Raw genomic sequence first — 115,343 nt, forward strand, 5'->3', positions numbered from 1 at the left:
GGGAGCTGAAAGAGTAAGGCGACCCGAAGGTCGCCCGAAAAATTTCAGTTTCCTACTCTACTGATATTTCGCGAAAGCAATGATTCCTTCCTCATCATCCAGCTGCAGCTCTACAGCGGCAGCGTAAGGATCGCGGTTCAGCTGAGTTTGCAGCCAGTAGCGAATGGCTTCCAGGAAATTGGCCTCGACCAATATCTGGGTTCGCTCATGCACCGTCACTTCCGCTGAAAAGCCGTGGTCTTCATCCCACATCAGCTCGACCAGGACCTGCTGAGGCTCGACTTGCTTTTTGCTTGCGATATGAAAGCAGATCGCATTAATGATATCTTGTTCGGCAAACTTTATCGTTTCCATACGTGCACATCCTGATGTCTGCGCGACGCCTTATAGGAACGGTAAATGCGGCGGACGAGCGAGAACAATACATAGATCGCCAGGATATTGATGAGCAAGCCGATAATGCCGCCGAAAGATCCGAGGCTGCTCAGCAGGCTGCCAAACATCAGCCCAGCCAATCCCCCGAACAAAATTCCTTTCATAAAACCACCTTTGCTAGGAGTGGAAACGGAAGGGCTCTTGACGGGTGTAGTCGTTTGAGCAGGTTTGGATGTATTTACGTGAGTATCACTCTTGGTAGGAGTGGTTGTTGAATTGAACGATTTTTTGCCGGATGAGTAGCTCTTTTTGGCGTCCACTTGATCAAATCCGCCAGCATGCGGTGCGAAAACCAATGCAAAAGCAATCAAAAGCATCCAAAGTTTTTTCATTTGTTTGTATGTTCCTCCTGTTTTGTAGAAGAATAGGTCTACACTATTCATTTTATCGGAACTGCCCCAGTAAAGCAAAGATAATCGCTGGAAGGTCAACCTGCTTCAGGCGTTATCGGCTAGCAGTTTCTTTACTTCCGTTTCGATCTTTTCCGGCGTGTCGGTAGGGGCAAATCGCTTGATGACCTGACCATTCCGATCGATCAAAAATTTCGTGAAGTTCCACTTGATTGCGGCGGAGCCTAATATGCCGCGTTTCGCTTTGGTCAAGTATTGATACAAGGGATGGGCATGGGGGCCATTGACTTCGATTTTGGCGAAGAGGGGAAAGGTCACCCCGAAATTCAATTCGCAAAACTGGAGAATTTCGTTTTCATCGCCAGGCTCCTGATGACCGAATTGGTCGCAGGGGAAGCCGAGCACTTCGAGTCCTTGGTCGCGATAAGCTTCGTACAGAGCCTGAAGCCCTTTGTACTGCGGAGTGAACCCGCATTTGCTGGCGGTGTTAACAATTAACAGCACGTTGCCCCGATAATCGGACAGGGATTTTTCGGTCCCGTGGATGGTTGTGACTGTGAAATCGTAGACGGACAAGATGGAAGCCCTCCCTTCCCAAATTCGCTTTTATGAATAGTATAACAAAATGTCCCACTTTTCTACCAATTAGAACCAGAATTTATTACCAGGTATTAAAAAATTGATTGCTTTTATTTTCTCAGCTTGTTACGATTGACTGAGTAGAAAGCGATGACAGTGCGCTGATGGGATAAGCAGCGTTTGCATAGATCGCCTCTGACTTCTTTCTGGATGACCGTTAGTCTCTTGCCTTAGGTTTTATCTCTAACTTTTTTATGGACTTACGATCCTGAAAGGAGCCAATTTATGAAGGAACTTCAAACACTCGGTTGGTATGCAGGACGCATACAGCCACACCTGCCTGAGAAAGCGTTTAAACCAGTGCCTCTGCGCCTGCTGGGAGGTCTCGCTTATCTCGCGCTCTCCGTAGCAGGACTCCTCGTCATCGGTCTGATCGACCTCCACGCCTGGGCAAATCTGTTGATTGCTCTCGTATTGGGATCTTGCTTTGCCTCTCTCGGATTCCTTGGACACGAAATCTTGCATGGAACCGTCGTGCGAAAAGCGTGGCTTCGCAATTTCTTGGGTGCGATCGCCTTTTGGCCGTTAAGCACGGGACCAAGACTCTGGCGCAAATGGCATAACATGACCCACCATGTTCATACACAGGACGAACACGATGACCCGGATGCGTGGGCCACGCTCGAGCAATTGCTGAAGCGCCCGATCATGGTCAAAATTTATCGCCTGCCGTTGTTTATTCGTTCCCTGTTTAGTTTTGCGGCTTTGTCGATTACCTTTACACTGCATTCAACCCGAATGTTTGTCCGCTTCATCAAAGAGTTTGACGAGAAGAATCGTCCCGCTGTCTGGCTGCAGCTGTTGCTGCCTTGGGCGTTTTGGATTGGACTCTTGTTTTGGATGGGCTTCGACAAATGGTTGTTCGCCTATCTCATCCCGTTGCTGATTGCCAATGCGATCGTGATGGGTTACATTGCGACCAATCACCGCCTGAACCCGATTGTGCCGGTAAATGATCCGCTCGCAAACAGCTTGAGTGTAACCGTTCCTCGCTGGGTTGATTTCCTACACTTCAACTTTTCTTATCATACCGAGCATCACCTGTTTCCAGGGATGAGCTCAAAATATTATCCGCTCGTGAAAAAGCACATCAAGAACATGTGGCCGGAGCGTTACCATGAGATGCCTTTGGGCCGTGCGCTGATCTCACTGTGGAAAACACCGCGCATTTATTTCGAGGACAAGGAATTGATCGATCCGGGCAATGGGAAGGTCTATGCGTCACTGGGGCACGGATTTGATCCGAAGAAAGTGGAGTATCGGCAGGAAGAGATGCCTCAAGCAGTAAGCAGCATTAACAGCGTGAATTAAGGGAATTGCAAAGTCGCCTCGGTAGCTGGGGCGGCTTTTTGTTTTTTATTGATGCTTCTTACCGCCACAGTAACGAAAAAAGGAAACACTTGTAAATGGAAATGCATCATGCTAAGATGAAAACAACAATAATTGAACAGTGGTTAATTAATGGGGGAGGTGAACCAAATGGCAAGAAGAGCAGTGGATCAGGAGCTGACAAAAGAAAAAATACTCGACGTGGCTAGGGACCTGTTTGTAACGCAGGGATACCGCTCCGTGTCCATGCGTCAGATTGCTGCCGCATTGGGGTATAGCCATGGCTCGATTTATTATCATTTCAAGAGCAAAGCGGATTTGTTCTATTCACTCGTCAATCAGGATTTTTCTCTGCTGGATCAAAAGCTCGAGGAAGTTCTGCGCACCGAAGAAGAGCCAAGGAAAAAGCTGTTCCATGTGCTTTTGGGATTCATCCGTTTTGGACTGGAGCATCAGAGTCACTACGAGATCATGTTTATGATCAAGGATGAAGAACTCCAACCGTATTTGTCTGGGAATCCGGACCAGACGTATGGGAAGTTTGCGCAGGCGATTTTTTTGCTGAGTGAAAAAAAGGCGAACCCGACCATGATCTGGTCCATTTTTCTATCGCTGCATGGGTTTGTCTCGCATTACTGCAAGTCGGGCCAATCTTATGAGGATGTCGAATCTTTGGCGCAGGCCCACGTGGGAAATTTGTGCAAGATCATTCCTTAGTTTTTTTTATCCATTAATTGAACGGTGGTTAATTAAGAGGAGGCGATTCATTCATGATGAAGAAAGCTGTAGTTTTAGGGGCTTCAGGTGGCATGGGCTTTTCGCTCGTCAACGAGCTGGTCAGCAGGGGGATTGACACGACCGCTTTTGCCCGAAGCGCGGAGAAGCTGGAGGCGCTATTTGCCCATCAATCCCTTGTCACGATCAAAAGCGGGGATGTTTTCAAGCTGAACGATTTGATCGGCGCATGTGAAGGTGTCGATGTGATCTTTCATTCGATCAATATCCCGTATCCGGAGTGGAAAGAAAAACAGCCAAAGCTGATGGCCAATGTATTGGAAGCGGCGAGACAGGTATCGGCGAAGCTTTTCATCGTGGATAATATTTATTCCTACGGGAGAAGTCCAGGGCAATCCGTCACCGAAATGACTCCCAAACAACCACATACGAAGAAAGGGAAGATTCGCCTTCAATTGGAGCAAATGGCGTTTGCTGCACATGAACAGGGGGTGCCGGTGATCCTTGCTCATTTTCCCGATTTTTACGGTCCAAATGCGGGTCAGACCTTGCTCCATGTGACGCTGGAAGCGATGCATGCGAAGAAAACGGCTCGGTTTATCGGTGATCCATCCCTCGAGCGGGAGTATATCTTTACACCGGACGGAGCAAAAGCAGCAGTGGAGCTGGCACTGCATCCTGAGGCTTATGGGCAGGTCTGGAACATCCCGGGGCACAGCACGATCTCGGGGGACGATCTGATGGAGATCATGCGGTCGTTGACTGGCTACAAAGGAAAGGTAGGAACGGTCGGAAAGGGAACAATTGGATTGCTTGGCCTGTTTAACCGTTATATGCGTGAATTTTATGAGATGATGTATTTGAACGAAGAGCCCGTGGTGCTGTCGGGAGTGAAATATGAAAGGCTGATTGGGCCGCTGCCGCGTACCTCCTATGAAGAGGGGCTTGCCAAGACGGTGGCTTTCCTCGAGACGCGCAAGGGATAAGAAAAAACAGGGCGAAAGCCTTGAGGTGATTGGCTATTGTCCTGTTTCGTTTTTAATTGTCAATTTATAATTCTACTTTTATTTTCGTAGCGATCAGCAGTTTTTCCGCACTTTGAATCCCTTTTACTTCCACTTTGGTGCCTACCGGGATTTGCTCTAATGTCAACTTTTTATCCTTTTTACCGATGATGAGGGTGGATTCGGTTACGGTCACTTCTGTTCCTTTGACTGTAAGCTTCATCGCAGCAGGATCGATAGACTCGATTCGGCCGGATACTTCGCCGTTGCGTACCTTTTCGCCATCGCCGCCGTCTTTATCCTCGTCATCTTTGTCGCCATCGTCCTTGTCTTCGTCATAATCCTTGTCATCATCATCGTCTTTATCTTCGTCGTCTTCTTTTTCTTCTGGCAGTTTTACTTCAAGTTTCAGCACTGCCCAATCGCTCTCTCCGACGCGAAGCGCTTTTGCTTCTGCTTCCATTCCCTCAACAAGTACAGCGATATCGGCGTTTTCATCGTCAGACTCAATTTCGGTTTCATCATCGATCAGCAGCGTTTTTCCGTCGATGATGATAGAGCCACCTTCCAGATCAACTGTCTCGATAATGCCTTTAATCTCGACTGGCTTGCGCGTAATCTGAATGGCATTGGCGAAAAGCTCGTTTCCAATGCTGCTGGCAGAGACGGAAGCTTTGTCGCCGGTGAAGATATCAGCTAATGTCGCCTCTTCCTTGTTTACGTACACTTTTGTTTGATCCGTAATGTTCACTTGTTTTTTGCTGATCGTGATGCTTTCTCCTGCTTCGCTGATCAGGGTAACCTCTCCTTTGATAACGGATGTTTTCCGCTTGACCGCGACGGTGGATGCCTGCAGGACACCATCCTTCATGAATCCGCTAATTTCGATTTTATCTCCCACCACAATATTCTCAAGGGAGAGGGACGCACGGTCGAGACGGATCGCAGTTTGATCCGTCAATGCAGCGGTTTTTCCGGAAACGGTGAGCGTGCGTGCTTCCAAATCGATTGCTTCGACAACCCCTTTTAGCGCCCCTTTTTGCTTGGAAAGAGAGAGGATCTTGACTGTATTTACGCCATTCACTTCTACGTAGGAAACACTTGCTTTGTCACCGACCCAAATATCGGAAAGGGACGGATTCTTGATGCCTGACACTTTCAGAATAGCAGTCGAGTCGATTGACAGTTCGATTGTCTTCTCTTTCGCTGTGATGGAAAGGCTACCCGTTGCGCTGTCTACACTGGTTATCTTTCCGTCTGCCTTTTTGGTTTGCACCTTAACCGTTTGTGACTGCGCATAGGTAGTTACAGAGGCATGAGGTACATACATACAGACTAAAAGAAGAGAAAAAAACAAGAATAGGAAACGTTTCATGATGTGAAATCCCTCCAGTTCAGTAATTTGAATTACAGCGCATTCGGTCGAGTATGGGCTGCTAAGAAAAAAGGCCACCCGAAAAACGGGTAGACCTCTGGCGGGATCACCTGATTTTTTCGGTAGCTGGCAGGCATAGTCAAAGACATTAGCCCCTATAGCTTTGCGTCACCGCCTTTCGACGGCTTTGCCTTTTTCGAATGCTAGTAATTTTTACTATAAGCAAGATTTGCTATTTTAACAATCTATCATTACCCTCTCTAATGAATCATGAAACTTTTGTCCGAATAGAAGAAGTAGGATAGGATGTTGGTAGCGAAGTGCAAAGTGAGTTGGAGTGATGATGATGTCCACACTGCCTATACATACAGTGCTTCCTGATATAAAAAAGATGCTAGAGTCGAGTCGAAATGGAATCCTCGTAGCGGAGCCGGGAGCTGGGAAGACCACACAGGTGCCGCTGGAATTGATGAATGAACCGTGGCTGGAGGGCAGAAAAATCCTGGTGCTCGAGCCGCGGCGTCTTGCAGCACGGTCTGCAGCGCGCTATATGGCGTCCTCGCTGGGTGAGCAGGTGGGAGATAGCATTGGCTATCGGATCAAGCAGGATACGCGAGTGGGGCCGCATACACGTGTGGAAGTGATTACCGAGGGTGTGCTGACGCGCATGCTGCAGACGGATCCAGCTTTGGAGGAAGTCGGACTGGTTATTTTTGACGAGTTTCATGAGCGGAGTCTGCAGGCCGATTTGGGTCTGGCGCTCTGTCTGCAATCACAAGCGTTGTTGCGCGATGATCTGCGGCTGCTGGTCATGTCCGCCACGCTGGATGCTGAACCGATCGCTGCGCTTTTGGGTGGGGCCCCGGTAATCACAAGTGAAGGCAGAAGCTTTCCGGTCGAGACGCATTATCTGGAACGCTCCGAAGCAGGGAAGCCGATCGAGTCGACGACTGCCAAAGCCGTATCGCAGGCGCTTCGGGAACATCCGGGTGATTTGCTGGTTTTCTTGCCAGGGGTGGCGGAAATTCGCAGGGTGGAAGCCGTGCTGAAGGAGCAGCATAGCGGGGAGCCGGTACGAATCGCCCCGCTGTACGGAAATATGACACAGGAGCAGCAGGATCTGGCGATTGCACCGAGTCCGCAGGGAACGCGAAAAATCGTGCTGGCCACCTCCATTGCCGAGTCTAGTCTGACGGTGGCGGGTATCGGGATTGTCATCGATAGCGGCCTCATGCGCGTCCCGCGTTATTCACCGCGCACGGGAATGAGCCGCCTGGAGACCATTCGCGTATCACGAGCCTCTGCCGATCAGCGGCGCGGGCGGGCGGGGCGCTTGGGACCGGGTGTCTGCTATCGGCTTTGGACGGAGCAAGAGGATCGTCACTTGGCAGCGTGCAGTCAGCCGGAGATCATGGATGCGGATCTGACTCCGCTGGTCTTGGAGCTGGCGCTGTGGGGAGTGCGTGATCCGGCAGAATTGCTATGGCTGGATGCTCCTCCGCAAGCAGCGGTGGAACAGGCGAAGGGGCTGCTGCGGCAGCTGGGAGCGATCGATGAGACAGGTGTAGTCACACCGCATGGTCGCAAGCTGGCTGCGTTGGGGATTCATCCACGGCTGGCCCATATGGTGATTCGGGCTTGTGTCCACGGGCGCGGAGCACTGGCCTGTGACCTGGCAGCCTTGCTTGGAGAGCGGGATCTGCTGCAGGGAGAGAATCGGCTAGCGGATATCGACATAGAGCTGCGGGTAGAAGCTTTACAGGGGACCGGATCCGCTGGCGAAAAGCTGCGTGTCGATCAGGCGGCTCTGCGGAGGATCCGGCAGGAAAGCAGTCAGCTCAAGCGGCAGCTGGGGATTGAGGCTGATGAAAGCGGAGATCTTGCTGATTGCGGTCTCTTGCTGGCTTTCGCTTTTCCGGATCGGATCGCTCAGCGGCGAGAGGATGGCCGATATTTGTTAAGCAATGGCCGCGGGTCTGTATTGCCGCAGGGGCAGCGGCTTGGCCAAGAATCATATCTGGTCGCCATCGAATTGGATGATCAGGGAGCGGACAGCCGGATCTTGCTTGCGGCTTCTTTTCCTCTTGCCAAATGGTTGCGAGAGGAGCAGGAAGCGCTGGTCGAAGAGGATGTCGTCACTTGGGATGAAGAAAAAGAAATGGTGCGTGCGCGGAGGAGAAAAAGGTTGGGGGCTTTGGTCGTCGCGGAAGAACCGGCAGCTCGTCCCAATGAGGAGCGAGTAGTAAACGCCTTGCTTATGGCGATTGGCAAAAAAGGCATCCAGATCTTGCCGTGGGATCGGAAGGCAAGACAGCTGCAGCAGCGTATGATTTTCATGCATCAGCTCGACTCCCGATTTCCCGACGTGTCTGACGAGCAGCTGCTTCGTACGCTTTCCGATTGGCTGGCGCCGCATCTCTATGGGATGAAAAGCCGTGATGATTTGAATCGCTTGCAGCTGACAGGGATTTTGGAAGCGATGCTGTCCTGGGAGGAGAGAAAGGTGCTGGACGAGCAAGCGCCGACTCATTATCTCGCTCCGAGCGGCTCTCGCATTCCGATTGACTACAGCGATCCAACCGCTCCGGTGCTTGCGGTACGTTTGCAGGAGATGTTTGGCCTTGCCGATACGCCACAGATCGGAAAGGGGAAAATCCCCCTGCTGCTGCATCTCCTTTCTCCTGCATCACGTCCGGTGCAAGTGACGCGGGATCTCGCCAGCTTCTGGTCACAAACGTATTTCGAAGTGAAAAAGGACCTGAAAGGACGATATCCCAAGCATTATTGGCCAGATAATCCTTTGGAAGCGATGCCTACAAATCGAACCCGTCCACAAAAATAACGTCAATATCCGAACGAAGATGTCGTATTTATGCATCTTCGTTTTTGTTTTGTTGAAGAATGGGTTTGTAGGAGTTTTTCGGAGTGTGTTAATGAATGTTCGTATTTGTTGATTTTATATTAAAATTATTTAAGTTGTTTGTTATGTTGGTGAACAAAACACGAATATTGTTAAAAACAACCCGTTGACTTGTTAATCTTTTTTCGTTAAGATAATTTCCGTAACCGATCATGCTAAATACTAAGACTATTCGTATATCCTCAATAATATGGTTTGAGGGTCTCTACAAGGAACCGATAAATTCCTGTCTACGAATAGGGTGGTCTTTCATACATCCTATTCGCGGCAGGAATTTTTGCGTGGAAAGGAACTTTTTATAAGGCTCCGCCTAAAGCTTGGCGCCACCGCGTAGTATGAAGTCCATACTTTCTAGCGAGACTACAAGATGAGTTGGGGGTATTCACGATGAAAAAATATGATGTGATTATTGTAGGGGCAGGACCAGCAGGCATTTTCACCAGCTACGAGCTAAGCCTCAAAGCTCCCGAAAAGAAAGTGCTGCTCATCGACAAGGGACACAATATTTATGATCGCCGCTGTCCGATCCTGGAGGAAAAAATCAAGCTCTGTCCGCCGCCAGCCGGGAAGAAGGATTTTGCCGGATGCTTGCCCGCCTGTTCGATTACCGGCGGATTTGGCGGAGCCGGTGCTTACAGCGACGGGAAATTCAATATCACGACGGAGTTCGGCGGTTGGATGACCGATTATCTGAACCCTTCCAAAGTGCTGGAGCTCATTACCTATGTGGATGAGATCAATCTGAAGCATGGCGCGACCGAGTCGATTACCGATCCGACCACGGATACGGTGCGGAATATCGAGCAGCGCGGCTTTGCTGCCGGATTGAAGCTGCTGCGCGCGCAGGTCCGCCATCTGGGAACGGAGCAAAATCTGGAGATTCTCAAATCGATCTATGAATATTTGAAAGATCGTATCGACATGGTCTTCAAGACCGAGGTGGCTGACATCCTGACCGTAAAAGAGGATGGCCAGCATCGGGTGCAGGGTATCGTATTGGGCAATGGGGAAGAATTCCACAGCGACTATGTGGTGATTGCACCAGGGCGCGACGGTTCCGCGTGGTTGACTGAGATTTTGAAAAAGCGCAGATTGAAAATGTACAACAACCAGGTGGACGTAGGCGTGCGCGTGGAAACCTCCGATGTGGTGATGCAGGAGATCAACGAGCATCTGTATGAAGGCAAGTTTGTCTTCAATACATCTGTGGGGACACGGGTACGCACGTTTTGCAGCAATCCTTCGGGCCACGTCGTTGTTGAAAACCACAGCGGTGTAATGGCTGCAAACGGTCACTCCTACAAAGATCCGGCGCTGGGTTCGCCGAATACGAACTTTGCTCTGCTGGTGTCGCATAAATTCACCGAGCCATTTGACAAGCCGAACGAGTATGCACGCGAGATCTGCAAGCGTGCGAACGATCTGTCCAACGGCGGGGTCATCGTACAGAAGTACGGAGACATCATCCGGGGCAGACGATCCACTGAGAACCGCATCAAGGAAGGTTTCCTGGAGCCGACCTTGAAAGAAGCCGTGCCGGGAGATTTGGGACTCGTACTCCCGTATAACACCATGAAAAGCTTGATTGAAATGATGGAAGCCTTGGAAAAAGTAACGCCAGGTATCGCTTCGGAGCATACGTTGTTCTACGGCGTCGAAGCCAAGTTCTACTCCGCTCGTCCGAAGCTCACGGAGCAGTTTGAAACCGAGATCAAAGGACTGTATTGCGGCGGCGACGGTGCGGGGATTACCCGCGGGCTCGCCCAAGCGGGTGCCGCAGGCGTATGGATTGCCCGAAACATCGTAGCTCAGGCGAACTGATCGCCAATTGTTGAATCCCTCCCCGTTCTCATGACGGGAAGGGATTCTTTGCATTTTGCGCATACGTGTTTTTCGTTCGCAAAAGTTGAACTCTCCTTCTCTTCACAGTATGATGGAATAAGAATTTTACGTGTCGACAGACTTTACGTGTATGAAAGGTTGAAATCCATGGAGAACAAGCCCGCAGTATCCAATTTTATTCGCAATATCCTGGTGGAGGATCTCGAGCAGGGGAAAGTAGACAAGATCGTCACCCGTTTTCCTCCAGAACCGAACGGCTATTTACATATTGGACATGCCAAATCGATATGCCTCAATTTTGAATTGGCCGATGAGTTCAAAGGACGCACCCACCTGCGCTTCGACGATACCAATCCGCTCAAAGAAGATACCGAATTCGTAGAAGCGATCAAGGAAGATGTGAAATGGCTCGGTTATGAGTGGGAGCAGCTCTTTTTTGCCTCCGACTTTTTTGAAGAGATGTATAATCGTGCAGTCCTCCTGATCAAAAAAGGAAAAGCCTATGTCGACGATCTGTCCGTCGATGAAATCCGCGAATATCGCGGCACCCTGACAGAACCGGGAAAAGAAAGCCCATACCGCAATCGCTCCGTCGAGGAAAACCTGGATCTGTTTGCCCGGATGCGCAACGGGGAGTTCAAGGACGGGGAAAAAGTACTCCGTGCCAAGATCGATATGGCTTCTCCGAATATCAACCTGCGCGATCCCGTCATCTATCGGATCGCCCATGCCCATCACCATCGAACCGGAGACGCATGGTGCATCTATCCGATGTATGCCTTTGCCCATCCGCTGGAAGATGCGATTGAAGGCATAACGCACTCGATCTGTACCTTGGAATTCGAGGATCAACGCCCCTTCTATGATTGGGTCGTGCGTGAGTGTGAGATGGAGCATGTGCCGCATCAATATGAATTTGCCCGTTTAAATGTGACCAATACCGTGACCAGCAAACGGAAGCTGAAGCTGTTGGTTGATGAGAAAGTGGTCGATGGCTGGGATGATCCGCGCATGCCGACCATTTCCGGGCTGCGCCGTCGCGGGTATACGGCGGAATCGATCCGCACCTTCATGCGCGAAACGGGTGTATCGCGCAGCTACAGCGTCGTGGACGAGAAAATGCTGGAGCACTTTATCCGTGAAGATCTCAAGCTGAAAGCGCCGCGCACGATGGGTGTCCTGCGTCCGCTGAAAGTCGTCATTACCAACTATCCAGAAGGCCAAGTGGAAATGCTGGATGCCGAGATCAATCCGGAAAATCCGGAAATGGGCACGCGCCAAATCCCGTTCTCCCGCGAAATCTATATCGAGCAAGACGACTTTATGGAGACACCGCCGCCGAAATATTTCCGACTCTTCCCGGGAAATGAAGTGCGCTTGAAAAATGCGTATTTCATCAAATGCGAGGATGTCGTCAAAGATGCGGATGGCAATGTGATCGAGCTGCACTGCACCTATGATCCGGAAACAAAGAGCGGCAGCGGTTTTACCGGCCGGAAAGTAAAAGGGACGATCCACTGGGTGGATGCCAAACATGCCGTGCCTGCGGAATTCCGTCTGTATGAGCCATTGATTCTCGATGATGCGGAGGAAGATGAAAACTCGTCCTTCCTCGATCATATCAACCAAAACTCATTGGAGGTTGTCCATGGCTTTGTGGAGGACAACATGAAGGATGCCCAAGCGCATGACAAGTTCCAATTCTTCCGTCATGGCTACTTCAATGTGGATCCGAAGCATTCGACCAAGGATAAACTCGTGTTTAACCGAATCGTATCCTTGAAGAGTTCGTTCGAGCTTCCGAAAGCGTAATTGATTTGCTTGGCCGCTGGTTGGGATTGACCAGCGGCTTTTATTTGCTGTTTGAAAACGGCGCAAGTCATGTGGAGGTAAGTTGCTGCGGTGGGGAGAGCATATTTCAAAACTCCGCTTCATTCTACGCCCCACGGCCATTCGAACCATTTCGATAGCCGCGTGAGGAAGGGAAGAACGGGACGGGCGGAGTCTTTGTCACACCTACAAAGGTGGAGCTTTCAAAAACCGTACACGCTTGTCGCGCAACCCCTACGTATGAATAGGCTTCCGCGAAATTTTTGCGCGACGTACCGTTTTTGAAAGCGGAACCGGACAGTATATACCCTCTTGAGGGTGTGGCAAGAACGCAGCACCGCCCGTTCTTCCCTTCCCCCACCACTATGTTGGAAAACAGGAGGATACCCAATGATCGTAACTGACAAGCTGTACGGAACCTTTGAAGTGGAGGAGGTATTGGCTGAATTGATTAACTCGGCACCCGTACAGCGCTTAAAAAAAATCCATCAGGGAGGAGCGAGCTATCTGGTGAATCCGGCGTGGAATGTCACCCGGTACGAACACTCGCTCGGGGTCATGCTGCTGATCCGCAAGCTCGGCGGCAGTCTGGAAGAGCAGATCGCAGGGCTTCTTCATGATGTGTCGCACACTGCTTTTTCCCACGTCATCGACCACGTACTCCAGCATGCGGAGGAAGATTACCATGAGCATATTTTCGCGGATGTTTTGGAAAGCTCGGAGATTCCGCAGATATTGGCAAGACACGGCTTGAGCCTCGAAAGCCTGCTAGCTGGGGAGTGGAGGCTTTTGGACCGGCCGCTTCCGGAGCTGTGCGCGGATCGGATTGATTATACATTGCGGGATATGGCCACGTATGGAGTCATCACCAACGAGGAGGCGGTTCGGTTTCTCGCTTCTCTCACAGTGGCGGAGGGGAAAATCGCCATCACCAGCATCGCAGCAGCGGAATGGTTTGTCGACACCTTCTACCGGGAAGTCATTGATTTCTTTTTGCACCCCTTGAATGTTTACGGGTATGACCGATTGATTCGTTTGCTCTCATTGGCACTGGAAAAGCGCCTGCTGACCATAGAAGATTTTTTAGGCGATGATGAAAAGGTGCTGCAAAAGCTGAGAGACGCCCAAGATCAGGAATTGGCACTGCTGCTCGAGCAGCTTCGCCCGGGAGTGCGGGTGGCCGAGGATGAAGAAAATTACGATTGCTCGCTCAGATTGAAGGAACGCCTCATTGACCCGCCGCTTTTGCTTTCCGATGGAACCATGTGCAACGCCAGCGAATACTCACCTGCCATACAGGAACAAAATCGCCGGGCAAGAGAGAAGTCCAAGAAAGGAACCTATGTAAGAATCCTCTCATATCAGTAAAGAAGCATGATGAATTTCACGTTGAACCTTTCAGAAAATTCTCTATAATGGTAAGGAGAGGTACAGCCATACTCCACACATAGGCTAGGCATCGTTCGCCTGCTCCTTACCAACACTTCTACTCACATCTATTCATGTGAAAATCCTAACAACCAATCTCCTCGTTTCGAACATTCACGAAAAACTCACTCCATTGACCCTTTCCTGAAATCGCTTACACGAATCCATTGCGATCCCGTTTCCCACTGTTCTCGGCCCATACCGGGCAGGATTGGCCATCCGTGCCAATTGACATAAAGTCATCCAGCTTAGGGAAAATCCCTTGACCATTGCAAAGATGGAGGTGGAATCCGAGCATCATTTCCGACAAAAGTGGTATAGGCTATCCGGACCACAAATAGATTGAAAGCAGAGCAAGCTTTCAAATCCTGCGGAAAAATCAGACAACCTGGAACAGAGAAGAACAGGGGGGAAGATAGGATGCTGCATATCGTGGCCTGTATCAAGCAGGTCCCCGACACCAAGATCATCAAGATGAATCCCAAGACCAATACGATGGACCGGGCCAGTGCACCCGCCATTCTCAATCCGTATGATGCCCATGCGGTCGAAGAAGCGGTTCGCCTGAAACAGCGCTATGGCGGTACGGTTTCTGTCGTCACGATGGGGCCGCCGCCTGCGGTCAAAGCGATCAAGAAATGCATCGAGATCGGAGCGGATGAAGGCTATTTGATCACGGATCGGGCTTTTGCAGGGGCAGACACGTTGGCGACCAGCTATTCCTTGACGAAAGCGCTGGAGAAAATCGGCAAGATCCTGCCGATCGATTTGATCATCTGCGGCAAAATGACCATCGACGGAGATACCGGGCAAGTAGGACCGGGGATCGCCCGTCGTCTGGATATCCCGCCTTTGACCAGCGTGAAAAAGGTGGTGGAGGTCAACAAGGAAAAAGGCTACGCAATCGTCCATCGGAAGCTGGAGGATGGCTATGAGGTGATTCAATCCACGCTTCCTTGCCTCTTTTCGGTGGAAAAAGAAATCAACGAGGTACCGTATTCCCCATTGCCAAATGTGATCCGGGCGGCACGCTACCAGCCGCATATCTGGTCGGTCGATGATCTGGAGGGAGTCGATCGCACGCTGCTCGGGCTAAAGGGCTCCCCTACCATCGTCGCCAAAGTATGGCCGCCGGAAAAACCGAAGGGCGGAGAGATGCTTACAGGCACTCCTCAGGAGCAGGCATCCCGCATTCTTTCCCTTTTGCTGGAGCGTAAAGAATTGTTCCGTGATAAGGAGGTGACGGGATGAGCAACCTGGAGGACTACAAAGGCGTATGGGTGTTCATCGAGCAAAAGGAAGGCAAAATCGCACACGTATCGCTTGAGCTGCTCGGAGCTGGACGCAAGCTGGCCGACAAGCGTGGAGTTCCGCTCGCCGGGATCCTGATCGGACATCAGGTGAAACCGTTAGCTGATGAAGTGTTTGCCTACGGTGCCGACATCGTATACCTCTATGACGCCCCCATCTTCCGCCACTACCGTACAGAGACATTCATGCGCGCGGTCATTCACTGTGTCGAGACATATAAGCCGGAGATATTCCTGTACGGGGCGACCTCCACAGGAAAGGATTTAGCGAGTGCCGTAGCGACTGACTTGGCGACGGGTCTGACTGCAGATACCACCATGCTGGATGTGGACGCAGATACTGGTCTCTTGGAAGCGAGCCGTCCCGCTTTTGGCGGCAATATCATGGCGACGATCCTCTGCAAAAAAGACCGTCCGCAGATGGCGACCGTCCGCCCGAAAGTCATGAAAGCGCTTGAACCGCAAAAAGGCCGCACTGGCACGCTGATCGAAGAGACGCTGTCGCTTGGCGAGGAGGATATCCGGACCAAGGTCTTGGAGATCGTCCGCGATACCGAAAAGAAAGTCCGCATCGATGAGGCGGATATCATCGTCGCAGGCGGAAAAGGACTGGGCAGCAAAGAAGGCTTCCAATTGATCCACCAATTCGCCGAGGTGCTGGGAGCATCAGTAGGTGCCAGCCGTGATGCGGTCGAAGCAGGCTGGATCGACCATCATCATCAGGTAGGGCAGACGGGGGTCACCGTGACGCCAAAGATATATTTTGCTATCGGGATCTCGGGAGCCATCCAGCATATTGTGGGCATGCACAATTCCGGATTGATCATCGCGATAAACAAAGACCCCAATGCGGCCATTTTTCAATCCTGCCATTATGGCATTGTCGGAGACGCATTCGAGATCGTGCCCATGCTGATCGAAGGGTTTCGGGAGGCATTAGGGAAAGCCGAGGAGGTACAGTATGGCGGAAAAGTTTGATGTGATCGTGGTTGGAGCGGGACCAGCCGGAACAGCATGTGCCTACACCTTGGCGAAAGCGGGCGTCGATGTCCTGTTGATCGAGCGCGGCGAGTATCCGGGCTCCAAAAACGTAATGGGCGGCGTGCTTTACCGCAAAATGATGGACGATATCATCCCCGGCTTTTACAAGGAAGCCCCTGTCGAGCGTCCGATCGTGGAGCAGCGCTTCATGATGCTGGATGCCGAATCAGCAGTGACCTTCAGCTATAAAGGCATGGAATGGGCTCAGGAGCCCTACAACAACTTCACGGTGCTGCGCGCCAAGTTTGACCAGTGGTTTGCCGATCAGGCGGTGAAGCAAGGAGCTTTGCTGATCAATGAGACCGTCGTGACCGAGTGCATCGTCGAAAACGGAAAAGTGATCGGGGTGCGCACGGATCGCCCGGATGGCGACGTGTATGCGGACGTCGTGGTGCTTGCAGACGGTGTCAATTCGTTGCTTGCCAAGTCGCTCGGCTTTCATAAGGAATTCCGCCCGGATGAAGTGGCCCTCGCCGTCATGGAAGTGCTGAAGCTGGATAAAAAAATCATCGAGGACCGTTTCAATCTGGAAGGGGATCAAGGCTGCACGATCGAGATTTTTGGCGATTCGACCAAAGGTATCCTCGGAACAGCCTGGCTCTATACGAACAAGGACAGCCTGAATATCGGCGTCGGTGCGATGCTGTCCGGCCTGATCAAGGCGAAAATCAAGCCATACGAACTGTTAGAGTATGTGAAGCAGCATCCGATGATCCGCCCCTATATTCAGGGCACGGAGCAGCAGGAATATCTGGCCCACCTCATCCCTGAGGGCGGCTACAACTCCATGCCGCGCATCGTCGGTGACGGGGTCGTGGTGGTCGGCGATGCCGCGCAGATGGTCAATGCGATCCACCGAGAAGGCTCCAACATGGCGATGACCTCAGGCGTCATGGCTGCAGAAGCGATCGTGCGCGCCAAGGAGGCGGGAGACTTTTCCCGCACCATGCTGGACAGCTATCGGGTCAACCTGATGAACAGCTTCGTCGGGGAGGATCTGAAAAAGTATAAGGATGCGACCCATCACTTCGAAAAATACCCGCACTACTTTGAAAAATACATTCCGTTGATGAACAAGGCGGCCAGCCAGATGTTTACCGTTGATGGCACACCGAAGAGGGAAAAACAGAAGAAGATCTGGAAAGACATCGGGGGAGCCGGCGACAAGTTCAAAATCGCCCGCGACTTACTTGCTGCTTGGAAGGTGATGAAGTAGTGAGCAATCAGCCCAAAGGAGCGACGATTGAAGAAAAGCAGTACTTGATCCGCTTTAAGGCGAATACAGAGTCCCATCTGCATGTCCTGGATACGGACATCTGCATGACGAAGTGCCCGGACAAATTATGCACCATCTTCTGTCCGGCGGAAGTGTACAAATGGGAAGAGATCCGCATGCATGTCGGCTATGAAGGCTGCCATGAATGCGGAAGCTGCCGGATCGGATGCCCTTATCAAAATATAAAATGGGAATATCCCAAGGGCGGCCACGGCATTATTTTTCGTCTCGGGTAACGATCCATGTTGGCAATCGGCGACTACGTCGTGTTTGTCAGGGATGGTACCCGCGGCCTCGTGATAGCGGTGGAGGAGAATCGGTATCAAATCATGTGGGAAGATACGTTTATCAGTTGGGAGCAAAGAGAAGCTCTGCAAAAAACATAAACGCATGTGGACATGTAAAAACCACTTTCTCAAAAGTACGAGAGGGTGGTTTTTTATGGAAATAAGAGTTGTATAATGGGAGGTAAAGACGATCTGGCTTGCTAAGGGAGTAGGAGTGATGGAAAATCGAGATTCAGGAGCTGTACGTAACCTATAAACCGCTGCTTTTTTCTTTGGCCTACCGAATGCTCGGGAGCGTAATGGATGCCGAGGATATGGTACAAGATATTTTTCTTGCCCTCGATAAAGTAGATACGACGAGAGTCACGAATGTGAAGGCCTTTTTATGCAAAATGGTCACCAACCGCTGTATTGACCAACTGCGTTCCGCACGCAGCAAACGTGAAGTCTATGTCGGGCCTTGGCTGCCGGAGCCATTGTTGACGGATGTCGCAAACGGAGATCCTGAATCTTCTGCAATTATGCGGGACCACCTGTCTCTCGCTTATCTCACCATGATGGAAAAGCTGACGGAAACGGAAAGAGCCGTGCTGGTGCTGCGTGAAGCGCTGGCTTTTGACTATCCGGAAATTGCAGAGATGACGGGGAAATCGGAGGCGAATTGCCGCAAGATTCTTTCGCGGGTGAAACAGAAGCTGGGGAACGAATCAGAGGAAGCATCGATCCCGCTGGAACAGCATAGACAACTGGTCCAGGACTTTTTGCAAGCGATTGTGTCAGGGAATGTGGAGCGAGTGCTTTCACTGCTGACGAAAGAGGCCGTACTGTACTCGGATGGCGGCGGCGTCGTCAAAGCAGCACTCAATCCGATCACTACTGCGGAGCGTGTGGCGCTTTTCTTAACGGGTATTGCAAAAAAACGGCCAGATTCATTATGGTATCAACCCGCAGAGGTCAATGGGCAGCCGGGCTTCATCGGTTTGATCGACGAACAAGTGCATAGCGTCCTCAGCTTCAAGCTTAAGGGAAACCGCATTGAGGAGATTTATATCATGATGAATCCGGAGAAGCTTAAGCATGTGAAGTGAGAGGATGAAAAAGGGAGAAGCCGATGCGTCATCTCCCTTTTTTGCGTTGGTAAGAAGCTGCATTTTGTTTGATGGACGTAGTGAGAGTGGTGCATTGGTGTTTCCAAAAAGTTGGAAATGACCTAAAATATTGAAAAGGAGGAGAGGTACATGACGGGTTTATCCAAAGTGTTCTGGGGGATATTGTTGGTTTTTCTCGATTTCAGGTTTAACGGTTTTGATATCTTGCCGGATCTGATCGGTTTTATCCTGATGTTGATTGGCCCTTCACTCGGGAAAAATGGAGCTTGCAGACATGGCCAATAATAGATGGAGATATTATCTGTGGTTTACGGTTGCGTTTTTCGTACTCACTTTGCTAGCTACTGGAATCTCACCATTTCTTGGCGTCTTAGTGATCCCAATGGTTATTTGCGGGTTTATTGTCACGATTCTGATACTCATACTGATTCGTCGTGCAGATCAGACATTGCTTACACAAAAAGCCTAAGAAAAGTCTAAACAAACGAATAGGTTCATTCATTCAACAACCACTGGTCGATTTAGATCCAGATTCGTGGATTGCAGCTGAAAAAAATCAAGTTTAGGTTGCTAATTTCAATAGCAATATTGATTAGAGAGAGAGGGAGGACAATGATGAAAATAACGGAGCTATTGGTAAAAAGCGGGGTAATTGCGTTGATAAGCACTGCAGCTAGTTGCTCAATAGCATATGCGGAGGTGCCTGTCATAATGGAAGAAACCCATGCTAACTTGCCTGCTTACTATGAGGATTATCCCTATGATACGCGTGGCATGAGCGATGCTTATATGGGGAGAAATTATAGGCTGTTTCAACCGTTTCAGAACATGTCAATGAAGCGAATTTTCGGCTCTAGAAATAATCAGTTAGACGTCCATCACGATTATCTTTTCGGTATAGATCAGGAAGATCGGCTTTACTTATCTATGGATGGAAAAGCTCCTATTCAAATAACGGAATTGACTGGGGCGAAAGAGGTGTATATCTCAGAGTATGGTGGGTATTATACCGAACTTCAGGACGGATCGTTATGGTACGCAGACTTTTCGAATAATGATACAAAAAACTATCCAAAACCGAGACTTGTTGAGAATCAAACGAAGCAAGTGGTATTAACTTCCGGAGAAATGAAAGAGGACGGTTATTTTACCATTGATGGTAACAATAATTTGGTGAGGGTTGAACAAGATCTGAGCAGGAAAATAATTGATCAAGATGTAACCCAGCTTGGAGCTGCTTTTGACCTGTTGCCCATTAATCCCAAGCAATATGAGTTTACAAGAGGAATCTATTATCTGAAGAACAATCAGTTATGGGCCTATACACCACTTCAGGAGTCAGAGAAGCAAATGTTGTGTGACCAGGTTACACAACTATCTGATCGTTATTTTTATTGGAATGATAGACATCGCATGGTCAAAGAGGTGACAACCTCTTTTCGTATGAAAGAATTCCAGATCAAGAAACCGAAAGATCTGCCTTCATCTTACAAGGAGGTGTTATTCAATGGCCGTTTGGGCTATGCAAGAAAGGAGATGGAGGATAAAAATGGACTCTACGAGTATATAATTCAAGAGGATGTAGTGGGGTATCAAGTAGCAAACGACACGATGAGATTCCCGGATATGTTTGTTAACCCTTGGAAAGCATTGCCTGAACTTAAAAATATTCGCGATCTTACTTCTGCGGACTATCGCTTGTATCTGCTGAATGAAAAAGGGCAAGTTTATTCTTTGGGAAACGGGGAGGTATATGACATTAGTCCGTAAGAAAAGCGAATTAAAGAGAAACTATAAAGAAGGTAAGAGAACAACATTTTAACAAAGCCAAAACCAGTCTAACACTATATCTTTCGTGTTTTGACTGGTTTTTTGTATGGGAGGTTTGGATCGTCTAATACCTATTCTTCTAAGGCTATTGCAGGAACCACGCTCATTTCTTTCCTTCCACCACTGCTACGGCATGCTAATCCTTGCTTTGGATCACCAGCAGATACCCGCTTTCCAGCTCAATCGTACCTGTCTCCTCCACAAGCACATTGCTGACCCCGAGCGACTCGCCCCAGCGAAGCGTTGCCTGCTCCAGCGGATACTGAAATCCGGTGAGCGTAATGCCGGTCACCTCTGGGCTGAAGGGAAGCAGGGAGATATGGGAAAAGCTGCTTTTGCTGACATGACCGGTACGGTCCAGCAAGATCAGCTCATTTTTTTCATCTACAATTCGGCAGGGAACGCCTGCGCGCAAGGCACGCACCAACAGCTGCACATTGGCAAACGAATGATCGAAGCGGGTTCCCAGTGCGCCGAGCAGGATGATTTCGGAAGGGGACTGCTCAAGCGCCCAGTGGAAGGCCATCTCCGTATCGGTCCAATCCTTCCAGACCGGGTCACAGGTCTGCAGATCGGTTACCTGTGTCCGTATCGATTGCAGCTCCTCCTCGCTGACGGAATCGAAGTCACCGATGGCCAGATCCGGTTTCATTCCGTGCTGCAACAGAAAAAAGGCGCCGCGATCGACGCCGACAAGCGTATCACCGGTACGGATCTCCTGAAGCGCCCAGGTACCCAGATTGCCCCCGGTAAAAAGCAGAATGCGACTTTCCAGCCTGCCGCTCATGCCGGCATGACTTCCAATTGTTCGCTAACTTCAACATCCTGCTTCATCTGGAAGCTTCCCTTATATTTGGCGCCTTCCTCTACCGTGAAGGAGTCAACGACCATATCGCCGCGAACGGCAGCGGTAGAGGTGAGCTGCAGCAATCCCGCTGCATCCGCATTGCCTTCCAAACGGCCGGCAACGGTAATATTTCTTCCTTTCACGATTCCGATGACATGGCCGGTTTCGCCGATGATCACATCTCCGTCTGCGAAAATCTCTCCGTTCACCATGCCGTCTACCCGGATGGTGCCTGACACGGTCAAGGTTCCTTTGACGGCAGTTCCCGCCCCGATGATCGTCTCGATTTTGTCCGTGATGGTTGGTTTGGCTTGTTTACTGCTGTTAAACATTATTTTCCCCTCTCTTCGGGCAAGTATTTTTCCGGATTGACCGGCTGCCCATTTTCATACACCATGTAGTGAACGTGGACGCCTGTACTGCGTCCGGTGCTGCCCATATATCCGATCACTTGCCCTTTCTTGACTTCCTGCCCCACCGATACGGCGATTTCCGTCAGATGTGAGTAAGAAGTGTGCAGCGTATCGCTGTGGGCGATCCTGATCATTTTCCCGTGTCCTTGCATGCGCTGGGCGAAGACGACCTTGCCGCTCGCCGTGGCATGGATGGGAGAACGGTAGTGGTTGGCGATATCAAAGCCATCGTGGAATCGTTTTTGGCCATGAAAAGGGTCGCGGCGATAGCCAAAACGAGAAGTGACCGTGCCGACTGCCGGATAGATGGTGGGCGTATGGATCATCTTCTCGTTCCAGACCTCCACTTCTTTTTGTAAATGAGAGATCTTGCCGACCGTATGGGGCAATCGTGTTTGCAGCGAACGCAGCTGGGCGGTAGTCTGTTGCAGCATTTGCTCGCTGTTCAGCTCATGGTCGACGACTTCCTGCTCCAGCGAGATGCGCTCAGGACCGCCACGGCTAGCCAGTACCGTCTGAGTAACCTGGGCCACGTGCTGATCTGTCGGACCGGACAGAGAAAGAGAGCCGGATTTGCTGCGGATCTCTTGCTCCATTTGCTCCAGCTGCTTCACATAGGCTTCCATTTCTTTTACCTGATCCATGATGGAAGCGAATTGCTCTCGTCCCTTCTGCAGTTCCAGCTTCGAGGCGTCCGCTTGCTCCTGCAGTGACTGTGCTTTGGACTGCATGCGCTCATAGGTGGCATTCATATGTATGTAATCGGTGAATAAGTATAGGCCCAGACAGCCGAGGAAGGCCAGGCCGATTCCGGCAAGCTTGAGATGCTTGAGGGAGACTTGCAGGGAGTGAGTGCTGCTTTTTCCATGAGGGACGATCATGAAAGTCAGCTTCCCTGAATCTTTTTTCGTACTCATGCTTCACCTCTTAGAAATTGTCAGCTATGATTTTCTTCTCAATCCGTCAATATTATCCCTGCTTTTCCAATAAATTTTTCATCCCGACAAAAATCGACACAAGAAAAAATATTCTACCAATTATTGCTATTCAAAATTTTATCGATTAAAATATTTTTATTAATGCAAGCAAAGGAGCTGATTCATGGTGATCGTCATCAAACGTTTGAGTACGTGCACGTTTTCAGAGGCTGCGGAAATATGGAACAAAGGCTTCGAGGGTTACTTTGTTGATGCGACGACGACAGATGAGCGGTTTGCAGCGAGACTCGGCATGGAAGGACTGTCGCCAAGCCTGTCGGTGGTGGCATATGTGGATGATGAGCCGGTCGGCATGGTGTTGACCGGGATACGGAACATTCAGGGGAAAAAGGTTGCTTGGAACGGGGGGACCTGTATAGCCACAGCCTACCGCGGCCAAGGCTTAGGCAAGATATTGATGAAAGCGGTTCTCCAAGTGTATGAGGAGGAAGGAGTGGAATGGGGTACGCTGGAAGCATTCCGCGAAAATGAAAAGGCGATCGCACTGTACAAGGCGATGGGGTATGATATCGTGGATCGTCTGTTGTTCCTGCAGCGGACGGAAGCCTTTGATCGCACCAATCCATTTTCGCAAGCAGAGGGTGCTCAGTACCGGTACGCAAGCGGAGTCCCGGCGGATGTGCAAGGGCTGTCCTTCTACCAGGCGATGGCACCCTGGCAGACGCAGTGGGCAGGGCTGCGCGATGGGCAATCCGTCCTGGTGAAGGACCAAGCTGGGGAAGCGATCGGCTATGCGTTGTATCGACGAGCTTTTGATCCAGCAGGAGCGGTTTCTGCCATCACCTTATTCCAATGCGCGGCTGCACCCGAGCGCGAGGACGCGGATGAAATTATCCGGTTTGCGCTCAACCATGTGTTTGAACCGGAGCGAGAGGTAGCCAAGCGCGGTACCTTCAATTTCCCGGCTGGCCAGGAGCGGGTTGTCCGGATCTTGGAGGAGGCTGGATTTTCGCCGAGCATCGAACAGGTATACATGATGAAAAAGATGTAACGAAGCTTATTTTTGACAGCGCGGACAATAGAAGACCTTGCGCGAGGCCAGCTCCTCCTGAATGATCGGGGTACCGCAGCGCAGACAAGGATCCTGTCCGCGATCATAAATTTTACAGCGTTCATTATAACCCCCTGTGAAAGCGTCGCCTTTATACAGGGGGTATTCCATGTAGCCACCATATCGGATCGCCTCATTCAGCACGGCATGCATCGACTGGTAGAGGGAAGCGAGCTCAGTGGAAGAAAGCGCAGGAATCTTTCGCATGGGAAGGATGCCTGCATCAAAGCAAATTTCATCGGAGTAGCAATTGCCGATGCCGGACAGCACGTGTTGGTCCACGAGGGTGGTTTTCAATATGCCCCGTCGTTCGGACAGCAGCTGCCCAAAGGAGACAGCAGAAAAAAGCGGATCCAGAGGCTCGGGACCGAGATCTGCCAGCTTTTGCGCACATTCCTCCAGTGAATACAAATGAAGATAGCCGAGCCGCAGCCCGTGGAAGTATAGGGTGTGCCCGCCCAGATGAAAGGTCACCTGTGCGGTACGGTCCAATTTATCCGTTTCGGAGCCATAGTATAGAAACCCGCCAAGCATCAGATGCAGGAGCAGGACGCTTTCGTTGTCGAGATGAAAGAGCAAGTGCTTGGCCTTGCGCTGGACGGAACGGATGGTTCGTCCTTGTACCCGTTGTATGAACGCTTCTGCGGGGAGGTTCACCGTTTTCTCACGCTGTACGTCTGCCCGCGTAATCGTTTTCCCCGTGATTCTTTCCCCAAGCAATCTGCGATAGGTTTCCATCTCCGGCAATTCTGGCATCGTGGTCCATCCTTTCCGCTGGCATAAATGAACTGCTCGTTTACAGCATTCGTAGTTTCACCAGAGTCTCAGGCAATGATCCTTTGCGAGAGGGAAGCATGTCCACCGGGCATTTTTTCCAGATCTAACGATGTAACGGGAACGAAGCAAGATTCGTCTTATCTTCTGGCAGTGTCCGATTACCAATTGTCTCCTGGATCGGGTATGATAGTAGGGAGAGTAGTATCCCAGACCCAATACGGTAAATACAGGAGACATGGACCATGCAGAAAGTGGATTTGATTGCGACGGCTACCTTTGGCTTGGAGTCGGTCGTCGCGGAGGAAGTAAAAAATCTCGGTTATGAAAATGTAACCGTGGATAACGGAAAAGTGATGTTCAGCGCCGATCTGTCTGCGATTCCCAAGACCAATCTCTGGTTGCGGACGGCAGACCGGATTCGTTTGAAAATAGGCGAGTTTAAAGCGACTACCTTTGATGAGCTGTTCGAGCAGACGAAAGCGTTGCCTTGGGCCGACTGGATCCCGGAAAATGCTACCTTTCCGGTGGAAGGGAAATCGGTCAAATCAACCTTATTCAGCGTTCCCGACTGTCAGGCGATCGTGAAAAAGGCTGTGGTCGAGAGCTTGAAAAAGACATACAAGACAGAGTGGTTTGCCGAGACGGGACCACTGTTTAAAATCGAGGTGGCGCTACTGAAGGATGTGGCGACGCTGACGATCGATACGACGGGGGCTGGCCTGCACAAGCGCGGGTATCGCGAGCTGATCGGGGCAGCCCCGTTAAAAGAAACGATGGCGGCTGCGCTGATCCTGTTGTCCCGTTGGAAGCCGGATCGCGTGCTGGTGGATCCTTTCTGCGGATCGGGCACCATACCGATCGAGGCGGCATTGATCGGGCAAAATATCGCGCCTGGGATGAACCGGGAATTCGTGGCGGAGAGCTGGCCGATCATCCCGAAAAACCTTTGGCGGGATGCGCGGGCGGAAACCCATGACCTCGCCCAGTATGATCGAAAGCTGGAGATCATCGGCACCGACATCGATGAAGACATCCTGCGCGTCGCACGCCACAATGCACAGGAAGCGGGAGTCGACGATCAGATCCATTTTCAGCGGATGGCAATGAACGAGCTGCGCTCCAAGCGCAAATACGGTTATATCATCTGCAACCCGCCATACGGGGAACGGCTGGGAGACTATAACCAGGCCGAGCGTCTGTACAAGGAAATGGGCAACGTATTCCGTGAGCTCGATACGTGGTCGTACTATGTCATTACCTCCCACGAAGAATTCGAAAAGTATTTTGGGCGTCAGGCAAGCAAGAAACGGAAGCTGTACAACGGAAATCTGAAGGTCGATTACTACCAGTTTTTCGGCCCAAGACCGCCGCGTCCGAAGCAAGACGCGCCTAATCATTCATTGATATAGCGAGAGGATTTGAGGGGAAAACCATGCAAAAAAGGAAGCACACTGCACTGCGCCGACTGCTTGCAGCCAGCATGGCAGCCAGCCTGCTGCTCACAGCGGCATGGCCGGCGTTGGCAGATACTGAGGAAAAAACGTCGACACTCCCTGTTGCCCAAACCGATGAGGAGGCAGCGGACATTTCTTTTGTAGATATGGAAGGGCACTTTGCTCAGGAAGCGGTGGAGCGGCTGGCTACCCTGCAGCTGATCCGCGGTATGGGGGAGCATGAGTTTCAACCGCAGCAGCCGATGACCAGACAAGATTTTTCCGTCCTGTTTGCCAAAACGACGGGCATCCAACCGATCGTACCGAAAGAGGACAGCTACGAGGATATTGAGACTGATGGACCCTTTGCTCCCTATGTGTACGGACTCGCGCAGACCGGGATCATGAAGGGGAGAACCTCCGAGCAGTTTGGGGCGGATGAGCCGCTTACCCGCCAAGAGCTGGCTGTCATTCTTGCGCGCTTCATGGAGCTGACGGGCAGTACGCCTGGGGCAGATGCAGATGCGGGACAAGCGGTGCCGGTGGTGTACCAGGATCAGGACCAGATCGCGGATTATGCGGAAGAAGCCGTAGAGACGGTGACGCAAAAGAAATGGATGACGGGAAGCGCCAATCAGTTTCATCCTGAGCAGAAAGTGACGAGGGCAGAGGCTGCGGTGATTGCCGATCGCGTGCTGGCCGAACGGGTCTCGCAAGCGGAAAATGTCGTGTTTGCTGTGAATGCGGACAAGCTTTCATTGGTAGCAGGGGCAAGCCAACGCCTGAAAGTCAGCAGCCCGAGCGGGGCGACATTGCCGTTTACTCCGATCTTCTCGTTTGACCGGCCCGAGATCGGTACGATTGAGCCGGACGGTACCTTTGTCGCCGGGACGACCCCAGGGAAAGGTCAAATCACCGTGTCCGTCGGGTATAAAACGATGGTGATCCCTGTAGAGGTGACAGCGGATGGCTCGCCATCAGACGAAGGAGCGCAAACAGAGGCAGAAGCAGACGTAACCCCCGGAGCGGAAGAAGGGCTGACCAACTTTGCGCCGGAAAGCTTTTTCGGTGTGAAAACGACAGGGCCGGCCGACACGTATTTTCGCTCATTGGAGAAGAGTTATCCCGGACCAGTCGGCGGGCTGGTGATGCCATCCGAGACGTGGACAGGCTATGCGCGCCAATTCGGCCGTGAAATCACGCTCGCTCTGCCGGAAACAAAAGCCATCGAGCGCGTTTCCCTCAATTTCCGTCATGAGAAGAAGATGGGGATCTTGATGCCAAGCAAAATGGAGGTAGAGGTATCCCATGATGGCAAAGCATGGCATTATGCAGGCCGCGTGACCCATGGAGTGTCACCAGCGGATGAAACCGCACAGGTGCGCACCCTCTCACTCAGCTTGCCAGAGGTGGAAGCCCGCTATGTACGGGTACGCTTCCCGGTGCAAATCTTCGTCTTTGCCCGTCAACTGCAGGTATGGGGCAAAGATGTGGATGGTGACGAAGCGGATCCGCTGCTGCTGGCGCCGATTCCCATCACTGCAGCCATGGTGGATAAAAAAGCGGAGGATCGTATGCAAAATATGCTCCTCGCCTACTCGGGGGCACATGCGGAGCGGGGAACCTGGACAAAAAACGACTTCCTGCCGCTGGTCGGCTATATCGGCACGGATGGAAAGGTGAAGGATCGGATGTTTGACGCTGTCCTGTTCCTCCCGTATCCGGTCATGCCGACGACCCAAGCCGGCTGGGAAGCTTATCTCGACGATATTTTCCGTCCGGGCCGACAGCTGGATGCCTTGAATGAGGCGATGAAGGAATACAATAAGCAGCGCGGGAAGCTCTATATTGATCCTGAAATCGAGAAGGTTGTTCTCACCTTGCCGTATCCGAATCCGGCGGTGTCCGATTTCGGGCGGGTCAATCCGGATGAGGTCTCGCTCAATTTCTCCGCAAAAAGCGGAGGAGAAGAGCAAGCGTACCGTCACCGGAAGAAGGCGCTGGAATGGTACTTCCAAGAGCTTTTGCAGCGTTTTGAAAAAGCCGATTACAAGTATCTGAAGCTCGAGGGCATCTACTGGTGGCACGAGCTGGTGGAGGATTCCGTACCTGACGAGCGCCAGTTGATCCGCGAAACGGCGGACATGGTGCATAATCAGGCGCTGCGCTTCTATTGGATCCCTTATTTCGGGGCGACCGGCCTTCAGGAATGGAAGGATCTAGGCTTCGACTATGCGTTTGTCCAGCCGAATTTCTACAGCGACAAAGAGATTCCGGTGGACCGGATCGAAGCGGCGCTGAAAGTGGCTGACCAATACGGCATGGGGATCGAGATCGAGGGCGACGAGCGGATGGTCCGCGACCTGCGTTATTATCAGCTTTACTACAACCAGCTGATCGCCGGTCATAAGGCAGGCATCGACAAAAACAAAGTCCATGCCTACTACTACGGCTCGAAAAGCTTGCTGGAAGCAGTCAACAACAAAGAGCCGCAGGCAAGAGCGGTCTATGATGATACGTATCAGTGGATGCGCGGACGGTTTAACCTGACGGAGTACTTGCTGCCGCCGCAGGTGACACCGACGCCTGACACGGGACAAGCGCCCGCGGCAACTCAAAAGTAAATGGAAGAGTCTGTTCCCTGTAGCTGGGGGAGCAGGCTCTTTTTGTTGGAAGGGGGATATAATTCCTAATTTATGAAGTACTGCAACAGCCACGTGAGGAAGGGAAGAGAGGGACGGGCGGAGTCTTTGCCACACCTACTTAGGTGGAGCTTCCAAAAACGGTACACGCTTTTCGCGCAAACTCCTACGTATGAATACGCTTCCTCGAACCTTTTTGCGCGACGTACCGTTTTTGGAAGCGGAACCGGACAGTAATAACCTCCAAGCGGGTGTGGCAAGAACGCAGCCCCGCCCTCTCTTCCCTTCCCCCACCACAATGTTTGCACACTAGGAAATATTAAGCCAGCCTATTGGTCGACTCACTATGTTATAATTCAGTGAGTTTAAAACGATCCGAGTAACTTGAACATATGGGGTTGGATGATTCTTGAAAACATTTAAAAAAGTATATATCGAGATTACGAGCATCTGTAACCTGGCCTGCAGCTTTTGCCCGCAGACCAGCCGTCAGGCGACGTTTATCAAGCTGGATACGTTCTCCAATATTTTGGACCAGATCAAACCGCATACCAATCATATTTATCTGCACGTCAAAGGGGAGCCGCTCCTTCACCCGAAAATCGACGAGCTGCTGGATATTAGCCACGAGAAAGGGTTCAAGGTCAATTTGACGACAAACGGAACCTTGATTCATAAGGCGAAGCATAAACTGCTCGGGAAGCCGGCGCTGCGTCAAATCAATTTCTCCCTTCACAGCTTTGATGGACATGAGGGCTCGACCAATCGGGAGGGCTACCTGTCTGAGATTCTTTCCTTTGTCCGTCAAGTGGTCGAGCATAAGGTATTGATCTCGTTTCGCCTGTGGAATTTGACGCAGGATAATATGACGAATATGCAGCGGCAGAGAAACCGCGAGACATTGGAAATACTGGAGAAGGAGTTCAACCTGGACTACCGGATTGAAGAAAAAGTGGTGCCGGGCAGCGGTGTCAAAATTGCCGACTACGTCTACCTGAACCAGGATCATGAATTCCAATGGCCAAGCCTGCACGCGCCAGAGGACGATGGCAAGGGCTTCTGCCATGCCCTGCGGAGCCACGCTGCCATTCTGGTTGACGGGACAGTGGTGCCTTGCTGTCTGGACGGAGAAGGTGTCATTAATTTGGGCAATGTGCAGCAGACTCCTTTCTCTGAAATCGTGGAAAGCGAAAGAGCCAATAATCTTTACTTTGGGTTCTCCCGTAGAGAAGCGGTTGAGGAATTGTGCAGAAAATGCGGATATCGGAAAAAGTTCGGAGCATAACATCCATAGCGATGGCCACCAGCAAATGAATTGCATGGTGGCCTTTCTTTTGCTAGCTTCTCGTTTGGTAACGGAAAATTTTGTGCGTAAACGCCTTCCCACCGATGGCGAGCAATAGATACCACGGTACCGAGTACACGTATTCCCAGTGAAGGGGGACATAACTGCCTAGCAGGACAACGAGCGGCTCGCCGACAAAGGAGAGAAACAGCGAGAGCACAAAACTTGCCGCCAAGTACGGCTTCCAGGTGTAAAAGATCTGGTATAGAAACATATACACGGTTGGCAGCACGACGAGATTGGCCGGAAACATCGGCGGGAAAATCGGCTCAACGGAGTCGGGGTAGCTCCAGAGCACAAAGGAAGAGCCGATGACATCCAATAGGGTTGAAGATAATCCGATGAATAAGCCCATCATGACAATTTCCGCTAGACGGGAGCGGTCCACGATTTTGAGCCAAAAATAAAAAAGAACGAGGGAAGAGAGTCCGACCCACCAGGAAAAAGAGAACAAATCCTCCTGCAACCAATGGGCCAATTCGGCGTCACGCAATTGATATTGCATGTGGATAACTTTTTCGAAGCCCTCGAGCATTGGCCGGCGCACCCTTTTTCAGCATATTTACCTGTAGTTTCTTTCATATCAGGGTGCTGTATTCCAGCATCAAGCCTCACAGCTCCAACCGAAGCCGGACCATATCCACACAAGGGATCCCGTTCTCCACAATCGGTTGGGGATAATGCTTCAAAAAGAACCCGCTATCCACTCCTACGATCCGAAACCCACATTTTTGGTAGAGCGCAAGCTGGCCGATGCCGGAATTGCCTGTACCGATCTCCACCGTGCTGCCTCCCAGCTCCTTCGCCCGCTCGATCGCATGCCGCAGCAGCTTTCTTCCATAGCCCATTCCCTGGAACTGCTCATCGACAGCGATGTTCAGAATTTCAAAGGTAGCGGGCCTCGTTTTCAGCAGGACATACAGCCCCACCATGGTAGAATCGGGGAGGCGGCCGATAAAGCATTCCCCCCGCGGAAAATAATCGTCGACCATCTGCCGGGATTCATCTGCCAGCAAGAGCAATTCGTAGGGAATCTCTTCGCTGCTGTCCCATTTGGCGATCACCATATCTTGCATACGCGAACATCCTTTACTCGTTATTTTCACTGCCTGTACCGACCTTTTTCGGTAGGATCTGAAACAGCTTTACATACAGGAATGCGCTGATCAGGGCACATAGAAAAATGATCCCAAATACACCTACAGGCGGCATCCATGCTGACAGGCCGATGGTGAGAGGCGCGATGAAGCGGCCGATCGAAAACTGCAGGCTGGATGCCCCCATATATTGACCGCGTGCGTCTTCCGGCGAGTACTTGCTGACGAAGCTCTGCACGACAGGCGTGCGAATCAATTCTCCTAGCGTCAGCACCACGATACAGCCAAACAGCAGCCAGATATGGGTGGTAAAGGCCATCAGAAACATGCCCAGTCCAAACAATACGGAGGAAAGAATCAGGGAATTGCGGTCGTTCCAATGCTGAAACCAGTTGGTGACCGGCATGGTGAAGAGGACAACCAACAGACCGTTTAACCCGACCATCCAGCCAAACGCTTCCGTGCTGCCAAGCGACAATGACCAGTTGCCCCAAGACAGGAGCGGCTGCTCAGGGACGAATTCTTTGACATAGACGGCCATGTACAAGTCGAGCTGCATAAAACAGATGGTGACCAGGATCCCGGACAAGATATACAGCGCAAAGGGTTTATCACGCAGGATCACACTGTAGCTCTGCCATTGCTCCTTGATTATCGAGCTTTTCACCTTGGACGTGTCCTCTGTTTTCACGGATGCGGGACGAGTTTCTTTGATCAGGAAGTAAATCGCGATCGCGTAGGCCAAGGTGACCAGCGTACAGGTTGCCAGCAGCTCCATGCGGTAATGAAGAAAGAAGATCGAGCCAAGGACTGGACCAAAGACCACGCCGATGTTCATCGCGGTATAAAAGGTAGCAAAAACGAGCCGGCGGTCTTCTTCGGGCGTGAGATCAGCGACCATCGCGGAACTGGCAGGCCAATAAAGAGCTCCGCCCAGGCCAATTCCGATAAAGGCCAGATAATCAATCAAAGGACCGGGTGAGAATGTAAAAATGGCAAACATGATACATTGCAAAAAGGCTCCTGTCAGCATGGTCGGACGACGACCGAGCGTATCGGATAAATAACCGCCGGCAAGATTGCCCAATATCCCGATCAAAGGCGGCACGGTTAATAAAATGCCAGCCAAATCCTTACCGAAAGCATCGCTGAAATGAAGCGCGATAAACGGAAAGTACATCCAGAAAAGCGTATGAAAAATCGTTTCCCCAATCAGCCTTACCTTCAAATTCAAATCCCAGGCCAGCCATTGCATCGTTGGAATGCCTCCCGTTCGTTTTATTTTGTAAGCAGACTGCAGGATGCAAAAAAAGCGCAAACGTTTCGATGGTGGAGAGATCTCCATCACGTCCGTCTGCGCTTTTCACGCAAAGCTCTCGTTCCCTGCTGGGAAAGGGTGCGAAGAAGGGGCAATGGCTTCCCGTGTACATCGATGTAACGGGAAAACAAGATTGCCCCTAGTCGTCCGATTATAGAGACGGAAGGTGAAGTATCGGCATCCTGCAGTTTCAATCACGCAGATGGGGTTGTAGAGGGACTGGTGCCCTCTGCAAGGCCCCAGCTACTGATTCAAAACCACCGGATTTACCATGAATACAACACTCCCGCAACTGTTTTTGTTGGATTTTTCTTACAACATAGAATACTCGACATGGGAAGTAACATGCAAGAAATTTTTTTGCTTGATCAAATTTGTCCGTATACCAAGCGATAAAACGGTAAAATAAATTTGATCAAAGGAATACCAAGCAAGTCGGAATTGTGCTAAAATATGGAAAGGTAAAACAATTTGTGTTAGGGGAGAAGCGCTGATGTTGGATCCACGCGTTGTGAAGCTGGCGGAAAATTTGTTAAACCATTCGGTGGGCCTGCAGGAAAAGGAACATGTCATGATCGAGGTCCGCGGTGAAGGCAAAGAATTGGCCAGAGAACTCGTCAAGCAAGCCTATGCGAGAGGGGCTTATCCGCATGTTCGCATATTAGACCCGTTGATCGAGCGGCAACTGCTCATGGGTACATCCGAGGAACGGTTATCTGCTGTTGTGAAATGGGAAGATCCAATGTGGAAGGATATGCAAGCGTTCATCGTGATCAATGGATTCACGAATGACAGCGAAACATCTGATGTGCCTGTGGAAAAACGACGCATCACCCAGCGAGTGAAAAAAGAGATCAATGACTACATCACATCGAATCTGAATTGGGTATTGCTGAATTTCCCAACTCCGGCTATGGCGCAAAATGCGACTATGTCCACAGAAGCATTCACCAATTTCTACTTTGATGTGTGCTCGCTTGATTATCAGAAGATGGCGAATGCTTTTCAACCCTTAAAGGAACTGATGGACCGTACCGATAAAGTCCGTCTGGTGGGACCTGGAACCGACCTGACCTTCTCTATAAAAGGGATCCCCAGCATCATTTGCGCGGGCGAACGCAACATCCCGGACGGGGAAATCTATACGGCTCCTGTACGTGATTCGGTCAACGGGACCATTAGCTTCAATGCCTCCAGTCTCTACATGGGCACAAAATTTGAAAATGTCCGGTTCACCTTCGAGGCAGGCAAAATCGTGGAGGCAACCGCAAATAATACGGAGAAGCTGAATGATATCCTCAATACCGATGAAGGCGCACGGTATATCGGTGAGTTCGCCATCGCGGTCAATCCGTACATCCTGCATCCGATGAACGATATCCTGTTCGATGAAAAAATCGCGGGCAGCTTCCATTTTACGCCCGGCCAAGCCTACGAGATAGCAGACAACGGCAACAAGAGCGCCATCCACTGGGATCTGGTCAACATCCAACGTGCGGATTACGGCGGCGGGGAAATCTGGTTCGACGATGTGCTGATCCGCAAAGACGGCCTGTTTGTGCTTGAGGAATTGAAAGGATTAAACCCGGAAAATCTGATCGGTTAAATAAAGGAAATCTCCTTCATTAAGAAGGAGATTTTTTTTTGCAAACAAGGCTCACATCCTGCAAGGGGAACGCGTTGCCGTTTTGACAGTCGTTTTTTGCCTGTATGAACACGATGTTGGTGGGCCAAAACTTTCTGAATCGCCTCAACGATGCGAGTTTTATCCCTTCCAGATAGGTTGGAAAAATGGGTTGGGTTACAGCGACAACATACGACCGCGTTCCGTTTCAAGAATTCACTAGGTAAAAGGTGGATAAAATAAGCCAAGCCTGACATATGGGTGGCGCTTGGCATGAACCAGGGAATATTTTTACCGCTAAATGACCACTCGGTTTGGTATTTGGAATTGGGTATGTTCAGTCTGAGCCTTCTCTCTTACGTTTATTTCAAAAGGAAAAATGTGGAGGCAAGCGTCATCATGCTCCTTATCGCGGACGCCATAAGCAAACGCTTGTGGAATGGACCAGCCAAAGTTTGAAGGAATAAATCCTGCGCTAACAATCCTTAAGCTTTGGCCAAGAAGAAGGGGATAATTTATAACTTCTTAAACAAAAATGTTTACAAAGTAATTCTGATGAAATACACTTATTATACAAACAAGTATAAAAAGTGTGGAGGTGGCACTCATGACCAGACAGCTTCAGTGGTGCAGAGGGCTATGCAATGTCATTGCAGGAAAACTGATGGAGCAGGACTATCGGACGGATGAAGGGTATGTGACCCAGTTGTTGGAGCTGGGCCAGCAGGAAGCGATTGAGGATTATCAACAAGCGTTGGATCATACGGTGTTTTACGGATAAAAGCGGTGAACTGGCAGTCTTCCCCATCTTTCGATACAATGAGAGGAACGAGTGGGACGTGAAGGGGGAGCATCATGAAACGCAGCAATTGGCTGGACTATGTCGTGACGGCAGAAGAGGCGGGCATGACCGTAGAGCAGATCGTAAAGGAGAAGCTGGCCGTATCGGGAAGGATGCTGCAGCGGCTGACCCGCAGCAAGGGCGTCTTGTTGAATCGGAAAGCCCCCTTTTTACAAAAGACGGTTAAAGCAGGCGATACCGTATCCGTTCGCGTAGCTGACAAAGCTCGCGAGCAGGCGAACGAAGCGGTGGATTACGATCCCGCTTTTCATCCGGAAGTTTTGTTTGAGGATGAGCATTTCCTGATTGTGAACAAGCAGGCAGGACTCATGGTTCACCCGACATCTCCAGGTCAAAAGGGCACGCTTGTCCAGCTGCTCACAGCCTGGCTTGCGCATCACGGGAAGCCGTCTACGGTCCATGCAGTCCATCGGCTGGATAAAGAGACGAGCGGCACCATCCTTTTCGCCAAAAGCGGCTATGCCCACCAGTTGGCGGATCGCATGCTGCGCGAGGGCACGATCAAGCGGGAGTATATCGCCGTTCTTTGCGGCCAGTTAGAGGAAGAGAAAGGGACGGTTCGCGCCGCGATTGGGCGAGATCCTTTTCACCATACGAGGCGGCGTGTAACGGAAAAGGGAGATGACGCCGTTACGCATTACGCGGTGATGGCACGCTCTGAACGTTATACACTGGCGCGGGTGTGGCTGGATACAGGCAGGACGCATCAGATCCGCGTCCATTTTCAGCACATCGGTTGTCCGTTAGCTGGCGATCGGTTGTATGGGGGGAGCACTGTCGACTTTGGCCGTCAAGCTTTGCATGCCTATCGGTTGGCCTTTCCCCATCCGATTGGAGGAGAGGCGATCGAGGTGACGGCGAAGCTGCCGGAGGACCTGAATCAACTGACTGTGGCGCAGTTTGCGGTGACATTGGCATAGCTTTGCTGAATAACAGAAACAGAAACCCTTTCTTTTTTTCAGGAAAGGGTTTTTTCGCGTTCACAAAAAGGAGGGTTCATTCGTCTTGGTAGGGAAACAAAATTTTTACATTTGTAAGCGCATGCAAGCATTTACATGCACTATGAACATTGAGTATAATGTGTTCGTTGATAAAGAATGCAAGTGTTTGCATGCATGGGGGAAAGAACATGGATAAACAAAATCGGATTCATGCGGAAGGGAACGGTGAAGAGCAGGAAACAAGAGACCGAATCTTGTCAGCTGCGCGACAATTGATGGCCAAAAAGGGGATGAAAGGGGCGACCACCAAAAAGATTGCTGAGCTTGCTGGGGTCAACGAAGTCACGCTGTTCCGCCATTTTACCAACAAAAAAGGCATCCTGATGGCCGTGATGGAGGAGATGACGGATACGCGGTCCCTGATGAAAGAGGTGCTCGAGCAAGCGTATCCCGATATTCGCACGATGCTGCTTAGCTACGGACGCGCCTATTACAACCTGATGGTCGAGCGCAAGGAGCTCCTCATGATTTGTATTCTCGAGTCGGGGGATGATCCAGAGATGTGTGATCTCTTCGCTCGTGTACCGATTACGGCAGGCATGGTACTGGCTGAAAAGCTGGCTGTGTTAACAGCGGAAGGGAAATTGCGGGAGGCCGATTGTCAGACAGCGGGCCATATGTTCATCTCATCGCTGTATACGGCGTTCATGATCTTGTACCATACGCAAAATCAGGATATCAGCATAGAGATTGAAAAGTTGCTGGACAAATCGGTTGATATTTTATTAGCAGGCATTCAAAAATAGCCAAGTCATTAATCCGGTTCGGATGGGAGCGGTAGAGAAATGAAGAAAACGTGGCTTTACATAGGTCTGGTGGCGGGATTGTTCACGACAACTGCCTGCAGCAACCAGGAAACAGCAAATGTCATCCAAGCGGCGCAGGAGACGAAAAAGGTGGAGGTCGCCCAAGTCAAGCGTGCGCAGGCAGAGCGGATCTCCGAGCTGACGGGAACGCTTGAGCCGACGGAAGAAGCGATGGTTTCCTTCGAAGTCGCAGGGCGATTGGTCGCGCTGCATCGCAATGAAGGCGATCAAGTGAAAAAAGGGGAAGTGCTCGCCCAGATTGATTCCAGTACCTATGCCCTGCAGGTTCAGGAAGCCAATACGCTCGTGGAGCAGACCGGGGCCGGACTGCAAAAAGTCAACAACGGAGCCAGGCAGCAGGAGCTGATCCAGGCACAGGCAACGCTGGACAAGGCGAAGATCGCGTTCAACAAAGCCAAGGATGATTTCCAAAAGTATGAAAAGCTCTTTAAAGAAAATGCCATTTCCAAGGATACGTTTGAGAATGTTCAGGACCAGCTGGCCTTGGCAGAGCGTGATCTGATCTCCGCCGAGCAGGCCTACTCCCTGGTAACGCAAGGTGCGCGCACAGAGGACCGTACGATGCAGCGTTCGTCTTACGAGCAAGCCGTGATTACGAAGCAGAAGGCGGCATTATCGCTGGAAAAGACCCAGCTGAAAGCGCCGATCGATGGAACGATCATCAGCAAGCTGACCTCGACCGGCGAATTGGTGGGGGTGGGCACTCCGATCTATCGGATTGGCAGCATCCAAACGCTCAAGGTGGTATTGCCGGTGCCAGACCGTGAGATCAGCATGTGGAAGGAAGGCGAGACGGTTACGCTTTCCTTGTACGGCAGCCAGCGCGAAGGGAAAGTGAGCAAGATCCATCCGGCCACCAACCAAAGCACGGGCACGATTGGGGTAGAAGTGACCGTACCGAACCCGCAGCGCGACTGGTTTGCCGGCCAGGTTGTCAAAGCAAGCAAAAAGATCGCCGGAAAAGAAGGGATATTTGTCCCGATCGAAGCGGTCATCAGCCGTGGTGGCGAGAAGCCGTATGTGTTTTTGCATGTGAATGGCAAAGCGGCCAAGACAGATGTAATAGTGGGAGAAATTCAGGACAATCTGCTGGAAGTGACCTCTGGACTCAAAGAAGGGGACCAGCTCGTAGTGAAAGGCGTGGATCGTCTGTTTGACGGCGACCCGATCGAGCTGGCGGGAGGTAACCAGCCGTGATTGAATTCATCATTCGCAAACGGAAAATCACGCTGCTTTTTTTCACCATGGTGGTGCTCCTCGGGTTTTTGAGCTTTTTCCAGCTGCCCAAGCAGGAATCGCCCGATATCATCATCAACATGGCGACGGTGACGACCATCTATCCCGGTGCATCTCCGGAAAAGGTGGAGCAGACAGTTACCAAAAAGCTGGAAGAAAAAATCAATGAGCTGCAAGGGCTCAAATATGTGTCCTCGACCTCGAGTCTGGGTGTCTCCAGCATTATCGTGGAGACAAACAGCGGCGTCGATCCGAAGCAGAAGTGGGATGAATTGCGCAAAAAGGTGAAGGATGCGGAGGCCGATCTGCCGGAGGACGCCAAGCAGCCGATCATTAACGACGACTTGAATCGCACCTTTGTCCAGTCGTTGGCCATCACAGCCGACAGCCGCGAGCAGATTTACAGCCTTCGCGAAATGATGAAGTCATGGAAAGAGCAGCTGCGGACGATTCCCAATGTGGCGGATGTCACTATTGAGGGCTTGCCAGAGGAGCAAATCCGGGTCGATATCGATACGCAGAAGCTGAATCAGTACGGATTGAGCTGGGCTCAAGTCATGGCGGCTGTGAAAAGCGAAAATGAACGGGTTCCGCTGGGGGACATGGTCGTAGAAGAACGGACCTACCAGCTGAAGCTTGCTGAATCGTACGATGTGGAAGCTTTGAACAACGTGATCATTTCCCGCACACCGGAAGGCTTTCCGATTTATTTGAAGGATATCGGGAAGGTCTCAAGGTCGACGGAGACGGTAAAGGCGTATTCCTATTACAATGGAAAGCCGTCCATCACGGTCAGCATCAACGCCGAGACAGGCAGCGACGTGCCCAGCCTGCAGGCGCGGGTCGATGAAATGATGGCCATGCTGGCAAAGCAGCTGCCAGTATGGGCTAAGATGGATTCGATTTATTCCCAGAAGGAGCGGGTCGATGAGCTGTTCGGCGATCTGTCCCGTGAAATGATCATCGCGGTCATCGCCGTGCTGCTGGTTTGTACGCTTGGTTTGAATCTCATCACATCCTTTGTGGTGGCATTGGCAATCCCGATTTCGCTGGCGATCGGACTATTGTTTTTGCCGACGCTTGGGATCACGCTCAATATGATCTCGATTGTCTCTCTGATTATCGTGCTGGGCATCTTGGTGGATGACGCGGTGGTGGTCAACGACAACATCGAACGGCGATTGTCCGTACTCGGGGAAAAACCGATGCAAGCGGCCTCCATGGGAGCCAAAGAGGTTTCGATCTCCATCTTGACGGCGACGCTCGCCACGATTGCCTCATTTGGGCCGTTGATGTTTTTGGAAGGGAATGCGGGGCAATTTATCCGTCCGGTTCCGGTGATTATTTCCTTGACCATGCTGGCGTCGATGATCATGTCGCTGACGATTATTCCGATCTTCCGCCAATGGTATGAAGCCCGCAGCCGGAGGGGTGTCGATGGATACCGCAAGCCGCCGGGACTGTTGGGAAAACAGATTCACGATCTGACGCAGTGGTATGCCAATACCTTGATGCCGCGCATCCTGAAACGTCCGCTTTTGACGGGGATGGTAGGCGTATTGATCGGTACGAGCGCATATGGCTTGATTCCACTGACGCCGGTTGAGCTTTTCCCGCCGGATGACCGCCCGAATTTTCTGGTCAATGTCCGATTGCCGGTGGGCAGCAGTGCCGAGGAGACCGATCGCGTGGTACGCGGTGTTTCTGACTGGATTATGAAACAGCCGGGGATCGAGTCCGTAGGCGCTTATGCGGGAGGCAGTGCGCCGAAAATGTTTGGCGGCGACACAGCTGCCGGATCCGGTGTGACCGTGGGACAGCTCGTGGTGCGGTATGACGAGCACCAGGTAAAGGCAACCGACATGATCGGTCCTTGGCGCGAAAAGTTTAAAGAGCTTTATCCCGAAGCCAGCGTCATTCCGAAAGAATTGGAGACAGGGCCGCCAGTGGGAAGCCCGGTCGTCATCCGCATCTTTGGGGAAGACCTGAAGACGCTGCGTACGTTGACGGAGCAGGTGAAGGAAAAGATCGCAAAAGTGCCGGGTGTGTTTGACATCCAAGACAATTTGGGAGTGGAGCGCAATACGCTGGAGTTTGTGGTCAACAAAGCTTTGATGGAAGAAAAGCTGGTCAACTATACCGACCTGTCCCGCACGCTGCGTCTCGTCAGCGAAGGAATTACGGTCAGCGAGTTTGATACGGGCACCGATCTGATTGACATCAATATGTATTTGGATAAAGCGGGGGAAGAAGACCCTAGCATCATTTTCCAAAGACTGACAGTAGCGAACGCGCGGGGAGAGCAGATCCCGTTGTCCCAGCTTGCAGAAATCAAGCCTTCCTTCAGTCTGCAAACCATTCCCCACCGCGATCTGTCTCGTGCGGTCACGATCTCTGCCGATGTAAAGGATCGGACACCGACGGAAGTGATGGGTGAGATCATGCCGATTCTGGATGCGACGGCTTTTCCGGAGGGGTACCGCTATGATACGGGCGGGGAGACTTCGGAGCAGACCGATATTTTTATCGACATGGGGAAATTGTCGGTCATCGTCGTTTTCCTGATCCTGATCCTGATCGCAATGCAGTTCTACTCGCTCAGCTATCCAGTGCTGGTCATGAGCACGATCTATCTTGCCTTTGCGGGAAGCCTGATCGGGTTGTTCGTCACTCAGACCCCGCTTGGCTTCATGACGATGATGGGGGTCATCTCACTGTCGGGTATCGTAGTGCGAAACGGCATCGTACTGATCGAGTTTATCGAAGAAGCGCGGCATGAGGGCGTGGAGCTGAAGCAGGCTGTGATCCAGGCGGGTGAAGCCCGTCTGCGCCCGATCCTGCTGACCTCGATGACAGCCGTAGCCGGTTTGCTGCCGCTGGCGATTTCAGGCGATGTGCTGTTCCAGCCATTGGCCGTAACGATCATTTTCGGCTTGCTCTTTTCTACGGTGCTGACCCTAGTCGTCGTGCCTTCCTTCTATACGATTCTTGCCCAGCGCAAGAAAAAGAAGCAGGAGAAAAAGGTAGCGAAGAGGCCGGATCTGTATGGACCGGGTGGAGAGCTGGAGTTGAAAGGATAAGTAGAAAGAGAAGTCCCGGAGTGTTGCAAAACGCTTCGGGATTTTTCTGTTTGCAGATCTACTTCACCGCTCTGCTTGTAATAGCTTCGCAGGCATAGCCTATTCGTCGCTTTTTCTTTCAGCAGTTCAAAGAGAGTAAGCTGCGTAAGGAAGGGAAGAGAGGGACGGGCGGAGTCTTTGCCACACCTGCTGAGGTGGAGCTTCCAAAAACGGGACACGCTTGTCACGCAAACGCTACGTATGAATACGCTTCTTCGAACCTTTTTGCGTGACGTACCGTTTTTGGAAGCGGAACCGGACAGTTTCCACTCCCTTGCGGGTGTGGCAAGAACGCAGCCCGCCCTCTCTTCCCTTCCCCCACCACAATGTTTGCACAATCTCTCATAAGCTCTATTTTCCTATGCTATAATGAATCTATTAGATTTGGAAACGGACGGAAAGTCTGGCGAAGGGAGCGGCCCGATGCATACACCAGAGCTACTCAGCGAAGAAAAAGTATTTAAAGATCCGGTTCACCGATATGTTCATGTACGGGAAACTCTGATTTGGGATTTGATCAATGCTCCCGAGTTTCAGCGGTTGCGCCGCATCAAGCAGCTGGGCACCAGCTATTTGACCTTCCACGGGGGAGAGCACAGTCGATTCAACCATTCTCTTGGTGTTTATGAGATCATGCGCCGCATCCTGGAGACGTTTGAAGGACGGATTGCGCTCAGCAGGGAAGAACAGCTCTTGTGTATGTGCGCTGCGCTGCTGCACGATGTCGGCCATGGTCCGTTCTCGCATTCCTTTGAAAAAGTATTCCGCTTTGACCATGAGGATTGGACGCGGGCGATTATTACGGGTGAAACCGAGATCAATCGCATTTTGCGCCGAGTAGGGGAGGGCTTCCCGCAAAAAGTGGCGGAAGTGATTGCCAAAACCTATGAAAATAAGTTAATCGTCAGCCTGATTTCCAGCCAGATCGATGCGGATCGGATGGACTATTTGCTTCGCGATGCCTACTATACCGGAGTGAACTACGGCAACTTTGACATCGAACGGATCTTGCGCGTGATGCGACCGCATGAGGACGGGATCGTATTCAAATTCAGCGGGATGCATGCCGTGGAAGATTACATCATGTCGCGCTATCAAATGTACTGGCAAGTCTATTTTCATCCGGTTACACGTAGTGCGGAAGTGGTGCTGCGCAAAGTGTTCCAACGCGCAAAAGAGCTGTACCAAGCAGGATATTCCTTTGCGATTTACCCGCATCCGCTTGCGCCTTTTTTCCGCGAGCAGTTCACGCTCGCTGATTATCTGGCACTCGATGAAGGTGTCGTGCTCTATTTCATGCAGCAGTGGAAAGCAGAGGAAGATCCGATTTTAAAAGATTTGGCATCTCGTTTTCTCGACAGGAATTTGTATAAATACGTCGAATTTAATCCTAGAAATTTTCGTATGATAGCGGAACTGAAGGAGCTTTTTGCCAAAGCGGGCATCGACCCAGCCTACTATGTGGAAGTCGATTCCACATCAGATTTGCCCTATGATTTCTATCGGCCGGGAGAAGAGGAAGAACGCATCCCGATCATGCTGCGAATGCCGTCTGGGGAGATGGCCGAGCTATCGCAGAAGTCGGAAATTGTCGAGTCCATCAGCGGGAAAAGGAGATTTGACTACAAGCTCTACTTCCCTTTGGATAAAGTGCGGACACTGCCGGAGCCTGTCTGCCGAGCGATTTGTGAATGTTTAGGAGTGGATGAAGGATGCTGAACGATCACGCCAAGATCATCCGGCTGATTGAGATTGCCGGTGAAGTGACGGGGCGGAAGAAACTGCACAAGATGGTGTACATCGCGAAAAAAATGCAGATGGATTTTGTGGAGCGATTCCAATTTCACATGTTTGGGCCGTACTCGGAGGAGCTGACTTTGCGCGTGGACGAGCTCTGCAACCTGGGTCTCATCGATGAGCAGATGGAAAGCAAGGGGGCCATTCAGCTGTATCGCTACACGCTCAATGACGAAGGGCGTGACTTTCTGCGGTTTCACAATGTGGATTTTGGCAATGGAGAGCGCCTCATCAGCCGCATGAACGAGGAGAACTCCCGATTCCTGGAGCTCGTCTCGACGATCTTGTATTTTGACGATCTGGCTTATGACGAGATGAAGACAAAGGTATTTACGCTAAAAAGCAAGCAACGGTACAATGAAGAGGAAATCCAGAAGGGGCTGCTTTTTGTCGAAGAGCTTCGCGGATTAATGAACTAGGTACTTAAATCAATAGCATGCATATCTACACAGACTGGCCCGGGGCGATGCTCCGGGTTTTTTCTTTGGGGCAGTTCAGCAGTTTGAAAGCCCTTTAATCATTGATATTGAGAATCGTTATCGATATAATGACAGTAACCAAAATAAGGGAATAGAAACAAATCGCAGGAGGGGTCGGGAGTTGTCATTTGAAGACCAGCTGATGTTATGGAATCATGCGTCACTCAAGGTGTTGGACGTACGCCGCGTCACATTGCATCCGGGCGATTGCCTGCCCGCTTATCAGCTTCCGTCCAGCGTATTTTTGCTCACGACACGAGGAGTGGCACAGGTGCTGGTGGACGGGGTTTCCTATCAAGCAGAGAAAAGCCTGGTCTGCCATGCGGGGAAAGGGGCGCAGCTCGAGATCGCGGAGGTGGAGGAAGCGCTGGATTCGTACATGGTATTCTATCAGGCGGTGTTAACCATGCCTTGCCGCAGGGAAATCCTGCGACTCTACCACACCAGCAATCCATTTCGTGCGCAATACGCTTTTGCACCGTCGCATCCGCTTCCCCTTTTTTCCAGGGTCGAGCAAATGCAGCGGCAATGGCAGCGGCCCGACACGCTGGAAAAATTTCATGTCAAAGCGTTGTTCCATCATTTTGTCTACGACCTCTTGCAGCAGTCGCAGGCGCAGGGCAGCGCGATGACCCAACCGCAATTGCTAACCCACGCGATTCGTTATTTGGAGGAGCGCTATGCTGAGCCGATTACGCTGAACTCCTTGGCGGCGATGCTGGACTGCAATGCACGCCAGCTGCAGCGGCATTTTAAAGCGAGGCTGAATATCGGCCCGATGGAGTATCTCCTCCAGGTCAGGCTCAAACAGGCCAAGGCGTTACTCAGGCAGACCAACCTGACGTTAGCCCAAATCGCAGAGGCGGTGGGCTATCAGGATAGCTACTATTTCAGCCGGATGTTTAAAAAATATACAGGGGTTCCGCCACGCCATTATAAAGAGCAGGCAGAAGCCCTGGAGATGCGTCGCCAAACTCCATTGCCCCCGTCGCAATCATCCATTGTTCCTGACAGGGTGCAACTGTATAGTGATACTGCTAATGATGAAAACCATTCTCATTATAGGGTGAACGCGGTCATACATAGAGATGCAAGCACGCTGCCCATCATAAAGCATCAGAAAGGGGAAACGGCACTCCAAAAGAAGCCGGAGAAAATAGTGGTACTGGATTACCAATATCTCGATCAGCTGCTAAAGCTCGGGAAACCGCCAGTAGCCAGCGTTTTTCCAATGACGCTGTCAGGATCTTACCCTGGCAAGTTGAAAGGCAGAGCGCAGGATATCCGGGTGCTTGGCACAAAGGAAGCGCCTGATTTGGAGGCGATCGCCCAGACAGCACCGGATTTGATTATCTGCACGGCATTTCAGGAGCATCTCTTTGAAAAGCTGGCCCATATCGCCCCGACCGTGATGTTCGACCGAAATGAAGACTGGCGCACGACCCTTCAAACGCTCGGAAGCATCGTGGGGAAAGAAAAGACGGCTCGACATGCATTGAACGCCTATCAGAAAAGGGTAGCGGAGCTGAAGGCCGCTCTGACCGAGAAACTGGGCGGGCAATCCGTCGCTTTGATCCGGCCGCGTGATCAATTGATCCGGCTGCAAACGACGAAACATCGCACGGCAAAGATCTTATACGACGATCTGGGGATGGCGCCGCCACAGATGGCCGTGGACCGCAGCAAAACGAGCTCCTCCATTTCCTTGGAAGCCATGCCGGCATTAAATGCGGATCACCTGATCGTACTGCAGGACGGTTCCAATGCGGAGCTGGTGGAAGAGTATCAGCAGACCCCCATTTGGAAAAGTCTCCCCGCCGTACAAGCTGATCAAGTGTACATGGCCAATACGACGCTGTGGGTCGGTTATTATGGCCCCATTGCCATTCATCAGATCGTGGATGAAATTGCTGAAGCACTGTTGTAGACAGGGATGGTGAGGGAGAACATGACCAAAACCAAAATGCGACTGATGATCGATTCCAGTGTGAAAGATGAGCTGGAGCGCGCGAAGCTGACCGAACTGCATCAGATTGTTGTCCATCAAGTCATGCGCTTGGAAATCCATGATTATGTCAAAGTGACGATGGAGGTTGAAGGTGTCGAAAGCCATTTGCCGCCAGCAAAGCTGCCCGGTGCTGGTTATTTGGACACGTCGTTTGATTGCGGAGCGTTGAGTGAAAGGCAGCGGCAAATTGCGGAAATGCTGTGCAACCATTATTCGATCAAAAGAATCGCCAGCGAGTTATTCGTCAGCGTCAATACCGTCAAAAAACACATTCAAAATATGAAAAAGGCATTGAATACCGATTTAAGCGGTGCCGATTTTATTTATGCCCTGCAGCAAATGCTGCAAAAGGGAAGCGTCGATCTGGATAAGCGTACTCCAATCGGATGAAGGACATTATCCGATTGGAGAATTTACCCCACTTGGACCTGTTGTTATGCTAGAAACAGTTGAGTTGATATTGATAATCAGTATCATTTATCAAAATCGACTCACAAGCTAGTATCGAAGGAGTGGTACGAGTGGGGAATATTTTTGTTGCTGGACAGTCAAAAAATGATCACTATCTCGAAAGCCAGGCGGCTAGGGAATCCAATGCAAGATCGTACCCGAGGCGCATTCCGATCGCCATACAGGAAGCGGAAGGGGTTCATGTCAAGGATATGGACGGCAAGGTGTACTACGATTGCCTTGCCGGAGCTGGAACACTGGCGCTGGGACATAACCATCCCGTTGTCATCGAAGCGATGAAGCAATTGCTGGACAACAAGCGACCGCTGCACACCCTGGATTTGACCACTCCGTTAAAAGAGCAGTTTGTGGATGAGATTTTCGCAAGCTTGCCGGAGGAATTTGCCAAGAACGCCCGGATTCAATTTTGCGGACCTACTGGCGGTGATGCCGTCGAAGCGGCGATCAAGCTGGTCAAAACGGCGACAGGCAATCGCAGCATTCTCTCCTTTCAAGGCGGCTATCACGGAGCGACCCATGGAACGATGAGCCTGAGCGGGACGCTGGGAATGAAAGAAAAGATCAACGGGCTAATCCCGGATGTGCACTATATGCCTTATCCGTATGCATACCGCTGCCCGTTTGGAGTCGGCGGTGAGCAGACGCATCAGCTCAGCAGCCGCTACATCGAAAATCTGCTGAACGATCCGGAAAGCGGCATCGTGTCGCCGTGCGGCATGATTTTGGAAGCGGTACAGGGGGAAGGCGGTTCCATCCCGGCTCCTATTGAATGGCTGCGGGAGATTCGCCGGATCACCCAAGAAAAACAGATCCCGTTGATCATCGACGAGATTCAGACCGGCATCGGGAGAACCGGCAAGATGTTTGCCTTTGAGCATGCCGGCATTATCCCGGATGTCTTGATCCTATCGAAGGCCATTGGCGGTGGCTTGCCATTGTCGGTCATGATTTACCATCAAAAATATGATGTGTGGAAGCCGGGAGCCCATATCGGCACGTTCCGGGGCAATCAGCTGGCGATGGCAGCAGGGCTTGCCACATTAACTTATATCAAGGAACACGATATTCCGGCACACGCGGAGAGGCTGGGGAATCGGCTTCAAGAGCAGTTGTTGACGCTGAAAAGCAAAGTGAATGCCATCGGCGATGTCCGTGGACGCGGTTTGATGGTAGGCGTGGAGATTGTAAACCCGGAAGCAGCGCAAGATCGCTTGGGCCATTATCCCGCCTTCCCGCAGCTGGCAAGCCAGATTCAGAAGGAATGCCTCAAGAGAGGTGTCATCCTGGAGGTAGGCGGCAGACACTCGTCCGTCATGCGTTTCCTGCCACCCCTGATCGTAACGGAGCAGCAAATCGATGAGATCGCGCAGAGATTCAGCGATGCTGTTCTAGCGGCAATCGAAGCGGTTCGAGAGATTCAGCCTGCTTAAGCTGGAGGCGAAAGATGAAACGCCGAAAACGGTTGTCTGAGAAGGGAGTGACCGGAAGCCATGCTGCAACAGCATACTGACGCGCCAACATCCGTGGAAATAGCCGAACAAGCCACCATACGCACGTTGCTGAACAGTTTTTTCAGGGAAATCGGGGAAACCGATCCTCGAGTGGGGACGGAAGCCGCACTGACTCCCCATCCTGCAGAGGGTGAAACGATTGCCTTCCATCTGCCTTCGAGCGGGCAGACCATAACAGGGACGATTGCTTACTTTTCTGCTGTCGGACAGCATGTCTATGGACCATCGTTTTTTACGTTGACCCCCGAAGGAATGTGGCAGGAGCTGGATTTACAGCGGCTGCTTGAACTGTTGCTTGAAGAATTGAGCCATCGCGAAGCACACACCAGCTCCGCGGCTTATGCCAATCAAATCAAAACGCGCATCGAAAACAGCGTGGAGAAAATGAAGCTGTACGTGGAGCACTACCGAAGCAAGCTGCAGCCGGAAATGAACGAAAAGCTCGACTTCATCCGCTCCGAGCAATCGCTCTATTTTGGCCATCCGTTTCATCCTTACCCGAAAAGCTCCGAGGGTTTTGTGGATGACGATCTTGCCCAGTACAGCCCGGAAATGCGTGCTGCCTTTTCGCTGCATTACTTTGCTGTTCAGAAGGAATTTGTCTATGAAGAATGGCTGAAAGGCGAAGAGCAAGTCCTGCCCCCATCTGTTAGCACGTATGCAGCAGAGCGATTGGGTGAAAAGGCAGACGAGTATGTTTTGCTGCCGATGCATCCGTGGCAGGCTCGTTATCTGATCGGGCAGCCGGAGATTCAACAGCATATGAATCAAGGGGCCATCATCAGCCTTGGATTGCTGGGTCCTACCGTTTACCCTACCTCATCCGTACGAACGGTATGGGAGCCGCTGAGTGGGTATGGATACAAGCTGCCGCTGCACGTCCGGATTACCAATCTGATTCGCGACAATACGGTAGAACAAGCCAAACGTACCATGGATGCCGCAAGAGTGCTCCAGCAATGCAGACACGAGCTGCAGACCGGGCATTTCCAGATCCTGATGGAAACAGGCTACAGAAGCGTCCGTTTTCCGCACATGCCGGAGGAGCTGGCAGCAAGCTTGACGGTGATCTACCGTCCCATGGCGATCACGAGCGAAAACACGTTTGTCATGGCCTCGCTGCTGGAAACTTTGCCGGATGCAGCGGAGCCGAAGCTGATCCAAGCGATACGGCAGAGCTCTTCGGGGCGAATGCCGGAGCTCGGGTACTGGTTGGAGCGCTATCTGCGCATTTCGATGCTGCCGTTTCTACGCATGTTAGCCGAGAAAGGGATCAGCTTTGAGGCGCATTTGCAAAACTCGCTGTTATCGATAAAGGATGGTCTGCCTCACTGCTATTATGTTCGTGATCTGGAGGGCGTCAGCGTCGATCGGAGGAAAGCGGCTGAGGCTGGCTGGATCGGTACGCTGATGCCGGACGACAGCCCCGTTCTCTACCAGGAAGCCGAGACGTGGAAGCGGACGAAATATTATTTCTTTGTGAACCATCTCGGGTCGTTGATTCATACCATTGCCGCTTACCAGCAGGAGGGTGAGGAGCGCTACTGGCGCATCGTCAAGGCGTTGCTCCTGCAGGAAAGGGAGGGCGCTTGCGAGCGGCTGCTGGCTTATATTGACGACTTGCTGCATAGCGAGCACCTGCCCGCCAAAGCGAATTTCACCAGTTGTTTTCTAGCGAGGGGAGAAACACCCCTGTTCATCCAGATTCCCAATCCCATCAAAGGAGTGCCATAAATGTACGCAATGTCTCGATTTCAACCGGAAGAATGGAACGATCTCGCAAAAAGCTTTCAGGTCGGCGTGTTCCCTTTGCCCAATCCAACGGCTTCCTTTCTCGTGGAGGATTTGCGAGACGGGGAGAGGTGCGCTGCCTATTTGGATCGGTTGACCGAGGCATTGCAATCCCCGTCCAGGCTGCATACGGCCTCGCTGTTCGCGAAGCGTTATGCGTTTATCGCGGTGGGCCCCAGCATATTTGCCATGACCCGGTATAACAAAGGGTTGAAGGTATCGCTGGCAAATGCCTATCTGGGCCCGTCCGAGGAGCGGAGAGGCATGTGGCCGCCCCAAATCTATCTTGATCAGGTAGAGGTAACGGAACCAGAGGCCGGAAAACGGGAGCAATGGCGCGAGGACTTCGTTGGCAGCTTATTTGCAGGGAATATCACCAAGCTGTGGCGCCAGCTTTCCGCTGTCGCTCGGGTGCCCATGCCCATCCTCTGGGAAAATACGGCGGTTCGCCTCTTTTCGCTGTATGAAAAGCGATTAGCCTCGGGTGCAAGCGAGGAGGAGCGGGTACGAATCGAGGACGATTTTGCTTATCTGGTCAATCGGGCACAGGGTGCGGTATTCGGAGAGAGCCAAAACCCATTTGTCTCGTTATACGGAAGTGAGGCACTGGCAGATCTGTCTCCAACGGATGGCGTACGGATGCGCAAAACCTGCTGCTTGTATTATCAGGTGTCCGCCCAAGGTGAATATTGCTCCGCTTGCCCGCGAGCGAAGTAGAGAAAGGAATGTGTCATCAGCGTGGAAAAGTGGAAGCGCAACCTGTTCATTTTGTATGTCGGGCAGTTTCTGGCCATGGCCTCCATGAGTTGTGTGACTCCCTTTTTACCGCTGTATCTGCAGCAAATGGGGCTAACCAATCACGATGAAGTGCTGCTGTGGTCCGGCCTTATTTTTAGCGCCAATCTGGTGACAGCTTTCATCTTTTCGCCGATCTGGGGCAGGCTTGCCGACCGGCACGGGCGCAAAGTGATGCTGATTCGCTCCGGTTTGGGTATGGCCATCACGGTGACGCTTCTCGGGTTTGCGACCAGTCCGGTTCATCTGCTGCTGCTGCGATTGGTGAACGGGATGATTTCCGGATTCAGTCCGGCTGCCGTCGCCTTAGTCGCCACCAATACCCCAAAAGAGCGGAGCGGGTACGCACTCGGGACCTTGCATTCCGGCACTGTTGCCGGCACGATCTGCGGGCCGCTGATCGGCGGATTTATGGCCGATCGTCTAGGCTTCAGCGCTGTTTTTTTCTATCTGGGCTGCGCAATTTTTATCGCGACGCTGATCGTCATCTTCGGGGTCAGGGAAAACTTTGTGAAAAAAGAAACAACCGAAGCAAAAACGGACTTCCGGCAGGACTTCAAAAAAATCGTTTCCCACAAGCCGATTGGCCCGCTGTTTGTCTCCGCAGCCATCATTCGGGCCGCGATGACGGGCACGCTGCCGCTTATCCCGCTCTATGTCCAGCAATTGGCGACCAGTCAGGAGAATCTGGTGGTTTTGGCTGGTGTTACTTCGGCGGCGATGGGGTTTGCCAACATGCTCTCTGCACCGCAATTGGGGAAACTGGGAGACAAGTATGGTTCCCATCGCATTTTTCTTTTCTCGGTGTTTGGCGCGGTCCTTTTTTCGATCCCGCAGGCGTTCGTTTCGGAGTTGTGGCAGTTAATCGCACTGCGGTTTTGCACCGGGGCTTGCCTGGCTGGCATGATGCCTTCCGTCAATACGCTGATCAGACATTATGCGCCAGAAGGCATGGAAAGCCGAACCTACAGCTATGTCAGCTGCTCCTTGTTTTTGGGAGGCATGCTGGGTTCCCTGGGCATGGGGGTGATCGCATCCTGGTTTGGCATATCGATGATTTTTATAGGTTCCGCCGTTCTTTTGCTGTTGAACAATCTATGGATGAAATGGACAGTGTTTCCGGTGGTCAAGCACGATCGGGAGGCCGCTACCCTCGTGAGCGGTCAGGAAGTATACAAGTGAGGTGTAACGATGAAGACAATCGATTGGGCTCGTGCCTTTACAACAGAGCAGTATGCCGATGTTGAGCAAAGAGTGCTTTGCCAGCTGATAGAAGCGGTGCTATACGAAGAAATTGCGGTTCCCCCAAGCGGATTGCCGCAAGCAGGAGAATTCGCCGGCCGTCTGGTTCTTGAGGGAAAAACAAAAACAGGGGAGCCAGTTACGTACAGCTTCCATTGTCAGCGAAAATTCAGCTTTGGACGGTATCGCGTGGCCAAAGGGACGGTTACCCGAGAGGCAGCGAATGGCGAAACACGGGATGCTGCGTTGTCTCTGTTTGTCGAAGAGATCCTTGGGCAAGTGCAAACCAAAGATCGAGTCGCTATGTTGTTGTCTGAGCTCGAGCATACGCTGGTCCATGACCTGCAGGCGCAGTTCCATAAAGCTGCTGCGGCTGTGACGGAGAATCAGCGCGGCTATGATGATTGGGAAGCATTATTGGACGGACACCCCTATCATCCGTGCTACAAGTCGCGGATTGGCTTTAGCTTGCAGGAAAATGCGCTGTACGGACCGGAGTTCAAGGCCAATCTGCAGCCGGTATGGCTGGCGGTTGCCAAGGTGGTCAGCCTCAAGTCCTCCCTGCAGGAGGTAGACTACCGCTCCTTTATCGAGGAAGAGCTCGGCAGCGATGTCTATGAGGGATTTGCGGCATCCTTGCGGGAAAAAGGGCTCAATATCGCGGATTATTGGATCATGCCGGTTCATCCTTGGCAGTGGGAGCACACGATCATGCCTGCCTTCCATGGCCAGTTAGCGGATAAGCGGATCGTACCGCTTGGCAGCGGAGTGGATTTTTACCGTGCGCAGCAGTCGATTCGCAGCTGGGCGAATGTGTCGCATAAAGAGAAGTCGTATTTGAAAATGGCGCTGAACATCGTCAATACGTCGACCAGACGGATGCTGGCAAAGCATACGGTCCTGAACGCACCGCTCGTGTCACAGTGGTTATTGACGCTCACCAAGGACGATGAAACGGCTAAAAAGCTCGATTTCGTCTTTTTGCCGGAATTCGCGGGCATTACCTATGATTACGAGCAGCTTCCGTCCCCTGTTCAGGTCAACGCATACGGCAGTCTTGGTGTGGTCTGGAGACAAAGCGTCCATCGTTTTCTAAAGGAGGATGAACAAGCGTTTCCTTTAAGCGCTGTGAGCCTTGTGGACAACGGTCTGCCGGCGATTGAGCCATGGGTGCGCAAATATGGGCTGGAAGCCTGGGTACGCCAATTGCTTGACGTTACCGTGACTCCGCTCATCCATATGCTTTATGCACATGGGGTAGCGCTGGAATCTCATGCGCAAAATCTGATTCTCATCCATAAAGACGGGTGGCCTTGCCGTCTGGCTTTGAAGGATTTCCACGACGGAGTGCGTTTTTCGTATCAGCATCTGACGCAGCCGGAGCTGTATCCCGAGCTGCATCGCGAGCCGGCCGAGCATCGGGCGATCAATCGCCATTCCTATATCCAGACCGACGATCTCGCGGCGGTGAAGGATTTTCTGCACAGCGCCTTCTTCTTTGTCTGCCTGAGCGAGATGGGCATATTTCTGAATGAACGCTATGGACTGGACGAGACGCATTTCTGGGAAATGGTGGCTCAGGTCATTCGCCAATACCAGCAGGAGCATCCTGAGTTTCACGAAAATTTCGAACGGTATGATTTGTTCTCGGAAACGATTCAGATTGAGCAGCTGGCGAGAAGACGGTTATGGAAAGACATCGAGGTCGATCCAAGGCCGGTGCCGAATCCGCTCTTCCACTACAGAAGGTCGCTGCAAGAAGGGATGGTATGAGTATGACAGATTATGCGGTTCTGGAAGCCGAACGTCGTGTCATGGAGGACTTGGTCAACGCATTGCTGGCTGAACAGTTTTTTGAGGAGAATGCCCTCATCGAACGGCTCTCCCCGGCGCAATGGGAAGCACTTCAGCGTCGAGACAGCGGGATGAACATCGTGGAACAGGATTGGGGTCCGGATTTCAAGGAGGCCGATGTCTACCACTGGCGTTTGCAGGATGATCAAGATGCCGCGATTGTCTTCCCTGTCTATCCAGCGATCGTACAGCCTTATCGCTATGAGGCGTCAGCGGCGGTGTATGAGGTACGGGTGGGGCAAGATGAACGGGTCGATGTGAAAAAGCTTGGTCCGGTCGATTTCATGCGCCATATCATCCGCTTTTTCGGCGACGACCCTGCGACCATCGATACGGAAGGCGCAGAGCAATTTGTCCATATGCTTGAGCAGACGCTGCTGCAATCTGCGTGGTCGCTTGCGAACAAACAACCGGGGGCTGGAATTTTGGGCTTGCCGACCATGGCTTCCTTCCTGCGAACCGAGCGAAAAGCATCCTTTCGCGATCGACCGTTCCATCCCGTGTCGAAAGTCAAGCTGGGCTGGGGCCAAGAAGAGTGCAGCCGGTATACGGCGGAGTACGGGCAAGCGATTCAGCTCCGTTGGATGGCGGTGAAACGCGACTATCTGATCAGTGGTCAACCGGATCAAGCCCGTTGGGAAGCCGTAAGCCAGCTGCTGCTCTCGGAGGAAGAGAGAGGCACCGTCCAGGAAGAGCTGGATAGACGCGAGCTGGACAGCGAGGCGTATATCCCGATACCCGTTCATCCATGGCAAATGACCACCATCCTGCCGGAAAAATTGGATGAGGAAATCAAGGCGGGGATCTGCGTTCCTTTGCAGGTGAAAGCGGGGACGTTTTACGCCACCTCTTCCGTGCGGTCCCTGATGTCTGAACAAAGCGGCAGAGCTCATGTCAAGCTTCCGCTGGGCATTCAATCACTGGGAGGGCTTCGCTATCTGTCGGCCATCAAGCTGATGAATGGGCAAAAGGCGGAAAGCTTGATGAGACAGGGAATGGAGCGCGATCCTGTGCTGAAACAAAGACTGTTCCTCTGCGATGAGACAAATTGGTGGGCTTATCTGCCGGAAAGCAGGGACCTGTTTGCCGACTATCCGCGACATTTATCTGCCATGGTAAGGCAATACCCGCAAGCCTTGGTGGAGGATGAGGCGGTCCGGCTGCTGCCGATGTCTGCCCTAGCCGTCTATGACCGGACGGAGAGCGGCCACCTGTTTGACGAGTGGCTGCGCGAGATCGGACGGGAGCAAAGCGAAGCCGCGATATTGCAGCTATTGCGTGACGTTTGCCTGACTTATTTTGAAATCTGCTTCCGCCTGTTCCGCCTGGGTATGATGCCGGAAATCCACGGGCAAAATTCAGTACTCGTCTGGAAGCACGGCAAAATCGAAGGGCTGCTGCTCCGCGATCATGATGCGCTTCGTCTGCATGTTCCGTGGCTGGAGGCAAATGGACTGGAGGATCCGGTCTATACACTCAGGGCAGGCTATCCGAATTCGCTCTACCATGCTTCGCCGCATAAATTGCTCACATTCTTCCAAATGCTTGGCATCCAGGTGAACTGCAGCGCGATTCTCCAAGCTTTGTCCCAATACTACGGAATCAAGGAAGAGCGCTTATGGAGAGAGCTGCGTGAATGCTTGGAGCAGGCAATGAAAAGCGCTGCTTTGCCTGAGGAAGTACGGAATGTCCTGCATGAATGCTTGCTTGAGAAGGAAACATGGCCGTGGAAACAGGTGATACGGCCATTGGTGAAGCAACACTTGAGAGTGCCGGGCAGCATGCCGTTTGGACAGGGCGAAGTGCCCAACCCATTGCTAGCGAAGGCCACCGCTTTTGGAAACGTATAGAACGTGGCTCGATTGGGAGAGGAGAGGATCACGGAGATGTTTCGCATTCAGCCAAGAGTACAGGGGGTAACCCCGGAGCTGTTGGAGCTGTATCAGGATATCAGCCCGTCCACCATTGGCCATCTGACGGATTTTGGCTTTCTGAAGGGACTGGTGCCGCTGTATCGTCCGATTCGCCTGCTGGGGAATGCCGTGACGGTGCGCATTCCCCATATCGACTCCGCTGCGATCAGCCACGCCATGGAGCTGGCGCAGCCTGGCGATGTGCTTGTCATCGACATGTCTGGTGACGAGCAGCGCGCATGCTGGGGGGAATTTCGGACGTATGCGGCCCTTGCGAAAAAACTCGCGGGGGTCGTGGTATCCGGCTGCGTCTCGGATGTCCGCGCGATTTCCGGGTTGGGCTTTCCCGTCTACTCCAGAGGAATCAGCGCGCTTACCACACGCAAGCTCGAGCTGGAGGGTGAGGTCAACACGGTGATCAGCGTAAGCGGGGTAAGCATTCACCCCGGAGACTTGATTGTGGGCGACGATGACGGTCTGTTTGCCATCCAGCCGCAGCATGCGCGTGAAATCGGTCTGGTCGCGCTGGAGAAGCAGCGAAAGGAAGAATTGAAAAGACAGCAGTATGGATACGGACTGCCACATTGCTGACACCATTCCTTTTTCGAGGTGAAAATCATGAGTCAACCCAAACGCCAGTTGCATCTAAACCTGTTTATCTTGAGCACGGGACATCATGAGGCCTCTTGGCGCCATCCGGAAGCATTGCCGCATATGGCTACCGATCTGCGCTATTACCAGCGTCTGGCGCAGACAGCGGAAAGGGGCAAAATGGACTCCATTTTTCTTGCGGAGAAATATCGTTTGAACAAGATGATCAAATATCGGGTCATCCCGCAGATGGAAGCATTCACGCTTCTGTCTGCGATCGCCGCTGTGACAGAACGGATCGGACTGACCGCTACGGCTTCGACCACGTACAATGAGCCTTATCACATTGCGAGAAAATTTGCCTCGCTGGATCACATCAGTGGTGGCCGAACAGGCTGGAATATCGTGACCTCGACGGGGGATGCGACCGCACGCAATTTTAGCCGCAATGAACATCTGGGACATAGGGAACGTTACGAACGCGGACGGGAATTCGTGGAGATCGTGAAACGCCTGTGGGACAGCTGGGGGGAAGGCTCCCTGGTCATCGATAAAGAGTCCGGAATCTATGCAGATATCGAGCGAATTCATGGGGCCAATTTCCAAGGAAACCATTTTTCTGTGCAGGGTGCGCTCAACATCCCGCGTTCCCCGCAAGCGCATCCCGTGCTGGTGCAAGCCGGCTCCTCCGAAGACGGCAAGGAATTTGCTGCAGAGCTGGCGGAGGTGGTCTTTACCGTCCAGCACACGATCGAGGAAGCAAAGGCGTTTTATCAGGATGTAAAGACCCGGATGAAAAAATACAACCGCTCGGAAAATGAACTGAAGATTCTGCCCGGCTTTATTCCGTTCGTCGGGGATACAGAGGCGGAGGCAAAGGACAAAGAGCGGGAATTGAACGAGCTGGCTGTGTCCGAATATGGCATCCAGTGCTTGTCCGATACGCTGCAAACGAATATGTTCGCCTATCCATTGGACGGTCCCGTGCCGTTTGAAGACCTGCCCAGCGTACATGAGATCAAAGGACAGCAAGCCCGCTTTCAGCTGTATGTGGATCTGGCGCGCAGAGAAAACCTGACGATCCGGGAATTGATCATTCGGACAGCAGGAGGACGAGGGCATTTTACATTCGCGGGAACGCCCGTACAGATCGCGGATGTGATGGAGCGGTGGTTGAACGACCATGCTGCAGACGGATTTAACCTGATGCCGCCGTTATTGCCAAGCGGCTTGGATGATTTTGTGGACAAAGTCATTCCCGAATTGCAAAACAGGGGGATTTACCGTACGGAATATACAGGGCGCACTTTAAGGGAACATCTTGGATTGCCGCTTGGGTTTGCTGCAAGCAGAGTCTGATGGACATGCGCGGCTGGCATGTCGCAAATGTCCAAAAGTTCGTCGCAAAAATCCATGTTCATTCTGGACTACTCCCTTATAATGAGAATGAGAATCAATGTTGTTCAATGCAGTCAACAAAAGGAGAGGAAACAGAAATGTTTAGGCTTAATCCATTACCATTCAAACTTCTGGCGATCTTTCTATGCATGCTCATGCTGGCGGGTTGCGGGGCAAATCAACAAGGCGGAGCAACTCCTGCTGCCAAGACGGAGCCGGCGCCAGCAGCTCAAGCGACAGCTCCTGAAAAGCAGGACGTGAGAGTCGTCAAGCATGCCATGGGAGAGACGGAAATAAAAGGGACGCCGCAAAAAGTCGTCACGCTGTACCAAGGAGCGACAGACGCTGCACTGGCACTGGGAGTGAAGCCGGTAGGAGCCGTGGAAGCATGGATTGAAAAACCTTGGTACAACTACATAAAAGACAAGATGGAAGGCGTAACCAACCTCGGCTCGGAAAACCAGCCCAACCTGGAGCAGATCGTGGCACTGAAGCCGGATCTGATCATTGCTTCCAAGACACGGCATGAAAAGATCGCCCAGCAACTGTCGGCCATCGCGCCAACCGTCATGACCGAAGAGGTCCACTTTTGGAGGGACTCGCTGGAACTGTCGGCAGAGGCCCTGAACAAACAGGAAGAAAAGCAAAAATTCCTCAAGGAGTGGGAGCAGAAGGTCGCAGATTTCAAGAGTAAAATGGGCGATAAGTTGAAGCTGGAAGCGGGGATTGTTGACTTCCGCGTCGATCATGCCCGTATCGTATACACCGGATTTTCGGCTCTCGTCCTGGAAGAACTGGGGATTGCACGGCCTGCAAGCCAGCGCGGCGAAGATTGGGGCGTACAGCTCACCTCGAAGGAAAATATCCCGCAAATGGATGCGGACATCATTTTTGACCAGACCAGCACCTCGCGAAATGACGGACGACTGGATCTGCGCAAGGAATGGAGCGAGCATCCGCTGTGGAAAAACCTGAAGGCCGTCAAAAACAACCGCGTATTTGAAGTGGATACAGCGGTATGGAACAATGGCTCCGGCCCACTGGCGGCAGTGGAGATGGTGGAAGATCTCTATGAATTTTATGGCTTGAAATAATCCTGATTGAGTGTCCGAGGCTGTTGACCGTGCAAATGTGTCAACAGCCTCCGGTGGGTTTCATCCACATCCAACCAACACGCAAAAAGGAGGGACCTTGTGAGCCCATTATTCCGCCAAACACCCGGTAAAGTATGGGGCTTGGTGTTTGGATTTTTTCTTTTCATCATCTGTTTTGTAGGCAGTATCGTTCTCGGGACGACCAAGATACCCGTGATGATGGCTGTCGAGTCCTTTATTCAATATGATCCTTCCTCCAATGACCATGTGATCATTCAGACGACGCGGCTTCCCCGCGCTCTGTTCGCCGCGTTGATCGGCAGCAATTTAGCCATCGCCGGAGCGCTCATGCAGGCATTGACGAGAAATCCGTTAGCATCGCCAAGTATTTTTGGGATTAATGCGGGCGCTGTATTTTTGGTAGTCCTGGCATTGACCTTTCTCCCCATCTCTTCGCTCAACCAATTGGTATGGATCGCGTTTCTGGGGGCTGGTTTTGCGGCCTTCGCGGTGTACTTCCTCGGTTCCTTGGGCAGGGACGGATTGACTCCGGTGAAAGTCGTGCTTGCCGGCTCCGCGATGACTGCGTTGTTTACTTCTTTCACGCAGGGCATGCTGGTGATCGATGAAGCCCGCTTGCAAAGCGTATTGTTTTGGCTAGCCGGGTCGATTGCGGGAAAAACGGCGGATGGGCTATTGCCGGTCCTGCCTTATATGATAGTTGCCGGAGTCGCAGCGCTCGTATTGGCACAGCCGGTCAACATCCTGGCTTCGGGCGAGGAGGTCGCCAAAGGATTGGGGCAAAGAACCACATTCGTGAAGCTGGCGGTCGCGGTTACGGTCATTTTGCTGGCGGGCAGCTCCGTCGCGGTTGCCGGCTCGATTGGTTTCGTGGGACTTGTGATTCCCCATGTGGCCCGCATCCTGGTGGGCACAGATTATCGCTGGGTCATCCCGTACAGTGCGATCCTCGGCGCCATTTTGCTGCTGGTAGCGGATACCGTGGCACGTTTTGTCGTCATGCCCGGAGAGCTGCCCATTGGCGTCATGACCGGGATGATCGGCGGACCATTTTTCATCTACATGGCGCGAAAAGGGCTTCGCTCGAAAGGGGTGTCAGCATGAGTCGGCTTATCACCATTCGCAGCAAGACGGGATTCTTTTCTTTTCTGGTGCAAAAGAGAGCCGTCTTGGTGCTTGCTGTGCTGTTCGTTTTCACCCTCGCTTTGTTTCTGTTCAGCATGGCGCTGGGGAACAACGGGTTGTCCTTTGCGGATGTATGGACAACGCTGATCGGGCAAGGGACGGAGGCCAACGCGTTGGTCATTGGTACGCTGCGGCTGCCGCGAGTGATTGTCGCCGTCCTGGTGGGAGCCGCTTTGAGCGTATCCGGTGCGATCCTGCAGGGGCTGATCCGCAATCCGCTGGCATCACCGGATATGATCGGAATCACAAACGGGGCAGCTCTGGCTGCGGTAACCTTCATCACCTATTTTGCGGGTACGGTAAGCATCCAGTGGCTTCCGGCAGCAGCCTTTGTAGGCGCCGGCTTGATTTCCATCGTGATCTATTTGCTCGCATGGAGCAAAGGGGTGACTTCGACCAGGCTGGTGCTGATCGGCATCGGGATTTCCGCGACGGCAAGCTCGTTAACCATGCTGATGATCATCCTGAGCCCGATGAGCTCGGCAAGCCAAGCCTTTACCTGGCTTACGGGGAGTATTTACGGCGCTTCCTGGGATAACGTGTATGCACTGCTGCCATGGATGATCATTTTTCTGCCGGCAGCAATGATTTATGCCAGAAACGTCAATGTCCAGGAGCTGGGCGACGAAATGGCGCAGGGGCTAGGAGCGTCTGTCCAGCTTCACCGTGGCCTGCTTTTGCTCGTCTGTGTGGCTTTGGCTGGTTCGGCAGTGGCCGTAGCGGGTGCGATCGGATTTATCGGCTTGATAGCGCCGCATATCGCGAGGAAGCTGGTTGGCCCCTCCTTCGATACTCTGCTCCCGGTAGCCGCTCTGATTGGCAGTCTCATGCTCATGGCTGCCGATATGGTTGCCAGAACGGCCTTTCAACCGATGGATATTCCCGCGGGTGTGTTTACGGCAGGAGTGGGTGCCCCGTTTTTTATCTATCTGCTCTATCGGAATCGGAATAAATAGAGGATGGAAGCAGGACTCTATGAAACATCATTTACCTGGTTGGGACTGATCGGAATCGATCGGTCTTTTTTTTGTCCCTCAGAAGTTTGATAAGGTGAAAAAAATGTACACAACAGGCAGTATTTTCCTGAATGGAGGGAGAAATATATGGGTGACAATCGTCGACATCGTTTGAAATGGATCTTCATGGTTCTGCTAATCGCGACAATCCTAAGTGCAGGCGGTGTGTATGCCGCGCGCGGTTCCGAAGCGGAAACGACACCACAGGGAGAGTTGGAGTGGGCCCGTGCACAGGGTTTTTTGGCGGAGGGTGTGAACGGGGAAAAGCCGATTAAGCAGGCGGAGTTTTTGAAGATGGTGATGACGGTATATGATGCCAAGAAACCGGGGGTTTTTGTCCCTGCGGGGGCGGAGAATCATTGGGCTGCAGGGTATTATGCGACAGCGAAGCAAGAGGGGGTTATTGATTGTGGGTGTCAGATTAAGCCGAATATAACGCTTACGGTTGGGGAGGCTGCGAAGTTTGTTGTGAATGCGATTCATTTGAAATCGGGGAACGTTGCGATGCAAATAGCCGATGTTTATGAGTGGCTTCCCGATCCGAAAGATATGGAATCATCTCTGACGAATGAACAAGCTGTCATCCTTGTTAAAAAGATGAGTGAGGTATTTGTAGAAAAAGGACTATCTATTAAAAAACGGGAGTGAGCTTTGATGAAAAAAATGATAATGAGTGTTGTTTCGATTGTTATGGCTCTGACTCTGGTATCAGGAGTCTTTGCAGATGAATTCTACGTGAAAGGTTTGACTGTAAAGGTTGATAACAAGGTAATTACTTTTCCTGACGGGGAAGCCTATTACAATTTGAGAAACTATCGTGTCATGGTTCCGGTTCGTTTTGTAAGCGAAGCCCTTGGCGCGAAAGTTGAATGGATAGAAAATACGAAAACCGTGAAAATGACGCGGCAAAACAGCACCATTGAACTGAAGATTGGGTCAAACAAGGCTCTAGTTAATGGGGAGACGTTTACTTTCAATGCTCCGGCTGTAATCGAGGAAAGCCGTACGTATGTGCCGATTCGTTTTGTCAGTGAGACGTTCGGAGCGAAGGTTGATTGGTCTGAAAAAGATCGGACTGTCTCTATTACGAATGGACAAGGAGTACAACCAATTAAAGATGCTATTGGTGCCAATATTCCTATAAGTAGTAAAGATCCATATGCCATCGCATTTCACAAAAGTTTGAAGATAAAGAACGGTGTTATAACGGGAACTGTTCCGAAGCCTAAAGGTAAAAATATGCTCGTGTCTTTGGATATTTGGCTTAAGGATGGAAATAGCAAGGTACTTGAAAATGGGGGAAGTTTCTCTTATAGAGTGAGGGATGTAGAAAATATTATATTATGGGTTTTTGATAGAACAGGGAAGGGCACTACTCACGCTCAAGTATCATATGATATGCCTTTTCTAGTGCCAAAAGTGAAATAGTATTCGACTCTAAAATTTATGAGAAAGGAGGATTGTATGCGGAGAGCAATTAGCCAAGTAATGAAAGTGTTAATGATTCTTTCCCTTCTTATACCCACTATTCCGTTTGTAGACATTAAAGTTATTGATGCAGCGCCTGCGTCAACAGGTGCTTACTATTATTCTGTCTCAAACAGCATGATTTCATCGATTAATAAACATGGGCTTACTCCCGGTAAGATTAATAAGGACAAAGTTGTAGTTGGTTCCTCAAAAGTTAAATTTGATAGGATACAAGCTCAATCAGATGATGGATTTGGGCCAATTGAGTCAGAAATAACAGTGGAAAGATGGGATGAAAATAGACAATCAATCCAAACGTTAACTGGATACGCAATGGCATTCGCTGATCTAGCGAAAACCGCAGACGCAGGCTATATCATGGTTGACGATGTGGAGTTAGTAACCTGGATAAAAATTTTAAACGGAAATCCAAACTATGTGAGGAGTAAAATTTTTCCATACAGAGTAACAGATAGAGATGGAAAATTCCTTTACAACGCATACAACCTTGCCGAAGTTGCCTATCATTCAGGAGGCCAAGGGGTTGAAAGTCCAACGGATGGTCTTGTTGAGACAAGAAATTCCCAAGAAGATTGGTGGGAAAGCCATGGCAAATTTATTGCCACTCCCAGACCGAAAGCTGAGATTAAAGCGTACAGTGGTAACATTGAAAAGACCCGGTTCAAATCGAATGAAACAATTACTTTAAAAGGCAAAGTAACTGATTATTCGATCTACGATAAGGGATCAACACCTGTAAATATTGCCATTATCAATACGAAAGCGAACAGCGAGTATCAAAGCAATGAAGGTGGCACGGAGTTACAAAAATCTCCTCCGCTTTCTGTTGGAGAGAACATTTACAAGGGCACCTTTGTAGCCACAGATAAGCACGGTAGGACAACACAAAGGTCAAGTGATACAGGCAATAGTACCCCTGAAGAGATCTACATATCTGTTGAGGCAGCAGTTTGTACGGCTATATCCGGTACACTGAAAGTATCCGGCCAAGCAGACAAGACACTCAGTAATGGAGGAACTGAACCATTACCTAGCGGAAAAAACACCATCACCTTGGTGTTTCCCCAATCAGGAACATTAAAGATAGACGGGGCTACAAGAGGCACAGGTACGACCTTCGCTAGTCTTCTCGTTGATGACTCTACGGTAATTCAATTTACACCAGCAAACGCTACCTATTGCACCTGGGAAAAAACCTTTACCTCTTCAGGTGGAGGCGGTGGTGATGGTGAAGATCCAGGGCAGAACGAATGCGATGATATCCTCGAAGTTTCGACGATGACAGGTTCAGGCAAGGGTGAAATCAAAACACAAATGCCATCAGATCCAGATACGGCTTATAAGCTTGCATACGATACAGATACCATCACGCTTGAAGCTGATGAACGTGGTGAATTTCGTATCGGAAATACCGTATTGAAGTCCAATACAGGTTTTGCGACAACGTTATATAGCGGGACCTTTCCGACGGATGGCTCCATTTTTACCCTGAGCTATCGATCGGAAGATGGCAAGGAGTGCTGGGTAAAAAAGTTTTACGTCGGTGAACGTAACACAGGAGAATATGAATGTCCGTGGTTTACTGCAGAAGATGGGTGGAATGGTAAACTTTTTGATGGGAATACAATTACCCAGGGCTTAAACAGTGATTTATCGATACGTGCTTGGTTTGAACCTCCTGGTGGAGAAGCTGACCATGTACCTGTCTATTGGAGAGTTACAGCACCGGATGGTTCCGTAAGCGAGTACCAAATGGAACTCAATGATCATGATCAAATGCGATTGCAGCCTACTAGCTTATTGACCATACGGGGTGGCTTCAAACAAGTCGGAACGTATACCATTACATACTTTTATGACAAGCTTGCCGGAAATGACCCGTATAAGTCTTGGAAGGAAATGGGCTGCCCGTGGACGATCTATGTGAATGTAAGTGCGTGTGAGAATACAACTTTCTCTGTAACGGACAATGGAAAAGCAGCGTATGCAAACAAGGATGCTGAAACGGGAGAATACAACCTGGAGTTATCGAAAAACGTTTCCAGCCATGCACTGAAATTTACATCGAAGTTTGCTGGCGACGCTACCAATGCAAGCTGGGTATTGAAAAGTGTAAATAGTGCGACCCCGTTAAAAACGGCAACAAATGCTAGCACGTTTGACTACACACTGGATGAAGTCGGTGAATACGTCCTTACGATCACCTACAAGATCGGTAATGAAACCTGTGTGAAGACGGTTCGCATTACGTTTGGAGAGGATTGTAACGATCTTGGTATCGTGGCCAAGATCAACAACCAAAAAGCAGATGTAACCGGGAATGGAACAAAAGCAGATCCATTCGTAGTTTATATGCCAGCTGGACAAGACAATCGCTTTACATTGAGTTTGACCTTGGATGGCGAGGTACTGACCGATGATTACGAATGGAGTCTTTATCGAAATGACGTATTCCAGTATAAGGATGAAGTCACGAACTTCTCTTATACGATACCGAATGGATCAAATATTTATTCCGTAAGAGTTAGAGAGCTCATCGACAATATCGATTGTGAACGTTGGATCGTATTTAGGGTTGGAGAGCCGCCGGATCCGGAACAACCTCCAGTGGATCCGGAACTCCGTTGTCAGGATGTTTATATGCATCTGCTGACCGAAGCCAAGAGCTATTTGGACGTGGCGCCAGCTCCCGAACATACAGGATCGGCATCGTTCACTGTTACAACGAATACGCTGGATCGCTTTGCCGTCTTAGTGTCCGACGGGCCCACGGAAATTGGCAACAATATTGATGTGAAATGGGAGACTTCTTTGGTGAATCAGGCGCCATCCGAGTTTGCCGATAGTCTGTTCATTGGCAAGGGTACACCGGCAGGAACTTATACCATTAAGGCTACCGTCAATGAACCTGCAAATCCGAACATTAATGGATGCGTGTTTTTGCTAACCATCACAATTAAAACCGGGGGCACACCTCCTTCAGAAGACGGTCCCGGCGGTCCTGTAGACGGCGGACAAATGAACATCCGCCTCTATGATTCTACCGATCGGTTACTTACCAGCACAGCTGACGGGGTATGGGAAAAAGAGCCTGTCCGGATCGAAGTAACCATTGATCAAAGCAAGATCGATCGTGCTTTTTCCACCATAGATGCGGAAATTCGCAGGGCGATCGAGGAGAAAAAAGCCGAGTATGAGTCCAAATTCGCGGGTGAAGAGTACGAAGGCGTTCAAGTACGGATCGATCCTGCCCAATGGAATACAAAAACAAATTCCGCGACTGTCTGGCCGTCTTCCTTTGAAATGAAGGTAGATGGGCCGGGAATTGATCAATCCTATCAGCTTCAACCCAAGCTGCAAACGCAGTCCAAAATATATACAGGGACGAATGCCCCGACCTTAACGACCTGGAACCTCACGTTGCTTGCCGACGATTATCGCGTATCGACGGAAGACTTTACGATCACGGCACCTTACCGTATCGATTTCGAGGTGCGCTATTCCAAGTGTGAAAAGAAAGATGGTGAGGAAGGCGAAGAGGAAGATGAGAAAACGTGCACTCCTGGCACAGAAACGGGAACGCTTACCGGAACATATACGATCGTGGTAAAAGGCGACCAGACTCAGTTTGAAGTATACGAGCTAAATGCCAAAGGCTATCTCGACCATACCGCAGAATGGAAAGAGTACCATTCCCGAGACCGTTACCCCGGAAGCAAGGAAAACGACTTCTATGCAGGCGAACGCATTCTGATCAGGGTGCAATTTGACGCCAAGCATAGACATCCGTTCAGCAATCGGTACCCGGACATAGTAGCTGCGAACGGGTGGATTTCGGAAACGGGCCAGCGTTCGGCACTGCTGCAATCTACCTTAGCCCTTCAAAAGGCTTCCTCTACGATGTGGAAAGGTCCCAGCCATCAGGTTCAAAAGCTGGGAGCAAGAGAAATGGGTGTGGATACAACGTTGATGGGTGATAAGCAGCAGGGCTTCAAAAAGGGCTCCAGCTATGCAGTCTATTTCAACGTTCAGTTCGCATTCGGTGTGGGCAAGGGATTTGCGTTTGCGAACAAACAAACGGGTACGGGTCACGACCAGGCTGACTATCGAGCTGTTTTCAACATTATTGCCAACGCTTGGGAGCGACAAGGCATTCGCAACCATACTTCTCATTAAAATTTCTTTGCACCCCCTCTCTGTCTTTTTCTACCTTAAAAGGGAAGATGAGTGAGGGGGTTGTTGTTTTGAAAGGAAGCCATGGAAGACTCGTCGTCTGTCTCTTCCTGCTGATTGCACTTCTGGGCAATGCCTCATTTGGTGCATATGCTAGAGACACGCAAGGATTCATAGAAGAATATCTGGCGTGGATGGAGAAGGAGCGCGGACATATCCAGATGCAGCTGGATAAAAAATATGATGAAGTAGAGATTGTGGCAGCTGGTCAGGAAGCGTCCGATCGCGTTGAATTTGAAAAGACAGATCGAGTCGCGCTGGAGATCGAAGGGCTGGAGGAAAGCGTCTGGCTGCAAATCCGTGCATATGATTCAAAGCACCTCGTACATACTGCCTTGTATCGCGTTGGCTTATCTCAAGAAACGGACGATCTGGATGGGGATGATATCAAGGTTGAAAAGGCGAAATGGAAAAAGGAGCCTTCAGAAGATGCGCTTTTCTTACAACTGTTTGCCATTGAGAAAGTAGAGAAGTCCTCCTCTCTGGAAGACCAGGAAGAAACCTTTTACAAACGGGCATACGGCTCAAAAGATCCCGAGCATGCTCTGGAGGAAAAGGAAGAAGGGGGAAAAGTATCGGCAAAGGACCTGCTTGATACATTCGAATTGGAGCCTAACAATACCCTAGACAAGGCGGATTGGATCTTTGTCGGCAAGGATGCATACGGCAAGATCAGAGAAAGCGGCGATGTCGACTACTGGAAAGTAAAAGCTCCGAAAACGGGGAACTTTCGAATCTGGCTGGGAGAAATGCCTGCCAATGAAAACTATGATCTCTACTTGTATACCGCAGACGGAAAAGAGGTAAAAAGTTCGCTCAATTCCGGGACCATGGATGAAGTGATCGATAACATCGCATTTGTGAAAGACGAATGGTATTACATCAAGATAGCAGGAAAAGGAGAATCTTCGGACAGAGACAGATACTACCATGTCAAAATCGAATATTTGGCGGCAGGATCAATCGTGATGCCTGATAAATACGAATCGAACAATTTTCCGGCAAATGCAACCGAAGCGCAAAGCGATACCGTATACCAAGGGACGACTCACGAACTGGGAGACATCGACTATTACAAGTTTCGGGTAGATCTGGCATCCACCATGGAGTTCTCTTTGACGAATATCCCGGAAGGCATGGATCTGGATATCTATCTCCTCGACAGCAATCAAAAGCAGCTGGCAAAGTCTGACAAAGCAAAACATGCAGACGAGTCTATCATCTATAACGGAGACCCAGGGTTCTATTACGTAAAGGTTGTGGCTAGCAAACGTTCGGTGCTTGTCCATCATGAGTACAAGATGGAAGGCGTTATCCGTACGATTCCGGTTATCTTAATTCCGGGGATAGGCGGTTCCCGATTAAAGGTAAAGGAAAACGGAAGTGTATCAGACGCTTGGCTTGATTTAGATGGAATGCTGTTTGACAATATCATTGATGTTCACAGGAGAATTCTTCCTTTGTATCCGAAAAAATGGGGTGGAACGGAGGTTGTTCCAAAGGATAAAGGAGTGGAGATTTTCCCTGAGGAAGATGATCATGGACTTCGCGGTATTGAGTATTTGACCTATACGGATATTGATTTTGCTAGGAACAAATCTGAACAATATTACAGCATGAGCAAACATCTGGAAAAAATGGGATATCAACGCGGGGTAACTTTATTCGGGCATCCATACGATTGGCGACTGAGCAGCACCCAAAATGCAAAGAACTTGAAAGCACGAATCGATAGAGCATTAAGTGTTTCAAAAGCGAAGCAAGTTCAAATAGTGTGTCACAGTATGGGAGGCATTCTGACGAAAGAAACGCTATTATCGAATCCTTCCTATCAAGCAAAAACCAAAAGGGTTATCTACATGGGTACACCTTTCTTGGGTTCACCACGAGCCTATCAAGCTTTAAAGTATGGATATGACTTTGGAATACTGTTATTAAATGAAGAGACGCTTAGACAGGTTGGCGAATATTCGCCAGCAGTATATGAATTACTCCCATCTCGGACATATGTGCAGACTCATGATTTCCTCAAAAAAATAATTGGAAACGTCACAAAGAAAATGTCGTATACGGCTATGTTTACGGATCCGGACTTACAGTTGCCATATACGCCTTTGGGGATGCAAGCCGACCAATTCCATAACAAATGGGATAAAAAGAAGCTTAATGTCCCGCAATACTTGATTGTTGGACAAGGCTTTCCAACATTAGGGGGATATACTGTTCAAGCGAATAATCCCTCCAGCCAGGTGGCTTTTTTCGATCAAGCACAAGGTGATGGAACGGTTCCGTTTGATAGTGCCAATCATGATAATAAGGATATCAAGAAAAAATTCTATGTGACGGAGGAGCATGCCACTCTCCCCAAAAACCCCTACGTGATCCAGCAAGTTGCACATTTACTTTTAGGGATAGAAAAGGTTCAACCTCAGTTAAGTGAAAAGCCGAAGAAAAGCTTTGCCTACAACTATTATGTAATTTATCGAGAAGATGGAAATTTCCCAGAAGTCACTCTCACCAGTAAACGGAAAGCGATTAGGCTGGATGAAAGTGTACAAAAAGTAGGAGATGTTCGAATTGAGTATCATGGAAATGTCATTGTTGTTTTTATGCCTCAAGAAAAAACAAAAAGTGAAGCAATGGGGTATCAGATTACATCTTCTCCCATAGTCAACTCGGAAAAAAGCGGGGTCATCATTGAACAGTTTTCTTCGGAAGGGAATCGGTCAGGAAAAGAAAGCAACAAACGTACTATGCTGCAAAATAACGATTTCCTGAAATTACAACCATAAGCATCAATTTATGCCGAAAGGACGATTCTATGCTAGAAGGCGTTTTTATCACATTGATGCTAATCATCATTTTACCTTTTCGAACGGTACTCTATTGGCTTGTATTAGGGATAACCTTGGGAGTCGATCGATTCATGAAAAGGTTCTGGATAACCACAATCATAAGTCTTATCATTTCAGGAGTTTCTTTCTATGTCTATAGCAGCTACAATCCCGGTTATTTACACCTAAATCAAGCCTTATGGCCGTTTTATGCAATCGCAGCGACTATAAATGCTCTTTTTGTTGCTTGGTTGATTAAGGTTCTTTCTAAAAAATTCACCCCCCGCCCCAAAAACACAAGCGGGGGAGAATCATAAACGCACATCCGGAACAGAGCCTACATCTACAACCGCCCAGGAGTCTTCTTCACCTCAAAATCGGTCAGACTCTTCGTCACGCTGCCGCCCTCACCGAGATGAATCTCATACATGGAAGGAACACTCGTCTTTATCCCGACAGCGGAATGCGGCGGTTCTTCTTTCACATTCGATATCACAGGAGATTCGGCCGCCTTTTGCGCGACGATTTGATCAAGCACCTTTGCTTCTGTCGGATATGGTTTCATCAGTTGGCGTTCCCGATTCAAATCGATATCGATTTTGCGTGGGCCATCAGCCATGCTTGTCATCCTCCCTTCCTGCATAGCATACCCGCAGTACCCTCTTCCGATAAGCCAGATGTGCTCGCCAAATTGCACATGTCGGCTGTTTCGGGGTACAATAAAGAAACGAAGGCAATGTGCGAGAGGTGTAAAGATGGATATTTTCAATAACAAGAATAACCAATTTACGATTATGAGCAGTAAAACGGATGTGCATGGCGGATTTGGCCAAGGAGTGCTGGATCTGAGCAGTGTGACCCCTGTGATCATTGACGGTGACGAGGCTTACATTGACATGGGGGCCTTGCACGCAAAAAGCGTGGTCGAAAAAGGGATCAAATGGACGACCGATAAAGAAGAGGTTCCCAATGGCAAGCCTTATTGGCTCGTCTGGGTAACGGTCGATCAAAAGGAAGAAGGTCCTTATTACGCAGGTGTGACCGCATGCTACATGGAGATCGACAGAGAAGCGCGCCGCGGATACAAAATCCTTGCTGATCATGTGAACCGTATGGACTATGCGATGAAACGCCGCATTATGGTGTCAGAGCTGGATGAGACCTCCAAGAAGGCGCTGAAAAAACTATTAATGGAACATAAACCACAATTCTGGGATAACTCTTCCGACGAATTGAAGCAATCGCTCGCCTAAAATTGAACGGTCTGTGAACACTTTGTGAAAGCAATTGTGACAAAAAACCTTCTCAGGTAAACTTAATTTGAAAACTGCATACACGTTACACTAGGTCAACAAGCAGGGAAGGATGCCGTCGTCTTTCCCTGTTTGTCTTTTTTTTCGTCCCATGAATGCGAGTTGGCAGTAAACCATTCCCATTATCAAAGGCTCTTTGGCGAGACACACTACTCGTGAAGGATAAACTGTAACTGCTAAAGGGGTGTGGCACATTGCAAACGGGCAATGGAACCAATCTGGGAGCGAATCAGGGAACCAATCAAGGAGCCAATGATCATTACGTCCGCCATGGCGGCGTTCATTTCACGTTGAATGCGTCCCCACAGGAAATCAACAATTATGTTCGCAAGTTGCCTGCCGGTAAACGGGACAGCTTGTTTGAAGTCATGGATCATTTGGACGAAGCGGGGCTGATCACTGTCGTGAATGACCATGTTTTTGCTGATGGCAACGGCATTGTCGGCGGCGGGGACCAAAACCCTTCCTAAACCAAACAAAACCCACACGGCAGGCATCGTGCCCGTGCAGTGTGGGTTTTGTTCGTACTTTAATTCCGCCACCAATTCCAAAAAGATCGATCCTCCGGCGGGGTAGGCTGTGTCGGTGTAGTGTTTTCAGGCAAATGGTCGGTGCAGTATTCCTGCGGCTCCGAGCCGGCTGCAAAGAAATACAGCTGTGTCTTTGGGCAATGCTCGGTTGCCAGCTTCCCATTTTCAGGGTTGATGTATACGGAGCGGATTCCCGCCGGCATGTCAAACAGCGCTGGAGGCTGATCGCTTAAGGCGCTCTCCATAAATTCGGCCCAGATCTGGGCGGCGTAACGTGCTTCGGGTACCTCTTCCAGCTTGCGGCCTTGGTCATACCCCAGCCACACGGAGGTAACCAGCTGAGGGGTAAAGCCGCTCAACCACGCGTCATAGTCTGTCGTGCCGGTTTTTCCTGCAACAGGCCGATTCAACCGATTGGCGACGCGATAGGCGGTCGCTCCCGGTTGTTCAAAAACGCTTTGCATCATGTAGGTCAAAAGAAAGGTCGGGATCGGATCCACCACACGGGTTTTCTCCGGTTTTTCCTCCACCAGCACATTTCCCTGTGCATCCTCGATACGGGTAATCGCGATGGGCTTCACCTTTTCCCCTTGGTTCGCGATCGTGGCATAGGCCAAGGTCAACTCAAACGGAGAGACGGGCGAAGTCCCCAAAGCCAGTGACGGCACAGCCTGCATCGGGCTGGTAATGCCCAGCGCTTTTGCCTGATCGATCACCTTTTCTGGCGTAATCTGCTCAATCGTTTTCACCGCATAAATGTTATCCGATGTCGCGATCGCATGCTGCAGGGAAATATAATCATGGGCATAGCGCTCACCGAAGTTCTTCGGGATATATTCCTTGCCGTTGTCATAACTGAAGACGGTTGGTTCGCTTTTCATCATGGTTAACGGCGTAAACCCATTTTGCAGTGCAGCCAGATAGAGGATCGGCTTAAAGGAAGACCCGGGTTGGCGCTGACTAAACACGCGATTATACTGGCTTTCCTGATAATCCCGTCCGCCGACCATGGCTTTGACTTCTCCGGTATTGGGATCGATGGCAACCAAGGCGGTTTGCAGTTCTTTGTTTTCCTTCGGGATAAACTTGGCGACGGCTTCTTCCGCCTTTTTTTGCATGTTGTGATCAAGCGTCGTGTAAATTTTCAGCCCACCGCGTACAAACATTTCTTCACTGATCCCATATTTTTGGGTAACCAGCGTAGCGATGTAGTCACGGAAATAAGGGGCAACATCGGGACCTTTCTGGGCTTCTTTCTTTTGCAGCTTAATCTCTTCTTTGTATGCTTGCTCCGCTTGCTCTGCCGTAATAAAGCCCTCGCGCTGCATGGCATCCAGTATGATTTTTTGCCGATTTTTTGCTTTCTCCCAGTCCACATAAGGAGAGTAATAGGTAGGGCCTTTCGGAACACCTGCGATCAAGGCGCTTTCTGCCAGCGTCAGATCCTTGGCATCCTTTCCGAAATATGTCTTGGCCGCCGCTTGAGCCCCATAGGCAGAATGGCCATAATAGATCTGGTTCAGATACATCTCCAATATCTCGTCCTTGCTATAGTTCAGTTCCAGCTGGATGGTCAGCAAGGCCTCTCTGATTTTTCGTTCCCACGTCTTATCGTTGGTCAAGTAAAGGCTGCGAGCCAACTGTTGGGTAATCGTGCTGGCCCCCTGTACCTTGTCCAGATGCTTGATATCCACATAGATGGCCATGGCCAAACGTTTCAGGTCAAAGCCGTAGTGTTCGTAAAATTTGCGATCCTCTACAGAGATAGTCGCTTGTACCAGAGAAGGTGCGATCTGATTCAGAGGGACCACATACCGGTTTTCTCCGCGGTGCAGCGTGTCCAGCACGTCTCCGTTGCTGGCGAAAAGGGTCGTCGTCTGATTAATGGTCGCTACGGGCAGAGGCTGGGAACGCAGAAAAAAGATAAGGAGTAAGAGGACAAAGGAACAGCCGAGTACGCCAAACAAAGCCAGTTTGACCAGTCGTCGAAACCAGCGGAACCAACGTATGAGGGGAACCTCTCGAATCACTTCCACGTACGATCACATCCTTCCTAAGCCAGAGTCCGGCTCGCGCTCGATTGCGCTCGGGTTATTTCATCCATGAACAGGCATACTAATATGGGAATTCACTAATCATTATGGGTGGAAATGGCAAATCCCATACTTTTTCGCGCGAGTTTGCCCGCATACCGAAAAAATCCTTGCATTTTGGGGGTAAGCCACTATAATTTTCTTGTTGACTTATGAGTATAGGGAGGTACTACCTGATGAACATGGATTTGTGGTACACCGAGAAACAAACCGAGAATCACGGCATTACAACCAAAATTACCGAGACTCTTTACCATGAAAAAACAGAGTTTCAGCAGATAGACATTATCAATACGAAACAATTTGGCCGCATGCTGGTACTGGATGGCATGGTCATGACAACGGATGTAGATGAGTTCGTGTATCACGAGATGATCACGCACATCGCGATGAATACCCACCCGAATCCGAAAAAAGTGCTGGTTGTTGGCGGCGGAGACGGCGGCGCGATTCGTGAAATCGTGAAGCATGCTGCTGTAGAAAAAGCGGTATTGGCAGAGATCGATGGCGGCGTGATCGAATCCAGCAAAAAGTTCTTCCCAGAGATCGCAAGCGCGCTGATGGGTCACCCAAAAGTAGACGTGCAAGTCATTGACGGCATCAAGCACATCCATGACCATAAAGGCGAATACGATGTGATCATGGTGGATTCCACTGAGCCAGTGGGACCAGCAGTGGGTCTGTTTGAAAAAGGCTTCTACCAAGGCATTTTTGATGCATTGAAACCAGATGGCATCATGGTTGCGCAAACCGAATCTCCTTGGTTCAACCGCGAACTGATCAAACGCGTATTCAAAGACCTGAAATCCATTTTCCCTGTGACCCGTCTGTATACATGCAGCATTCCAACTTATCCATCGGGTCTGTGGAGCTTCACCATCGCTTCCAAAAAATATGATCCGCTCGAAGTAGATCCAAGCAGCATCAAAGATCTGGAAACCAAGTACTATTCTCCAGAGCTGCACCATGCAGTGTTCAAGCTGCCAAAATTCGTGGCTGAGCTCACTCGCGACTAGGAGGACAAGCGTCGATGCGTTTTGATGAAGCATATTCCGGTAACGTCTTTATCCGCAGCCATGCTGATTACCAAGAAAGCCAGGCTGTGATTTACGGCATGCCGATGGACTGGACCGTTTCTTTCCGTCCGGGTTCCCGTTTTGGTCCTGCCCGCATTCGTGAAGTATCGATTGGCTTGGAAGAATACAGCCCGTATCTCGATCGTCTGCTGGAAGAAGTGAAATACTTCGATGCTGGCGATATTCCGCTTCCATTCGGAAACGTAGAAGGAAGCCTCGATGCGATTCGCAATTTTGTACGCCAAGTGCTGGCAGATGGCAAAATGCCGATTGGTCTGGGCGGGGAGCACCTCGTCAGCTGGCCGGTATTCCAGGCTGTCTATGAAAAATACAAGGATCTGGTCATCTTCCATTTCGATGCCCATACGGACCTGCGTGACAACTACGAAGGCTATCCGTATTCCCACTCCACTCCGATCAAAAAGGTATGCGATCTGATTGGCGGCAAAAATGTGTATTCCTTCGGTATCCGCAGCGGGATGAAGGAAGAGTTTGAGTGGGCGAAAGAAAACATGCACCTGTACAAATACGATGTGCTGGAGCCTGTGAAGCAGGTCCTGCCTACAATCGGCAACCGTCCGATCTACCTGACGATCGACATCGACGTGCTGGATCCATCGGCTGCACCGGGTACAGGCACCACGGAAGCGGGCGGTATCACCTCCCGTGAGCTTTTGGAAACTATCCATTTCATGGCGCAAAACGGTGCGAACGTGATCGGCTGCGACCTGGTAGAGGTGGCGCCAATCTACGACCACAGTGAAATGACGCAAATCGTCGCTTCGAAGATTCTTCGCGAGCTGATCCTTGGATTTGTGAAGTAAACAAACAAGTGAAATCCCCTCTTTGTGAACGTGTAAAGCCTGCAAGATACAGGGAACACACACGAAGAGGGGATTTTTTGTGTAGAAGGGCGAAGGCGTATAGCAAAGGAAGTATGGTCGCAAAATGAGAGAAAGCTATAAATGGATAAGGATGATTTCATGTGCTGCTCTTGCTCATCAGTATTGTCGTACTGAATGCGATCGCTTTCTTGATCCCGAAAAAGTTGACGAGACTCGAGATCTACGTGACTTCGCTCTTTGCCGTCTACTTTGCGGTTCAGGTGGACGTTTACCTTAACTTGAGACATGATATGTACGGGTATTTTTCTACAGGAGCCAATTATCGATCCTTGTTGGTCATCTGGGGCCTGTATCCGGCTTTCAGCATCATCTTTTTGAATCTGTATCCGTATCAGTCGAGGGTATCTCGTAAAATTGCTTATTTGTTATGGATGACGCTTCTCTCTACCGCGTTGGAGTGGCTTTTCTCCAGAGGATTTGGTTTCTTTTATCATGGCAGCTGGAAGTTGATCTACTCATTTTTTACCTATCCGTTCCTCCTGGTGGCGCTGCTGCTGCACTTGCATTTGATCCGCAAGTTTTTAATCAGACGCCAATGATTCCATGTACAGGTTGCGGGCAATGAGCAGCACTCTGTACAATAAAGAAGAAGTGAACAAAAAGGGGAACTTGCAACGAATGAAAGACGTAACCATACGAGTATCGATCATACATACACAGGACGGCCAAACCGAACATCACCAAATGGAGACGACAGCCAAGGCCGCTGAAAAGGAAAGCGGCTGGTTTTTCACTTATACCGAAGAGATGGAAGAAGGGAAAAAGGTCCCGACTATCGTCAAAATCACAGAGTCCATGCTCAGCCTTTTGCGTCAGGGACATGTGAACATGAAGCAGGAATTTGAAAAAGGGAAACAAAGCGAAAGCATGTACGTGACCCCATATGGACGGTTTCGCATGGAAATCTACACACGCAAGCTGCAGGTGATTCAGACAGCAGCAGGGCGACCAGAGGAAGCGCGTGTATTCTACCAGCAATGGCTGGATGGGCAATATTTGGGTGACTATGAACTTCATTTCCTTTTTCGGTGGATGGAGGCATAAAACGAGGAGGAATGGCATGAGCTTCTTCTTGATCAATGGCCTAATTTCCGGCATGATTCTTGCAGCTTTTTTAGCTTTATGCGATGGGCTGTTTGCAACCAAAACGTTTACAGTCCTGATTGATGTCAGTTATGTGCCGGTGCTGGCGGGACTGCCTTCCGTCCTGGAGCTGCTGATTCACTTGGGAATCTCCATCGTACTTGCCTCATTCTTTTTCTGGTTTTATCCACGCTACAGCGGTGCACCGACAGCACGCTACCTCGCTATCTGGGCTGGTGCATTATCGCTTCTCTACATACCGTTTAGTCTGTTAAGCAAGCAGAGTCTTTCCTTTGCGGCCTTTGCCATTTGGGTGGTGGGGCACGCGTTGTATGTATTGTTTTTGGCGTTTCAAGCGGAAAAGCAGCGCTAGCAAGTCGAGTGCTGAATTTTCGGCATACAGACAAATTTTCGGCAGCTTGGTCAAGAGGACGGTGAATCGATGGCTGTATCAGAGACAGTAGAAATGCTGCAGGCCATTTTAGGGACGATTGATGAAGGCATCCATGTGGTAGACGCGAATGGCATTACGATCTTTTATAATCACGTCGCAGCCAGGCTCGATGGGCTCACGGAGGAGGAAGTGCTGGGGAAGCCGCTGTTGGAGGTGTTCCCGTCCCTGGATCGTCACTCAAGCACACTGCTGCGTGTGATTGAAAACGGGGAGCCGATTTACAACAAATCGCAGGCCTACCGCAACTGGAAAGGAATGCGCGTCGAAACGATCAATACGACGCTTCCAGTGTATGTCGATAAACGATTGGTAGGTGCCGTGGAGGTCGCCAAGGATATCGGGAAGCTTAAGGAGCTTTCCGAGCGGCTGATTGATCTGCAGGCCCAGCTGGGCAAGCCGAGGCGGACGAAACGCCTGCAATCCGACGGAACCGCTTATACTTTTGAAGACATCGTCACCAACAGCAAGACGATGCTGCAGCTGATCGAGCGTGCGAGAAGGGCAGCAAAAACCAGCTCGCCGATCCTGATCTATGGAGAAACCGGGACGGGCAAGGAGCTGTTTGTCCAGTCGATTCACCACGCATCGGAGCGACATGCTCGTCCCTTTATCGCGCAAAACTGTGCCGCCCTGCCAGACACACTGCTGGAGAGTATCTTATTCGGCACGACCAAAGGGAGCTTTACCGGTGCGGAAGATCGGCCGGGGTTGTTCGAGCTGGCCAATGGCGGAACGCTGTTTCTGGATGAGCTCAACAGCATGCCGCTCGACTTGCAGGCAAAGCTTTTGCGGGTACTCCAGGACGGGAAAATTCGCCGGATCGGCAGCATGCAAGCGGTTCAGGTGGACGTGCGTGTCATCGCTGCGGTCAACGAAGAGCCCGAAATCGTAATGGAGCGTGGCAGGCTGCGGACCGATCTGTATTACCGGCTAAACGTCGTTTCCTTCGCCCTGCCGCCTCTGCGTGAGCGGAAGGAAGACATTGCGCTTTTGACCAACCACTTTCTCGAAAAGTTCAACCAGAAGTTCAAAATGAATGTGACGGGTCTCGATAAACGGGTTCAAGAGGTGTTCCTGCAGTACCATTGGCCAGGAAATGTGCGCGAGCTGGAACATGTCATCGAAGCTGCGATGAATATGGTGGAGGGCCCTGTCATCCTGATCGAGCACATCCCGCCGCATATCGGGGAGCGTTCGTCCAAGCAAAAGGAGGTCGCGATTGCTTCTCTCATAGGCAATGGAGGAGGGCACGGGGAGACAACGCGCAGCCTGCCGGAAATTTTGCATGAAATGGAACAGATGCTGATCACTCAAGCGATGGAGCAGACGGGAGGAAATATCTTGCAAGCCGCCAAGCTGTTGGGGATTCCGCGCCAGACCCTCCAGTACAAGCTGACCAATCTGCCGAAAAATAAGTAAATGGTGCCGAAAATTCAGCACAAAGCACGCTGTCCTTTATCCGAATATTTGCTCGGATCAGAAAATTTCACGCAGCTGGAAAGCGCTTTGACGCTATTCTATATCCATTTCTTCAAAGTTGGCATGAGTGTTGCAACTTCTTCTGCATGAGTGCATGTGGCAATGCATGAAATGACGGGAGGAGATGAAGATATGACAACAACGGCTGCAACCATGCGCAATTGGCGCGAAGTAGAGCTGTGGAAAGACGTGACAGATGAGCAATGGAATGATTGGATGTGGCAGTTGACCCACACCGTCAAGACCGTTGATGAATTGAAACAGGTAATCAATCTGACACCGCAGGAAGAGGAAGGGGTACGCATCTCCAGTCAAACCATCCCGCTGAATATCACCCCATACTATGCCTTGCTGATGGATGTCAATGACCCTACCGATCCGGTGAGGATGCAATCCGTGCCGATTTCCTCGGAGATCATCCGCACCAAATACGATATGGAAGATCCTTTGCATGAAGACGAGGATTCACCCGTACCGGGATTGACCCATCGTTACCCGGACCGTGTCTTGTTCCTCGTCACCAACCAGTGCTCCATGTACTGCCGCTACTGTACGCGCCGCCGGTTTTCCGGCCAAATCGGGATGGGCGTTCCGAAAAAGCAGCTGGATGCCTGCATCGATTACATCCGCAGAACCCCGGAAGTGCGCGACGTGCTGCTGTCGGGCGGGGACGGTCTGTTGATCAATGACCGCGTTTTGGAGTATATCCTGAGCAATCTGCGCGCGATCCCGCATGTCGAGATCATCCGGATCGGCACCCGCGCACCAGTGGTATTCCCGCAACGCATCACCGAAAACCTTTGCGAGATCCTGAAAAAATACCATCCTGTCTGGCTGAACACGCACTTCAATCATCCTAAGGAAATCACGCCGGAAGCCAAAAAAGCGTGCGAGATGCTTGCCAACGCTGGCGTGCCGCTGGGCAACCAGTCCGTTATTCTGGCGGGAATCAACGACTGCCCGTTTACCATGAAAAAATTGATGCAGGACCTGGTGAAAATCCGCGTGCGTCCGTACTACATCTACCAGTGCGACCTCTCCGAAGGAATCGGCCATTTCCGCGCACCTGTCAGCAAAGGACTGGAAATCATGGAGCATCTGCGCGGCCATACATCTGGCTATGCGGTTCCGACTTTTGTCGTCGATGCGCCGCACGGGGGCGGAAAAATTCCGGTCATGCCCAACTACATCATTTCGCAATCCGCGGAAAAAGTCGTGCTGCGCAACTTTGAGGGGGTCATCACCTCGTATCCAGAGCCGAAAAATTACCATGCCCACGATGAGGCAAACTGTGAGTATTGCCAGGCAGCAAAAGGCAAGAATGTTGGTATCGCGGCGCTGATGAGAGACGAAGCAAACAATCTGGAGCCGACCGATCTTCCGCGCAATAAACGGATCAAAGCGACCAAAGTAAAATCTTTGGCCGATGTGCGCAAGGAACAGGAAGAGAAGAAGCAGCAAAAAGAAGCTTCAGGAAATTAAAGAAAAACCAAAACAGCCGGTTCAGGGAATCGGCTGTTTTTATGTGAGCGATGATGCCTATACAAGTTTCAACATATCCTCAAGCTTGGCGACCATCTCCAGCTCGCTGCGCTTGGCCTGTTGCAACAGCTCGACAGCGAGCGTACTTTGCTTGGTGTCATTCGGGTTGCCGCCAGCAGGAAACGGAAAGAGGTTACAAAGCTTTTTAAGATGCCCTGCAGTCACACGGCAAAGGTCGGCTGCCTCCTGGCAAAGGGTACGGAAAGTCTGCATATCCTCAGCGCCGATATCCTCTCTTTGACTTAGCTCATCGAGAAAACGAGCCCCCAACGAGCGCGCATCCTGTACGACAGCAAGATTGTATGAGTTTCCATTCGGCTCGATCGTGCCTGCCTGAAAAGCGGAGGTCCAGGCGTCATAGGCATCCAAGCCATTAACGCACCCGGGAAGCGGCATGTCTTTTCCACGATAATGATCAATCGCCATCTGCAGAGCATGGCGCAACGACTGTTTCCATTCAAACGAAACCGGACAATCAATCGCTAGCACAAACAGTTCTTCGATGATTCCCCGCCCCAGATGATCGAAGGGCAGCTCTTTATCATGCCCTGCCGGATCGGCCGCAAACAGGACCTGCTTCTCATCGTCATAGCCATAGATTACACCAAACTCAGGAATGAACAGATCAAATGCGACCACAGGATAGCCTCGATCGATGGAGCGATGGATGAGCTCCAACGCTTCCGGGAGCGCTTGGGCGAGTTCGCGTTTTTTGCTGGCTTCAGGAGTAAGCAAGTAAGGATCGACTAGATTGGCATTCGGAGCGATCGTTTCTTTCGCTTTATGATGGAACATGGAGGCGGCTTGATACCCTAGATGCCGCAAGCCCCGGCCCAACAGCTCTTGCATATCATACATGGTCGGTCCCGCGATATGAATATTCCCTTCCACCAGATTGATGCGAAACGCATGGCCGCTCAGCCCCATGACCATAGGCAGCGAAAAGGTTTTCTCCGTATGCGACAGCATGACATGCAGTGCCCAAGCCGCCGAAGTCCATGTTCCATTTTCCGGTGTCATGGTATGTTTGTTTGCCAACACATTTTTGCTCATTTTTCCCATATCCTTTCTGTCTTTTAAGTATTGGTCGACAGCGGTTACGGTTTTGTGGTGGACGAGCTTCTTTTTGGAGCGGGACAGAATCTGATACACATTGGCTGGCGAGAGCTGAAACAGCCGGCTGATCTCTGCAGGGGAAAGATGATCGAAAAAAGTAGACTCGATAATCTTTCGCTCGCGAGGCGACAAGCAATGCAGCATGTTTTCAATCGTTGTGAACAGCTCCTTGCGCATCAGCGCTTCTTCGGGATGGTCAGCCGCAGCGCTGGTTTCATTTACCCGTTGGGACAACCGATGCAGGATGCTGTCCAGATCAGACCAATCCGTTTCCCCATATTGATTGCGCCCAATGAAGGCCCGCAGTTGGGAAAACGTCTGCTCCTGTCCCTGCCGCCCGGATGCTCTTAGCTTCGTATAGGCCTGGTTGCGCACGATGCGATGCAGCCATGGCAAAAAGCGCTGTGTGTCCATCAATGTCCCCAGATGGAGGAAGGCGCGAATCAGGGCGTCCTGCACAATATCCTCAGCCAGGAAAGCTTCCTGCGTGACACTGTGCACATACCCGTACAATTTCGCCCGGTGGCGCCGTACAAGCTCGCCGAAAGCTTCCCGGTCACCAGCTTGTGCTTGCATGACCAGCTCTTGATCCTCCCTGCTCTCATAAGGAGTTTCAGTAAACGCTGATTGAAGATCCTTTTCCAAAAAATGACTCACGTAATCCACCTCACCAACTTGTTGACCGATCTATAGACTTCAGAAGGGTGGGATTTCTGACAGACATCTCAAAAAAATTTCTGAATAAAGTGTACAAGAACTACCATGGCGAAGAAATCAAAAATTGTGTATAGTCGAAGGGAAAACAGTCATCCATGACGAATGTAATCTGAACGAACGCTCAGTCTACTTGGGGTGATATTGGTAAAATGCTTGGCAAGCCTGCAGTTTTGATGAATTTGAAATCTTTGAATGAATAATCATTCATTTTTTCTTTCGGTTCTGCTAAGATAGGAAACAAGATAAGGTATAGAAAAAGGAGTTGAGCACCCGATGCTATCATTCGTCAATCTGATCGCCTTCTTTTTGGTGCTGGCCTACGGGTTGTATTTGTTCGCCCACGTGGTCTACAGCCGATATCTGTTCATAAAGCTCGGCAAAAAACCAGAGGTGAAAGACGACTTCAGCACGCGCCTGAATCTGGTTATCGAAAACGTGATCCTGCAGAAGAAGCTCTTGAAGGATAAGAAGAGCGGCTGGATGCACGTCGTGATGTTCTACGGCTTCATCATTTTGCAATTTGGTGCGGTTGAATTGATCATCAAAGGACTCGTAAAAGGCTTTGAACTTCCTTTTGGAAGCGCACACAAATATTTTAGCCTGATGCAGGAGTTCTTCACGTTCCTGATTCTCGCGGCAGTCGGCTATGCGTTCTACCGCCGCTATATCGAGAAGCTGAAACGTCTGAAACGCGGTTTGAAAGCCGGGCTGGTGCTGATCTTCATCTCCACCTTGATGGCTTCGGTGCTCTTCTCACTCGCATTTGAGCAAATCTGGCTGGGACACGAAGGATCTGTATTCGCGCCGATCTCGTCTTTGATCGCGGCAGTCTTTTCCGGTATCGGTACGACGGCAGCGGCAGCATTGTTCTATGTGTTCTGGTGGATGCATCTGCTGATTCTGCTGACCTTTATGGTCTATGTGCCGCAGTCCAAGCACGCGCACTTGATTTTCGCTCCATTCAACGTATGGTTCAAAAAGCTGGACCCGCCTGGCAAATTGTCTTCCATCAACTTTGAGGACGAGACCCAGGAAGTGTTCGGGGTTGGCAAGATTGAGGATTTCACGCAAACACAGTTGATCGACCTGTACGCCTGTGTGGAGTGCGGCCGCTGTACCAATATGTGTCCGGCATCGGGCACCGGAAAGATGCTCTCCCCGATGGATCTGATCGTGAAAATGCGCGATCACTTGACCGAAAAGGGAGCAGTCGTCACATCCCGCACACCGTGGATGCCTGGCTTTGCTTTCTCGGGAGCGACCGCGAACCAACTGGCCATGCAATCTTCTGAAGTGGCTGCAGCGGCGGAAGGTGCAACCGCAACCGCTGTGTACGATAAAAACCTGATCGGCGATGTCATTACCGAACAGGAGCTGTGGGCTTGTACGACCTGCCGCAACTGTGAAGACCAATGCCCGGTGATGAACGAGCATGTGGAAAAAATCATCGACATGCGCCGTTACCTGGTCATGACAGAAGGCAGCATGCCAGCGGAAGCGCAGCGCGCCCTGAACAATGTAGAGCGCCAAGGCAACCCTTGGGGGATCAACCGCAAAGACCGTACGAAGTGGATTGAAGGGCTGAACGGCCAATACGAGGTGCCAACCGTGCAAAATACGGAAGAATTCGAATATCTCTTCTGGGTCGGCTCGATGGGTTCCTTTGATAACCGCAGCCAGAAGATCACCCATGCTTTCGTCAAGCTGATGCACGAAGCGGGCATCAAGTTTGCGATTCTGGGCAATGAGGAGAAAAACTCCGGAGACACCGCGCGCCGGATCGGGAATGAGTTTTTGTTCCAACAGCTGGCACAAGAGAACATCGAGATTTTCAAAGCATACAATGTGAAGAAAATCGTGACTTGTGACCCACACGCGTTCAATACGTTCAAAAACGAGTATCCGGAGTTCGGTCTGGAAGCGGAAGTCTATCACCACTCGGAGCTTTTGGCGCAGTGGGTGAAAGAGGGACGATTGAAGCCGACGAAGGAAGTCAAAGAACGCATCACCTACCACGATTCTTGCTATCTGGGCCGTTACAACGAGATTTACGATATGCCGCGCCAGATCCTCCAAGAGATCCCGGGTGTGGAGATCGTGGAAATGAAGCGCAGCGGCTGCGACAGCATGTGCTGCGGTGCCGGCGGCGGCTTGATGTGGATGGAAGAGCATGAGGGCACACGTGTCAACGTAGCCCGCACCGAGCAAGCGCTTGAGGTGAATCCGACCGCGATTGCCAGCGCATGCCCTTACTGCCTGACCATGATGAATGACGGCGTGAAAATGAAAGAAGCCGAAGATCAAGTGAAGACAAAAGACGTTGCAGAAATTTTGGCAGACGCTATCTAATATGGGGAAAAAGTCGTGCTACCGGTAAGTAGTACGACTTTTTTCAACACTCGAAATACCATTGACGAATCAGAGGAAAAGAAGCAAAATGAAGGTATTGAAAAAACTGAGCGATCGCTCAATCGACAGAAATCCGCAGTTGACTGAATTGCATATAGCAAGCGAACACCACCTTCCAAAAACAGGAGTGATAAGCATGAAGACGGTGATTGTAGGAGCGGCGCGGACACCCTTTGGCAAGTTTGCCGGCGCACTGAAGGATGTGCCTGCGGTGGATCTCGGCGGCATCGTAATTCGGGAAGCGCTTACACGCGCGGGCGTCAGCGGCGAGCAGGTAGACGAGGTCATCATGGGGATGGTCGTACAGGCGGGGGCAGGCCAGATCCCGTCCCGTCAAGCAGCCCGCAAAGCTGGATTGCCATGGGATATTCCGAGTCAGACGATCAACAAAGTTTGCGCTTCCGGGATGAAGGCAGTCACTTTGGGGGATCAGATCATTCGCGCAGGCGATGCTTCCGTCATCGTGGCAGGCGGCATGGAAAGCATGAGCAATGCGCCGTACGCGTTGCCGAATGCCCGCTATGGCTATCGGATGGGGGATCAAACGGTAAAGGATCTGATGATGTACGACGGATTGACCTGTCCTTTTGATCAGGTGCCGATGGCGATTCACGGCAGCAATGTCGCGGAGGAGTATGGCATCACCCGGGAAGCGCAGGATGAGTGGGCTTACCGTAGTCAAATGCGTGCGTCGCAAGCGGTCGCGAACGGCATTTTTGATGAAGAGATCGTACCGGTCCCGATTCCGCAGAAAAAAGGGGAGCCTGTACTCGTTGCACGCGATGAAGCGCCGCGAGCAGATACCACTTTGGAAGTATTGGCGAAGCTCCCGCCTGTCTATAAAAAGGACGGAACGATTACAGCAGGCAATGCACCGGGGATCAATGACGGCGCAGCTGCAATGGTGCTAATGTCGGACAGCAAGGCCGACGAGCTGGGCATCAAGCCGCTCGCTACCATTTTGGGTCATGCGCAGGTTGGCGCCGAAGCTCCTTACATCGCGACAACCCCCGGCCTTGCGATCCAGAAGCTGCTGCAAAAAACAGGCGTTAAGCTGGAAGAGATCGACCTGTTTGAGGTGAACGAGGCGTTTGCGGCGGTGACCTTGACCAGCGGCAACATCGTAGGCTGGGATGCGGAAAAAGTCAATGTGAACGGTGGGGCGATCGCGCTCGGACACCCGATCGGCGCGAGTGGAGCAAGGATCATCATGCACTTGGTGTATGAGCTTCGTCGTCGCGGCGGTGGACTCGGTATCGCGGCGATCTGCAGCGGTGCCGCACAGGGAGACGCAATCTTGTTAAAAGTGGAATAATTCCTCCAACGACAGGAGGAGCGAGAAATAGATGGTACGTGAAGGGAGCGCGTGTGAGATGAAAGTGCAAACATTTATGGTAGTCGGTGCCGGCCAAATGGGAAGCGGCATCGCGCAGGTTGCCGCACAAGCTGGCCTGCAGGTGATCCTCAATGACATTAAGCAGGAATTTGTTGATCGCGGCCTGCAGACGATCACGAAAAATCTGTCCCGCAATGTGGAAAAGGGCAAACTGACCGAGGATGAGAAGCAGGCGATTCTCTCCCGTATTCGCCCTTCCGTGGATCTGGCAGATGGCAGTGCTGCTGATTTTGTTGTGGAAGCCGTTACGGAAAACATGGCAGTGAAAACGACGATTTTCCAAAAGCTTGATGAGGTGTGCCCGCCGCATACGATTCTGGCGAGCAATACTTCTTCATTGCCCATTACAGAAATCGCGGCGGTGACAAAGCGCCCGGAGAAAGTGATTGGCATGCATTTCATGAACCCGGTTCCGGTCATGAAGCTGGTCGAAGTGATCCGCGGATTGCAAACAGCGGATGAGGTGTACCAGGTGGTCGAGGATTTGTCGAAGCAAATGGGCAAGGTGCCGGTTAGCGTAAACGACTTCCCGGGCTTCGTCTCCAATCGGGTACTGATGCCGATGATCAATGAGGCAATCTACTGTGTGTATGAGGGGGTTGCCACTCCAGAAGCGATCGATGAAGTGATGAAGCTGGGCATGAATCATCCGATGGGTCCGTTGACGCTGGCGGATTTCATCGGGTTGGACACCTGCCTCTACATCATGGAAGTGCTGTATGAAGGCTTCGGCGACTCGAAGTATCGCCCCTGCCCGCTTTTGCGTAAATATGTGAAGGCCGGCTGGCTTGGGAAGAAATCAGGACGAGGGTTTTACGTCTATCAATAGAAAACGAATGCCGACATCGGTAGGCACCGCAGCAAGGGATACGGTCATCAGTCGGTAGAATAGCAGAAAGGTAGGATATCATCATGGATCTCCGATTGACGGAAGAACAAGAGATGATGCGCAAGATGGTTCGTGATTTTGCCCAAAAGGAAATCACGCCATTCATTCCGGTGATGGAAGAAAAGGATGAGTTTCCGCTGCAGATCGTGAAAAAGCTGGGGGAAACAGGCTTGATGGGGATTCCGGTCCCGGAGAAGTGGGGCGGCGCAGGTGCAGACTTTCTCACGTATATCCTCGCCATTCACGAGCTATCAAAGGTAAGTGCGACGGTGGGTGTGATTTTATCCGTCCATACCTCTGTCGGGACCAACCCGATTCTCTATTTTGGTTCTGACGAGCAAAAACAAAAATATGTAACCAAGCTGGCGAAGGGCGAATATCTGGGGGCATTTGCGCTGACAGAGCCGAATGCCGGATCGGATGCTGCGCGTATCCGCACCACCGCTGTCCGCCAGGGCGATGAGTATATCCTCAATGGCAACAAGGTGTTTATTACGAACAGCATCGCAGCTGACGTCTACATCACCTTTGCCGTAACAGACCCGACACAGGGAACAAAAGGAATTTCGGCGTTCATCGTCGAAAAAGGAACACCAGGTTTCTCGTTCGGAAAAATTGAAAAGAAAATGGGCATGCACGGCTCCAACACGGCGGAGTTGATTTTTGAAAACGCGCGTGTCCCGGCTGCGAATCTGCTCGGTGAGGAAGGCGACGGCTATAAAATCGCGCTGGCCAACCTCGATGTCGGGCGTATCGGTATTGCTGCCCAAGCGTTAGGCATTGCCGATGCGGCGGTCGAATATGCAACCGCTTACGCGAAAGAACGACAGCAGTTTGGCAAGCCGATCGGCAGCCAACAGGGTGTTGCCTTCAAGCTGGCGGATATGGCGACAGCGGTGGAGGCGGCTCGTCTTCTCGTGTATCGCGCAGCCTTTTTGCGCAGCAAAGGCCTGCCTTGCGGGAAAGAAGCCGCGATGGCGAAGCGCTTTGCATCGGATACCGCGATGAAGGTAGCGACGGAAGCCGTGCAAATCTACGGCGGCTACGGCTATACCCGCGAGTATCCCGTAGAGCGGCTGTTCCGCGATGCCAAAGTCACGCAAATCTACGAAGGCACCAATCAGATTCAACAAATTGTGATCGCCAAGCATCTGCTTAGCTGATAGAACCTTTGATCAAAGAGGAGGAGTGGGTTGGATGGATTTCTTGCTGAATGAAGAACAGGATATGCTGCGCAAAATGATACGCGAGTTTGCAGAGACCGAAGTAGCGCCGACCGCTGCAGAACGGGATGAGGAAGAGCGTTTTGACCGGTCCATTTTCAACAAGATGGCGGAGCTTGGCCTGACAGGCATTCCATGGCCTGAAAAATACGGCGGAGCAGGTGCCGACTACTTGAGCTACGTGATCGCGGTGGAAGAACTGTCCCGCGTGGATTCCTCGATTGGTGTGACGCTTTCGGCCCACGTGTCGCTGGCAAGCTGGCCGCTATATAAATTCGGCTCGGAAGAACAAAAGCAAAAATTCCTCCGTCCGCTGGCGGAAGGCAAAAAAATGGGCGCCTACTGCCTGACAGAACCGGGCTCAGGCTCTGACTCGGCAGGAATGCGCACGACCGCTGTAAAAGATGGCGACCACTACATTTTGAACGGCAGCAAGATTTTCATCACCAATGCGGGTGAAGCCGAAATCTACATCGTCTTTGCAGTTACCGATCCTGCCCTCAAGCACAAAGGCATCAGCGCCTTTATCGTCGAGAAGGGTATGGAAGGATTTACGATGGGGAAAAAGGAAAAGAAATTGGGGATTCGTTCTTCGCCAACGTTGGCAGTGAACTTTGAGGATGTCCGCGTACCGAAGGAAAACCTGCTGGGCGAGGAAGGACAAGGCTTCAAGATCGCCATGATGACATTGGACGGCGGGCGCAACGGCATTGCGGCGCAAGCATTGGGAATCGCGCAAGGCGCCTTTGAACATGCGACCAACTATGCGAAAGAGCGTGTCCAGTTCGGCAAGCCGATCTCTTCACTGCAAGCGATCCAGTTCAAGCTGGCCGATATGGCGACCAAGATCGAAGCAGCACGCTTATTGACTTATCAGGCAGCATGGCTGGAGGATCAAGGATTGCCATACGGAAAAGCTTCCGCCATGTCCAAGGTATTTGCCGGGGATATCGCGATGGAAGTCACCACGGAAGCGGTGCAAGTATTTGGCGGTTACGGTTATACGCGTGAGTATCCGGTCGAGCGCTTTATGCGCGACGCGAAAATCACGCAAATCTATGAGGGCACAAACGAAATTCAACGTGTCGTGATCAGCAACTATCTGCTGAAGGAATAAAAATGGGGCGTAGCCATGCATGAACTGACAAAGCGAATTTTGGCGGGAGATGTGCGGGGAGCTGCCCGCGCGATCACCATCATCGAAAACGATTATCCGGAGCGGTCCCAGATCTTGCAGGAGCTTTTTCCCCATACGGGAAAGGCGAAGCTCATCGGGATTACGGGATCGCCGGGTGCTGGTAAAAGCTCGCTGGTCGACAATCTGATTGGGTATCTGCGTTCCCAAGGATTGAAGATCGGTGTCGTGGCGGTTGACCCGACCAGCCCGTTTACGGGAGGAGCGATCCTGGGAGACCGGGTGCGGATGCAGAGTCATGCCCTGGATCGCGGGGTCTTTATCCGCAGCATGGGGACGCGAGGCAGTCTGGGTGGACTGTCGCGCAATACCCGCGATGCGGTGCGGGTCCTTGATGCGTACGGCTGTGATGTCGTGCTGATCGAGACGGTTGGCGTCGGACAGTCCGAGCTCGATGTCATGCATATCGCGGATACGATCGCGGTCGTGCTGAATCCGGGCGCAGGTGATTCGGTGCAGGCGTTTAAAGCGGGGATCATGGAAATTGCCGATATGTTTGTGATCAACAAGGCGGATCTGCCTGGCGTGGAGAAGCTGCAGATTGAGGTAGAGCAGATGCTGGATCTCGTCAAGCACGATGCCGCTTGGCGACCTCCGATCATACGGACGATCTCCACGCAAAATCAAGGTCTGGAGCAGCTTTGGTCAGCTGTGTGCGAGCATCAAAGCCATCTCGAGAACAGCGGAGAAGGCCAGGCGCGGCGGTCCAAGCATTTGCAGGGCGAGGTCCTCGAGATTGTCCATGACCAGCTTTTTCGGCACATGGAAGAGAAGCTGGAAAAGGGTGGTTACGCTGCGGCCATGTCCGAGGTAGCTCAAGGGACACGCGATCCTTATTCAGCGGCGGCAGAAATGATCCGGCTGTTCTTCCCGCATACACCTTGAACATTGGATGGAAATTAAGATTGTCGCGTCTTTCCCATCAGCGTATAATGATAGGAAAAAGAGCGCGACTATCTTGGTTTTCATTTGGTTCCTGACCAAACGCTCAGTCGGGGAAAGGTGGCTTTACACATGCAGGACAAACGCAAATCGATACCTTCACTGGTAAAAGACCCAAAGCTGATCGAAAAGCGGCGTGAACAAATCGTCGAGGCGGCAGTGGATCTTTTCATTCATAAAGGCTTTCACAAAACGACGACACGAGAAATAGCGAGAGCGTCCGGATTCAGCATCGGTACGCTCTACGAGTATATCGAGTCCAAGGAAGATGTGCTCTATCTGGTCTGTGATGCGATCCATGCTGAGGTGGAATCGCGTCTGCGCGAGGCAATCACGTTTAACGGCACAGGGCTGAAAATCATGAAGTTGGCGCTGAAGAGCTTTTTCCGCGTGATGGATCAGATGAGCGACCGTGTGCTTTTGATCTATCAAGAGACCAAATCGCTGCCGAAAGAAGCGCTGCGCTATGTGCTGCGCCGGGAAGAAGAAATCTCCGAGATTTTCGGGGAAATCCTGCGTAGGGGCATCGAGGACGGTTCGATCCAGCTGGATGAGAAGCATGTAAAGCTGATGGCGGATAATATCATGGTGTTAGGCGAGATGTGGGTGTTCCGCCGCTGGGCATTGAAAAAGCATTACACACTGGAAGAATACATCGAAAAACAGATTGCCCTGTTATTAAAAGAGATCAGTATTGGCTAAGGAGATGGGGAGCCCGCCTGACGACCGCAAAGTGCTCGTCGGGTGGGCCATCGAATAAAGGAGGTACGTACCTGAAATGGAAACGCAAGTGTATCATCCTACCCATAAAATTCGTTTTGTAACCGCTGCCAGTCTCTATGATGGCCATGATGCATCGATTAATATCATGCGTCGCATCCTGCAATCGTCGGGAGCCGAGGTGATCCATCTGGGGCACAATCGCTCTGTCGATGAAGTGGTGACCGCTGCGATTCAGGAGGACGTGCAAGGGATAGCGATCAGCTCCTACCAAGGTGGACATGTTGAATATTTCAAATACATGATCGACCTCTTGAGAGAGCGGGGGGCTGGCCACATCCGCGTGTTTGGCGGTGGCGGCGGCGTAATTGTACCGCGAGAGATTCGGGAGCTCGAGGAATATGGCGTATGCAAAATTTACTCGCCTGACGATGGCCGTCGCTTGGGTCTGCAAGGCATGATCAACGATATGCTGCGCAAGACGGATTTTCCGACCGTCAAACAGATCGAGCGGGAAGTAGAGGAGCTGCGCGAGCAAAACCATCAGGCAATCGCCAGACTGATTACCGTCGCCGAGTATGCGGTGAATAAGCCGGAACTGTTTGCCCCATTGGAGCAGCAATTGCCGGAAGCACCAAAGGTTCCGGTGTTGGGGATAACAGGTACAGGCGGTGCGGGAAAAAGCTCGTTGACCGATGAGCTTGTTCGACGTTTCCTGAATACTTACAAGAATAAAACAGTTGCGATCCTGTCGATCGACCCTTCCAAGCAAAAAACCGGAGGGGCGCTTTTGGGCGACCGGATTCGCATGAATGCCAACAATACGCCGCGCGTCTATATGCGAAGTTTGGCTACCCGCAAGTCGGGCTCTGAGCTTTCCGCTGCCGTGCAGGATGCACTCAAGGTCACGAGAGCTGCCGGCTTCGATCTGATCATCGTGGAGACGAGCGGGATCGGCCAAGGGGATGCCCAGATTGCCGAGATTTGCGATGTGTCCATGTATGTGATGACCAGCGAATTCGGTGCGCCGTCCCAGCTGGAAAAAATCGATATGCTGGATTTCGCCGATTTGGTGGCGATCAATAAATTTGAACGCAAAGGCTCCGAGGATGCGCTGCGCGAGGTTCGCAAGCAATATCGCCGCAACCATAACCTGTTCGAGCTACCGGATGAGCAAATCCCGGTATACGGCACGATCGCAAGTCAATTCAATGATCCGGGGACCAATGTTCTTTTTGCGGCGCTTTGCCGAGCGATTGTTCAGAAGGCGGGGGCGGATTGGCCGCTGGATGGTCTCGATGCGACTCCGGTGAACGTCCACAAGAAATCGCTGATCCCTGCTGAGCGTGGCAGCTACCTGCAGGAGATCGCCAATACGGTGCGCGATTACCGCAAGTATACGGAAGAGCAATCGGCTATCGCCCGCAAGCTGTTTCAACTGCATGGCGCAAAAGAAGCCGTATTGGCTTCCGGCGACGAGATGGCAGCGGAAGTGGTGGCGGTACTGGAGCGTCAGATCGCGCATTTTGAAAGCAAGCTCCACCCCGAGTGCAAGCGTATTTTAGAGAACTGGCCGGCGCTCAAGGAAGCGTATCGCAAGGATCAATTTGTCACCAAGATAAGAGACAAGGAAATCGTCACCAAGCTGTTTACCGAGTCGCTGTCCGGTACGCGCATTCCGAAGGTGGCCGTCCCTGATTTTGCCGACTGGGGCGAGATCTTGAAATGGTCGCTCAAGGAAAACGTGCCAGGGGAGTTCCCTTATACAGCCGGTGTTTTCCCATTCAAGCGGGAAGGGGAAGATCCAAAGCGCCAGTTCGCAGGGGAAGGTACACCGGAGCGCACCAACCGCCGTTTCCATTTCCTCTCGCAAAACGACGAAGCGAAGCGCTTGAGCACAGCGTTTGACTCGGTTACCCTCTACGGGGAAGATCCAGACTATCGCCCCGATATTTACGGGAAAATCGGGACCAGCGGTGTCAGCATCTGTACCCTCGACGACATGAAAAAGCTGTATGCCGGCTTTGATCTGTGTGCGCCATCGACCTCCGTATCCATGACGATCAACGGACCAGCTCCAATGATCCTGGCCATGTACATGAATGCGGCAATCGAGCAGCAGGTGGAAAAATTCGTGGAGCGGGAAGGTCGCCAACCGTCTGCAGAGGAATATGAGCAAATCAAGGCGTACACGCTGTCCACTGTGCGTGGAACCGTGCAGGCGGATATTTTGAAAGAGGATCAAGGGCAAAACACATGCATCTTCTCCACCGAGTTTGCCCTGCGGATGATGGGGGATATTCAGCAGTACTTTATCGACCATAAGGTACGCAACTACTACTCCGTCTCCATCTCCGGCTACCATATCGCCGAAGCTGGGGCGAATCCGATTACCCAGTTGGCGTTTACCTTGGCCAATGGCTTTACGTATGTGGAATATTACCTGAGCCGCGGCATGCATATCGATGATTTTGCACCGAACCTGTCCTTCTTCTTCTCCAACGGCCTCGATCCGGAGTATAACGTGATCGGCCGTGTGGCAAGACGCATCTGGGCTACCACGATGAAGAACAAGTACGGTGGCAATGAGCGCAGCCAAAAGCTGAAATACCATATCCAGACGTCAGGACGCTCTCTGCATGCGCAGGAGATGGATTTCAATGATATCCGCACGACCTTGCAGGCATTGATCGCCATCTACGACAACTGCAACTCGCTGCACACCAATGCCTACGACGAGGCGATCACGACCCCGACGGAAAACTCGGTGCGCCGTGCCATGGCGATCCAGATGATCATCAACAAAGAGATGGGTCTGGCAAAGAACGAAAATCCGCTGCAGGGCTCCTTTATCATTGAAGAGCTGACCGATCTGGTTGAGGAAGCAGTCTTGCAGGAATTCGAACGTCTCAATTCGCGCGGCGGTGTGCTGGGCTCCATGGAGACGCAATACCAGCGCGGCAAGATCCAGGATGAATCCATGCATTACGAGATGAAAAAGCATACCGGGGAACTGCCGATCATCGGTGTGAACACGTTCATTAATCCGAACGCCTCGGAGGAGGACTACGAGATCGAGCTGGCACGCGCTACAGAGGAGGAGAAGGAGCAGCAGATCCAAAATCTGCGTGCCTTCCAGGAGCGCAACAAACACCTTGCTCCTGCGGCTCTGAAACGTCTGCAAGAGGTGGCAGTATCCGGCGGCAATATTTTCGAAGAGCTGATGGAGACGGTCAAGGTGGCTTCCTTGGGTCAAATCAGCGCAGCGCTGTATGAAGTAGGCGGACAGTACCGCCGCAATATGTAAAAAGACAATGGCCGTCCATCGACACGAAATGGGCGGTCTTTTTTACTGTTTCAGAAAGTATAAACTTCAAGACGAATCAACTTGATACAGCATGAAAAACTTCCTCTAAAGAAGGACTCGACAACCGCTTCGAGAGGGCTTCTATGGAAGTTTTTTAATTGGGACAAAAAAATGCCGATTCACTATATTTTTTGTCGAAACAAGGAGGAATATTGTGGGGATTCACCGAATGCCATTTGAGGATATTTTTACCAAAATTTTATAGAAGATCGTGGGGAAATGAAATGCGCAAATGGCAAGCCATCCTATCATCGAGCATCGCGGGTCTATTGGTATTCAATGCCCTTCCCGTGGACGCTAAATCGAAAAACGGCAGGGAGATGGAATTTGACAATCACGTGAAAGTGACCAATCCGATCCCCAAAAGCAGCAAGGAATTTCGGATCAAGGCCCTGAGCAATGCGAAAAACGATACGAATTTGTTCATGATTCGTTTTGCTGGGCCCATTCAGGAAGAATGGAAAGAGCAAGTGGAGGACCTTGATGTTTCTCTGGGATGGTATTTGCCAGACTATACATACATCGCCAAGCTTCCCGATCAACAGGCAACCGTCGATAAACTGGAAAAAATGTCTTTTGTCAAACAAGTAGCTGAGTATAAGCCCGTTTATAAGGTACATCCAGATCTCGCCAAAGCGATTGAGAAGGAAGAGAAGCTGGAGGTTTACGTGGAAAGCTTCGATCCGCAGACCGAAGTGGCACGTGCTGTCCAAAAAGCGGGTGGAACCATTCGAGCGTCGCAAGCTCGCAACCAGGCAAATGTAGAGATTGATCGTGACAAGCTCGAGGATCTGCTTCAGTCTGATGATGTCGTATACGTTGCTCCTGTTTCGAAGAAAAAAGTGATGAATGATGTCGCGAGTCAAATTATCGGCAGTGATAAGCTGCAAAAAACGAAGTATGACGGAAAGCAGCAGATTGTCAGTGTGGTAGATACCGGATTGGACACCGGTGACACGAGTACGATGCATGCAGACCTCCGGGGACAAGTAAGCAAATTGATTCAAGTGGGGCCGGACGCAAGAGATTTTATCGGACACGGTACCCATGTGTTGGGCTCAATCGTCGGGAAAGGTACCCTGTCAAATGGGAAGGTAAAAGGAATGGCCCCTGGCGCAAAGGCTGTCGTATACACGGTTGACGATGGAGAAGGCAATATTCTCAACTTCGACTACAACAAGGTATGGACGGATGCATATAAGAAAGGCGCCCGCATCCATTCTATGTCGATCGGCAGTTATGATTATGCGGACTATACCTATGATTCGCAGCAGGCGGACATTTTCCTCTGGGAGCATCCGGATGCCATATCCCTCGTAGCTGCCGGAAATGAAGCGCTGGAATATTCCGATGAGTTCTATACGGTCGCTACTCCCGCCACATCCAAAAATGCGGTAGCAGTTGGCGCGTCGGAAAGCTACCGCCCATTGTATGGAGCGGATTCAGACGACGAATACCAGGTGGCCGCATTCAGCTCCCGCGGTCCAACCAGTGACGGACGGATCAAGCCGGATATTGTAGCGCCTGGGACTTCGATTTTCTCTACCCGTTCTGCATACAGCAATGACTACGAAGATATTTCCGGTGCCTATGGCCTGTTGAGCGGCACCAGCATGGCGACACCGATTACCGCAGGTGGCGTAGCGCAGATCCGCCAGTATCTCCAGGAAAATGGCACATCCACTCCAAGCGGTGCCTTGATCAAGGCTTTGCTGATTGCAGGCGCTGAGGATCTCGGGGACAGCGTGTACCGCATGGGCTTCGGTCGCGTAAATCTCCCGAATTCGATCGATGCCACCTATGTCGATCAGCAAACGGGCATTCAAACGGATGATACGCTTACCTACGAAGTAGAAGTGAAAATCGACAACGATCCTTTTAATGTGACCTTGGTTTGGACAGACTATCCTGCATCCCTTTTTGCCTCCCGGGCATTGGTCAATGACTTGGATCTCGTGGTGACCACACCAAGCGGAGAAGTATTCAACGGAAATGACTTTAGCGGGGATTCTGATGATGAAAGAGACAATCTGAACAACGTCGAACAGGTCTACCTTCCTCATCCGGAAGAAGGCACGTATACCATCTCGGTGACGGGCTTTAACGTTCCGAAAGGCCCGCAGCCATTCGCGCTGGCATCCAGTGGCGAAATTACACCGGCGCTGATCGACGCAACCAATGTGGAAGCAACCGCAACCTTGTCCAAAGATTCGATTAAACTGGCGGTAAAAGGGAAAGTCGATTCCAGCGTCAATTCGGTAAAGGTGAATGCGCCTGGCATCAAAAACGCAACGGCCAAAGTGAGCAAGTCCGGATTTTCACTCAGCAAAAGCGTGAAAGCCGGCAGCTATCCGATTGAAGAAATCGAGATTACGGCTGCAACCAAAAAAGGCGAGAAGCAAAAGGTAACCATCCCTGTCGAAGTCGATTTGATTGATGATGATGCGGTTACCGTAGAAGAAACGGAGACCTCCAGCGGCTATCAGTATAATTTGGAAAGTCCGGTTTCTTCAGATATTAAAGCGGCCTATTATCTCCTTGATAACAAATTAGTGTCGATTCGAATCGAGGATGAGGCGATCGAGGCAACCTTTGCAAGCAAGAAGGCATTGAAGGAGATCGTACTGGTGGTGGCCAACAAGAAAGGAAATTATGAGGTTGTCCGCATGGTGCGGAGCGAGTAGTCTTTTTCTTCCTGGGGCGGTTCTCAATCCTTGCATTTTAGGCTAAAATAAGGAATACTGTAAAATAGCCAATTTATTGTTGTGAAAGGACGTGCCCCAGTGAGCCAATTACTTTCCCATATCGAAGCGGAAAAGTTATCAGAGATGGCATTGGTTGACATCGCCTATGAGATTCTCGTTGAAACCAAACGCCCTTATAATTTTCGCGAATTGATGGATGAGATTTCCGTGCTTCGCAACCTGTCTAACGAAGAAAAAATGGGCATGATCGCTCAGGTATATACCGAAGTAAATATTGATGGCCGTTTTGTGTGCATCGGAGAAAATACGTGGGGTCTGAAACGCTGGTACTCCACCGATGCCGTGGAAGAGTCCCAAGAGGGCGGCGGCAAGAAAAAGAAAATCGTCTTGGACGACGACTTCGACGACGATTACGAGCTCGAAGAAGAACTGGTTGACGACTTCGATGATGACGATGATGTGGCCGTATTCGAAGATGATGAGTTTGTCGATGCGGATGACATTGACGAAATCGACGAGGAGCTGGATGACGAAGACAGCGAGCTGATCGAGGAAGAGGAAATGTTCGACGAAGAAGAGGAAGAGGCCGAAGAGGAACTCGAGGAAGAACTCGACGACGAAGACGATTAAGATTTCACGGAAGATCGCATAAGAAAATGAAGGCTCCGCCAATTACCAGGCGGAGCCAAGTTTTTCACACGGCATCAGAAAGTATAAACTCCACGGACAAATCAACCTGATGCAGCATGGAAAACCCCCGTGAATAAAGGACTCGACAGCTTCTTCAAGAGGGCTTCCATCGAAGTTTTTCTTAATTCCTTGACTTGGATAGAAGAGACAGTATAAAATACTGCTTGGGCTTCACATGAAGTAAGCATAAATATGAAAAGATAGTAAACAAAAGTGCCCCCTCTTACGTTACTGACGGGATGGGAATCGCTTTTGTTTTTTCTTTTTTTTGATGATGGTTTAAAAGGCCCGGGACTTTTTAAACACTCATTCTAATGGAGCCGTTTTTAACCCAATACATGGAGCACTTATTCTTGCAACGTATTCGGAATAGGGAAAAGAGGGGACGTTAACGATGGCAAAGTATATTTTTGTAACGGGTGGGGTCGTATCCTCGCTGGGTAAAGGGATTACGGCTGCTTCACTCGGTCGCTTGCTCAAAAACAGGGGACTCAAGGTCACCATCCAAAAATTTGATCCATACATCAACATTGACCCAGGGACCATGAGTCCATATCAGCATGGGGAAGTATTTGTCACCGATGACGGTGCGGAAACCGACCTGGACCTGGGGCACTACGAGCGTTTTATCGATATTAATCTGAACGCAAACTCCAACGTGACGACAGGGAAAATTTATTCGGCGGTCATTGCGAAAGAGCGCCGCGGTGATTATTTGGGAGGGACCGTTCAAGTCATCCCGCATATCACAAATGAAATCAAGGAACGCGTTTTCCGTGCTGCGAGTGAAACAGGGGCGGATATCGTCATCACGGAAATCGGCGGTACGGTCGGCGATATCGAGAGCTTGCCATTCCTGGAAGCGATTCGTCAAATCAAGAGCGACATCGGCCGCAACAACGTGATGTACATCCACGTCACGCTGATTCCGTACATCAAGGCGGCGGGCGAGCTGAAAACGAAGCCGACCCAGCACAGTGTAAAAGAACTGCGCAGCCTCGGTATCCAGCCAAATGTCATCGTGACCCGTACGGAACAACCGCTTTCGCAAGAGATGAAAGAAAAGCTGGCCCTGTTCTGCGACATCGATGTCAATGCGGTAATCGAAGCGGCAGATGCGGATCCGCTCTACGAAGTGCCGCTGCACCTGCAAGCACAAGGCTTGGATGATTATGTATGCCGTCATTTCGGCCTCGATTGCAAGCCTGCAGACATGACCGAGTGGAAGGAATTGGTCCACAAGGTGAAAAACCTGAATCATGTTACCCGTATTGCGATCGTAGGGAAATACGTGCAGCTGCATGATGCGTATCTGTCTGTGGCAGAGGCGTTGTACCATGCCGGCTATGCGAGCGACAGCGATATCGATATCAAATGGGTGAACGCCGAAGAGGTAACTCCGGAGAACGTACACGAGCTGCTTGGCGATGTCGATGGCATTTTGGTGCCAGGCGGGTTCGGAGATCGTGGTATCGAAGGAAAAATTACGGCTACCCGCTATGCGCGTGAACAAAAAGTGCCGTTCCTCGGCATCTGCCTGGGCATGCAAATCGCGGTGATCGAGTATGCTCGCCACGTAGCGGGCATGGCTGGGGCAAACAGCTCCGAGATCAATCCAGATACGCAGTACCCGGTCATCGATTTGCTGCCTGAGCAAAAAGACATTGAAGACAAAGGCGGCACCATGAGACTCGGCCTTGGACCAACGAAGGTAGAAGAAGGCAGCTTGGCTCAAAATGCCTATAACAGCACACTGATTTATGAGCGTCACCGCCATCGTTATGAAGTAAACAATGTATACCGTGATCAATTGGCAGGGTTGGGACTTCGTTTCTCCGGCACATCGCCGGACGGCCGACTGGTAGAGATCATCGAGATTCCTGAGCATCCGTGGTTCCTGGCAACCCAGTTCCATCCGGAGTTTACTTCCCGTCCGAATCGTCCTCAGCCATTGTTCCGTGAATTTGTGGGGGCATCCCTGCGCAATAAGCGATAAGCGAACAGATGGGGTAAATACAAAACGGTCATGACCGTTTTTCACAGAAAAAGCACCGTGGATTGTCCATACGGTGCTTTTTTTTGTCTCAAAAAGAATTAGGTAAGAATCATCGTTTTATAGGCATAAACCCACGCGATTGGTTATTCACCTACATACGTTATGTATGAGACATCAAAGAACAGTAGATGGGGTGAAAAGCGAATGTCGAGACAAAAACAAAAACAAAAACATGTGTATCAAGCCGATCCAGAATCGGCAAGCGTCTTACAGGACGTATATCAGCAAGCGATTAAAGCCTGCAGCCAATACGCCAATGAACATGTGCGCATCAAAACGTTGGATGGGAAGAGTTATGAAGGTGTCATTGTAGGCCTAGACGATACCAATGTGTACGTGGAAATTGAAGAAGATGTTGTGCTGGATATCACACCCGTACATCATCATTCTTCTTCGGGCTGCGGTTGTGACGAATGCAGAAAACGGGCTTACCCGCAGCCCCAATATCCGCAGTATCCGGTATATCCGCAGTTCCCGGTTTATGAGCCGATTACGGATTTTCCAACTTATCCGCCACCGCCAGCACTTCCATCCTATCCGCAGAACCAGTTCTTTTCGCCTTACTCAATGACCGAGCCGAATCCATTCGGTTCGCCCTTTGCAACGCCAGGGCCAAATCCGCTTGTATCGCCATTTTCCACGATGGCACCGAATCCACTCGGTTCGCCTTTTTCGACGCCTGGTCCAAATCCACTCGTTTCACCATTTTCGACAACGGCACCGAATCCATTAGTTTCGCCATTTTCCACGACGGCACCAAATCCGCTCGTTTCACCATACTCAAATGTAGCTCCAGTAACGCCTGTAATCCCGGTAACACCTGTGATCCCGATCAATCCAGGACCAGGATTCCCAGGCTTTACACCACCACCGCCACCACCACCGTTACCACTCCCAGTTCCACCACCACCCGTAATTGCGCCTGAAGCCAGCTCTTCTTCCGGCAGTTCATCATCATCATCATCATCTTCCTCATCTTCTTGCCATGGGCAACGCAGATGTCGCCGCCGCCGGATCCTGCCACTTTCGTTGTTTACGCTTTTATCGATCGTGGTGATTTAAAAAGAAAGCGTGCTTTGAAGGGGAGAGGGCTGACTCATGCAGGTATATCGCTGCCTGCGTGGGGCCAGCCGTTTCCCCTTTTCTCTGTTGAAAAGGAGAAAGGGCTACCATATCTCTCCAGCTTGCGGTTTAATAAGACGTAATACATATAACTTTCTCATTTCTTCACAAGTAAAAGGTGAAAAGGAGAGGATGAGCATGTCGACGCAAAAGGTGAGATGGGGCATTATCGGGTGTGCAAACATCGCAATCCAATCGGTGATCCCGGGAATCCAGCAATCACAAACAGGCGAGGTTGTTGCTGTTGCCAGCAGAGGGCTGGATAAGGCCAAGGACACTGCAGAAAAATGCGGGATCCCCAAAGCGTACGGAAGCTATGAGGAGCTTTTGGCGGACAGCGATATCGATGCGGTCTACATTCCATTGCCCAATCATATGCATCTGGAGTGGACGAGCAGAGCAGCAGAGGCAGGCAAGCATGTTCTCTGCGAAAAACCATTGGCGTTAACTGCCCGGGAAGCGGAGCAGATGGTGGAAGCGTGCGAAAAAGCGGGTGTCCTGCTGGCCGAGGCGTTCATGTATCGCCATCATCCGAGATATGACCGGATCAAGCAGGTTATCCAATCGGGGGAAATCGGGGAGATCCGCGGAATCCGAGGAGCATTTACATTCAGTAACGAAACGGATTATCAAAATATTCGCTACCGTGCCGAGTGGGGAGGAGGCGGGATTTACGACGTGGGCTGCTATCCGATCAATGCTGCTCGCTACCTGTTGGGGCAAGAACCGGAAGCGGTGACTGCACACGCCTTCTTTTCGCCCGAGCATGATCATGTGGACATGATGGCATCAGGCTTGTTGGAATTTCCGGGTGGAGTGGCTTTGACCTTTGACTGCGGCATGTGGGCCTATCCGCGCAATACACTGGAAATCGTGGGAACGAAGGGGCGCATCGAAGTACCCAACGCCTTCGTCCAAACGCCCGGAAAAGACGGGTTCAACATCGTGGTTGGAGAGGAAGTAAGATATGAAAGCATGGGGTGGCTGGATCATTACACGCTGCAGGTAGATGATTTTGCCAAAAGCATACGTGGCCAGCAGCCTCTGCGTTTCGCGCCTTCCGATGCTATACAGAATATGCGCGTCCTGGAAGCTTGCCTGCGATCGGCGAAAGAACGCAAACGAGTCACCATCGAATAATCGAAAAAGACCCGGGAGTCCTCTCCGGGGTCTTTTTTGTTACAAGGACAGGGAATGTTCAATTTGAGTTTCCCATTTCAGCAAACGTTTCAGCGCATCGCGATCAGCTCTCCAAGCCAATGGAAACTGTGACAAAGGCAGCGATACAAAAAGAGCAGATTTATTTTTACGAAATCGAAAACATCGGAGCGATCCATGCAATCCATTCAGCAGCGGGGTAGAAGAGCAGCTGCGCCAAAATGGTCCCCACAAAGCGGGTAACCATGAGATAGAGAAACATGCGCTGCAGCAAATCATCCTGCGCGCCGCCGTCTTTCATCGCCCGATCGGTCAAAAGGGCAACCTGTGGATCTACCAGTACCGTAAAAATGATCGTCGCCAGTCCGTTGATCAATCCTGTCGACTGCATCGCGATCTCCTTGTACTCGGGATACAGCAAGGCGGCGTAAAGGGCAGAGAGCACGCCGATCGTATAAATCGCGGTGACAACCCCGTTCAGGAGCAGCAGGCGCTTGGGGATGCCAATCAGCCGGAAACGGGACAGCATCTCGCGCTTCGGCAGTCGTATATGATCCTTGACGTGTTTGATTCGCTCGATCGTCACCGCGCTTCGGATCAGCTGTGGAATGGAACCGTATGTTTCAAGATGAGCGATGGTGCGAGTAGACAGACGTACGATGGTCGGGAATAACAGGATAGCCAAGAGGGTTCCTAGTGAAGCTGCCCCGATCATCATGCGAAATTGCGGTTCGATATCGATATGCATCTCTTTTGCGTATTTGAGCAGTCCCCCGTTCAGAGGAGCGAGCAGCAGATTGGACGTGCGAGAAATCAAGAGAATAATCCCGGTCAAGGAAAGCGCTACGGCCAATTTGCCTGCCCGCACCCCTGCAAGCCGAACCGCGTAGGAAAGCGTCTCCGTCAAATGGATGATACAGGTGAACAGCAGGATGAGTACGACATGGCTAAACACACAAACGTCCTCCCGTCAGATTGGAAAAGATTGGCTGAGCAAAGTCTTTGGCAGAGCCATAGCTACTTCCCATCTACCAAAAAGTTGGTCCTATTATACCTTTCTTTCCTGACGATTGCGAAAAAATAAGAGGGAAGGGAGGAATTTTCTGTCATTGCGCGAATGGTTAACAATAGTAAAAAATGGCTCAGGGGGATTAGGATCATGCGAGATAAGAAAGTGCTTATTGTCGACGATCAATACGGAATTCGCATCCTGCTATACGAGGTACTTGGAAAAGAAGGTTATACAACCTTTCAAGCGGCCAACGGTAAAATCGCTCTGGAGATCGTGGAGAAGGAATCGCCCGATTTGGTCATTTTGGATATGAAGATTCCAGGCATGGACGGTATTGAAATCTTGAAGCATATCAAGAAGATCAACAAGGAAATCAAGGTCATCATGATGACGGCCTACGGTGAGCTTGACATGATCAAGGAAGCGACACAGCTGGGGGCGTTGACCCATTTCACAAAGCCGTTTGACATTGATGAGCTGCGCCAAGCGGTAAGTCAGCAATTGGCTTGTTAAGTCCGTCACTATTATCCTTTTTTTGAATGTGGTATAATAATCCGCGGAGAGTTACCAGTATAAATTTGGGAGGATTATCATCATGCCACTAGTGCCAATGACCGCATTTTTGGAAGACGCGAAAAAGAACAAGTATGCTGTGGGACAGTTTAACCTGAACAACCTGGAATTCACACAGGCGATCACAGAAGCTGCAAAAGCGGAAAAATCTCCTGTCATCTTTGGTGTTTCAGAAGGCGCTATGAAATACATGGGTATTGAATATACGGTTGCAATGGCGAAAGCCGCTGCAGAAAGCGCTGGCATTCCAATCGCATTGCATCTTGACCACGGAAGCAGCTTCGAAGTTGTGATGAAATGTATCCGTGCAGGTTTTTCTTCGGTAATGTTCGATGGATCGCACCATCCATTTGAAGAAAACATCCGTCTTACCAAGCAGGTTGTTGAAGCGGCTCATGCAGTAGGCGTTTCCGTAGAGGGTGAGCTGGGCACAATCGGTGGCGTTGAGGATGATCTTGACGTAGCAGAAGAAGATGCAGCTTTGGCAAAACCGGAAGAAGCGATTCGTTTCTGGCAAGAAACCAAAGTAGACTATATGGCGATCGCAGTAGGTACCGCACACGGTATGTACAAAGGCGAACCAAAAATCCATTTTGACATTATCGAAGAAGTGGCGAAAAACATCGACGCTCCAATCGTATTGCACGGCGGATCCGGTGTACCGGATGAAGCGATCCGTGAGGCGATCAAGCGCGGGGTAGGAAAAATCAACGTCAACACCGAAAACCAGGTGGCTTGCACAGAAACCATCCGCAAGGTCTTGGCTGAAAAACCAAACGAAATCGACCCACGCAAATATCTCGGACCAGCTCGTGAAGCGATCAAGCAAACGGTTATCGAGAAGATTCGTCTGTTCGGCAGTAGCAATCGCGCATAAGGGAGGACAAGAGTCCATGCGTTTTTTAATCGATACGGCCAATGTGGAGGAAATTCGTGAGATTCACGAATGGGGAGTAGTTGCGGGTGTAACGACCAACCCATCCTTGGTGGCAAAAGAAGGACGCGACTTTATCGAGACGCTCAAGGAGATTATCGATATCGTTGATGGTCCGATCAGTGCAGAAGTGATCAGCACCGATGCAAAAGGGATGATCGAAGAAGGAGAGAAGCTCGCTTCTCTTTCCAAAAATATCGTCATCAAGCTTCCAATGACGGAAGAAGGCTTGAAGGCGTGCAAGTATTTTGCCAAGCGCAAAATCCGCACCAATGTCACGTTGGTATTCTCGGCTACGCAGGCGCTGATGGCTGCACGTGCTGGCGCGACTTATGTTTCGCCATTTTTGGGTAGACTGGATGATATCGGCATGGACGGCATGCTCCTGATCAAAGAAATTGCGGAGATCTTCGCTGTTCACGACATCGATACGGAAATCATCGCGGCGAGCGTGCGCCACCCGATCCATGTGACGCAAGCTGCACGCCATGGTGCAGAGTTCGCAACTATTCCGTACAAAGTGTTCAAACAGCTGCTCAAGCACCCGCTTACCGATAGCGGATTGGAGAAATTCCTGGCTGACTGGGCAGCCATGCAAAAGTAAAAACAATAAAGCAATGGAGCACCTTTTCCATGGGAGAAGGTGCTTCTTTCCGGAAGATTGAGATGACAAGTCCGAGGAGAGCGTAAAGCATGGAAAAGCTAATCATCAATGGGGGAAATCCGCTGCATGGTACGGTGACCATCAGTGGCGCGAAAAACAGTGCGGTTGCCTTGATTCCGGCTGCTTTGCTGGCAGACGGACCAGTCGTAATTGAGAATCTGCCCAATATTCAGGATGTTGGCATCTATGCGGAGATTCTCAAGGAAATGGGAGCAGACGTCCTGTTTGAAGATGATTGGATGGAGATCGACGGACGTCCCATGAATCCTGCGCAAAAGTTGAACGGAAAAGTAAAGAAGCTGCGTGCTTCTTATTATTTATGGGGTGCGCTCCTGGGGAAATTCGGCGAGGCTCAAGTGGGTCTGCCGGGTGGCTGTGATTTGGGGCCACGACCGGTTGATTTACACATCAAAGGGTTTCAAGCGCTGGGAGCCAAGGTAGAAAACCAGAAAGGCATGATGGTGATCAAAGCGAAGAAGCTGAAAGGAGCGAGAATATATCTTGACCTTGTCAGTGTAGGCGCGACCATCAATATCATGCTGGCGGCCACAAAGGCAGAAGGCACCACCATCATTGAAAATGCGGCTCGCGAGCCGGAGATTGTGGATGTGGCTACTTTGTTAAATAATATGGGAGCCAACATCAAGGGTGCGGGTACAGACGTGATCCGCATCAAAGGGGTGGAGAAGCTGCGCGGCTGCAGACATACGATCATTCCGGACCGGATCGAGGCGGGGACGTATATGATCGCAGCGGCGGCTACCAGAGGAGATGTCACGCTGGAGAACGTCATCCCGAAACATTTGGAATCGGTTACAGCCAAGCTGCGGGAAATCGGAGTGGATGTGGAGGAAGCGGATGACAGCATCCGTGTACGCGGGCAGGAGAAGTATAGGGCTGTCGATGTAAAGACAAGTCCGTACCCTGGGTTTCCCACCGATCTGCAGCAGCCTATTACCGCACTGCTTACCTTGGCAAAAGGGACAAGTATCGTGACGGACAACATCTATTCTGCGCGGTTCCGCCATATAGATGAACTACGCCGGATGGGGGCTGCGATCAAGGTAGAGGGTCGTTCGGCTGTCATCGATGGTGGAAACAAGCTGCTCGGTGCCAAGGTGGTTGCCACTGATTTGCGAGCAGGGGCTGCGTTAATGATAGCGGGATTAGTGACGGCTGGTGAAACCGAATTGGATGGTTTGGAACATGTGGATCGCGGGTACGAGAATCTTGTTGGAAAGCTTCACAGCCTAGGTGCAGAAGTGCGGCGGGTAGGTCGTGCACAAACGGATAAAAACGAGACCAATGCCAGTTGAAAGGAGACCCTTACGATGGAACGCAGTTTAACATTGGAGCTGGTGCGTGTCACTGAAGCGGCTGCACTTGCTTCGGCACGCTGGATGGGTTTGGGCAAAAAAGACGAGGCAGATGACGCAGCAACGACTGCCATGCGTAAAGAATTTGAAAACGTTCCGATGGATGGGATCGTAGTGATCGGCGAGGGGGAAATGGACGAAGCGCCGATGCTTTATATTGGCGAAAAGCTCGGTCAAGGGATCCCGCCGCTTGTCGATGTGGCTGTGGATCCGCTCGAGGGTACCAATATTGTGGCAAAAGGAACCTGGAACGCGATTTCCGTGATCGCGATCGCCGACCGCGGCAACTTGCTGCACGCCCCAGATATGTACATGGAAAAAATTGCAGTAGGACCGAAAGCGGTGGGCAAGGTTGATATTCACGCTCCGGTAGCGGATAATTTAAAGGCGGTAGCCCAAGCCGTTGGGAAAGACATGAGTGATCTCGTGGCGATTGTTCTGGACCGGGACCGTCATGATCAGATCATCCATGAGATTCGCAAGGCAGGGGCACGAATCAAGCTGATTCCGGATGGCGACGTTGCAGCTGCGATCAACACTTGTTTTCCAGAGACAGGGGTCGATATCCTGTTCGGAAGCGGCGGGGCGCCAGAGGGAGTGCTTGCAGCCGTAGCGTTGAAATGCTTGGGCGGCGAGATCCAAGGGCGGCTGCTGCCACAAAATGAAGCGGAGCTGGAGCGCTGCAAACAAATGGGCATCGCCAATCCGCAGCAAATTTTGTACATGAACGACTTGGTCAAAGGCGACGATGCGATTTTCGCGGCGACCGGTGTCACAGACGGCGAGCTGCTGCGCGGTGTTCGGTTCCAAGGTACGCGGGCAACGACGCATTCGGTCGTCATGCGCGCGAAAACGGGGACGGTCCGCTTTATTGAAGGAAATCATCGCTTGGAACGTAAGCCTACACTGGTATTGTAACGGCCAGAACGGACGAAACTAAACCTATGCGAGAGAACATAAAGAGTGGTGGAATAATAACGTGCTAATTTCGGAATTGGAAGACAAGAAGCTTACGGATCTATACAAACTGGCGAAAGAGTTCCAGATCCCGTATTACTCACAGCTGAAGAAAAAGGAACTGATTTTTGCGATTTTACGTGCACAGGCGGAACGTGACGGGTTGATGTTCATGGGCGGCGTATTGGAGATACTGCCGGAGGGCTACGGTTTCCTCAGACCGATCAACTATCTCCCCAGCTCGGAGGACATCTACATTTCCCAATCGCAGATCAGACGTTTTGATTTAAGGATGGGAGATCTCGTTTCCGGTAAAGTAAGACCGCCAAAGGAAAACGAGCGTTACTTCGGACTTTTGCAGGTAGAAGCAGTAAATGGTCATGATCCGGAGCTTGCTGCAGAGCGCCTCCATTTCCCCGCCCTTACACCGCTTTACCCCCAAAAGAAACTCGTTCTGGAAACTTCACCTGATCGTGTATCCGTTCGTTTGATGGATTTGATCTCTCCGGTTGGACTCGGACAACGTGGACTGATCGTAGCTCCCCCAAAAGCTGGTAAAACCATTCTGTTAAAAGAAATTGCCAACAGCATCACCGAAAACAATCCGGATATTCACCTGTTCGTGCTGTTGATTGACGAGCGTCCAGAGGAAGTAACGGATATGCAGCGTTCGGTGAAAGGGGAAGTGATCGCTTCCACGTTTGACGAAGTGCCTGAAAATCATATCAAGGTTGCGGAACTGGTTCTCGAGAGAGCGAAGCGGCTGGTTGAGCATAAAAAGGATGTCGTCATCCTGCTCGACTCCATTACCCGTTTGGCCCGGGCCTACAATCTCGTTATTCCGCCAAGCGGACGCACGTTGTCCGGCGGTATCGATCCGGCTGCTTTCCACAGACCGAAGCGCTTTTTCGGGTCTGCCCGCAATGTGGAAGAAGGCGGAAGCTTGACGATCCTGGCAACCTCCTTGATTGAAACGGGATCGCGGATGGATGACGTGATCTATGAAGAGTTCAAAGGAACCGGAAACATGGAGCTTCATCTCGACCGCAAGCTGGCTGAACGCCGCATTTTCCCGGCGATCGATATCCGCAGATCCGGCACGCGCAGAGAAGAGCTGCTGTTGTCCAAAGAGGAGCTGGATAAGCTCTGGATGATCCGCAAAAATATGAATGAAAGCCATGATTATGTGGAGTCTTTCATCAAAAAGCTGGCGGATACCAAGACCAATGTGGAATTTTTGCAAGGTCTCGAAGGAAAGCCAGCAAGAAAACAAACGAACACATCGGGAATGACGGTCAGCTAAGCTGCCGTCATTTTTTTGTTTTTTCAAGCATAACGTAGAAAACATAGACTAGGAGAAGAACGGGGGGAAACACCAGATGGAAGTGGGCTATCCCAGTGTACCGCCCAATATAACTGCTCAGGAAGATGCCAAACAGGCTGTGGTAGAGCAAACTTTGATGCAAGCTTTCAACCCTTTTTCTGCTCTTCAGAACAATCAGGTGAAAAAGACCACGCGCGGCGCCGTTGTCACGTATGCGGTCCAAGAAGGAGATACATTATCCGATATTGCCTATAAATATGGCATTACCTTGCAAGACTTGATCGAGGAAAACAAGATCACCAATCCGAATATGGTCGGGATCGGCATGAAGCTGAACATCCGACGCGATGAGGTGGCACATGTGGTCACGCGAGGGGAGACACTCGACCAGATCGCCAGCCGCTATGATGTGAAAAAAGAGGTGCTCATCCGCCGGAATCCCCTTCTCGCTTACTTGCAAAACCAGCTATACGTGGGACAGACTGTGGTGGTGCCCATGCCTGCAGCAAAGCCGGCATTGGCGGGAAATATCCAGCTGCGCAGGCAGATGGCTCAGGCAGCCAGCCGAAAAGCCAGCCGCAGCCGCGCGATGAGCTGGCCGATCAAAGAGCCGACCATCACCAGTGGCTTCGGCTCGCGCTGGGGCAAGATGCACAAAGGACTGGATATGTGGAATGAGGAAGAAGCCAAGACACCGATCCAGGCAGCCAAGGAAGGGATCGTGGTGGAGGCAGGCGCCAACCGGGCAGGATACGGTTATCTGGTCGTCCTCGATCACGGGGGCGGCTTGCAAACGTTCTATGCTCATATGCGCAAAATCAGTGTCTATGTGGGGCAGGAAGTAGACGAAGGCGATATCCTTGGCTATATGGGGAATACGGGGGATTCTACGGGCTATCACTTGCATTTTGAGGTGAGGCAGGACGACATTCCGGTTAACCCGATGCCCTACTTGCGCAGGTAGCGGCTTACATTTACAACGCCTCTTCATTGCGTTACAATGGGCTACAGCAAAGAAGAGAGGCGATCTTTCGTATGTACCTGGTTTATGCAGATAAAAAGGGGCAGGTATACGACCACCCCGATCTGTTCGCAGTTGGTAGAAATGGTGATCTGTTGTCTGAGATTCTGGAAGAAGAATTGATTCCTTTGCCAGGCGGGGCAACGCTCGTAAGCTTGCCGGACACCGTGCCGGTAGGGATGGACCCGGAAACAGGCGAAATGGTAAAGCTGGACGGATACACTGCGGTGGGTGCATTGATCCCGCAAGGTTTTACCCGTTTGATGCTGCCCGGATATATTAAACAAAACAAGGAAAGCAAACTTCCTTTGTTTGGATATACAGCAGTGGTGTGGAAGGATGACGCGTTTTGGGTGGCCAGCCGAAAGAGTGACGATCCGCATAAATGGAATCCGGAAAACTTTCCGATGGACGAGCTGCGCACACGTGTCCAAAGCACGCTGGAAGCTTTTCCGGAAAATAGAATCCTCAAGCATCTGTCCCACTGTGCGTTGGAGTATGAATGCTTGACGGCTTCGAATAACTTTTTCCATCGCTGGGAAGGCTCGCTTCCTGTCTCGTACACCTGTAACGCAGGCTGCTATGGGTGTATCTCGGAGCAGCCGGACGACAGCGGCTTCCCATCCCCGCAGACACGGATGAATTTCAAGCCGACCGAGGATGAGCTGGTGGAGGTCATGCTGCATCACCTGCAGACACCGGAGAGCATCATCAGCTTCGGACAAGGCTGCGAAGGGGAACCATCCACGATGGCAGGCTTGATCGTGCCAGCAATGCGCCGCGTACGCGAGCAGACCGACATGGGTTTTATCAACATCAATACCAACGCTGGCTTGACCGACCACATCAAAGGAATCGTGGATGCCGGCCTGGACTTGATGCGTGTCAGCATCATCAGCGCAATTGACGAGCATTACAATGCGTATTACCGTCCGCGCAACTATACATTGGAAAATGTGGCACGCTCCGCGGAGTATGCCGCATCCAAAGGCGTGTATACTTCGATCAACTACCTCTGCTTCCCGGGTGTCTTTGACCGCGAGGAAGAGATGGAAGCCATGATCGAATTCATTCGCCGGACCGGGATTAAACTGATCCAATTGCGCAACTTAAATATTGACCCGGAAAGCTATCTGGCGATGATTCCGAAGGCGCAGGGCGAAATTTTCGGGATGAAACAAGCGATTGAGATTTATCAGCAGGAATTGCCAGATGTGGTGATCGGCTCCTTTACGCATGTCCCGCCTGAGCTTTTGCAGCGCAGGAAGAACTTGGCCAAGGGAAGATAACGGTTGCTTTTCAGCCCTAGACGTGCTAATATCTTGTATGTGTGTTTTACTAAAACTCTGTTTCGGCAAACGATTCAGGGCGGAAAAGAGGTGCGAGACGATGAAACAAGGTATTCATCCTAACTACAATCTCGTGAAAGTTACTTGCGCTTGCGGAAACGAGTTTGAATCCGGATCTGTTAAGCAACAACTTCGCGTAGAGATTTGCTCCAACTGCCATCCATTCTTCACAGGTAAGCAAAAATTCGTGGATGCTGGTGGCCGTGTAGACCGTTTCAAACGCAAATACAATCTTTCCTAAGAGATTGGAAACCAGGTGGGCCTTTCCACCTGGTTTTATTTTTATGCCTACTTCGACCCGAAGAATCAATCGGGGTGTTTGGATAAAGGGGGAACATCTTGTGGCACAGTTGTTTTTTCGATACGGAGCGATGAACAGTGGGAAGTCCATTGAGATTCTCAAGGTTGCTCACAACTATGAGGAACAAAATAAAAACGTTCTCATTTTTACCTCCGCCATTGATGACCGTGATGAGGTCGGCTATGTTTCTTCGCGAATCGGTCTGCGCCGGGAAGCGATCCCGATCTACGATGATACCGACCTGTTTGCCGCAGTGAGGGACTATGAACCGCCGGTCAGCTGCGTGCTGATCGATGAGGTGCAGTTTTTAAGCAAGAAGCACATCCTGCAGATGGTAAAAATCGTGGACGAGCTCAATATTCCCGTGATGGGCTTCGGATTGAAAAACGACTTCCAAAACGAGCTGTTTGAAGGCAGCAAGTACATGCTCCTCTACGCAGACAAAATCGAAGAGATGAAAACCATATGCTGGTTCTGCGAGCGCAAAGCGACGATGGCTCTGCGTGTCGATGAAAACAATAAGCCTGTGTATACAGGAGAGCAGATTCAAGTCGGCGGCAATGATCGTTATTATCCGGTGTGCCGCAAGTGTCATACAAATCCGCCGTTGTAATCGCAAGCGTGAAAGATTGGGGATTCCTAAGGGATTCCCCTCTTTTTTGTTTACCATCATACCGGAGGTTTGTAGCTGGGGTGGGGTGAGCATGTTCCAAAACTCCGCTTCATTCTTCGCCCCGCTGAGGGTAGGGACTGTCCGCTCCGCAGCGAATCGCGGGGGTGTGCAAAAAGTGGTTCATGCTACGAAGCTTAGCCAGGTTTGCCCCCCTTTTCCCGCGATTCACTGCTCCGCTGGGTCGGGCTTCGCAGGCGCTCCGTTTTGGAACATGCTCACCAGCGCAGCAGAAGCTTTTGTGAAAGCTGACCTAGGAAGTAGGAAATACACCACGAAGCCCCCCAGCAATACGAGCTGAGCATCCATGCTTTCGGTTACAAAAGTGCAACCGCCGCGTGAAGAAGGGAAGAACGGGACGGGCGGAGTTTTTGTCACACCTTCCGAGGTGGAGCTTGCAAAAACGGAACACGCTTGTCGCGCAAACTCTACGTTTGAGAGGCTTCTTCGAAATTTTTTGCGTGACGTCCCGTTTTTGTGAGCGGAACCGGACAGTTCTCACTCCGGTGTGGGTGTGGCAAGTACGCAGCCCCGCCCGTTCTTCCCTTCCCCCACCACAATGTTGGCACAAACTGAGTTATGCCGATGCAATAGAAAAGCCTCCCCTGATGTTGCATGCATTGGCGAGCCGATGCGCAAACTAGCCAAAAACAGGAGGAGGCTTTTTCATGCCATCGCGATTACACCGCAAGACGATTCTCCCCATGTGTGCATTGCTCATGCTTGTTTCTGTTGGATGTGGGCGCGATAACGATACGCAGCAGCGTGCCTATGGTGTGCGCAGTATGGATCCACAGCAGCGTGCTCCTTTCGTGATGGATCGCAATGACAATGAGATTGATCGCCAAGCGCCGGCTGTGGAAAATAGAGACATCACGATGGGGCGCAATCAAAACCCCAATCTGATCATCGGCCATCCGGGAACACGCGGCTACCAGGTCGATGTCAGCAACATGCGGATGATGGCCAAAAGCGTCCCGGGTGTGGAAGATGCCCGGATCACATTGAATGGCAGCAACGCCTTTGTCACGCTGGACCTAGTGCGGAATGTCACAGCAGCGCAGACGCGGTCGATTGAAAGACAGGTGATTCAGTCGCTGACGCAAAAAGTGCCGCGCTACGACTTTCATATCACCTCCAATGATGGCTATCACCGTGGAGGGAAATAACGGCAGGCCCGGCTCAAGCTGGGCTTTTCCCTTTACTTTTTATCCAGAATCCCCTATACTTTATCTGTTATAAAGCATACTGTAAGATGGGGTGAAGTGCAGTGTTCACACGCTTATCTGCTGTCGAAGAGCGTTATGAAGAATTGAATAACCTTCTCTGTGACCCCGATGTCATCAGCGACACGAAACGATTGCGGGACCTTTCCAAGGAGCAATCCTCTTTGGAAGAGACGGTTACCACTTATCGCGAATATAAATCAGTCATCAGCCAATTGGACGATGCGAAAGCCATGTTCGACGAAAAATTGGATGATGAGATGCGGGAAATGGTCAAAGCGGAAATCGCCGACCTGAGCAAAAGCAAGGAGCAATTGGAAGAGCGATTGAAAATCCTGCTTCTGCCGAAAGACCCGAACGATGATAAGAACGTAATTGTGGAGATTCGCGGGGCAGCGGGTGGAGATGAAGCCGCATTGTTTGCTTCCGATTTGTACCGGATGTATACACGCTTTGCGGAGCGTCACGGCTTCCGCGTCGAAGTCATGGAGGTCAATGAGACCGATATCGGCGGATTCAAAGAAATCATTTTCTCGATAACGGGAAATGGGGCCTACAGCAAGCTGAAATTTGAGAGCGGAGCCCACCGCGTGCAGCGGATTCCAACGACGGAGTCTGGCGGACGGATCCATACCTCGACAGCGACTGTACTGGTCTTGCCGGAAGTAGAGGAATTGGAAGTGGAAGTGAACGAAAAAGACGTGCGCATCGACACGTTCTGTTCCAGCGGTGCGGGCGGTCAAAGCGTTAACACGACCAAATCGGCCGTACGTGTGACGCATATTCCTACCGGGATCATGGTATCCTGCCAGGATGAAAAATCGCAGCACTCGAATAAGGATAAAGCCATGCGCGTGCTTCGTGCCCGTCTGTATGACTTCTATCAGCAACAGGCGATGGCGGAGCAGGATGCGCAGCGCAAAAGCTTGGTGGGTACCGGTGACCGCAGTGAGCGGATTCGCACCTACAACTTCCCGCAAAGCCGCGTGACCGATCACCGCATCGGCTTGACGCTCCATCGTTTGGAAACAATTTTGGCAGGCGATCTGGATGAAATCATTGATCACTTGATCATGCATGAACAAACGGAGCTCATGAAAAGCCATGCCACATCCGCATAAGCTGGAAGCATGCAAAACGATCAGGGAAGCCCTTTTGTGGGCTTCTTCCTTTTTAGAGGAAGCCCAGACGAAAGACCCGCGTTTTGAGGCTGAGCTGCTGCTCCGTCACTGCCTGCAGATGGAGCGGACAGCGTTTTTGGCTTCGATGCCTGATCTCATTGGGCGGGACACGTTGGAAAAACTCGGAGATTTGTTGAAAAGACGTGCCTCACATGAGCCGATTCAATATATGATCGGAGAACAAGGCTTCTATGGCCGCGATTTTCTCGTAGCACCGGGAGTCCTGATTCCACGGCCGGAGACGGAGATTCTCGTGGAGCAAATTTTGCAGCATGCGGATCGCTTATGGGAAAAGGATGCAATCCTGACAGCGGTAGATCTGGGTACGGGAAGCGGAGCCATTACCTTGACATTGGCCTGTGAGCGCCGCCACTGGCAGGTTTCTACGGTCGATATCTCCTCGGATGCGCTGGACATTGCCAGGAAAAATGCAGCACGATTTGGCGTGGGGGACAGCGTCCGTTTTCTCCAGGGAAATTTGACCGAGCCGCTGATCGAAAAAGGAGAACGGTTTGACATCTTGGTTTCCAATCCGCCTTATATCCCGAGTACGGATGTGGACGAGCTGGAGCGGGAAGTGCAAGGCTATGAACCGAGGCTGGCACTCGATGGCGGGACAGACGGGCTGGATTTTTACCGGAGGATCTGCGAGGCATTGCCTGCGCTTTTGAAGGAAACTGCACTGGTAGGGTTCGAGGTAGGAATCCATCAGGCTCATGACGTAAAGCGCTTGATGGTCGCATCCGGTCTGATTGAACAGGTGGAAATCATTCCGGATTTGGCGGGCATCGATCGTGTTGTCATTGGTTGGAGAACGAAGTAAGCCGCATGGCAAAGCAAAGCGCTTTGGCCGTGCGGTTTTTTTGCCTTTTACCGTTTGATTCAAAATATTTCAAAGCGTCAGGTATAAGCTGCTCCCCCTTTGCCCATACTGACAACTAGAGAGAGAGTTAGAAAAAGAGTCAGATGCTTGAGGGGAGATAGAAAAATGAAACGGATTCTGTTGATCGTGTTTGCATTGACAATTGCACTGATGAGCTGGGAAGGCCAAAAGGCACAGGCCAATCTGGTAGACCAAGGGCCAATTCCCCAGCAATCCATAAGACTGCGTATTATCGCCAACAGCGATTCTATACAGGACCAATGGCTAAAACGTGAGGTCCGTGATGAAATTGTGAAGCAGATGAACACCTGGGTAACCTCGATCGAACGGTATGAAGACGCCGTAGGATTGGTGGAAAAGAAGCTCCCCGAGCTGGAGGCTCTGGTGGAAAAGACCATTCGTGACCGAGGATTTTCTTACACGGCACAGGTTGATTTTGGACAAGTGCCGTTTCCTACCAAGCAATACGGCTCTTATATCTATCCTGCCGGCAATTACCAAGCGCTGCGTGTGCGCATTGGCGAGGCAAAGGGACAAAATTGGTGGTGCGTACTTTTTCCGCCGCTCTGCTTTATCGACATGTCAAATGGAGATGCCGTGCAGGCGAGGGAAAGAAAAGAGGAGACTCCAACTGCAGC

At 51.0% G+C, this 115,343-nt stretch carries 95 protein-coding genes and 2 riboswitches (1 of these 97 running past the window's edge); of the genes, 79 read left to right on the forward strand and 16 right to left on the reverse strand.

The features are described from left to right. Nucleotides 1-57 precede the first annotated feature (57 nt). From EIZ37_RS04205 to EIZ37_RS04215, 3 genes are all read right to left on the reverse strand, one after another. Entirely contained in the window at nt 58-354 is a 297-nt protein-coding gene (locus tag EIZ37_RS04205; protein ID WP_134683325.1) for a YxcD family protein, read from the reverse strand. Continuing rightward, nucleotides 342-767 carry a hypothetical protein gene (locus tag EIZ37_RS04210; protein ID WP_134683326.1) on the reverse strand — a complete coding sequence of 142 codons (426 nt, stop codon included), beginning with the start codon at nt 765-767 and terminating at the stop codon, nt 342-344. Before EIZ37_RS04210 ends, EIZ37_RS04205 begins: the two co-directional genes overlap by 13 nt. Before the next feature lie 105 nt (nt 768-872). Then, the gene (locus EIZ37_RS04215; protein WP_134683327.1) at nt 873-1,361 is read right to left on the reverse strand and encodes a glutathione peroxidase; all 489 of its coding nucleotides are present in this window, start codon (nt 1,359-1,361) and stop codon (nt 873-875) included. A 288-nt stretch (nt 1,362-1,649) separates the two neighbouring features. Here EIZ37_RS04215 and EIZ37_RS04220 point away from each other — a divergent pair, with 288 nt between their 5' ends. The 3 genes from EIZ37_RS04220 to EIZ37_RS04230 all read left to right on the forward strand — a co-directional run bounded on the left by EIZ37_RS04220 (nt 1,650) and on the right by EIZ37_RS04230 (nt 4,474). Continuing rightward, complete coding sequence (locus tag EIZ37_RS04220) at nt 1,650-2,735, forward strand: fatty acid desaturase family protein (protein WP_134683328.1); 1,086 nt, start codon at nt 1,650-1,652, stop codon at nt 2,733-2,735. Between the two features lie 168 nt (nt 2,736-2,903). Then, nucleotides 2,904-3,470, forward strand: a complete 567-nt coding sequence (locus EIZ37_RS04225; RefSeq protein ID WP_134683329.1) for a TetR/AcrR family transcriptional regulator — start codon at nt 2,904-2,906, stop codon at nt 3,468-3,470. Nucleotides 3,471-3,526: 56 nt separating this feature from the next. Continuing rightward, nucleotides 3,527-4,474, forward strand: a complete 948-nt coding sequence (locus EIZ37_RS04230; protein ID WP_134683566.1) for an NAD-dependent epimerase/dehydratase family protein — start codon at nt 3,527-3,529, stop codon at nt 4,472-4,474. Between the two features lie 64 nt (nt 4,475-4,538). Here the strand turns inward: EIZ37_RS04230 and EIZ37_RS04235 are convergent, their stop codons facing one another. Beyond that, nucleotides 4,539-5,867 (reverse strand): DUF5666 domain-containing protein, encoded by a 1,329-nt coding sequence (locus EIZ37_RS04235; RefSeq protein ID WP_134683330.1) that lies wholly within the window; start codon nt 5,865-5,867, stop codon nt 4,539-4,541. A 118-nt stretch (nt 5,868-5,985) separates the two neighbouring features. Beyond that, nucleotides 5,986-6,069: riboswitch (cyclic di-GMP riboswitch) on the reverse strand. 144 nt (nt 6,070-6,213) lie between these two features. On the opposite strand from EIZ37_RS04235, the gene hrpB reads away from it, so the two are divergent. From hrpB to EIZ37_RS04285, 12 genes are all read left to right on the forward strand, one after another. Next, complete coding sequence (hrpB, locus tag EIZ37_RS04240) at nt 6,214-8,709, forward strand: ATP-dependent helicase HrpB (RefSeq protein ID WP_134683331.1); 2,496 nt, start codon at nt 6,214-6,216, stop codon at nt 8,707-8,709. A 230-nt stretch (nt 8,710-8,939) separates the two neighbouring features. Beyond that, nucleotides 8,940-9,040, forward strand: a riboswitch (purine riboswitch). A gap of 134 nt (nt 9,041-9,174) precedes the next feature. Further along, nucleotides 9,175-10,608 carry an NAD(P)/FAD-dependent oxidoreductase gene (locus EIZ37_RS04245; RefSeq protein ID WP_134683332.1) on the forward strand — a complete coding sequence of 478 codons (1,434 nt, stop codon included), beginning with the start codon at nt 9,175-9,177 and terminating at the stop codon, nt 10,606-10,608. A 168-nt stretch (nt 10,609-10,776) separates the two neighbouring features. Further along, nucleotides 10,777-12,441: a glutamine--tRNA ligase/YqeY domain fusion protein gene (locus EIZ37_RS04250; RefSeq protein WP_134683333.1), complete on the forward strand. Its 1,665-nt coding sequence runs from the start codon at nt 10,777-10,779 to the stop codon at nt 12,439-12,441. 408 nt (nt 12,442-12,849) lie between these two features. Beyond that, nucleotides 12,850-13,827, forward strand: coding sequence for an HD domain-containing protein (locus EIZ37_RS04255; protein ID WP_134683334.1), 978 nt, complete (start codon nt 12,850-12,852; stop codon nt 13,825-13,827). A gap of 480 nt (nt 13,828-14,307) precedes the next feature. Further along, entirely contained in the window at nt 14,308-15,138 is an 831-nt protein-coding gene (locus tag EIZ37_RS04260; RefSeq protein WP_134683335.1) for an electron transfer flavoprotein subunit beta/FixA family protein, read from the forward strand. Beyond that, entirely contained in the window at nt 15,135-16,175 is a 1,041-nt protein-coding gene (locus EIZ37_RS04265; protein ID WP_134683336.1) for an electron transfer flavoprotein subunit alpha/FixB family protein, read from the forward strand. Before EIZ37_RS04260 ends, EIZ37_RS04265 begins: the two co-directional genes overlap by 4 nt. Then, a complete protein-coding gene (locus EIZ37_RS04270) occupies nt 16,159-17,454 on the forward strand; it encodes an FAD-dependent oxidoreductase (protein ID WP_134683337.1) in 1,296 nt (431 codons plus the stop codon). Before EIZ37_RS04265 ends, EIZ37_RS04270 begins: the two co-directional genes overlap by 17 nt. Then, nucleotides 17,454-17,750, forward strand: coding sequence for a ferredoxin family protein (locus tag EIZ37_RS04275; RefSeq protein WP_205683778.1), 297 nt, complete (start codon nt 17,454-17,456; stop codon nt 17,748-17,750). Before EIZ37_RS04270 ends, EIZ37_RS04275 begins: the two co-directional genes overlap by 1 nt. 6 nt (nt 17,751-17,756) lie before the next feature. Next, nucleotides 17,757-17,900: a hypothetical protein gene (locus EIZ37_RS25840; protein WP_167568656.1), complete on the forward strand. Its 144-nt coding sequence runs from the start codon at nt 17,757-17,759 to the stop codon at nt 17,898-17,900. A 140-nt stretch (nt 17,901-18,040) separates the two neighbouring features. Continuing rightward, nucleotides 18,041-18,889, forward strand: coding sequence for an RNA polymerase sigma-70 factor (locus tag EIZ37_RS04280; protein WP_268898734.1), 849 nt, complete (start codon nt 18,041-18,043; stop codon nt 18,887-18,889). A gap of 150 nt (nt 18,890-19,039) precedes the next feature. Next, nucleotides 19,040-19,195 (forward strand): hypothetical protein, encoded by a 156-nt coding sequence (locus tag EIZ37_RS25845; protein ID WP_167568658.1) that lies wholly within the window; start codon nt 19,040-19,042, stop codon nt 19,193-19,195. Nucleotides 19,196-19,522: 327 nt separating this feature from the next. Next, on the forward strand, nt 19,523-20,680 hold the full coding sequence (locus EIZ37_RS04285) for a hypothetical protein (protein ID WP_134683340.1): 1,158 nt from the start codon (nt 19,523-19,525) through the stop codon (nt 20,678-20,680). Nucleotides 20,681-20,876: 196 nt separating this feature from the next. On the opposite strand, the gene EIZ37_RS04290 is transcribed toward EIZ37_RS04285, so the two are convergent. From EIZ37_RS04290 to EIZ37_RS04300, 3 genes are read right to left on the reverse strand one after another with little or no spacing between them, the layout of a single operon-like run. After that, nucleotides 20,877-21,527, reverse strand: a complete 651-nt coding sequence (locus EIZ37_RS04290) for a thiamine diphosphokinase (protein ID WP_134683341.1) — start codon at nt 21,525-21,527, stop codon at nt 20,877-20,879. Further along, entirely contained in the window at nt 21,524-21,919 is a 396-nt protein-coding gene (locus EIZ37_RS04295) for a bactofilin family protein (protein ID WP_134683342.1), read from the reverse strand. The genes EIZ37_RS04290 and EIZ37_RS04295 overlap by 4 nt, the downstream gene beginning before the upstream one ends. After that, on the reverse strand, nt 21,919-22,917 hold the full coding sequence (locus EIZ37_RS04300; protein ID WP_134683343.1) for a M23 family metallopeptidase: 999 nt from the start codon (nt 22,915-22,917) through the stop codon (nt 21,919-21,921). The genes EIZ37_RS04295 and EIZ37_RS04300 overlap by 1 nt, the downstream gene beginning before the upstream one ends. Before the next feature lie 184 nt (nt 22,918-23,101). Here EIZ37_RS04300 and EIZ37_RS04305 point away from each other — a divergent pair, with 184 nt between their 5' ends. Continuing rightward, entirely contained in the window at nt 23,102-23,989 is an 888-nt protein-coding gene (locus EIZ37_RS04305) for a GNAT family N-acetyltransferase (protein ID WP_235827888.1), read from the forward strand. A gap of 6 nt (nt 23,990-23,995) precedes the next feature. On the opposite strand, the gene EIZ37_RS04310 is transcribed toward EIZ37_RS04305, so the two are convergent. After that, nucleotides 23,996-24,805 (reverse strand): Fpg/Nei family DNA glycosylase, encoded by an 810-nt coding sequence (locus EIZ37_RS04310; RefSeq protein WP_134683344.1) that lies wholly within the window; start codon nt 24,803-24,805, stop codon nt 23,996-23,998. Between the two features lie 263 nt (nt 24,806-25,068). Here EIZ37_RS04310 and EIZ37_RS04315 point away from each other — a divergent pair, with 263 nt between their 5' ends. The 3 genes from EIZ37_RS04315 (at nt 25,069) to EIZ37_RS04325 (ending at nt 30,186) form a co-directional block, all read left to right on the forward strand. After that, entirely contained in the window at nt 25,069-26,235 is a 1,167-nt protein-coding gene (locus EIZ37_RS04315; protein ID WP_134683345.1) for a THUMP domain-containing class I SAM-dependent RNA methyltransferase, read from the forward strand. Between the two features lie 23 nt (nt 26,236-26,258). Then, nucleotides 26,259-28,883 (forward strand): DUF4855 domain-containing protein, encoded by a 2,625-nt coding sequence (locus EIZ37_RS04320; RefSeq protein WP_134683346.1) that lies wholly within the window; start codon nt 26,259-26,261, stop codon nt 28,881-28,883. Between the two features lie 427 nt (nt 28,884-29,310). Next, nucleotides 29,311-30,186 (forward strand): radical SAM/SPASM domain-containing protein, encoded by an 876-nt coding sequence (locus EIZ37_RS04325; protein WP_134683347.1) that lies wholly within the window; start codon nt 29,311-29,313, stop codon nt 30,184-30,186. A 52-nt stretch (nt 30,187-30,238) separates the two neighbouring features. On the opposite strand, the gene EIZ37_RS04330 is transcribed toward EIZ37_RS04325, so the two are convergent. The 3 genes from EIZ37_RS04330 to EIZ37_RS04340 all read right to left on the reverse strand — a co-directional run bounded on the left by EIZ37_RS04330 (nt 30,239) and on the right by EIZ37_RS04340 (nt 32,598). Continuing rightward, nucleotides 30,239-30,781, reverse strand: a complete 543-nt coding sequence (locus EIZ37_RS04330) for a CBO0543 family protein (protein ID WP_134683348.1) — start codon at nt 30,779-30,781, stop codon at nt 30,239-30,241. A gap of 76 nt (nt 30,782-30,857) precedes the next feature. Continuing rightward, nucleotides 30,858-31,313 (reverse strand): GNAT family N-acetyltransferase, encoded by a 456-nt coding sequence (locus EIZ37_RS04335; RefSeq protein WP_134683568.1) that lies wholly within the window; start codon nt 31,311-31,313, stop codon nt 30,858-30,860. 22 nt (nt 31,314-31,335) lie between these two features. After that, the gene (locus tag EIZ37_RS04340) at nt 31,336-32,598 is read right to left on the reverse strand and encodes an MDR family MFS transporter (RefSeq protein WP_134683349.1); all 1,263 of its coding nucleotides are present in this window, start codon (nt 32,596-32,598) and stop codon (nt 31,336-31,338) included. A 556-nt stretch (nt 32,599-33,154) separates the two neighbouring features. Between EIZ37_RS04340 and EIZ37_RS04345 the strand changes: the two genes are divergently transcribed. From EIZ37_RS04345 to EIZ37_RS04460, 25 genes are all read left to right on the forward strand, one after another. After that, nucleotides 33,155-34,267: an aminopeptidase gene (locus EIZ37_RS04345; protein ID WP_134683350.1), complete on the forward strand. Its 1,113-nt coding sequence runs from the start codon at nt 33,155-33,157 to the stop codon at nt 34,265-34,267. 625 nt (nt 34,268-34,892) lie between these two features. After that, the gene (locus tag EIZ37_RS25850) at nt 34,893-35,066 is read left to right on the forward strand and encodes a hypothetical protein (RefSeq protein WP_167568660.1); all 174 of its coding nucleotides are present in this window, start codon (nt 34,893-34,895) and stop codon (nt 35,064-35,066) included. A gap of 74 nt (nt 35,067-35,140) precedes the next feature. Beyond that, the gene (locus EIZ37_RS04350; RefSeq protein ID WP_134683351.1) at nt 35,141-36,067 is read left to right on the forward strand and encodes an RluA family pseudouridine synthase; all 927 of its coding nucleotides are present in this window, start codon (nt 35,141-35,143) and stop codon (nt 36,065-36,067) included. Between the two features lie 209 nt (nt 36,068-36,276). Then, on the forward strand, nt 36,277-36,894 hold the full coding sequence (locus EIZ37_RS04355) for a TetR/AcrR family transcriptional regulator (RefSeq protein WP_134683352.1): 618 nt from the start codon (nt 36,277-36,279) through the stop codon (nt 36,892-36,894). A 39-nt stretch (nt 36,895-36,933) separates the two neighbouring features. Then, a complete protein-coding gene (locus tag EIZ37_RS04360) occupies nt 36,934-38,172 on the forward strand; it encodes an efflux RND transporter periplasmic adaptor subunit (RefSeq protein WP_134683353.1) in 1,239 nt (412 codons plus the stop codon). Between the two features lie 47 nt (nt 38,173-38,219). Next, nucleotides 38,220-41,291 (forward strand): efflux RND transporter permease subunit, encoded by a 3,072-nt coding sequence (locus tag EIZ37_RS04365; protein ID WP_407921116.1) that lies wholly within the window; start codon nt 38,220-38,222, stop codon nt 41,289-41,291. A gap of 462 nt (nt 41,292-41,753) precedes the next feature. Continuing rightward, entirely contained in the window at nt 41,754-43,049 is a 1,296-nt protein-coding gene (locus EIZ37_RS04370; RefSeq protein ID WP_134683355.1) for an HD domain-containing protein, read from the forward strand. After that, nucleotides 43,043-43,546, forward strand: coding sequence for a YwgA family protein (locus tag EIZ37_RS04375; protein WP_134683356.1), 504 nt, complete (start codon nt 43,043-43,045; stop codon nt 43,544-43,546). The genes EIZ37_RS04370 and EIZ37_RS04375 overlap by 7 nt, the downstream gene beginning before the upstream one ends. A 181-nt stretch (nt 43,547-43,727) precedes the next feature. After that, a complete protein-coding gene (locus EIZ37_RS04380) occupies nt 43,728-45,533 on the forward strand; it encodes an AraC family transcriptional regulator (protein WP_134683357.1) in 1,806 nt (601 codons plus the stop codon). 21 nt (nt 45,534-45,554) lie between these two features. Beyond that, the gene (locus tag EIZ37_RS04385; RefSeq protein WP_167568662.1) at nt 45,555-46,004 is read left to right on the forward strand and encodes a helix-turn-helix transcriptional regulator; all 450 of its coding nucleotides are present in this window, start codon (nt 45,555-45,557) and stop codon (nt 46,002-46,004) included. Nucleotides 46,005-46,144: 140 nt separating this feature from the next. Next, on the forward strand, nt 46,145-47,515 hold the full coding sequence (locus tag EIZ37_RS04390) for an aspartate aminotransferase family protein (RefSeq protein WP_134683569.1): 1,371 nt from the start codon (nt 46,145-46,147) through the stop codon (nt 47,513-47,515). A gap of 60 nt (nt 47,516-47,575) precedes the next feature. Beyond that, complete coding sequence (locus tag EIZ37_RS04395) at nt 47,576-49,330, forward strand: IucA/IucC family protein (protein ID WP_134683359.1); 1,755 nt, start codon at nt 47,576-47,578, stop codon at nt 49,328-49,330. Further along, entirely contained in the window at nt 49,331-50,104 is a 774-nt protein-coding gene (locus EIZ37_RS04400; protein ID WP_134683360.1) for an IucA/IucC family C-terminal-domain containing protein, read from the forward strand. Nucleotides 50,105-50,125: 21 nt separating this feature from the next. Beyond that, nucleotides 50,126-51,364, forward strand: coding sequence for an MFS transporter (locus EIZ37_RS04405; RefSeq protein ID WP_205683780.1), 1,239 nt, complete (start codon nt 50,126-50,128; stop codon nt 51,362-51,364). Between the two features lie 9 nt (nt 51,365-51,373). After that, nucleotides 51,374-53,197, forward strand: coding sequence for an IucA/IucC family protein (locus tag EIZ37_RS04410; RefSeq protein WP_134683361.1), 1,824 nt, complete (start codon nt 51,374-51,376; stop codon nt 53,195-53,197). Beyond that, a complete protein-coding gene (locus EIZ37_RS04415; protein ID WP_167568664.1) occupies nt 53,194-55,128 on the forward strand; it encodes an IucA/IucC family protein in 1,935 nt (644 codons plus the stop codon). The genes EIZ37_RS04410 and EIZ37_RS04415 overlap by 4 nt, the downstream gene beginning before the upstream one ends. Nucleotides 55,129-55,164: 36 nt before the next feature. Further along, nucleotides 55,165-55,782 carry an RraA family protein gene (locus EIZ37_RS04420; RefSeq protein ID WP_134683363.1) on the forward strand — a complete coding sequence of 206 codons (618 nt, stop codon included), beginning with the start codon at nt 55,165-55,167 and terminating at the stop codon, nt 55,780-55,782. Between the two features lie 27 nt (nt 55,783-55,809). Next, nucleotides 55,810-57,141 (forward strand): LLM class flavin-dependent oxidoreductase, encoded by a 1,332-nt coding sequence (locus EIZ37_RS04425; protein WP_134683364.1) that lies wholly within the window; start codon nt 55,810-55,812, stop codon nt 57,139-57,141. Between the two features lie 137 nt (nt 57,142-57,278). Further along, a complete protein-coding gene (locus EIZ37_RS04430; RefSeq protein ID WP_134683365.1) occupies nt 57,279-58,274 on the forward strand; it encodes an ABC transporter substrate-binding protein in 996 nt (331 codons plus the stop codon). Between the two features lie 99 nt (nt 58,275-58,373). Then, a complete protein-coding gene (locus tag EIZ37_RS04435; protein ID WP_134683366.1) occupies nt 58,374-59,399 on the forward strand; it encodes a FecCD family ABC transporter permease in 1,026 nt (341 codons plus the stop codon). Further along, nucleotides 59,396-60,436 (forward strand): FecCD family ABC transporter permease, encoded by a 1,041-nt coding sequence (locus tag EIZ37_RS04440; RefSeq protein WP_134683367.1) that lies wholly within the window; start codon nt 59,396-59,398, stop codon nt 60,434-60,436. Before EIZ37_RS04435 ends, EIZ37_RS04440 begins: the two co-directional genes overlap by 4 nt. 147 nt (nt 60,437-60,583) lie before the next feature. Next, nucleotides 60,584-61,144 carry a hypothetical protein gene (locus EIZ37_RS04445; protein WP_134683368.1) on the forward strand — a complete coding sequence of 187 codons (561 nt, stop codon included), beginning with the start codon at nt 60,584-60,586 and terminating at the stop codon, nt 61,142-61,144. Between the two features lie 6 nt (nt 61,145-61,150). Then, complete coding sequence (locus EIZ37_RS04450; protein WP_134683369.1) at nt 61,151-61,924, forward strand: copper amine oxidase N-terminal domain-containing protein; 774 nt, start codon at nt 61,151-61,153, stop codon at nt 61,922-61,924. Nucleotides 61,925-61,960: 36 nt separating this feature from the next. Next, nucleotides 61,961-66,163: a hypothetical protein gene (locus EIZ37_RS04455; RefSeq protein WP_134683370.1), complete on the forward strand. Its 4,203-nt coding sequence runs from the start codon at nt 61,961-61,963 to the stop codon at nt 66,161-66,163. After that, nucleotides 66,124-69,012, forward strand: coding sequence for a lipase/acyltransferase domain-containing protein (locus EIZ37_RS04460; RefSeq protein ID WP_134683371.1), 2,889 nt, complete (start codon nt 66,124-66,126; stop codon nt 69,010-69,012). The genes EIZ37_RS04455 and EIZ37_RS04460 overlap by 40 nt, the downstream gene beginning before the upstream one ends. 385 nt (nt 69,013-69,397) lie before the next feature. Here EIZ37_RS04460 and EIZ37_RS04465 read toward each other — a convergent pair whose 3' ends face one another. Beyond that, nucleotides 69,398-69,673: a hypothetical protein gene (locus tag EIZ37_RS04465; RefSeq protein ID WP_134683372.1), complete on the reverse strand. Its 276-nt coding sequence runs from the start codon at nt 69,671-69,673 to the stop codon at nt 69,398-69,400. Between the two features lie 136 nt (nt 69,674-69,809). Here EIZ37_RS04465 and EIZ37_RS04470 point away from each other — a divergent pair, with 136 nt between their 5' ends. After that, nucleotides 69,810-70,307, forward strand: a complete 498-nt coding sequence (locus EIZ37_RS04470) for a YwhD family protein (protein WP_134683373.1) — start codon at nt 69,810-69,812, stop codon at nt 70,305-70,307. Between the two features lie 254 nt (nt 70,308-70,561). After that, nucleotides 70,562-70,837, forward strand: coding sequence for a hypothetical protein (locus EIZ37_RS04475; protein ID WP_235827889.1), 276 nt, complete (start codon nt 70,562-70,564; stop codon nt 70,835-70,837). Between the two features lie 59 nt (nt 70,838-70,896). Here EIZ37_RS04475 and EIZ37_RS04480 read toward each other — a convergent pair whose 3' ends face one another. After that, entirely contained in the window at nt 70,897-72,933 is a 2,037-nt protein-coding gene (locus EIZ37_RS04480; protein WP_134683374.1) for a transglycosylase domain-containing protein, read from the reverse strand. A 239-nt stretch (nt 72,934-73,172) separates the two neighbouring features. Here EIZ37_RS04480 and speE point away from each other — a divergent pair, with 239 nt between their 5' ends. The 7 genes from speE (at nt 73,173) to kamA (ending at nt 79,469) form a co-directional block, all read left to right on the forward strand. Beyond that, a complete protein-coding gene (gene speE / locus EIZ37_RS04485) occupies nt 73,173-74,006 on the forward strand; it encodes a polyamine aminopropyltransferase (protein ID WP_134683572.1) in 834 nt (277 codons plus the stop codon). Nucleotides 74,007-74,020: 14 nt separating this feature from the next. Further along, nucleotides 74,021-74,890, forward strand: a complete 870-nt coding sequence (gene speB / locus EIZ37_RS04490; protein ID WP_134683375.1) for an agmatinase — start codon at nt 74,021-74,023, stop codon at nt 74,888-74,890. 161 nt (nt 74,891-75,051) lie between these two features. Continuing rightward, entirely contained in the window at nt 75,052-75,510 is a 459-nt protein-coding gene (locus EIZ37_RS04495) for a CBO0543 family protein (protein WP_134683376.1), read from the forward strand. A 22-nt stretch (nt 75,511-75,532) separates the two neighbouring features. Next, the gene (locus tag EIZ37_RS04500; protein ID WP_167568666.1) at nt 75,533-76,015 is read left to right on the forward strand and encodes a DUF1934 domain-containing protein; all 483 of its coding nucleotides are present in this window, start codon (nt 75,533-75,535) and stop codon (nt 76,013-76,015) included. Between the two features lie 16 nt (nt 76,016-76,031). Then, a complete protein-coding gene (locus tag EIZ37_RS04505; RefSeq protein ID WP_134683378.1) occupies nt 76,032-76,427 on the forward strand; it encodes a hypothetical protein in 396 nt (131 codons plus the stop codon). A gap of 69 nt (nt 76,428-76,496) precedes the next feature. Then, nucleotides 76,497-77,927, forward strand: a complete 1,431-nt coding sequence (locus tag EIZ37_RS04510) for a sigma-54 interaction domain-containing protein (RefSeq protein WP_134683379.1) — start codon at nt 76,497-76,499, stop codon at nt 77,925-77,927. Nucleotides 77,928-78,119: 192 nt separating this feature from the next. Continuing rightward, entirely contained in the window at nt 78,120-79,469 is a 1,350-nt protein-coding gene (gene kamA, locus EIZ37_RS04515; RefSeq protein ID WP_134683380.1) for a lysine 2,3-aminomutase, read from the forward strand. A gap of 57 nt (nt 79,470-79,526) precedes the next feature. On the opposite strand, the gene EIZ37_RS04520 is transcribed toward kamA, so the two are convergent. Continuing rightward, a complete protein-coding gene (locus EIZ37_RS04520; protein WP_328591344.1) occupies nt 79,527-81,302 on the reverse strand; it encodes an RNA polymerase sigma factor in 1,776 nt (591 codons plus the stop codon). Nucleotides 81,303-81,635: 333 nt separating this feature from the next. Here EIZ37_RS04520 and EIZ37_RS04525 point away from each other — a divergent pair, with 333 nt between their 5' ends. The 11 genes from EIZ37_RS04525 to EIZ37_RS04575 all read left to right on the forward strand — a co-directional run bounded on the left by EIZ37_RS04525 (nt 81,636) and on the right by EIZ37_RS04575 (nt 98,894). Continuing rightward, nucleotides 81,636-83,711, forward strand: coding sequence for a (Fe-S)-binding protein (locus EIZ37_RS04525; RefSeq protein WP_134683381.1), 2,076 nt, complete (start codon nt 81,636-81,638; stop codon nt 83,709-83,711). Nucleotides 83,712-83,907: 196 nt separating this feature from the next. Next, complete coding sequence (locus EIZ37_RS04530; RefSeq protein ID WP_134683382.1) at nt 83,908-85,086, forward strand: acetyl-CoA C-acetyltransferase; 1,179 nt, start codon at nt 83,908-83,910, stop codon at nt 85,084-85,086. Between the two features lie 58 nt (nt 85,087-85,144). After that, nucleotides 85,145-85,996 (forward strand): 3-hydroxybutyryl-CoA dehydrogenase, encoded by an 852-nt coding sequence (locus EIZ37_RS04535; protein ID WP_134683383.1) that lies wholly within the window; start codon nt 85,145-85,147, stop codon nt 85,994-85,996. An 83-nt stretch (nt 85,997-86,079) separates the two neighbouring features. Beyond that, nucleotides 86,080-87,219 (forward strand): acyl-CoA dehydrogenase, encoded by a 1,140-nt coding sequence (locus EIZ37_RS04540; RefSeq protein ID WP_134683384.1) that lies wholly within the window; start codon nt 86,080-86,082, stop codon nt 87,217-87,219. Nucleotides 87,220-87,253: 34 nt separating this feature from the next. Next, on the forward strand, nt 87,254-88,396 hold the full coding sequence (locus EIZ37_RS04545; RefSeq protein ID WP_134683385.1) for an acyl-CoA dehydrogenase: 1,143 nt from the start codon (nt 87,254-87,256) through the stop codon (nt 88,394-88,396). A gap of 15 nt (nt 88,397-88,411) precedes the next feature. After that, nucleotides 88,412-89,359: a methylmalonyl Co-A mutase-associated GTPase MeaB gene (meaB, locus tag EIZ37_RS04550; RefSeq protein ID WP_134683386.1), complete on the forward strand. Its 948-nt coding sequence runs from the start codon at nt 88,412-88,414 to the stop codon at nt 89,357-89,359. A 129-nt stretch (nt 89,360-89,488) separates the two neighbouring features. After that, nucleotides 89,489-90,118, forward strand: coding sequence for a TetR/AcrR family transcriptional regulator (locus EIZ37_RS04555; RefSeq protein ID WP_134683387.1), 630 nt, complete (start codon nt 89,489-89,491; stop codon nt 90,116-90,118). 76 nt (nt 90,119-90,194) lie between these two features. Further along, nucleotides 90,195-93,443, forward strand: coding sequence for a fused isobutyryl-CoA mutase/GTPase IcmF (icmF, locus tag EIZ37_RS04560; protein ID WP_134683388.1), 3,249 nt, complete (start codon nt 90,195-90,197; stop codon nt 93,441-93,443). Nucleotides 93,444-93,727: 284 nt separating this feature from the next. Continuing rightward, entirely contained in the window at nt 93,728-96,187 is a 2,460-nt protein-coding gene (locus EIZ37_RS04565; RefSeq protein ID WP_134683389.1) for a S8 family serine peptidase, read from the forward strand. A 99-nt stretch (nt 96,188-96,286) separates the two neighbouring features. After that, the gene (gene rpoE / locus EIZ37_RS04570; RefSeq protein WP_134683390.1) at nt 96,287-96,838 is read left to right on the forward strand and encodes a DNA-directed RNA polymerase subunit delta; all 552 of its coding nucleotides are present in this window, start codon (nt 96,287-96,289) and stop codon (nt 96,836-96,838) included. 454 nt (nt 96,839-97,292) lie between these two features. Beyond that, nucleotides 97,293-98,894, forward strand: a complete 1,602-nt coding sequence (locus EIZ37_RS04575) for a CTP synthase (RefSeq protein ID WP_134683391.1) — start codon at nt 97,293-97,295, stop codon at nt 98,892-98,894. 620 nt (nt 98,895-99,514) lie between these two features. Here EIZ37_RS04575 and EIZ37_RS04580 read toward each other — a convergent pair. Next, nucleotides 99,515-99,790: a hypothetical protein gene (locus EIZ37_RS04580; RefSeq protein WP_134683392.1), complete on the reverse strand. Its 276-nt coding sequence runs from the start codon at nt 99,788-99,790 to the stop codon at nt 99,515-99,517. A 424-nt stretch (nt 99,791-100,214) separates the two neighbouring features. Here EIZ37_RS04580 and EIZ37_RS04585 point away from each other — a divergent pair, with 424 nt between their 5' ends. After that, nucleotides 100,215-101,216 (forward strand): Gfo/Idh/MocA family protein, encoded by a 1,002-nt coding sequence (locus tag EIZ37_RS04585; protein ID WP_134683393.1) that lies wholly within the window; start codon nt 100,215-100,217, stop codon nt 101,214-101,216. A 166-nt stretch (nt 101,217-101,382) separates the two neighbouring features. Here the strand turns inward: EIZ37_RS04585 and EIZ37_RS04590 are convergent, their stop codons facing one another. Continuing rightward, nucleotides 101,383-102,189, reverse strand: a complete 807-nt coding sequence (locus EIZ37_RS04590; RefSeq protein WP_134683394.1) for a lipid II flippase Amj family protein — start codon at nt 102,187-102,189, stop codon at nt 101,383-101,385. A 204-nt stretch (nt 102,190-102,393) separates the two neighbouring features. Here EIZ37_RS04590 and EIZ37_RS04595 point away from each other — a divergent pair, with 204 nt between their 5' ends. From EIZ37_RS04595 to spoIIR, 14 genes are all read left to right on the forward strand, one after another. Continuing rightward, a complete protein-coding gene (locus EIZ37_RS04595) occupies nt 102,394-102,759 on the forward strand; it encodes a response regulator (protein ID WP_134683395.1) in 366 nt (121 codons plus the stop codon). Nucleotides 102,760-102,841: 82 nt separating this feature from the next. Beyond that, a complete protein-coding gene (fba, locus tag EIZ37_RS04600; RefSeq protein WP_134683396.1) occupies nt 102,842-103,696 on the forward strand; it encodes a class II fructose-1,6-bisphosphate aldolase in 855 nt (284 codons plus the stop codon). Between the two features lie 16 nt (nt 103,697-103,712). Next, entirely contained in the window at nt 103,713-104,357 is a 645-nt protein-coding gene (gene fsa, locus EIZ37_RS04605) for a fructose-6-phosphate aldolase (RefSeq protein WP_134683397.1), read from the forward strand. Nucleotides 104,358-104,446: 89 nt separating this feature from the next. Continuing rightward, on the forward strand, nt 104,447-105,733 hold the full coding sequence (locus EIZ37_RS04610) for a UDP-N-acetylglucosamine 1-carboxyvinyltransferase (RefSeq protein WP_134683398.1): 1,287 nt from the start codon (nt 104,447-104,449) through the stop codon (nt 105,731-105,733). Between the two features lie 15 nt (nt 105,734-105,748). Further along, complete coding sequence (glpX, locus tag EIZ37_RS04615) at nt 105,749-106,711, forward strand: class II fructose-bisphosphatase (protein ID WP_134683399.1); 963 nt, start codon at nt 105,749-105,751, stop codon at nt 106,709-106,711. Between the two features lie 61 nt (nt 106,712-106,772). Next, entirely contained in the window at nt 106,773-108,053 is a 1,281-nt protein-coding gene (gene rho, locus EIZ37_RS04620) for a transcription termination factor Rho (RefSeq protein ID WP_134683400.1), read from the forward strand. An 82-nt stretch (nt 108,054-108,135) separates the two neighbouring features. Next, the gene (locus tag EIZ37_RS04625) at nt 108,136-109,038 is read left to right on the forward strand and encodes a peptidoglycan DD-metalloendopeptidase family protein (RefSeq protein WP_407921117.1); all 903 of its coding nucleotides are present in this window, start codon (nt 108,136-108,138) and stop codon (nt 109,036-109,038) included. A 71-nt stretch (nt 109,039-109,109) separates the two neighbouring features. After that, entirely contained in the window at nt 109,110-110,384 is a 1,275-nt protein-coding gene (locus EIZ37_RS04630; protein WP_134683402.1) for a radical SAM protein, read from the forward strand. Between the two features lie 100 nt (nt 110,385-110,484). Then, a complete protein-coding gene (gene rpmE, locus EIZ37_RS04635; protein ID WP_134683403.1) occupies nt 110,485-110,685 on the forward strand; it encodes a 50S ribosomal protein L31 in 201 nt (66 codons plus the stop codon). A gap of 100 nt (nt 110,686-110,785) precedes the next feature. Continuing rightward, nucleotides 110,786-111,358 (forward strand): thymidine kinase, encoded by a 573-nt coding sequence (locus EIZ37_RS04640; RefSeq protein ID WP_134683404.1) that lies wholly within the window; start codon nt 110,786-110,788, stop codon nt 111,356-111,358. A gap of 725 nt (nt 111,359-112,083) precedes the next feature. Then, nucleotides 112,084-112,584, forward strand: coding sequence for a sporulation protein (locus EIZ37_RS04645; RefSeq protein ID WP_134683405.1), 501 nt, complete (start codon nt 112,084-112,086; stop codon nt 112,582-112,584). A gap of 101 nt (nt 112,585-112,685) precedes the next feature. Beyond that, complete coding sequence (gene prfA, locus EIZ37_RS04650; protein ID WP_134683406.1) at nt 112,686-113,762, forward strand: peptide chain release factor 1; 1,077 nt, start codon at nt 112,686-112,688, stop codon at nt 113,760-113,762. Beyond that, nucleotides 113,746-114,645 (forward strand): peptide chain release factor N(5)-glutamine methyltransferase, encoded by a 900-nt coding sequence (prmC, locus tag EIZ37_RS04655; RefSeq protein WP_134683407.1) that lies wholly within the window; start codon nt 113,746-113,748, stop codon nt 114,643-114,645. Before prfA ends, prmC begins: the two co-directional genes overlap by 17 nt. Nucleotides 114,646-114,810: 165 nt before the next feature. Then, a protein-coding gene (spoIIR, locus tag EIZ37_RS04660; protein ID WP_134683408.1) for a stage II sporulation protein R crosses the window boundary here: on the forward strand, nt 114,811-115,343 show its 5' portion. The gene runs 316 nt beyond the window's last position; 533 of the gene's 849 nt are visible here — the first part of the coding sequence; the start codon lies at nt 114,811-114,813; its stop codon lies beyond the right edge, outside the window.

This window comes from Brevibacillus migulae (genome assembly GCF_004521915.1).
In the GTDB taxonomy this organism is placed as follows: domain Bacteria; phylum Bacillota; class Bacilli; order Brevibacillales; family Brevibacillaceae; genus Brevibacillus_F; species Brevibacillus_F migulae.

Excerpts from the sequence above, each read along its gene's own strand:
- EIZ37_RS04360 (WP_134683353.1), top strand. The coding sequence starts at position 36,934 with ATGAAGAAAACGTGGCTTTACATAGGTCTGGTGGCGGGATTGTTCACG.
- EIZ37_RS04440 (WP_134683367.1), top strand. The coding sequence starts at position 59,396 with ATGAGTCGGCTTATCACCATTCGCAGCAAGACGGGATTCTTTTCTTTT.
- EIZ37_RS04500 (WP_167568666.1), top strand. The coding sequence starts at position 75,533 with ATGAGCAGCACTCTGTACAATAAAGAAGAAGTGAACAAAAAGGGGAAC.
- EIZ37_RS04295 (WP_134683342.1), bottom strand. The coding sequence starts at position 21,919 with ATGTTTAACAGCAGTAAACAAGCCAAACCAACCATCACGGACAAAATC.
- EIZ37_RS04345 (WP_134683350.1), top strand. The coding sequence starts at position 33,155 with ATGTTGGATCCACGCGTTGTGAAGCTGGCGGAAAATTTGTTAAACCAT.
- speB (WP_134683375.1), top strand. The coding sequence starts at position 74,021 with ATGCGTTTTGATGAAGCATATTCCGGTAACGTCTTTATCCGCAGCCAT.
- EIZ37_RS04450 (WP_134683369.1), top strand. The coding sequence starts at position 61,151 with ATGAAAAAAATGATAATGAGTGTTGTTTCGATTGTTATGGCTCTGACT.
- glpX (WP_134683399.1), top strand. The coding sequence starts at position 105,749 with ATGGAACGCAGTTTAACATTGGAGCTGGTGCGTGTCACTGAAGCGGCT.
- EIZ37_RS04335 (WP_134683568.1), bottom strand. The coding sequence starts at position 31,313 with ATGGTGATCGCCAAATGGGACAGCAGCGAAGAGATTCCCTACGAATTG.
- fba (WP_134683396.1), top strand. The coding sequence starts at position 102,842 with ATGCCACTAGTGCCAATGACCGCATTTTTGGAAGACGCGAAAAAGAAC.
- EIZ37_RS04260 (WP_134683335.1), top strand. The coding sequence starts at position 14,308 with ATGCTGCATATCGTGGCCTGTATCAAGCAGGTCCCCGACACCAAGATC.
- EIZ37_RS04220 (WP_134683328.1), top strand. The coding sequence starts at position 1,650 with ATGAAGGAACTTCAAACACTCGGTTGGTATGCAGGACGCATACAGCCA.
- EIZ37_RS04445 (WP_134683368.1), top strand. The coding sequence starts at position 60,584 with ATGGGTGACAATCGTCGACATCGTTTGAAATGGATCTTCATGGTTCTG.
- EIZ37_RS04245 (WP_134683332.1), top strand. The coding sequence starts at position 9,175 with ATGAAAAAATATGATGTGATTATTGTAGGGGCAGGACCAGCAGGCATT.
- EIZ37_RS04225 (WP_134683329.1), top strand. The coding sequence starts at position 2,904 with ATGGCAAGAAGAGCAGTGGATCAGGAGCTGACAAAAGAAAAAATACTC.
- EIZ37_RS04205 (WP_134683325.1), bottom strand. The coding sequence starts at position 354 with ATGGAAACGATAAAGTTTGCCGAACAAGATATCATTAATGCGATCTGC.
- EIZ37_RS04540 (WP_134683384.1), top strand. The coding sequence starts at position 86,080 with ATGGATCTCCGATTGACGGAAGAACAAGAGATGATGCGCAAGATGGTT.
- EIZ37_RS04415 (WP_167568664.1), top strand. The coding sequence starts at position 53,194 with ATGAGTATGACAGATTATGCGGTTCTGGAAGCCGAACGTCGTGTCATG.
- EIZ37_RS04585 (WP_134683393.1), top strand. The coding sequence starts at position 100,215 with ATGTCGACGCAAAAGGTGAGATGGGGCATTATCGGGTGTGCAAACATC.
- EIZ37_RS04410 (WP_134683361.1), top strand. The coding sequence starts at position 51,374 with ATGAAGACAATCGATTGGGCTCGTGCCTTTACAACAGAGCAGTATGCC.
- EIZ37_RS04545 (WP_134683385.1), top strand. The coding sequence starts at position 87,254 with ATGGATTTCTTGCTGAATGAAGAACAGGATATGCTGCGCAAAATGATA.
- EIZ37_RS04315 (WP_134683345.1), top strand. The coding sequence starts at position 25,069 with ATGCAGAAAGTGGATTTGATTGCGACGGCTACCTTTGGCTTGGAGTCG.
- EIZ37_RS04470 (WP_134683373.1), top strand. The coding sequence starts at position 69,810 with ATGGATATTTTCAATAACAAGAATAACCAATTTACGATTATGAGCAGT.
- EIZ37_RS04230 (WP_134683566.1), top strand. The coding sequence starts at position 3,527 with ATGAAGAAAGCTGTAGTTTTAGGGGCTTCAGGTGGCATGGGCTTTTCG.
- prmC (WP_134683407.1), top strand. The coding sequence starts at position 113,746 with ATGCCACATCCGCATAAGCTGGAAGCATGCAAAACGATCAGGGAAGCC.
- EIZ37_RS04630 (WP_134683402.1), top strand. The coding sequence starts at position 109,110 with ATGTACCTGGTTTATGCAGATAAAAAGGGGCAGGTATACGACCACCCC.
- EIZ37_RS04645 (WP_134683405.1), top strand. The coding sequence starts at position 112,084 with ATGCCATCGCGATTACACCGCAAGACGATTCTCCCCATGTGTGCATTG.
- rpmE (WP_134683403.1), top strand. The coding sequence starts at position 110,485 with ATGAAACAAGGTATTCATCCTAACTACAATCTCGTGAAAGTTACTTGC.
- EIZ37_RS04535 (WP_134683383.1), top strand. The coding sequence starts at position 85,145 with ATGAAAGTGCAAACATTTATGGTAGTCGGTGCCGGCCAAATGGGAAGC.
- EIZ37_RS04290 (WP_134683341.1), bottom strand. The coding sequence starts at position 21,527 with ATGAGCGGCAGGCTGGAAAGTCGCATTCTGCTTTTTACCGGGGGCAAT.
- EIZ37_RS04420 (WP_134683363.1), top strand. The coding sequence starts at position 55,165 with ATGTTTCGCATTCAGCCAAGAGTACAGGGGGTAACCCCGGAGCTGTTG.
- EIZ37_RS04575 (WP_134683391.1), top strand. The coding sequence starts at position 97,293 with ATGGCAAAGTATATTTTTGTAACGGGTGGGGTCGTATCCTCGCTGGGT.
- EIZ37_RS04265 (WP_134683336.1), top strand. The coding sequence starts at position 15,135 with ATGAGCAACCTGGAGGACTACAAAGGCGTATGGGTGTTCATCGAGCAA.
- EIZ37_RS04370 (WP_134683355.1), top strand. The coding sequence starts at position 41,754 with ATGCATACACCAGAGCTACTCAGCGAAGAAAAAGTATTTAAAGATCCG.
- EIZ37_RS04365 (WP_407921116.1), top strand. The coding sequence starts at position 38,220 with ATGGTGGTGCTCCTCGGGTTTTTGAGCTTTTTCCAGCTGCCCAAGCAG.
- EIZ37_RS04350 (WP_134683351.1), top strand. The coding sequence starts at position 35,141 with ATGAAACGCAGCAATTGGCTGGACTATGTCGTGACGGCAGAAGAGGCG.
- EIZ37_RS04505 (WP_134683378.1), top strand. The coding sequence starts at position 76,032 with ATGAGCTTCTTCTTGATCAATGGCCTAATTTCCGGCATGATTCTTGCA.
- EIZ37_RS04255 (WP_134683334.1), top strand. The coding sequence starts at position 12,850 with ATGATCGTAACTGACAAGCTGTACGGAACCTTTGAAGTGGAGGAGGTA.
- EIZ37_RS04355 (WP_134683352.1), top strand. The coding sequence starts at position 36,277 with ATGGATAAACAAAATCGGATTCATGCGGAAGGGAACGGTGAAGAGCAG.
- EIZ37_RS04285 (WP_134683340.1), top strand. The coding sequence starts at position 19,523 with ATGATGAAAATAACGGAGCTATTGGTAAAAAGCGGGGTAATTGCGTTG.
- EIZ37_RS04330 (WP_134683348.1), bottom strand. The coding sequence starts at position 30,781 with ATGCTCGAGGGCTTCGAAAAAGTTATCCACATGCAATATCAATTGCGT.
- EIZ37_RS04525 (WP_134683381.1), top strand. The coding sequence starts at position 81,636 with ATGCTATCATTCGTCAATCTGATCGCCTTCTTTTTGGTGCTGGCCTAC.
- EIZ37_RS04400 (WP_134683360.1), top strand. The coding sequence starts at position 49,331 with ATGTACGCAATGTCTCGATTTCAACCGGAAGAATGGAACGATCTCGCA.
- EIZ37_RS04430 (WP_134683365.1), top strand. The coding sequence starts at position 57,279 with ATGTTTAGGCTTAATCCATTACCATTCAAACTTCTGGCGATCTTTCTA.
- speE (WP_134683572.1), top strand. The coding sequence starts at position 73,173 with ATGGATTTGTGGTACACCGAGAAACAAACCGAGAATCACGGCATTACA.
- EIZ37_RS04425 (WP_134683364.1), top strand. The coding sequence starts at position 55,810 with ATGAGTCAACCCAAACGCCAGTTGCATCTAAACCTGTTTATCTTGAGC.
- EIZ37_RS04465 (WP_134683372.1), bottom strand. The coding sequence starts at position 69,673 with ATGGCTGATGGCCCACGCAAAATCGATATCGATTTGAATCGGGAACGC.
- EIZ37_RS04300 (WP_134683343.1), bottom strand. The coding sequence starts at position 22,917 with ATGAGTACGAAAAAAGATTCAGGGAAGCTGACTTTCATGATCGTCCCT.
- icmF (WP_134683388.1), top strand. The coding sequence starts at position 90,195 with ATGGAAACGCAAGTGTATCATCCTACCCATAAAATTCGTTTTGTAACC.
- EIZ37_RS04395 (WP_134683359.1), top strand. The coding sequence starts at position 47,576 with ATGCTGCAACAGCATACTGACGCGCCAACATCCGTGGAAATAGCCGAA.
- EIZ37_RS04210 (WP_134683326.1), bottom strand. The coding sequence starts at position 767 with ATGAAAAAACTTTGGATGCTTTTGATTGCTTTTGCATTGGTTTTCGCA.
- EIZ37_RS04340 (WP_134683349.1), bottom strand. The coding sequence starts at position 32,598 with ATGCAATGGCTGGCCTGGGATTTGAATTTGAAGGTAAGGCTGATTGGG.
- EIZ37_RS04610 (WP_134683398.1), top strand. The coding sequence starts at position 104,447 with ATGGAAAAGCTAATCATCAATGGGGGAAATCCGCTGCATGGTACGGTG.
- EIZ37_RS04305 (WP_235827888.1), top strand. The coding sequence starts at position 23,102 with ATGGTGATCGTCATCAAACGTTTGAGTACGTGCACGTTTTCAGAGGCT.
- EIZ37_RS04320 (WP_134683346.1), top strand. The coding sequence starts at position 26,259 with ATGCAAAAAAGGAAGCACACTGCACTGCGCCGACTGCTTGCAGCCAGC.
- EIZ37_RS04565 (WP_134683389.1), top strand. The coding sequence starts at position 93,728 with ATGCGCAAATGGCAAGCCATCCTATCATCGAGCATCGCGGGTCTATTG.
- EIZ37_RS04235 (WP_134683330.1), bottom strand. The coding sequence starts at position 5,867 with ATGAAACGTTTCCTATTCTTGTTTTTTTCTCTTCTTTTAGTCTGTATG.
- hrpB (WP_134683331.1), top strand. The coding sequence starts at position 6,214 with ATGTCCACACTGCCTATACATACAGTGCTTCCTGATATAAAAAAGATG.
- EIZ37_RS25845 (WP_167568658.1), top strand. The coding sequence starts at position 19,040 with ATGACGGGTTTATCCAAAGTGTTCTGGGGGATATTGTTGGTTTTTCTC.
- EIZ37_RS25840 (WP_167568656.1), top strand. The coding sequence starts at position 17,757 with ATGTTGGCAATCGGCGACTACGTCGTGTTTGTCAGGGATGGTACCCGC.
- EIZ37_RS04555 (WP_134683387.1), top strand. The coding sequence starts at position 89,489 with ATGCAGGACAAACGCAAATCGATACCTTCACTGGTAAAAGACCCAAAG.
- EIZ37_RS25850 (WP_167568660.1), top strand. The coding sequence starts at position 34,893 with ATGACCAGACAGCTTCAGTGGTGCAGAGGGCTATGCAATGTCATTGCA.
- EIZ37_RS04385 (WP_167568662.1), top strand. The coding sequence starts at position 45,555 with ATGACCAAAACCAAAATGCGACTGATGATCGATTCCAGTGTGAAAGAT.
- EIZ37_RS04455 (WP_134683370.1), top strand. The coding sequence starts at position 61,961 with ATGCGGAGAGCAATTAGCCAAGTAATGAAAGTGTTAATGATTCTTTCC.
- EIZ37_RS04310 (WP_134683344.1), bottom strand. The coding sequence starts at position 24,805 with ATGCCAGAATTGCCGGAGATGGAAACCTATCGCAGATTGCTTGGGGAA.
- EIZ37_RS04270 (WP_134683337.1), top strand. The coding sequence starts at position 16,159 with ATGGCGGAAAAGTTTGATGTGATCGTGGTTGGAGCGGGACCAGCCGGA.
- EIZ37_RS04595 (WP_134683395.1), top strand. The coding sequence starts at position 102,394 with ATGCGAGATAAGAAAGTGCTTATTGTCGACGATCAATACGGAATTCGC.
- fsa (WP_134683397.1), top strand. The coding sequence starts at position 103,713 with ATGCGTTTTTTAATCGATACGGCCAATGTGGAGGAAATTCGTGAGATT.
- EIZ37_RS04250 (WP_134683333.1), top strand. The coding sequence starts at position 10,777 with ATGGAGAACAAGCCCGCAGTATCCAATTTTATTCGCAATATCCTGGTG.
- EIZ37_RS04530 (WP_134683382.1), top strand. The coding sequence starts at position 83,908 with ATGAAGACGGTGATTGTAGGAGCGGCGCGGACACCCTTTGGCAAGTTT.
- kamA (WP_134683380.1), top strand. The coding sequence starts at position 78,120 with ATGACAACAACGGCTGCAACCATGCGCAATTGGCGCGAAGTAGAGCTG.
- EIZ37_RS04510 (WP_134683379.1), top strand. The coding sequence starts at position 76,497 with ATGGCTGTATCAGAGACAGTAGAAATGCTGCAGGCCATTTTAGGGACG.
- EIZ37_RS04375 (WP_134683356.1), top strand. The coding sequence starts at position 43,043 with ATGCTGAACGATCACGCCAAGATCATCCGGCTGATTGAGATTGCCGGT.
- meaB (WP_134683386.1), top strand. The coding sequence starts at position 88,412 with ATGCATGAACTGACAAAGCGAATTTTGGCGGGAGATGTGCGGGGAGCT.